Here is a 114,699-nt window from a genome sequence, read left to right as displayed (position 1 = left end):
TTTGTCTGCATCACTGTTCGACTTTGGTCTCTACTTTTTTCACAATGTCCATGCGCTGCTTGAAAACGGTTCCGGCCCCTATTATTACCTGCCCAAACTGGAAGGTCACCTTGAGGCACGTTTGTGGAACGATGTTTTCGTGAAGGCACAGCAGTTGTTGGGTATTCCTCAGGCGACCATAAAGGTCACCGTGCTGGTGGAAACGATTTTGGCCAGCTTCGAAATGGAAGAAATACTGTATGAACTGAAGGATCATATTGCTGGCATGAATGCAGGTCGATGGGACTACATTTTCAGCACAATCAAAAAACTAAGACATCACAAGGCGTTTATTTTACCCGACCGTGCTCAGATCACCATGGGTGTCCATTTTATGAAATCCTATGCCGAACTTTTGGTGAAAACATGCCACAAACGGGGTGCCCATGCCATCGGAGGGATGTCTGCTTTTATTCCGTCAAAGGATGAGGAAGCAAATAACCTTGCGTTCCAAAAGGTGCATCAGGACAAGAAGAATGAAGCCAGCCAGGGCTACGACGGTACCTGGGTGGCGCATCCATTTCTGGTGCCTGCGGCAATGGAGGAGTTTGATGCGGTTTTAAAAACGAAGCCACACCAGAAGAATGTGATGCGAGCCGATGTAACTGTCGGTAGAGACGATCTTTTGAACCTGAATATTGAGGATGGAAAAATTACAGAAAATGGCTTGCGCTTAAACATAAATGTGGGCATTCTTTACATTGAATCATGGCTTCAGGGCACAGGCGCCGCTGCTCTGTACAACCTGATGGAAGACGCTGCTACAGCCGAAATATCAAGAGCGCAGGTTTGGCAATGGCTGCACAGCGAGGGTGTGTTGCTCGACGACGGAAGGGCTGTCGATATCGAATTGTATGAAACGCTGTTTGAAGCCGAAAAAGCCAATGCGGCGCTATTTCTGGGTGAAGAAAGGGTAGCCTCCGGCAAACTGCAAATCGCTGCCGAGTTGTTCGACAAACTTGTGCGAGAGGAGGACTTTAAAGACTTTCTCACCCTTGATGCCTACCATTTGTTGTGAGCGGCTGGTTAAACATTTTGAATTGATTTATCTTCAAATCAGGCACTTGAATTGAGCATTCAAAGCATGCTTGTGCCTTTTCGGTAAGCCCACTGGGGCGACGATATAAACACCATACCTATGTCTTTGTCACTACTTTCATTTCTTGCGCTTTTCCCAATCCTGGTCGTTGCTATTATGTTGGCTGGGTTCCGGCTTTCAGCCCGAATTTCGATGCCGATAGGCTTTTTGCTTACCGCCATCGTGGCTTTTCTGGCCTGGGACTTCCCACTGGCTAATATTCTGGCGTCTACTATTCAAGGACTGTTCATCACCTTCGATATCTTATATATCATCTTTGGTGCCATCCTGATGCTCACATTATTGAACTACTCCGGAGCTATCACAGTCATCCGGCGTGGCTTTTCTGACATCAGCACCGACAGGCGTGTACAAGTGGTGATCATCGTTTGGCTGTTTGGATCGTTCATTGAAGGAGCTGCCGGCTTTGGCACGCCTGCCGCCATTGTGGCGCCGCTGCTGGTGGCCATGGGTTTTCCATCCATGGCGGCTGTCATGCTCGGCATGATGGTGCAAAGCACTGCTGTTACCTTTGGCGCTGTGGGCACGCCCGTGCTGGTGGGATTAAGAGGAGGCCTGCAGGGTATTGACTTTGAAGGCCAACTATCCGCCGCCAATATTAGTTTCCTCGACTACCTGCACATAGTGACCAGTCAAGTGGTGGTGTTGCACGCCATTGCCGGGGTTTTGATGCCCCTGTTTATGATTTGCATGATGACCCGTTTTTTTGGCGCCAACAAAAGCTGGCGGGAAGGCTTTGCCATGATTCCATTCGCTATCCTCGGCGGGCTGGCGTTCACTATTCCTTATGTGATCACTGGCTTTGTGCTGGGGCCGGAGTTTCCTTCCCTATTTGGATCCCTCGTTGGCCTTGTCATTGTAGTGGCAGCTGCTAAAAAAGGATTTCTGGTACCGAAGACCGGCTGGGACTTCCCGCCCAGGGAGAGCTGGCCTAAACTATGGCTTGGAAGCCTCGAAGTGCAGCCAGACAACAAACTGGAAAAGGCTCCATTTTCGCTGGCTGTTGCCTGGGCTCCCTATTTGTTGGTGGCGGCGCTTCTGGTACTCAGCCGCCTTCCGCAGCTGCCTTTTAAAGGGATGCTTACCAGCATCGCCGTGAGCTACAACCAAATTCTGGGTACAGATATTTCAGCCAGCAGCACGCCCTTTTACTTGCCGGGTACCATTCTTCTTTTGGCTGGATTTTTAACCGTTTTGTTGCATAAAATGGAGATGGGGAAAGTCAGGCAGGCTTTTTCCGACAGCAGTAAAATGATTTTGGGCGCAGGCTTTGTCTTGATTTTCACCGTGCCTATGGTGAGAATTTATATCAATTCAGGGGTTAATCCTGGAAACATCCCCGGAATGCCTATAGTCATGGCCGAGTGGGTGGCCTCCAATGTCGGAAGTATTTACCCTTTATTTGCCCCTTCCATTGGCGCACTGGGGGCCTTCATTGCCGGCAGTAATACCGTCAGTAACCTCATGTTCAGTTTCTTCCAGTTTGGAGTGGCTGAGCGGCTGTTGATGCCAGGCACGCTTATGGTGGCACTTCAGGCTGTGGGAGCAGCGGCGGGGAATATGATAGCGATACACAATATTGTGGCTGCATCTGCCACCGTCGGCTTTCTAGGGCAGGAGGGGCTGATTTTACGAAAAACCATCATCCCAACTATCTACTATCTATTGGTAATCGGTGTTTTAGGCTTGCTGGCTATGAACTTTGTAGAAGTTGCCGACCCTTTATTTGGTTCATAGTAAAAACAGCCGATTCAGCTGCCTAAAACGAATCAAAAAAGCTCCTTTGTTTGCTAAGCTTCAGGTCTTGCAGAAGCGCCGACTTGGCTCTCAAAGTGACAGAGTAGGAGGTAAACCGCCCAAAGGGAGTCCAGTCAACGGACAGCTCCCAGCAGTGGATATCCCGAATGATGCCGAGCCTGGTTTGCGTTATTTCTTTGTTTTTGAAGTCGTAGCCGGAGCTGAATGTGATCTTGGTGTTTTCGGTGATGGACGTATTGCCATTCATCGTGAACGACTGCGTCACTACCGGGTCAGCAAACCCTGTTTTCCTAAAGTCCACATTGTAACTCAGCCGCAGGTCCCATGGGATATTGAAATCTACGTACTGATCGGGGTGCGTCCGGATGTAGTCTTTTTCTTCTTCAGTGCCAAACTCACTTTCCTTGTCTTTATTTTGCTCTTTTTGTGCCTTTGGGTTAAGACTGGTGCTTAAAGCAATACTTGCATTACTTAAATTTCCTATTCCCTGGCCGTGGTTCCAGGTATATTCATCCACTTTTGTTTGATATACCTTACGCACGCCGCCGGTGTTGGTGGTGCTGTCAAGCACGTACAAATACGGATCAAGCGTCATCCTGTAGTTAATGTCCAATTTGTTAAATAGTAGCGTTCTGGTGGTAAAGCCTATTGTGCTCAGGTTAAAGGAGTCGGCCAGCAGGTTGTAACCGGAGCTGATGGACAGGTTGTCGAGCAGCTTCACTTTTTTGAACTCCTGGGTGCTGTCCTTTCTGTCTCGTACTTTCATCTCAAAGTTGTTGTTGAGCGAAAAGCCGATGCTGCCCGATTTCCCCAGGCCCGGCCCACCAAACACAAACCCGTCGTATTTTGAATACAACTTCGTTCTCCCCAGCGAGTCACTTTGGACATTTTGATAGACACCGAACCTTTCTTCCGAAAAGTCAGGCGAGTAGGATAGGGAGATGGTCGGTGTGATTACATGGCGAATAGCTTCCACTTTTTCTCCTTTTACGAACACCATACCGTAAAGCCTGGTAGAAAAACCCGTCCCGAAACTATAAGAGCCGGCCCGGCTAAAGCCACGAACCGTATCAGTAACCACTTCTTTTTGCTCGTCGTCCCATCGCCTGTTGAGCTCTTTCAGGTACCACCACTCTGTGTAATTAAAGCTGGGGCTGACGCTGATGAATTTAAACACATTAAATGTAGTGGAAATAGGTACCGAATGTCTTCCCCCGTTTTTGGAGTTTCGAAGCATGCTGGGCAGATTGTCGGAGTTGACGGGCAGGTACTGTTCAGACCCATCTATAGTTGAGTTGTAGTTTGGGTTGGTGTTGTTGAATTCGTTCTTAAGACTAAAATTGTGTGAAACACTCAACTTATCGAGCACAGAGGCATTTCCGGAGGTGATCCAGGCCAGCGGGAAAAACCGGTTGGTGTTCAGGGTAAACTCCGGCGCCGATATGGTCATCGATTTGGTTTGCACGTTCTGGCTTTGCCTGAAGTTGAGCGAGGCATTGAATGGTGTGCCTGTGAACGTTTTGCTCATACTCACGCTGGAGTTGAACTGTGAGTTGGTGTTGAATTGCACACTCTGGTAGTTATTTTGGCTATAGGTGGAGCTGCCTGCGTTCACTGACGATGAAATCCGGAACGTTCCTTTTGTTTCTGGCGTGTGGCTCCACCTGATCCAATAGTCTTTGGTCGACAGGCTGTCCTCTTCATTTTCGCCCTTATTCCTGTTGTACGACAGGTTCATATTGCCATTGAAAGCATAACGCTTTTTGTATCGGAAGTCAGACGTTGCACCGTAGCTGCCTTTGGAGAAAACCTGGGCGGTCAGCGCCAGGTCCATATAGTCGTTGATGGCGAAGTAGTAGCCCCCGTCTTTCAAAAAGAAGCCCCTCCGCCGTTCTTCTCCATATTTGGGGACCAGCACACCCGATACTTTCTTTTTCGGCTGCGGAAACATACCGAAAGCAAAACCCAGGGGTGTTGGGATAGACCTGAAATGAAGATTGAAAGGCCCCGAAACGACCTTATTGCCAGGGATCACTTTCAGTTTACTGGAGGCTATGTGAAAGTGGGGATCTTCGAGGTTACAAGTGGTATATTTGGCATTCCTGATAAAAAGCTCGCTGCTGGCATTCATTTTTACTTTTTCACCGTGCATGTAGGCATCTCCTTGCTGGGTGACAATCCCGTTTACAAGCGCCTTTCTGGTTTTGAAGTTGTAAGTCATGTCCTGAGCATTGTAGCTCTCATCACCCTCGGTGAACACGGGCACACCGACTTTCTTTCCCAATGAATCTGTCGTATAGTTGGCTTTGATTGTATTCGTAGGCCAGTCGATGTCTATTCTACTTCCCTGAAGCTCGATTTTGCCGTAGTTAATTTTCCCTTCACCATAGAGCATCACTCTTTGGGTGTTTACGTCCAAAAAAATGGAATCTGCCGCCTCGTATTTAATGGCCGTTTCGATATCGCTTTTAGGGATTTCTTTGGCCACCTTGGCGGAATCGGATTTCAAAGTGTCCGCCGCTAACTGCTCGTTAACCAGGGAGTCGATATCCATGTTTTGAAAGAAATCACTCCCTGGTAAACTCAACGTGTCGCTGCCTAAAAACCTTTGCTCTGGTTTTGGCACCAGCGTATCTCCTTTCAAAATGGGGAGTTGCTCTCCGATGGCTACGCTATCTTGTCCCGATTTCTGGCCTAAATTTTGCCCATGCCCCCATGTGGATATAATGATGCCGATAGCAAGTAGTAAGGCATTTTTTATTGAGAGCATTTAAAATTGGGACAATTAAGAAATGGTTATTTGAAATGAACGACCAGATTTCAGTTTCTGATAAAAATTTTCAATTTTGCGTAAAATTATTTCGTTTAAGGTTAACAACCGAAATGTTGTGAAAAATATTGTCTTATTACTTTCATTTTCACTGCTTCTGGTTGCTGCATCCTATTCCCCAATTGGGCTTCACGACTACCGGGTAAGGAAGGTTGTGATTGATGCCGGACATGGCGGCAAGGATCCTGGAACACACGGAAAGATATCCAAAGAGAAGGATATAGCATTGAAAATAGCCCTGGAATTGGGCCAAACAATCAAGAAATATCTTCCTGATGTAGAAGTCCTCTATTCCAGAGAGGATGATTCCTTCCCTTCTTTGCATGATAGGGCGCTATTTGCCAATAGAAACAACGCTGATCTTTTTATTTCTATACACTGTAATTGGGTGGCAAACCCATCTGTTGAAGGCACCGAAACCTATGTAATGGGACTTCACAAGAGCGATGCTAACTTCGATGTAGCCAAAAGAGAAAACGCCGTTATCCTCCAGGAGGAGAACTCCGAAGTGTATGAAGGCTTCGATCCCAACTCTCCCGAGTCGTATATCCTGTTTAGTTTAACCCAAAGTGCTTACCAGCAAAACAGCCTTAGTTTGGCGTCAAAAATTGAGCATCAGTTCAAAACAAGGGTAGGTAAGCACAGCCGGGGGGTAAAAATGGCAGGTTTTTGGGTGCTTTGGGAAACTTCCATGCCCAGTGTTTTGGTTGAAACAGGGTATCTTAGTAACGAGAAGGAAGAAAAAGAACTCAACGATCCCTTACAGCAATCGTATATAGCTTCTGGCATCTTTCGGGCATTCAGAGATTACAAGAATGAGATTGAGTCAATGAACTAAACCAGACTACGTGAGATTTTCTAAAGAATTTAAAGTAGGCTTATTTACTATTGTATCTGGAGCACTGCTATACTACGGCTTCAATTTTTTGAAGGGAACCGACTTTTTTTCCAATACCAGCAAATACTATGCACTTTACGAGACCATTGATGGCTTAAAAGTGGCTAACTCGGTCATAGTGAACGGGTATTCTGTTGGACGGATTAGCAAAATCCGCATCCTGCAGGATAGGGGCAATCAGGTTCTGGTGGAAATGACCATCGACGAGGACATCATATTGACTGACTCAACAAGGGCAAAACTGTACAATGTCGACTTCCTGGGGAGCAAGGCCATCGAGCTTAGCATCGACGATGTTGGGATGCCTATCGAGGATGGCGACACGCTGATTTCCGAGATAGACAAAGGAATTACCGATTTTCTTAAAGAAAGTGCCGCACCGGTGGCCGATAACCTTGGCATAACCATCAGAAGAATCAACGAGATTCTTTTAGGCCTGCAGGGTAGTGGCGAAAAGATCAACAGCACTATTGGCGAGCTTCAGGTGATGGCCCACCAGGTCAACGGCATTATTGGTGAGAACAAGGAAGAGCTCAACAATGTCATGATTTCGTTTCAGGAGCTGGCCGCTCAGCTTAGCCAAACCATCAAGCGGATTGACCCGATTTTGGTCAATGCCAATGGAGCTATTGAAAAAGTAAATGCACTGGAGCTACAAGCCACCCTCGATGAGACGCAAGAACTTCTTTCACATGTGAATACTACACTCGACATGTTCAATAAAGGGGAGGGCACGGTAGGCCGCTTGCTCAAAGAAGATTCAATCTATTCCAACCTGAACAAAACCATCGAGGATCTTGACAGCCTGGTAGTTCATATCAATGCATATCCCAAGCATTTCTTTGCTCCGCTGGGCAAAAGCAGGAAGAAAATCGAAAAGGACCTGGCGAGGGACAAAAATTGATCCTTTTGAGGTAATTTGGGTTTCACCTGAGCCGATGCGAATGGAGGCACGTCAGAATTAGCTATTAACCCAAAAGCTTATATGAATCTGGAATTCAACAAAAATGAAGATGCGCTAAGGCTCCTCGTTAGTGAACTCAATCAGAAACTTGCCGAAGTAAAAAAAGGTGGTGGCACTAAAAAAATAGACGCCCAACATGCCAAAGGAAAGCTCACCGCCAGGGAGAGGATACACCACCTGATCGATCCCGAATCGGAGTTTCTCGAAGTGGGTGCTCTTGTGGGCGACGGCATGTATGAGGAGCACGGCGGTTGTCCTTCCGGAGGTGTTGTTGTCGGGATTGGCTATGTAAGCAAACGGCAGTGCGTGATAGTGGCCAACGATGCCACTGTAAAGGCCGGTGCCTGGTTCCCCGTCACAGCCAAAAAGAACCTAAGGGCCCAGGAAATCGCTATTGAAAACAAACTTCCGATCATTTACCTCGTCGACAGTGCTGGCGTTTTTCTGCCTATGCAGGATGAAATATTCCCTGATAAGGAGCACTTCGGGCGGCAGTTCCGCAACAACGCCCTGATGTCGAGCATGGGAATTGTGCAGGTGGCGGCCATTATGGGTAGTTGTGTGGCCGGTGGTGCCTATTTGCCTATCATGTCCGATGAAGCGCTGATTGTGGAGGGAACAGGTTCCATTTTTCTTGCTGGCAGCTATTTGGTAAAAGCAGCCGTCGGGGAGGATGTAGACAGCGAAACGCTCGGGGGTGCTTCCACTCACTGCGAAATATCGGGGGTTACTGATAATAGGTATCCAAATGACGAAGCATGTCTCGATGCAGTAAGGAAGATTTTTGACAAGATAGGGGCTCCGGAGCATGCGGGCTTTGACCGGATAAAAGCTGAACTACCACTTGATGAGCAAAAGCTGTCTGGCCTCTTTCCTGTAGATAGGGTCAAACCCTACGACATGCTGGAAGTGATCAAGTGTATGGTGGACAGATCCGAATTTGATGAGTACAAACCCGAATACGGAAAGACGCTCATTTGCGGACACGGAAGAGTCGACGGATGGGCAGTGGGGATTGTGGCCAACCAACGGAAGATAGTGAAAGCAAAAAAGGGCTCTGGAGCTGCCTCAGAAATGCAAATGGGCGGAGTGATTTATAGCGATTCGGCTGATAAAGCGGCCCGTTTTATTATGAACTGCAACCAACGAAAGATACCGCTCGTTTTTCTTCACGACGTGAGCGGGTTCATGGTGGGGAGCCGGGCTGAGCATGGCGGCATCATTAAGGACGGCGCAAAGATGGTCAACGCTGTGGCTAATTCGGTGGTGCCCAAGTTTACTTTCATTCTTGGCAATTCATATGGTGCTGGCAACTATGCCATGTGTGGCAAGGCCTATGACCCGAGGTTGATTTACGCCTGGCCAACGGCCCAGATTGCCGTAATGAGTGGCAGCTCTGCGGCCAAAACGCTCTTGCAAATCAAAGTATCAACCCTCAAAGGGCAGGGAAAGGAAATAACACCGGAGGCTGAGAAGGAACTCCTGGACGAGATTACCGACAGCTACAATAAGAAGTTAAGCCCTTACTATGCGGCTTCTCAGCTATGGGTGGATGGGATCATTGATCCCTCCGAGACCAGAAAAATTATTTCCATGGGCATTGAAGCGGCCAATCATGCCCCTATTACCAGACCATTCAACGTGGGAATTATTCAAACATAACAGGCGTTAAGGGGCATGCATTAATTTGAAACTCTCTTTTGATTCTTATTTTTTTGAGGCATTTTGACGAGGTATTTCTCCATCAACAGAACTAAAGTTATTCAGTATAAATGAGTGTAGAGGTGATCAATGAGGGAGAGCTAAAAGCGCTGGTGTCGTTGCTTGACGACGACGACACAGAGGTGAGCACTCATGTGGAGGGCAAAATAATGTCGCTTGGCACGACCATTATTCCGTTTTTGGAAGGAGAATGGGAAAAAAGCTTCAATCCAACTGTTCAGCGAAGGCTGGAGGACATGATTCATACGCTACAGTTCGATCTTTTGCAGGAGCGGTTGAAGGCGTGGATGGAAGAGAGGGAAGACAACCTGCTGGAAGGCTTGTGGTTGATTGCGACCTACCAATACCCCGATTTGGAGCTTAGCAAACTGGTAAGAGACTTTGAACAACTTTTTGTGGACGTTTGGACTGAGCACAACCCTGAGTTGAGTCCGTTTGATCAGGTGAAGATGTTGAACAGCGCCATCTTCGGAAAACTGAAGTTCAGTGCCAACACCAAGCATTTTCATTCACCTGCCAACTCAATGATCAATACGGTGCTTGAGTCGAGAAAAGGCAATCCCATCTCGTTGTGCGTGGTTTACATGCTGATAGCGCAGAAGCTCGATATGCCTGTGAAAGGCGTGAATCTCCCCAATCTGTTTATACTTACCTACAAAACAGAAAAGCTTCAGTTTTACATCAACGTATTCAACAAAGGGCTGGTGTTCAGCAAAGAAGACATCAACAATTACATTGAGCATTTACACCTCGTTCCTCAGGAATCTTATTATCAGCCGTGCGCTAACCTGGAAATCATAAGGCGTATCATGAGAAACCTGATCGTTTCTTTTGATAAGCTGGGCGACTACCACCGCACCGATGAAATAAAGATACTATTGAAGGTGTTGGGGGATGAAGAGATTTATTAACGGCTTTTTGTTATTGGAGTAATTGCATAGCATTACCTACTGGTATCGCTATTACACCATTGCCGATAGAGTATTCTTCAGTACCTGGGTAAACCACAAAACGTTCTACGGCCCTGACATCTTCACAGGCGTGATAAAATCCCTTCGAAAGTACTGGGGTCAAAGATTTTTTGATTTCGATGGCGAAGTTACCTCCTCCTGGCTTTTCAATAATGAGGTCAATTTCTGCTCCTGCTGATGTTCTGTAAAACCATGGTGTACTACCTAACTTCAAATTCGACAACATGTTTTCCATAACAAAGCCTTCCCAGCTTAGTCCTGCAATGGTGTGACCCAATAAATCATCCATAGTTATCAGGTTAAGAAGGGAGTGAGTAAGCCCGCTGTCCCGGATATAAACTTTGGGTGATTTGACAAGCCTTTTGCCTATGTTTCCAGCCCATGGTCGTAACGTTCTGATGAGAAGTAAGTCTTCAAGGAGATCAAGGTAGCGCTTGATAGAGGTGACGGAGGTGTCAAGCCCGGTTGCCAAAGTTGACATGTTGACTTGAGAGCCTTGCGAGTGCGCAAGCATTGTCCAAAGCCTTCGTAAGGTGGTGGCGGGAATTCTTGAACCGAGCTGAGGAATGTCTCTTTCCAGATAGGTGGAAATGAAATTGGAACGCCACCGAAAGCTGGATTGATCTGATGGGGCAGTGTAGCTATCAGGAAATCCGCCTCTTAACCACAACCGATTGATATTGTCGGTCTTGTGGTTATAAGTTTCGTTAATGGAAAGTCCGGTCAACTCAGTAAAAGCAATCCGTCCTGCTAATGATTCAGAAGATTGTTTTAAAAGATCCAGAGAGGCAGACCCGAGAATTAGAAATTGCCCTGATGTATAACCTTCACGTTTACGGTGATCGATAACTCCTCGCAGAATCGAGAATAACTCTGGCGCTCTTTGTATCTCATCGAGGATGATCAGCTTGCCTTTGTGAAGTTCGAAGTATTGTTCTGGCTCATGCAGCTTCGAGAGATCTGACGGAAGCTCGAGGTCTAGGTAGACGGATTTGGATTTCATTGTTTTTGCAATAGCGTCGGCGAGCGTCGTTTTGCCTACCTGCCTTGGCCCAAGTATCGCAACTGCAGGAAATTCTGTTAGCAGTGTCTGTATTTGTCTTTGAATCTCTCTTGGAATCATCCTTGCAATTTTAACATTTAATGTTAAAATTGCAAGGATGATTCTTTGCCTGCAACGCAGCTTTTAAGGAGAATTTTTCTATTTCTGACAAAACACACTCTGTCAATTCGATAAACTGAGCCTTTAAGCACTATCTGCAAGGCGACTACCACCGCACCGATGAAATAAAGATACTCTTAAAGGTGTTGGGGGATGAAGAGGTTTATTAACGGCTCTTAATCATGCAACCAGTAGGTCTCGTCATCTTTTTGGCAACTGCTTTCCCGGCAGCTAATGCCCGGGCCGCATTGGCCAGATAAGTCTCCGTTACCTCTTCTTCCGACATCGGGTTGTCGTCGAATGCTCCCTGATAAACCAATTCATAATTGCTTCCTGAAGCTTTGATCAGGAACACTTCTGGTGTTTTTTGGGCGTTGAACATTTTCACGCACTGCTGCTGTTTGTCGGCCAGGTAGGGAAAAGGATAGCTTTTTCCTTTCATCTTTTCCACAGCATCATCGGGGCTTAGTATGCCATCGTTGGGATTTACCAACACAGTATGTATGCCGAGTCCCTTGAGCTCAGCCGCCAGCGTCACTATTCGCTTTTCGTAAAGCTTGGCATAAGGGCAGTGTTCACTCGTAAAAAATACGACAATGCCCTTAGCTCCGGATAAACTTGAAAAACTAAAGGATTTTCCTGACGAAACGTCCTGCAGGTTGATATCGCCCGAGATAGTTTGGCTGTAAACCGGCGCAGTAGTTTGAAGTAAGCAGGCAATTAAAAAAAATACACAAGCAGTCTTTTTCAATTCTAATATTCTTTTAAGAAGATAAAATATAAAATATTTTATATAAATATAGCTATTTATCGGGTATATACCACCCAGTTTTCTTTCATGCGAAAGAAATCGAGAGATATTTTTTTAATGCTACCATTAATATTGGCCTTAGACAATACCTTTTTTTTGGTATTTTCTATGCTCTCTATTGTTATGTCGTCCTTCAGCGACAAACCGCTTCTTCCGTTCATTTTGAAAATAGCCTCCTTGGCGGCCCAAATGAGGCATAGCTGATCAAGGTTGTTTCCTTCTACCAAAGATGTTTCTTCATCATTCATGTATTTACTGCTTGCTCTCACAAGCTGCTCTCTGGGTCTTTCAATATCTATGCCAACAGGCTTTTTGAGATGGATACAGCTCACAGCATACGGGTAGGCATGCGACCAGGAAAGGAAAAACTCGTCTCCCTTAGGGTGCGGCTTGCCGTGGAAGTCTTTATAAACTCCGTGAAACGGAATATTGATAGCCCCGGCAAGGTGCTCTGTCGCAAAACGGCAGGCGAGGTACTCCAGCCTTTTGATGGGGTGGATGGTTCCTTCCTGCCCATTGTCGATCCAGGGGGTTCTGTGAAGACGCTCTTCAAATTCCTCGTACGACTCGGTGATTTCCCAAATCGCCAGAATTTCGTCCTCACTAATACGTTTCGTCAGAACCACTGGCATCTTTTGTATGTTTGTAATCCGTTGATCGAAACTAAATAGAGAAAGTGCAATGTCAAAAGTGGACGTGAAAAAATTGGCTGCCATTACCGGGCACAAAGACTGTATTTATACGTTAGCCCGGGGAGGCACCAGCCAGCTGTTCTACTCCGCTGCCGGCGATGGTATGGTGGCCAGCTGGGATTTGGAGGCACCGGAAAACGGTCGACTGGTAGCCAAGCTGGACAATTCAATTTATGCCCTTTGTTACATCCATGAGGCTGGCTTTTTGGTCGCCGGACATAATTACGACGGCATCCATTTCATTGACACTGCCAAAGGCAAAGAAAAAGCTTCCCTGAAGTTGACCGACGCCGCAATATTCGATATTCAGTATTACAGGGATTTGTTATTTGTGGCGACTGGAAGCGGTGAGGTGATTGTGATTGACTGGCCAAATGTGAAAATTGTTCGCAGGCTTAAATTCAGCGACAAAAGCGCCAGAACGATTGCCGTGAACCCGGTAGACAGGCACCTGGCAGTGGGTTATTCCGACGCTGCCATAAGAGTGATCGATCTTCAAACTTATGATTTGATCAATACCATTGACTCTCATACCAATTCTGTGTTCTCTGTTTGCTACTCACCTGACTTCAAATGGCTGCTAAGCGGGGGCAGGGATGCTCATTTGAAGGTGTGGGATGTGGAGAAGGACTATGTGGCTTATGAGTCTATCGTTGCCCATATGTATGCCATCAATCACATTGTTTACAACCCTTCGGGTAGCCATTTTGTAACGTGCAGCATGGACAAAAGCATCAAGGTGTGGGACGCCTCAACACTTCAACTACTAAAAGTGATCGACAAAGCACGCCATGCCGGGCACGGCACTTCGGTGAATAAAATGCTGTGGACGGCTTACAATGACCAGCTTGTTTCTGCCAGCGACGACAGGTCCATATCAGTGTGGGATTTGAATTTCAACCCCTCCCACTTTGAATGACAATAGATTTTACCTACCTTTCTGCCCTATTTTAGCTCACCTGCAACTTCATTTTCGGTTTATTAGTTAACCCCTTGGCGATACCGCCGTCGAAAGGAAGATATACTATCAGATGAAAATTACTCCGTTAGAAATAAGGCAAAAGTCTTTTGAAAAGGCTTTTAGAGGCCTCGACAAAGATGAAGTGAATGCATTTTTGCTCACACTTTCACAAGAGTGGGAGAGAATGCAAGATGAGCACAAGGAGTTGCGCTATAAGCTGGAGGCCGCCGAAAAAGAAGTTGCCAAGCTCCGTGAAGTTGAAAGCTCGCTGTTCAAAACCCTCAAAACTGCTGATGATACGGCTGCTAACCTTATCGAGCAGGCCAGTAAAGCAGCCGAACTTCATATGAAGGAGACGCAAATGAAGGCGGAGGCGTTGATGAGCGAAGCGAAAAACAAGGCCCGTGCGATGATTGAGAGGGCTGAAGATCATTCGAGAGAAATCATTGAAGATTTGCACGAGGAAGTGAAAACCCTGGAGCAAACTTATAAGTCTATTGAGAACCATCGTGACAATTTGATCAATAGCCTGAGGATGTCGTCCAGCGATATCATGGAAAAGGTGGATCGCATCGAAAAGAACAGAAGCGGAAAGACCTTTGATGAACAATTGAAAAAGGTAAAGGCTCTTTCCCGTGCGAAAAAGGAGATTTTTTCGGATGAGGATGTGAGGCTTGAGTCGTCTACTGAGGTCACAAAACTTTCCGTGGAAGCTGGGGTAAAGCCAGCTCAAAAAGCTCCCGTAAAAGAAGAAGTCAAAGCGAAGACCGTCACCGAATCCAGAAAGGTGATCAAGGTAGCAGGCGAGGAGTACAGCCTGGAGGAAATCAGTTCGACGGGCTCATTTTTTGATGAGCTGAATTGATGCAGGGAAAAATTGCACTGAAAGGACTGATGTTTCACTCTTTTCATGGCGTTCATAGCTTTGAACGTGAAAGAGGCAATGATTTTCGCATTGACCTGGTTTTCCAAACAGACATTTCCAAAGCCGCATTGTCCGATAAGCTGGCCGACACCCTCGACTATGAGGAGGTATATCAGATAGTGGCTGAGATCATGGAAGTTCCGGTTAACTTACTTGAGCACCTGGCTTACAAAATATCAGAGAAGCTTTTTGCAGAATACACTGAGGTGAAGATACTTGACATAACTGTGGCTAAGATATTGCCGCCGCTGGAGGGCAGGTGTGAGGAGTCGTCAGTGAGCCTGGTCAGGCACCGGTAGGTCGGGGTTAACAAAAGAAAAACCACGGGCATCAGCGCCATCGTAAAAATCTACCTCCAGGCCGATCAGGTACATGGTGTGCTTTTTCTCAATAAACACGTTTATTCCTGCTATTGAGTACTCAATGTCTCCCTCTTTTTTCTTGTCGAAACCAAGCATGTAGGAAACACCTGCACAGCCCGCTCCTCTGATACCAATGCGCAGACCATAGCCTTCCGGGATTTTCTTTTTGGCAATGATCTCTTTGATCTCCCCCAGCGCTTTCTCGCTAATGCTTACAGGGTGTATATTCATCTGTATTCGCTAATTTTTCCAGAACTCAGGCAAAGTTGCTGCAATTCGGGGATTTAAATTTATTTATTTTGAAAACGGTAAGTCCGTTAAAATAATTCTAACTTCAAATCAAAACCCTGGTAAATGGAGCCCTTAGTTGATCTTGCAAAAATTATTATCCCGGCTGGCCTGGTACTTTATGCTATGTACCTGATGGTTAGGTCGTTTCTGAACAAGGAGTTGGAAAAAAGGATGTTGGAGTTGAAAATGAAGAATACCGAGAGCATTCTTCCGATCAGGCTCCAGGCCTATGAGAGAATGTGCCTTTTTCTGGAACGGATATCGCCAAGTAACCTGCTTGCCAGGCTCAGCACCGGAAACCTCACTTCCAAGGAACTACAGCACGTGCTTCTCAAGGAGATCCGGGATGAGTTTAACCATAATTTGTCACAGCAGCTATACATGTCAGACGACGCCTGGAGGTCGATAAAAAGTGCCATGGAAAGTGTGATTATGATTGTTAATCAGGCCATTACAGAGGTGAATCCAGAATCGAAGAGTATTGAATTGGCAAAGGCCGTCATTCAAAGGGCCATGCAGGAAGAGCGTGACCCGGTAGAGCAAGCCTTGAGTTTTATGAAAGATGAAATCAGAAAGGTGTTTTAGGTCATATGGAGGAGAATAAGGAGAAAAAAGCGCTGTCGTCGTATGAAAAGAAAGCCGAGAGGGTACTTCGGGATGGAGAGCGTGTGGATAAAATAATTGGGAGTGTGTCCACAAAGCTTGGTGAGATTACCCGAAGCAATGAAAAGCTCAGTGGTTTTGTCGGACGGATCAAGGTTATTTCCAGAATGGTGAAGAATTATATTTCTGGTAATTACCGTGTAATGCCCTGGAAAAGCATCGTCCTCCTGGTTGCTGGTCTTATTTATTTTATCACCCCTATAGACCTTATTCCTGATTTTATTCCAGCGCTGGGGCTTATCGATGACATCTCAATGATTGCATTCATTTACCGTAGCTTAAAGCAGGATATTGACGAGTACCTGTTATGGGAAAGGGATAATTTTTCGATTTGAACAGGGCAGCGTAATTGGCAAAATAAGGTGCGACTAAATTTTTCAAAGGACATTTTGTACTTAAGCAAGATGGAAATAACTTTATCTTGAACGACTTGCCGTTTGATACCAGCAGCAAATGATTCAATAAGCTGGTAAGTTTTTTCTCAACCAGCACCTGCCAGGCAAAAAGCCTGCGGAAAGAGCGGCCGCAGTGGTGGTATCCGTCAATGGTTTTAAGCAACTTTCAGATAGAGTTGCCGACAATTAAACTTCAATGATATGGGTAAGACTGCACTTATAGCTGGTGCCACTGGTTTGGTTGGTACATCGCTGCTGGATCAGCTGGTTGGCGATGATTATTATGATAACATTGTAGTCCTCACAAGAAGAGAGCTCCCATCTGCAAGCAGCAAAGTTCGGGCTGTTATAACAGATTTTGAGAATTTGGAGAGCCTTTCCGCTGATATCCAAGCCCATCATTTTTTTTGCTGCCTGGGCACCACTTTGAAAAAGGCCGGATCGAAGGAAGCTTTTTTTAAAGTGGATTATACCTACTGTTTCAATCTGGCTCAGGTGGCCGCTAAAACTGCCACATGTGAGCAGTTCCACATTGTTACCGCCTTGGGAGCCAATGCTGAGTCGGTCATTTATTACAACAAAGTGAAAGGGATGCTCGAAGAGGCGTTGAAGAAATTAAGTCTCCCTTCGCTATATATTTACCAACCCTCTCTTCTTTTGGGTGAAAGGAATGAGCGCCGCCCTTTCGAAGAAATTGCCAAGTTTTTTTCCAAACTATTCTCCTTTTTTATGATTGGATCGAGTAGAAAGCTTTTTGCTATTGACGCCAGCAGGGTGGCAAAGGGAATGGTCGTTACGGCCAAAAAGGGGCTACCAGGCCTCCATGTTTTCCCCTCCCGACAAATAGAAAAAATTACGACAACAAAGGATTAGCCTGAATTGATTATTGATTGTACTTTGAACCTGATAATGTTTCGAAGGAAAAATAAGAGCAATGATTGGAGTGGTTCAAAGAGTGTCGGAGGCATCGGTAACGATTAACGGCGCCGTCGAAGGAAAAATCGGAACTGGTATTATGCTGCTTCTGGGTATTGAGGAGGCCGATACTCAGGAGGACATAGAGTGGTTGAGCAGGAAGATTGTCAATCTGCGGATCTTTAACGACGATGACGGTGTGATGAACCGAAGCCTTGCGGAGGTTGGGGGCGACATACTGCTTATCAGTCAATTTACGCTGCATGCCAGCACAAAAAAGGGCAACCGGCCTTCCTACATCAAAGCTGCCAGGCCGGATGTGGCCATACCTCTTTATGAGAAAATGATTGCCCGGCTGCAGGCTGATTTGCAACGTGAAATTGAGACAGGTGAGTTTGGGGCCGATATGAAAGTGGCACTTGTAAACGATGGCCCTGTTACGATCATTATTGATACTAAGAACAAAGCTTAAACCCTTCCAGATGACGATAGAACAAGCACAGGAGCAGGTGGATCAGTGGATAAAAACGGTTGGCGTCCGCTATTTCAACGAGCTGACCAACATGACGATTCTGACCGAAGAAGTGGGCGAGCTGGCCCGCATTATGGCAAGGACTTACGGCGAGCAGTCGTTCAAAGACTCAGACAAAGGAAGAGACCTGGGAGATGAAATGGCCGATGTGCTGTGGGTATTGATTTGTCTGGCCAATCAGACTGGTGTCAATCTCACAGAGGCATTCCAAAAGAACCTGGAAAAAAAGACCAGCAGAGACAAGACCCGCCACAAGGACAATGAAAAGCTGAAGTAGAGCAAGGGTTAACTTATCTGCAGCACCAATCCCTTCAAATATTCCCCCTCAGGGTGGTAAATGCTTACCGGGTGGTCGGCTGGCTGATGCACTTGGTACAGGATGCGAACCTCACGTCCTGTGGCAGCGGCGGCTGAAAACACAGCCGTGCGAAAATCTTGCGGTGACACCACCTGAGAGCATGAAAACGTAAAAAGTATTCCTCCAGGCTTTATTTTTTTGATGGCCTTTTCATTAATCGTGCGATAGCCCTTGAGGCCATTTTCAAGCACCCTTACATGCTTGGCAAAGGCAGGTGGGTCAAGCACAATCACATCAAAATCGTCGGGCATTTTAGCCAGATAGTCGAAAGCGTCAGCACAAAGGGAAGTATGTTTTTCCGTTTTCCCGAAATTCAAATCAATGATTTGCTCAGTCAGGTCAATGGCTTTTTGCGAACTGTCGACGCTGACCACTTCTGAGGCACCAGCCTTTAAAGCGGACACCGAAAAGCCGCCTGTGTAGCAGAACGTGTTAAGCACTTTCCGGCCCTTGCTAAACTCCTCCAGCAGCCTCCTGCTTTCCCGCTGGTCGATAAAAAAGCCCGTCTTTTGACCCTCTACCACATTGATGGTGAACTTACTTCCGTATTCATTTACCTCGATGGTGTCGCCCTCCCCGAAAATGAACCCATCTTCGGCCTGGATAGGTGCTTTGAAAGGGATGGTGCCGGCGCTCTTGTTGTAGCAGGCGGTTATGGGGAGGTCAAGCTCTTTGAGGATAGAAGCAAAAGTGTCTTTCAGCAGGTACATACCAACAGAGTGCGCTTGAAAAACCACCGTACCATTGTAGTAGTCCATGATCAGCCCTGGCAAACCGTCGCCTTCCCCATGTATCAGGCGAAAAACATTGAGGTCGCCTTTTTTCGTCAGGCCTACTGCCCTGCGGGCTTCAACGGCCCTGTCAATTTTGCCTTTCCAGAAGGCTTGATCGACCGTGACGTCGGAGAAAGCCACCATGCGCACAGTGATCGAACCGATTTGGTAGTGGCCTATGCCCAGAAACTTCTTTCTGCTGTCCAGCACCTGCACCAGGTCACCTTCATTTAATCCTTTTGGCGTATGTTGGATAGCTCCTGAAAACACCCATGGGTGGAAACGCTGAATGGAGCGTTCTTTTCCTGCTTTGAGAACAATGGTGGGATAGGATGACATGGTTTTTTATTAAGCAGTAAACTTAGGATGAAACTGACGAAATCGCACGGAAAGATGGAGATTATAAGTAGCGCCCAAATGAAGCACACATCTCCTGCTTTGTGATTTTGTCGATATGAGGGATATTAAGCAGGGGAAAATTCTGACTTTCTCATAAATAATGCTTACATTTTAAGAGGATCACAACAGGAAGGAGAAACCAACCCAAAATATTTTAATCATGAAAAGTATATTCATTTTAGCGGTAGCCAGTATTTGCGTGCTGGCCAGTGGGTGCTCGTCCGATTCCTCAAAGGAGTCGACAGCGGCGCCGAAAAGTCTTGTGGGCACATGGGAGCTGGTGTCTTACATGAGCGACTCCAGTGGTGGAAAGACATGGATAGATCACCCCTCCAATATTCTTTACCAAAAACACCTGACGCCAACCCATTTTACCTGGATAAGCTACCAGAAAGATAACGATCAACTTGTGGGGATGGGAGGTGGAACCTACACCTACGATGGCGAGAATTATGTTGAAAATATTGAATTTTTTCTACCAGCCACCAGTAGCATCCTCGGCCAGAAAATCAATTTCACTGCTGACTTTGTCAACGGTGAATGGCACCATCGAGGTTTTGTGAAAGATTTCGAATTTGACGTAGAAAGCGCAGAGACTATTGCGGTGGATTCGTCTCGCATTGAGGAAATGTGGAGGAAGGTGCCTGCTGTTGCAAAAAACGATTCTTCTCTGGTGGGAACCTGGGAGTTGGTTTCCTATCACGAAAAGGAAGGGGGGCCTGAAATGAGCTACCCTGGCTTTGTGAAGTATATGAAGCTTGTGACCCCCTCACATTTTGTATGGATTCAATACAACGACGACGGCGATTATATTTCCGGAGCTGGCACAGGGTCAATTATCTATGACGGGAAGACGTACACCGAGAATGTGGCAATGATTCACCCGTCGGGTCACACCCTAACAGGGGCTACCATTACATTTGGTGGTGTAGTTAACGCCAACAGGTGGACGCTTTATGCGGAAAAGACAGTAAAGGGAGGGCGACAAATTGACTCCGTATACATAGATGAAACATGGGCCAGGTTTAAAAAACAATAGGCAATGGTCTCATAGAATTTTAAGCCGGGATGATCTCCCGGCTCTTTTATTTTTATTTCTTCTACAAAAAGACAACATAATACATTACTTTTATGTTTGTATAACTAATAGTGACTATGAAAGGCTCCTATTTGGGTGAATTGGAAGAACTTATACTGCTGACAGTTGGGGCGTTGTTTGACGAGGCCTATGGTGTGGCGGTGATGGATGAAATAGAAAAGCAGACAGGAAGAAGCATGAATGTAAGTGCGGCTCATGCCGTGTTGCGGAGGCTGGAAGAGAAAGGCTATGTTACGTCACGGATGGGAGGAGCGACCAACGAAAGAGGCGGGCGACGCAAGCGGTACTTCACTTTGACGGCCGTTGGTAAAAAGGCGCTGGATGAGTCTTTTGCTTTCAGGAGCGAACTGTACAAAAGAATACCAAAAATGGCCTTCAACTTTTCATTATGAAGCAGCTATCGCCGCCTAAATGGGCTGATAAATTCCTGAGGTGGTATTGCAGCCCCGATCTTCTGGAGGAGATCGAAGGGGATATCTATGAGATTTTTGAGAGGGAGGCTGCTGCAGACGCCCAAAAAGCCCGGCGGCGGTTTATTTGGAATGTACTTCGATTTTTTAGGTGGGCAAACATTAAAAGGACAAACTCAAATTATAAGACTAATCAAATGGGACTCATTAAAAATTACTTTACGGTAGGTTTCAGAAACCTATCCAAAAACTGGGGCATCTCGCTCATCAACATCCTTGGCTTGTCTGTAGCAATAGGCATGGGCATCGCCATTTTCATATTTGTTGATATGCAGACACATATGGACGACTTCCATTCCAACAGGAGGAATATTTACCAATTGATCAATCATGTGAAAACCGAGAACAGCACTGCGATGTGGGCAGATGCTCCCCTGCTCATAGGGCCGGATTTGGTAGACAAGCACGCTGGAGTTGACAATGTGGTGCGGATCGAATTCCAGTATGGCAATATGCGGTTTGGTGACAATGTTTTTAGTGAGTTGGTATCGTTTGTTGACCCGGCTCTGCTGAAAGTGTTTGATTTTCCTATCAAGTATGGAGATATAAATGCGCTTGAGAACAAAAGTTATGTAGTGATTGATAAAAATACCGCAGAGAAATACTTTGGACGGGAGGACGCTATGGGCAAGGATGTGTCCATCAAGTATTCCAACGGTATGATTCAGAACTATACGGTGGGAGCGGTAATGGACAAGACGCCGGATAAAGCGAGCTTTTCATTTGAAATCATGGTGCCGATGGACAACTTCTTTGATCTGCAGCTCGAAGATCATTATGACTGGGCCTATTCCACAGATGCTATTTTTATTGAAATGAAGGAAGGTCGCCAGCCACAGGAACTGGAGGAGACCTTTAGAGGATTTGTGGCGCTGCAGAATCAAACAAGCAGCAAATGGCCTATAGAGAAATTTGAGATGGTGCCATTGGAGCAACTGGCACTCAGGTCATTTGAAATAGATGGTTCGATAAGCGGGAGCGGGCATCCAGCCGGGCGTATTGGGCTTTCTGTGGTAGCAGCTATGCTGGTGTTGCTGGCTTGTTTTAATTATATGAATATCTCTGTAACGGCTGCTACTCGCCGCCTGAAAGAAATTGCCATGAGGAAGGTGATTGGGGGAAATCGGCGACAGATCATTTACCAGTTCATTTTGGAGAACATGATCTTATGCACTTTTGCACTGGGTTTGGGCACTGTAATGAGCTACTATTTCTTTTTGCCCGGGCTCAACACCATGATACCAATTACCATTCCCTTTGAATTTTCTAGTCTTCCCATGCTGATTGCTTTCTTCGGTGGGCTGTTACTATTTATTGGCATGGTGTCAGGTGCCTATCCGGCCTTCTATGTGTCGAAGTTTCAGCCAACCAGTATTTTCAGAGGAAATGAGAAGCTGGGTTCAAAGAACGTCTTCAGCAAAATATTGTTGGGCTTTCAGTTTTTCTTCGCCATAAGCACCATCATCGCTTGCTTTGTTTTTACTGACAATGCCATTTATCAGTCAGAAAAGGACTGGGGATACAATCCCAAAGGAATCATTTCAATGCCACTGGTGGAGGCGTCGGACTTTCAGGCCCTGAGGGATGCGGCCAACAGGAATACCGCTGTTTTGAGCTATGCCGGGAGCAATTACCACGTGGCCAGGGCCAATAAGCTCACCAAAGCCGACGTGCTTGATAAGGAAGTCAAAACCTATGCCTTTCATGTGGGCGAAAACTATATGGAAACGATGGGCTTCCGCCTTAAGGAAGGAAGGTTCTTTGGAGACAGCAAAGCAGCTGACCAGTCAGGAAGTATCATCGTAACAGAAATGTTTGTGGAAAAGGCTGGTTGGGATGATGCCATAGGCCAACCGGTGACTTATGATAGCACACGGTACACGGTAGTGGGGGTAGTGGAAAACTTCATGTGCAACGCTTTTTACGATGAAATGCTACCAACTGTTTTCACTGCGGCGCCCGAGGAGGATTTTAATTATTTCGTAGTGAAAACCGCTGCGGGTAATGAAAAAGAACTGGACGAATATTTTGCATCAGCATGGACAGGGATAGCTCCAAACGACCCTTACAACAGTAAGTATCAGGTAGATGTTTTTGACTACTTCTTTAAGGAAAATCAGGGAAATATTGTGGTTATAAGCTTCATATCGGGCTTAGCTATTGTCCTTGCTTGCCTGGGCTTGTTTGGTTTGCTCGGCTTTAGTATTCAAAGTCGGAAAAAGGAATTCGGGATAAGGAAGGTGCTGGGGGCTGATGCAACGCAAATTATCAGAATTGCCAGTAAACAATACTTTTGGACGATTCTTATTGCCTTTCTTTTGGGGGCACCGGCAGGTGCTTTTCTTATCACTCAAATGATCAACGCTATTTATCCAGACCCTAAGCAAACCACAGCACTACCATTCATTCTGGCGATGGGCATTGTGCTGGTGACAACAGCCGTGACGGTGGCAAGCCAGGTGGCTAAAGCTACCAGCGTCAATCCTGTGGATACGTTGCGGAGTGAGTAGTATGTAGCGGCCGTGCCGGTGGGGTTGCCTGCCGGCACGACTTTAGCCCGCTAAAACGAGATGTCCGTCTCTCAGCACGGGAACGATATCAAACGTATCTTCCTGCACGCAAAATTCGATGTCCTTGAATACGTCCAGCTTGTTGAGACGGCGGGCATGCGACGACTCCTTCACAAATGTGAAGAGGTCATTTTTTTCGATCTGGTATAGCTTTACCATCATTCGGGGGACATCACACTCAGGTTGGTGCGAAGCGGCCAGTCGTTCAACCAGTGCGCCGGCAAACAAGCTGTCCTCAAGATTCACTTTCCCTTTCCAGGCCGCACAAACCACAACCACGTCTTTGTCTTGCTGCTGGATGTATTTGGCAACGGCAGTCAGGTTGAGAAAGGCACCGATAACGATTTGATCTGCCGTCTTTGATTTTTCGATGGCAAGGGTACCATTGGTGGTGGTAACGGCCACTTTCTGCCCCTTCAGATGAGGCTCCATGTATTCGAAAGGGGAATTGCCCATGTCGAAGCCTTCCACCTTGCTGCCGTTGCGTTCACCCGCCGTGAAATAACCTTCTTGCTTAAGCCCTTTGCAGATGTCCACATCCGCCAATGGTTTGATGGCAGCTACTCCGGTGGCCAAGCCTGAAACCATGCAGGAGGTGGCCCTGAGTATGTCCACCACCACCACAATTTTGCCTTTTAACTCGTATTGATGGATTAATTCCGGAGAAAGGCAGACATCAATATTCCTCATCAGTTTACTTTTTTAGAAAAGGCACTTTTACCACCTTGGCCTTCAGGAATTTGCCTCTGATCCCTACAAATATTTCCGTGTCGGGCTGGCTGTATGCCTTGTTCACGTAGCCCATGCCTATGCCTATGCCGAGTGTCGGCGATTGTGAGCCGGATGTTACTTCGCCAATTTTTTCTTCAGAGGAATTGAACAATTCATAATGCGCTCGTGGAATGCCTCTGTCAACCAATTCGAAGCCCACCAGCTTTTTGCTGATACCAGCTTCTTTCTGTGCGTTGATCGCAGCTGAGTTAGTAAACTCCTTGGTGAATTTGGTGATCCAGCCCAGCCCGGCTTCAATTGGAGAGGTGGTATCGTCGATATCATTGCCATACAAGCAGAAGCCCATTTCCAGGCGCAGGGTGTCTCTGGCACCAAGACCTATAGGTTTAATGCCCGCCGAGGCTCCAGCTTCAAATACCTTGTCCCACAGTTTTTTAGCGTCCTCATTTTTCACATATAGCTCAAAACCTCCAGCGCCCGTATAACCCGTAGCGGAAATGATAATGTCTTTGATACCGCCCATTTCGCCTAACGTGAAGTGGTAGTATCCGATAGCTGAAAGGTCGACGCTGGTGATCTTTTGAAGGACTTCTACTGCCTTGGGGCCTTGCACCGCAAAAAGGGATGTGGCGTCTGAGATATTGGTCATTTTCGCTCCGAAGGAGTTGTGGCTGCTGATCCAGTTCCAGTCTTTGTCGATGTTAGAGGCGTTGACCACCAGCAGGTATTTCTCATCAGCCATTTTATATACAAGCAGGTCGTCCACAATGCCGCCCTTGTCGTTGGGCAGGCAGGAGTACTGCGCCTGTCCATTCACCAGTTTCGACGCATCGTTGGATGTCACGCTTTGGATGAGAGGCAGGGCACCCGGGCCTTCTACCATAAACTCACCCATGTGCGACACATCGAACACACCTACGGCATTTCTAACGGTATGGTGTTCGTCCAGGTCGGAGGAGTAGCGAACAGGCATATTGTAGCCTGCGAAAGGTACCATTTTACCACCCAGGGAAACGTGAACATCGTTGAGGGCCACTTTTTTCAATTCTGCAGAATCCATTGTTTTTGCTGTTTATTCGGAAGCTGCAAAAGTAGTAATATTTGACAAGGGACAGCATATGATCCGCAGCAGAATATGATTTAAGGGCGACAGAATATGCAAGTGAGTGTTATTGTCTTGATCTGGGCATAGTGCGTTTTGATCGGTTTAAGGTTTCAATAATTAATAATTGGCCGACTTTTTGCATAACCTACAATAGCGGATAGCATGCTATCACTACTTTTTGATCTCGTGTTATTGCTCAGCATCCTTATGCGAGTATTTTTTTAAAGGCGGAGGCTATAGCTGATAGTGCCTGGCCTACCTGGAATTCAGGTTTCGAACTTAAGATTTTTATAAGACCAATATCATTTTTTAAACGATTCGTACCATGAAAGCAAAACTGATTTTTTCATTTGTGGCTGCTCTTGTTATTTCATTTGCAGCTTATGCACAGGAACCAGCTGCCGACAGCGTGGCAGAAAAAGTGATTGTCACTACTCACGACGGTGTTGTAAGAGTAGGTGTGATTGTGAGCGATGATGGGAGAGAAATACTTCTTGAAACGGAAAACCTTGGAAAGATTTATATAGCCAAGAGCGATGTCAAAACGATCAGACCCTTTGCCGAGTCGGATCGTATTGACGTAACCGGAGAGTACCAGGGCAATGACCCGTTCAGTACAAGGTACTATTTCACTACCAACGCACTACCAATCAGGAAGGGGGAGGACTATGGCATGCTGAACCTGTATGGGCCGGAGGTTCATTTTTCTCTGGCCGACAACTTTTCAGCGGGCATCATGTCTACCTGGATAGCCAGTCCGTTCGTTGGAGTGTTCAAAGTGTCAATCCCAACTCGAAATGAGAAAGTTAGCTTTGGCATAGGAACACTACTGGGATCCTCCGGATATCTCAATAACTTCAAAGGTGCGGGAGCACTTCACTGGGGGATGGTAACACTAGGGGACCGACGGAGCAATATTACTTTCTCCGCTGGCTATTTGTACGTTGGGACGGGAACAGAAAGCTACTACGCAAAGCCGGGCGTTTATCCCGTTACCCCTGACGAGTTTGGAGGATACTACCCAAATATTCCTTACCAATCTGAGAAAAATGGAATGGCAAAAGCACCATCGTTTTCGATTGCTGGTGTAACACCGGTAGGTAGTAAGTCAAGTTTTATTTTTGATTCCATGTTTTTTGTGGCCAGCCAATACCGCAGGAGCAGTATGTGGCATGATAACTTCGATAGCAATGGAATGCTTACTTCGGTAAGGATTTCGGATGAGTCCGGTTATGAAAAATTCTCTGCACTGGTTTTGATGCCTGGAGTTAGGTTTCAGCATCGGGAAGGGCGTGCCTTCCAGATAGCTCTCGCTGGTGTTACGGTGTTTCAGGACGGGGAGGTCAACTCCTTTCCACTGCCTAATTGCTCGTGGTTCTTTAAGATTTAATAGTGGTGGACATGCCTTGCCACCTACGTCAACTCAGCCGTTCTTATTTAGGGGCGGCTGGGTTGGCTATTTTTGCAGCAAAGTGATGTGTTTACTTTGAAGCTTTGATAGCCTGCTCCAGGTCTTCTTTAATGTCATCCAGGTGTTCCAGTCCCACAGAGACCCTGATTAGCCCATCGGTGATGCCCACTACTTTTTTCTCTTCTGCGTTGAGCTTCGAGTGTGTAGTAGAGGCAGGGTGAGTCGCTATTGTGCGTGTGTCTCCCAAATTGGCGGAGAACGAGATCATTTTCAGGGAATTGAGGAATCTCTTTCCTCTTTCCACTCCACCACCCAGCTCAAAGGTAACGAGACCGCCGCCCAGGGTCATTTGTTTTTTGGCCAACGCCTGTTGGGGGTGAGAAGGAAGGAAAGGATATTTCACCCAAACCACCTCGGGGTGGCTTTCCAGGTGAGTGGCTAGCTTGAGCGCATTGTCGCAATGTTTTTCCATTCGCACTGCCAGCGTTTCGAGGCTCTTGGAGAGAATCCAGCCATTAAATGGTGACATGGCCGGGCCTGTGTGGCGGGCGAAGAACCTCACTTTTTCAATATGTTCCTTACTGCCGAGCACAGCACCACCAATCGCTCTTCCCTGGCCATCGATAAATTTGGTGGCGGAGTGAGTAACGATATGCACGCCGTATTTGGCCGGGTTTTGTAGATAAGGTGTAGCAAAGCAGTTGTCAATATTGACGATCAGGTTGTGCTTTTTACCAAATTGTCCCAACCACTCCAGGTCTATCAAGTCGAGCGCTGGGTTAGAGGGAGTTTCCGCAAAAACCATTTTTGTATTGGGTGTTACAGCTTTTTCCCACACTTCTGCCGGGTCGCTAAGGTCCACATAAGTATGTGTGATACCCCAGCGGGGGAATAGCTGCGTCAGAATCTGGTGCGTGGAGCCGAAAACAGAACGGGAGGCGATAATGTGGTCGCCGCTGTTCAGAAAAGCCGCCATGCTGGTGAACATGGCTGCCATGCCCGAGGCCATGGCCATACCGTCTTCAGTGCCCTCCAATAGGCAAAGCTTTTGAATGAACTCGTCGTTGTTAGGGTTGGAGAAGCGGGTGTAAATGTTCCCTTCTTCCTCATTGGCAAACAACGCACGGGCTTGCTCAGCATTATCGAATACGAAACTAGACGTGGCGTAGATAGGCACGCTGTGTTCTCGTTGTGACGAACGTTCTGCCTGTGTACGGATGGCGTTGGTTTCGAAATGTTTTTTGCTGCTCATATGCTGTAACTACAAAATTGAAGGCGACAAAGTGAAGGCTTATTTGGAACTTTTCAAAAAAATTAGTGGCTTTAAATACTGATTAAGCATTTAATTGTTGTTTTTTGAAGGACTTAATTTGATCTTCGAAGATTAAAGAACGGGAATAGCCATGAAGGAAATAAGTGTAAACGAACTGAAAAAACTGATGGATTCAGGGGCTGACTTTCAGCTGATTGACGTAAGAGAGCCGAATGAAGTGGCTCAGGCCAATATTGGCGGGCTGCACATACCTATGGGTAACATGGCCGACAATATCGATAAAGTGGAGAAAGGCAAGCAGGTGGTGGTGTACTGCAGAAGCGGAAGAAGAAGCGGTACGGTCGTAGAATTTCTGGAAAGGAAAGGGTTTGACAATGCCTACAATATGGCAGGCGGAATTCTTGCCTGGAAGGCGGAATTTGACCCAACGATGGATGTAAACTGATTTAAACCGGGTAGATATATGCGGGCCCTGATCATGCAAAATGGTCAGGGTTTCTTTTTACAAAAAGGCAGTAAGTTTTTATATTTATAGGATGCCGGTAAAATATAATATGCCAGAGGAAAATATCGACGATATTACCCTCCTTGATTCGGGAGCAGCCTATTCCTATGCCGACTATTTGCGGTGGACTTTTGAGGATAGGGTGGAGCTGATCAAAGGAAAAATTTTTCATATGTCGCCTGGCCCTAGCCGCAGCCATCAAAAGGTAAGTGCGTCACTTGGAAATAAGATGTACAATTTTTTAGAGGGGCATCCGTGTGAAGTATACTTTGCTCCGTTTGATGTCAGACTTCCATCGAAGAAAGGCAGCAAAGACAAAGAGATTTTCAACGTAGTTCAACCTGACATAATGGTCGTTTGTGACCAGAGCAAGCTGGACGACATGGGATGCATAGGTGCTCCCGATTTGGTGGTTGAAATACTTTCTCCTTTTACAGCTGCCAAAGACCTCAAAAACAAGTACAGCTTATATGAAGAAAGTGGCGTACGAGAATATTGGGTCGTCTATCCAGGGGAAGAGATCATAGAAATTTTTGCCCTTGCCGACAGTGGAAAATTCGAACTACGAAACCGGTTCGTTGGGGAGGATAAAATTCAGTCTGTAGTGCTTGTTGGCTTTAGTTTGAAAGTGAAAGACATATTCTAATCCTTTCTTATTTTCCGTAACTCTTCTAGGTCAAGCAAATCTTTATTTCTTCCAGTGCTTTCCTTGTTCTTCAGTAGCTGTCGAAATCCGATATAAAATACCGACACTCCCTGAATAACTGCCGTTTCGCATTGCGCCAGGTCTGCGTCGAAAGCCAGCGGATCAATTCCTGGAATTTGTGCCATCAGGTCGACATACATCCCGTCATCCATCATGATCTCACAGTAGCCAGCTATCATCGGAACGTTGAGTAGTGATTCAAATCGTCCATAGCCGAGTGACTCAATAGCGTTGATAAGGTTCTGGCGATTTTCCAACCAATCTTTGAGATACAAGTTGATGTCTCCGGTGACCCTGCTGTGACCGTAATAGTTAACAGCAAACCCACCAATCACCATATAAAGCACCTGATGTTTGTTGAGCGAATCAATTACCTTAAGGAATTCCGGAAGCTCGTTAGTCATTTTTGACCTGCTTTGTAATCAAAAGCCCTTTTCCCTGCGGCCTTTTTAGGGGCTCTCTTTTCATCATTGCAGCATAGCTGTTGAGCTTTAGTAAAAATGCAAGTTTCTCCTCGGCTGACAGGCTGAGGAACCTGTTCATCCTTTCTGCCTGCTGCTCTTTGATGCTTTTTTTACTCAGGATAACTTTTGACATAGCCACAATTTACGATTTCTTTTTGCTCGCTTTGGCCCTGGGGTTAAATTCTACTGCCAGCCCGACCCAGTAGTCCAGGTCTTCATCCAAATCCATACCTTCTGGCGAGACAAATACATAGCCTTTCATTGGCCGACCAGTGAAGTCCATTTCTTTCGCTCCTTTTCGCTGTAGTGCTTCCTGGTAGGTATCAGGGTCGATGCGGGCCATCAATTGATTTTTCACAATACCCACAGTCATTTTTCCATCGACGAGGTAGCAAAGCCCTCCCATCATCTTCTTGGCCTCAAACGATACTTTGTGTGACTTCAGACTTTGGCCAATTCGCTCTGCAAGGTGTTCATCGTACGCCATATTGTTAGAATTTTATTGATTGCCTGCTTCCTTTCTTCGCCGCTATTGTCTGCATTTTGTCTCCGAGTCTGATGGTGTATTCTCCCTCAAAGTCGGGCGTGACGACTGCCGACACCAGGCTTCCATCCTTCCATTCTATGTCAACTGTTACAGCGCCACGGGCACGCAGCCCGGTGACTTTCCCTGTTTTCCATTCAGAGGGTAATGCTGGAAGTAGATGAATCACGCCTTCATGGCTTTGCAGCAGCATTTCGGCAATGCCGGCTGCGCCTCCGAAGTTTCCGTCAATCTGAAACGGTGGGTGGGCGTCCATCAGGTTAGGGTAAGTGCCGCCGCCCTGGTATTGAACGCCTTCCTCTGTGCCGATATAGTTGAAAAGCTTTTTGATGGCATCCAGCGCCATATCGCCATCCAACAACCTGGCCCACAAAGAGATTTTCCAGGAAATTGACCAGCCCGTGCCATTGTTGGTGCGAAGCTCCAAAGAGCGTCGGGCTGCTTCCATTAAATCTGGTGTACTCGAGGGTGTGATGGAGCGCCCGGGGTAAATGCTGAATAAATGAGAGATATGCCTGTGGTGAGGATCTTTATCTTCCCAGTCGTGGTACCACTCTTGCAAGTTTCCTTTCTGGCCAACCTGATAAGGGTAAAGCTTGTCCAGTGTGGTTTCCAACTCCTTCCTCAAATCTTCATCCTTGTTAAGTACTTTGGTAGCTTCTATCAGGTCAATGAACAACTCCCGGATCATGGCGTGGTCGGCCGTGCCACCATAAAAAGTGGCACCCACGTAGCCCTTGTCTGTGATATAGTCGTTTTCGGGGGAGGTGGAAGGAGCAGTTACCAGATAACCGTCAGGGCCTTCTACAAGATAGTCGAGACAAAACTGAGCGGCACCTTTCATCAAGCTATAAGCGTGGTTTTCAAGAAAGACGGTGTCTCTGGTGAAGGCAAAATGCTCCCAAAGGTGGGTGCTGATCCATGGGCCGCCCATGCCCCAGTTGGCCCAGCCTGGATAGCCATTCCCAAAATCACCCACAGGGTTGGTCATTGCCCAAATATCAGAGTTGTGATGAAGCGCCCATCCGTCTGCATCGTAGAAGTTTTTGGCAGTGACTTTACCGGTTTGAGCCAGCTTTCCGACGAATTGCAGAAGCGGCTCATGCAGTTCCGACAGGTTAGCCACTTCTACCGGCCAGTAGTTCATTTCCACATTGATGTTGGTGGTGTAGTTGCTGCTCCAGGGTGGGCGCACATGCTCATTCCAAATGCCCTGCAGGTTGGCGGGTGTGCCTCCGGGTCTTGAGCTGCTGATGAGCAGGTAACGGCCGTATTGGAAGTAAAGGGCGGCAAGGTCCGGATCTGCTTCACCTGCTGCAAAGCGCTTGAGGCGTTCAGGAGTAGGCAGCGTGTCGGCCGCTGAGTGCCCAAGATCGATCGACACCCGATCGAATAGCTTACCAAAGTCTTCTTTGTGTCTTGCCAGCAGGATGTCGTAATCGGATCCTTCAGCTTTGGTGAGATATTGTGTAGCGGTAGCCATCTCGTCTTTCCCCGCTGTGCCGGGTTGCTTATCGAAGCCGTTGAAGCTGGTACCGGCAGAAAGTGCTATGATGGCATACGAGGCCCCGGACACTTTTACTCTATCGTCGGTGGCGGCAGAGGTTCCGTCGGTCGACAGCACTTTGGCGATGGTGCAGAAGCGCATGCTCTTCAAGCTATCATACTTCACCGCATCGGGCATATCGCCCCGATAGCTTGGCTCCGACTTGATAGGAGAGAAGCCTTTCATGGCCACCTGTGCTCCCTCGGCCACAATGGAAAACGGAAGTTTACTATTCAAGCCCAGTTCAAAATTTAACTTGTCATTTCCTTTAGCAGAAAGCCTCACCAGCATTACCTGATCAGGGAATGACACAAAGCTTTCTCTATGAAAAGCTGTGCCATTTATTTCATAGTCAACAGTTGCAATGCCCCGGCTTAAGTCAAGCGACCTGTTATACTTAATTGGGTCGCCAGCATGATCGAAATCAATGGTAAGAAAGCCCATAGGCTCATAAGCCTGTGAGAAGGAACCCTGCATATTGCGGACGAGGCTGTCAGCCAGCTGGTAGTTTTCGTTGAAAAGGGCTGCTCTTACAGCGGGGAGATGTTTGTATGCCTCCGGATTCATGTTGGCATCGACAGGCCCGCCCGACCAAAGCGTTTCTTCATTCAACGAGAACTTTTCTTTGGCAACATCGCCGTACATCATAGCACCAAGGCGACCGTTGCCAATGGGCATAGCCTCTTCGAACACTTTGGCAGGAGTGTTGAAAAGAATTTTTTTGGATGGTTTCCTTTCCTTTTTTTCGCAGGAAGTAATCAAGAGCAGCGTTAGAAAGAACACAGGTATGTAAAGTCTCATAACTATTTGAATATATCCGACAGCCAATATAAGATATTCAAAATAGATTACTTTATGTCATCAAGAGGAGTTAGCTCCAGTCCCAGGCCACGATGTCCCAGGTGTCAGTAGCATCGGTAAAGGTGTGTATGGTTTGGAACCCAACCCGCTGGTGAGCTCTGAGAGAGCGGGGGTTTCTTGAGGCAATTTCAGTGATGCACATGTCGAATTGATTGGCATACAACGTTTTGTGCTGCTGGTACATGCCATCGAAAACCCCCATGCCACGATATCCTTCAGCTACGCACACCTGGCCCATCACGTAATAGTTGTAAGACTGCATAGGCTTGTTCCGGTAGTTGAGCGATTCAAGCGTTACAAACATCGGCTTTAATACGGGTATCAAATCCTGAAATGACTGAAGCATGACAAGCGCATAGCCCACCACTTTGTCGCCGTCTTTTGCGATGATTTGTGGCGCAGATTCATTCATTGAACGAAGCAAATCCAGGTTGTGCCGCACTGTTACAAAGCCTTCTTTGGCTAGCTGCTCCGGTGTTATATTATGGGGTTGATTTCTCTCCTGAACATCGAGAATTTGCTGAAGATCGTCATCGGAGGCGGGTGTGGTAAAGACAATGTTGCTCATAAAATCAATTCCATTTGTATGTTGGCTCTCTCATAAGGCGACGGAGGTCCGGTCACCTTTTGGAAACCCAATTTATGATAAAGATTGATAGCTGGTACCAGTCGGGTATTGCTCTCGAGAAATATACGCTTCGTACCTAAGGCTTTGGCTTTATCGATACAGGCCTGGCCGAGCAACCAGCCTATCTTTTTACCCTGGGCTTTGGGGCTTACTCCCATCTTTGCCAGTTCAAAAGTTTCATCGTCCATCTTTGCCAGGGCACACGTCCCAACGATTTCTCCGTCGTATTCAGCGAAAAAAATATGCCCACCCTTGTCGATGATGTATGATTTGGGGTTGTCCAGATAAAGGAGATCCGTTTTCTCCACCTTGAAGAAGGCTTCGATCCATTCGATATTCAATCGCTTGAAGTCGTTTTGATATTTAGCATGGTAGTCGACGATTTTCACTTTTTGCACCTCTCTTTCTTTCCTTTTAGCCATTACTCTATCGAAAAGACTCCTTTGCTCAAGCAGAAACTCCATTTCTTCGATGGACTTCCACATGTCGTATTGCATTTCGGAAAGTAGCTCTTCGGAGGCGCTCTTGACGTCTATCATTTGCTGTTCCAGCTTTTCACTCACTTCTTTGCCTTTTGCTGAAAGCTCTACCACACTTCTCCGGCCATCGGCTTCGTCTTTCACCTCGGCAATCAGGCCTTTCTTTTTCATTTTCTTAATTATCTGGCTCACAGAGGCATGACTTTGTCCTATACTCTGTGCAATTTCCATTACGCCAAGGCCTTCGGTTTTCGCCAGGGTGTAGAATACCGGGAACCACCTTGGCTCCAGGTCAACCTGATAAACATCATATACCTTGGCGGCGTTTTCAGTAAGTATGTCACTGAGTTTTCGCAGTCTGCTGCCCACGGCCATTTTGCCAGCCATTTGATAAAAATCCATAAGTGATTTAAATTACGTAAGTGCTTACGTAAATATATAGAAGTAACCCTGACTGTGTCAATAGCCAGGGTTAAAATATTTCGAACAGCTACTTTTCGAGTGTTAGCCCATTCAGGTCTTTGAAGCGGGCGGCAATTCCCCAGCCATAGAAATTGTTGGCGACACCAATGAGCAATTCGTTGTCACCTTTCTGAAACGGGATTTCGAACGAGCTATTGGATAAGGAAAGTCTTCCGTCAGGTTCTTTCATGATTGGATGACCATAGAGGTTGGCACCCACATACAGCACCCTGCCGTTAATCATTACCCAAACTTCATCGCTAAAACCCAGGTCAATCGACTTCTTCTGTTCACTCGCTGAGTTGATGGTTGTTTTTAACCAAACCATACGTCGTGGTCTGCTTTGCCCATACTTTCGTGTCAGATTAACAAGGCCCCTTCGTTCAGCTGTTATGGCCTCCCAGGCGGTAGTATCACTGGGCATGTAACCTGGGCTGAACTCCAGGCTTGATTGCCCGGCAGCAACCGGCTCACTGACCTGCCAGGCTCTGATATAATAGGGATCCGAATCTGTTGGGTCAGCCCCGGGCAAAGGGGAGAGACCTTCAGTTTCGTTATGTTTGACTACCAGATTAGAAATAATCACCTGACTGTCGAAGGCTATGGTCCCCGCTGTTGTGTTGCCTTCCAGCATAGGCACGTAAAGAGTCGGCGAGTTGCTATTGACATACACCATCATTTGCTTTCCGGAAACTACCAGCTTTATGTGATTAGGCTCCTCTCGCTTCAACACAGCATTGGTTTGGTAATGATCCATGATGTCCCAGAGATTGACTCCCCCGACGAAGGGTGCGTACTGGATCGCATCTTTGGCAGTTGGGTAGCCAATCCTGGCAGTTCGCAGGTAGAAGCATTCGTTTTCTGTCTGGCTTTGCCAGTGGAAATAAAAGGAAGCAAAGTTCGGATCTATGGTTTCCATGTCGAACTCGATCGTGCCGTTGGTGAAGTCCATGTCTTTGAGCACGGCAAAGCCTGCCTGTGGTAGGATCTTCATCGATGGCTGGCCCTTGTGTTCGATGAATTCCACTTTTCCGGGAGCAAACTCCCAGTGCTCGGGCTTCATAGGCACTTTAACAGTCGCTTTTTTCTGGCCATAGCATATCCCTGCTATCAGCACAAGTGCTATAGAAATTAACTTTCTCATAATTTCCCGGCTTATTTTAATTTGGTGACTGTCAGGTTTGCGAAGTCGCCGTTGGTGGCGTAACCCACCCATATCCCCACGCTGCCCGTGGTTCTGTCGTTGAGTTTGGTCACTTTTAAACAATGCTCTTTTGCGTCGTCCACGAAAACAGTGATTTCTTTGCCTTTCACTTCTATGCGGGCATGAAACCAGCCGTTCGGATCAGGTGGGGAGGGGATTTCGTTTTCGTATTTTCCGGTATACTTCTCCCTCAGCTCGCTCCAGTCCCACCGGGGTGGACTTACATACTGCACTGAGTGGCTGCGACGAATTTGTTCCCCAGATTTGAAATTGAAAGGACGGAAATAAACAATATCGGCGGCAGTCTCCTTGCCGTCTTCAGGCACAGCGTGAAAAGCAACGCCAACAAAGTTCTTGCCTTGCACGTCTTTTCCTTTGATGTCAACTTCAATCGTGCCTTCGCTGAATTCCAGGCCTTTGATTAGGGCATAGCCACCAGCGTCGCTTTTGTCGGAAAAGGAAACCGCATTTTTTCCACCGTCATTGAGTGGTGTCACTTTGCGGTCGATGACCGTGAGGCTCTCACTCTTTAGCAGTTGCTGTAGATCGTAGGATTGCCCCACGGCTAATTGGCTAAAAAACAAAGCGATACATAGCAATGTCAATTGATTCAATCTTTTCATTTGTTTTGAGTTTTGTTTGACTATCGTAACAAGATCGCTGTAGTTCATTATACAGATGTTCCAACGGGTGTTCAAGTTTGTTCAAGATCATTCACGCAAGGTCTGCATACCTTTAGTCGACTTTTTCGTATAAAATTGTATCTTCAATTAGAATGGAATATTTGATAGCTCACTGCAGGAAATTAATTGAGTCACGGCTTGGCTGGGGCAACTCCAGCTTGTGGACCAGTGAGGACTTTGAAATACTCAGCGAAAAGATATTTGAAAAGACACAGGTAAGGCTGAGCGTGACTACGCTAAAGCGTATTTGGGGCAAGGTTAAATATGAAAGTTCGCCTAACGTGGCCACGCTAAATGCTTTAGCTCAGTTCGTTGGATATGACAACTGGAGGCAGTTTCGCCAAAAAGGAGGTATTCCGGTGACACCACCAGAGCTTACCGCCAGCGAGGGTTCTTTTAATTCTGACAGGGTGATTGCCCCGAAAAAAAGCAAAAAGAAAAATGGCCTGCTGCTGATTGCACCGGTAGGTGTGATTGCGTTGGTTATCGCCTCATTTTTGATGATGGGCAAGGAAGAAAAGAAGCCTGAAACACCGGAGAAGAAAGAGCTTCCCAAGCCCTTGTTCGAAAGCAAGAAAACTTCCGATGACCTGCCCAACTCCGTCATTTTTCATTATGACGTCGCTCAGTATGAATCAGATAATGTCTACATCCAGCAAAATTGGGACCCTGAGCGGAGAGAAAAGGTAGATGAAAAAGGCAATTACCACACCTCTATCTACTACTACCCAGGCTATTTTGGAGCCAGGCTTATTGTCGACGGCGAAGTGAAAGCGATGGACAATGTATTTATCAAATCACTTGGCTGGAAGGCAATGATCGATAAGTCGCCAGTGCCAGTGTATCTCCACTCTGACGAAATAAAAGGAAAAGGATGGATGGGTATTTCATCAAAAGTATTTCGGGAAAAATCAGGTGCCGCCGTTTTTAATGAGACTTGGGCCACGTTCCACAATGTGAGAGAATTTGAGGGGATGAACGGAACCGATTTCGTCTTTGAAGCAAGTTTGAGAAATGCTTCCACTGTCGAGGAGTCGGTTTGCCGCAATGTGATCATTTATTTGCTGGCCACCGAAAGTGCTGTGATTATTCCATTGTCCGACAAGGGCTGTGTGTCTAACCTGGGCCTGCTAACCGGGAACAGGTGGATCGACGGGAAGACAGAAGACTTGAGTGGCTTTGGGTGCGATTTTTCGCAATGGCAAACATTGAACGTATCAAGAACGGGAGATAAATTTGAGGTTTTGCTCAACGGAACATCCGTGCTAACCGAGAATCAGTCTGGCTCGATAGGCGATATCATAGGTATACGATTTGCTTTTGAAGGAGCCGGGCAGGTCACAGAAGTGAGGCTGGGCAACGCTAACGGCACTGTGTACGAGGAGAAGTTTTAACACGCACTTATCTGAGCAAATGCACCCATCCGTTGCAGGTGGTGAAATCGGGTAGCACCACATCATAGTAGTAGATGCCCGTTGGCAGGTTATCGCCGTCCCACTGATTGGTGTATTCATTGTTTTGGTAAACCACCTTACCCGTCCGGTCTACTATGGTAACTGGCATCGGTTGTATGTACTGAATTTCAAACCTGTCGTTCACACCATCTCCATTGGGAGAGAAGGCGTTGGGAACCATCAGCTCACCTACTTTGATCACCTCACCTACTTCCTCCACACAAAGCTCATTGGGAGCAATAAGCCTTGTGGTGAAGGTTCCTTCCGTTGCATATTGATGGGTGCCAACCAACACTGAAGATTGTGTCCCGTCGCCAAAATCCCAGTAGGCTAAATCTGTGCCCTGTACGTTTCCTGTAAAGTTGTATTCCGATACGCCGGAGCAGTTGTAGATGGCCTCTATTTCTGAACTGATAGTGATTTCCTCAAGCACATTGACGGTAAGAGAATCGATGAAAGTGCATTTGTTTCCTTCGTTGTAAATCTCGACAAAATAGGTGGTGGTGGCCCTGGGACTGGCGGTCGGGCTGCCGGTCTCGGTGGAGCTCAACCCTCTCGTACCTGGCGTCCAATAGTAGGAAGTACCTCCGGTGGCTTCCAGTTGAATCGATTCGCCATAGCAAATAGTTGCTGAGGGACTCAATGTGTACGTTCCCTGTGTGAGCACCAGCTGCCTGGTTGTCACATCAAGGTTTTTGCAGGTATTTGGGTTGGTAACAGTAAGGGTGATCGTGTATTCGCCTGCGGACTGATAAGTGTGCCGCACGGTGTCGCTATTAGTTGATGTGGCACCGTCGCCCAAATCCCAGAAGTAAGTTTCTCCTCCCACACTTTCGTTGGTGAACAGAAACTCAAAAGGAGCACACCCTTCTTTGATGTCAGGGTTTTGCAGGTCGGGCGTGTTGGTAACAAAGCTTGCCGAAAGGGTGGATAAGTCAAATTTGAAGACGCCAAGGTTGCAATTGTTGTTCGTTGTGTTTCCATTTGTTGTCGACCATGCGCCTTCAGTGGTAGGGAATGCGCCTTGAGTTCCGCCGGTTGGATTTTGAATTACACAACCCGCACACACTGCATGATGAACCACTCCACGTTTATCGAAGCGACTGGTACCTCCGTCTACGTGATCTCTGCCTGGGTTTCCACCAAAGTAGGTGGCATACAAAACATCGGCTGCATCCGGTTCAAAAACAATCAGGTAAAAGTCGCCCCCGTCTGTGGTGGATTGAAATGCGTCTGGAGTTAACGGCATGCCGAAAGTGTTCCCCTGGTTGTAGCTACTGCTTTGATTGATGGAGCTACCACCCCAGCCACTGATATAGATATTGTTACAATCGCTGACAAGAAAGGCTGTAGGGGAAATATTAGAGGGTAAGGTTCTTGACCCAAAGACAGTCGACCAAATGGTGTTTCTTAGATTTGAACTTAACTTATGTAGAAACTGCCCGCTTCCGGGGTTGATGTAGGCATTGCCGACAATAGGGTAAGCTCCTTTGGTCTGACCCACTACGTACACATTGCCTTCGTTGTCCAGATCCATGAGATACACTTGATCGGTAGCTGATGAACCCAAATAGGTAGCAGCATCAACAGTGAGCAGCGACTCATTGATATGAATGACATAACCGTCGGCAGCGCCAGCAAGTGATTTTTGCCACCCGGTGATGCCGAATGGAAAAGTTGTACTTGTTGTTCCTCCGGCAGCATAAACCCCACCCTTTCCGTCAGGCTTTACCGTGAACAGCACGTCGGTAGTGTCGCCACCAATGAAAGTGCCCCATTTCATCTCAGAGAGTTTCGAATCCATTTTAATCAAAAGCCCATCGAACTGCCCGCTATGAGGTAATATTTGGTTGGACATGGGAAAGTCTGCTGAGGGAGAACTGGAAGCTATATAGATATTATCCTCATCATCAATATTCACTTCACCTCTGAATTGGTCACCATAATTTAATGTCAAAGCACCACCAACCGAGATAATCCCATCGTTTTCACTTCCACCAAGGAAAGATGAAGCTCTTAGGGATGTTCCATCGTTTGTTAGTATGCTCACAAAAATGTCCGTGCCTTTGGTATAAAGGTTGAATGCGTTGCCAAAGGGGTCCACGCCTTCTCCGCCACCGTAAACGGTTTGAAATGCATCGGAAGTCACCGGAAAATCCAAGGACGAAGTCACGCCCATTATAATCAGATCATTGCTACTGTTCACAATCAGGCTAACAGGTGTTTCAGCTAAATCCCCACCCAGGTAAGTGGCGTAGAGCAGTTGCGTTCCGGTAGAATCGAATTTCATGATCACTACGTCATACACTCCCTCGAAACCTTCCTGAAACGCTCCAACGGAGGGAACAAAAACCCCAGTGCTCGCTCCAAAAATGATGCCTCCGGCATAGGTGTTGCCGTCCTTGTCGAAGGTGGCGGTGTTTCCCCAGTTGTCGGTTGATGAGCCTGAGTAGGTACTAAAAATGAGCAACGGGTCGATGACCAGTGTTTTGTCTTTGTCGTAGCCGTCAGGAAATTCAAAAGAGACCTGCTGGCCATCTAGGCTGAAACGAGCCGGCACCTCCACAGTGTCTTCATTTATCAGCTGGTAGGCAAACGGCTTCTGTTCTATCATTTGCCCAAACTCCGTTTCCACGACCAGGTTGTCATTCAGCAGGTACACGTCTCCGCAGCCTTTCCATTCCATGGCAACCTGATCGGGGTTGCCTCCTGCCGACACGATCAGGTCATATTTGAATGCCCCGCCGTAAGAAACCATTTTCAGGTCAATGCTCTCGTAGAGATCACAGTATTGCACTTCGTTGAATTCCGGCACGCTGCTGGCCCAATGATCCTCCGCTCCCAAAAAGAAATTATGGTAGTAGCTCTGTGCCTCCATGGTGGAGGTAGCAGGGTGTTTGTTGGCACCTACAAAGGTGGTGGAAATGGCCTGCGACACGCCAAGTGCGGCCGACTCCTGAAGTGCTCCGCTGCTTTGACCGTCTAAATGGCCATGGGAACTGTCAAAAGTGTTGCTTAAATAATAGACCCAGCCAGCGTCCTGAAGCAGCAGAAATCCGTGCGGAACCTTTTTTCTGAACTTCACGCTGTTGTCCCATTGCCCCTTGTTTTCAATAAAGCCGTTGAACGGGTTTTTCTCTGCTGAAAGGACGAGAGGGTAGCTTACAAAAATCAGACAAACAAAGAGCCACCGTTTCATTGGCGATGTGTGTAGGGTTAGTCGATTGAAAATATACAGGAAGAAGTTGAGTGAACAAAGGTGATTGCCATGTTCATGCATGCAAACAACTTGTAGGCTGGCTTCCCTATTCTTTTTTATTAGTGGCTACGCCGGATGTTTGCAAATAAAAAAGGCCTTCCCAGCAGGAAGACCTTTCAACTCACCTTTTTAGAATTTTCATCAGTTAACCACCAATCGGTAGTGAGGTGTTGGGTTTAACGGACAGAAGTAGACATACTCGCCTTTCTCCAGGCTCACTTCTCCGGATTTAGCTGATTCACCATTCTCAATTACCTTCGTGAGATAGGAACTTTTGATGTGATTCTCCTGATCGGTTTTTCCCTTTGGCGTGATCACAAAACCAACAGCATGATCCACGCCTTTGTTGGATACGTCGAACACATACTTACCCGGTTTCAAAGTAAGCTCAGTTGTTTCGAACTCGCCGGGTGTTTGGTCAAGCTTGATGGTTTCGGCCTTCTGAGCGAGGCAGCCAAACCCTGCAAGCATGCCCAGGATAGTCAATAAGAATGCTGTTTGCTTCATCATTGTCAATTTAATTTACGGAGTGATGGATTAAATAGATACTTCAGCTAATTCTGGAGCCAGAGGAAAATCGACAGGCACCTGTGTGGCACCGTGGATGAAATTGGAAATGATTTTATCTCCAATTACCATAATGATATCCACCAGGTTAGCAGAAGAATACCCGGCTGAAAACAGGTTCTCCACTGACTCTCTTCCAGGCTTGCTGCGGTTGACAGTGGCGTCTTTCACAAATTTGGCCAGGGCATCCAGCCTTTTGTCGAACGAGGCCTGGCCTGTTCTGATCTCAAGAATCTGCTCGTCACTGAAGCCATTCATTCTTCCGAGCACGGTGTGTGCCGACAAACAATACTGACATTCGTTCACCTGACTCACCACCAGATTGATTACTTCCCGTTCTTTGGCCTTCAAGGTGCTTTTCCGGTTCTGCAGGGCCATGTAGTCGCTCAGTGCAGTTTCATTGTGAGCAAATGAGGCGTAAAGGTTGGGTACGAAACCGAGGCCCGCTTCCAATTTCTCAAAAATAGCTTTGTTGCCTTCGGTTACTTCGTCTTTCGTGGGTACTTTAAATGTTGACATTGTTGTACTGTTTTGTGATTTAAAAATTGAATACCGTTTACAGTACAATTTTACGCCGCCCGCTTGCCAGGGTGAGAGTCAGCTTTTCCCTACTAATTGTTCATTTTTCCCAATAGCGGTGTTTTTGGCCTCATGTTTGAATCGCTGCGGCGCCATTGAGGTGACTTTTTTGAAAAGTTTGTGAAACGAGGACACTTCATCGAAGCCCAGTTCGTGGGCAATTTCCTTGGTGGTTTTGTCAGTGTAGAGCAGCTGCCTTTTTGCTTCAAGCACAATGCGTTCGTGGATAATGCTCAGTGGCGACTTCTGGTTGAATTTGGCAAATAGGTTCGAAAGGGTTTTTGGTGATTTGAAAAGCATATCAGCATAGTCGGCTACCTGTTTTTTTGTTTTGAAATGCGTTTCCACCAGCACATTGAACTTTCTGACAATCTCAATCTGGTTATTATCCAGCTCTTTGGTGATAAGCTGCGTCTTGGCCAACCTTGTGATTTTGATGATCAGCCGCTTAAGCAGCATTTGCAGCATTTCGCCCTGGATATTGTCCCGGGTGGTGAACTCGTCAACAAATACACGATAAAGCATCTCAAATTTATCGATCTCATCGTCCCTCAGTGTTATGATGGGAATGCTCTGTGTGCCAAAGAAGATGATGCCGTTGCACGAAACTTCATGGTCGTGGGTGTTAATACAGTAAAACTCACGATTGAATGAAAAAGCAGCGATGGGAGAGGAGCCTTTCTCAAAAGCTACTTTTTGCAAGTACGTGCTTGTTGTTAGTTGGTTGGGTTTCAGTACAATGGGTGTATTGTCTACAAAAACTGTGGAGGCCTGGTTGCTTTGGTTCCAAAGTATGTGGATGAGTCCCTGCTCCTTCGTTAGCTGATCTCTTTCTCTGGCGTAGTCGGTGCTGAGCCCAAAGTAAGCGTTGAGCTCTGACCCGTTAAATGTGTAAATCATGGCGATGTAAGTATTTCGATGTAACAGTTTGGCAGGCCGGCATAGTTTTTTTCAGAACCCCAACCAAGCCTATATGTCTTCCGCCTTACAAACCGGAGTAACCCGCCTTTTAATATTTATCAGGGAAAGATTGCAGGATCGTTGTGATTGCCTTACTTTAGTTGGTGCACTAACTAATTTGATTTGAAAGAGCCCTACAATCAATATTCATTGTTGCTCGACCGCACTGCCCGCAAGGTGAAATGGTATGCCCAGCAGCAGTTCAAAGAGCTGGGATTTGACATGACGGTTGATCAGTGGTTGGTAATGAAACTGACAGATGAAAATGAGGCACTCAGTCAAAGGGAGTTGGCTGCTTTGATGTACAAGGATATGCCTACCGTCACCCGTATTGTGGACATTCTATGCACTAAAGGGTTGGTGGAAAGGGCGGAAAGTCCGGCGGACAGGAGGGTGTCGATACTTAAGCTTACGGAAGAAGGGCGTGAGAAGGTGACCAGTAGTCGAAAGCAAGTGCGCTCAATCAGGCTGAAGGCCTGGGAGGGGTTGAATGAAAAGGATTTCGATGAATTCAACAGGATCCTCAATAAGATTTACGAGAATTTGACTTAAAGCAGGAAGGTTGTCAAAACCAGAAAGCAGTTAATTCGTTATAAATATTTGTTGCACTAAATATTACCACACTAAATAATATGATCAAGACTGACATTTGCATCATTGGAGCGGGTCCGGTTGGGCTTTTTGCCGTGTTTGAGGCTGGGCTGTTAAAGCTCAAGTGCCATTTGATAGATGCCCTGCCTCAGGTGGGAGGACAGCTTTCTGAAATATATCCTAAGAAGCCCATTTATGATATTCCGGGTTTTCCAACCGTGAATGCGCAGGAGCTGGTGGACAACCTGATGAAGCAAATAGCGCCTTTCAAGCCGACTTTTACATTGGGAGAGCGGGTCGACGGGCTGACGAAACAGGAAGACGGCAGCTTTCTTCTCTCCACCTCTGATGGTACCGAGGTGCATGCTGGTGTGGTAGTAATAGCTGCCGGATTGGGAAGCTTTGAGCCCCGCAAGCCGGTTATTGAGAACCTGGAGAAGTTCGAAGGCAAAGGGGTGGATTATATGGTCAAAGACCCCGAGAAGTACAGGGATAAGAAGATCGTGATTGCCGGCGGTGGTGATTCAGCGTTGGACTGGACGATTTTTCTTTCTGAAGTGGCTAAAGAGGTGACGCTGGTGCATCGCAACCAAACTTTTAGGGGAGCGCTCGATTCAGCCGATAAAGTGTTTGAGCTGGCACAGGAGAATAAAATAAGGCTGCTTCTTAATTCTAATCTGCATAGCCTCGATGGAGACGGAGTGCTGAAGGCGGTGCATATCACAGACCAGGCCAGCACAGTCAATACTTTCGAGGCCGACTACCTTATTCCTTTGTTTGGTCTCAGCCCCAAACTAGGGCCTATTGCCGATTGGAACCTGGGTATCGACAAAAGTGCCATTGTGGTCAACACGGAGGACTACAGCACCAATGTACCGGGCATTTATGCCATTGGCGACATCAATACGTATGCGGGTAAGCTGAAGCTTATTCTGTGCGGTTTCCATGAGGCTGCACTGATGTCGCAGAGTGCTTTCAAATACATTTATCCGGATCAGAAGCTCAGCTTCAAATACACCACTGTGAATGGCATAACTCCTTTGTAAAATGGAATTGATTAAATTTAAAGTAGAGGACAGGGCAGGTGAGGTGCAGGAAATTGAAGTGCCCGGCGACATGGGCCTCAACCTGATGGAAGTGCTGAAAGCGTCGGAGTTTCCGGTGCTCGGCACGTGTGGGGGAATGGCGTTGTGTGCCAGCTGCCATGTGTCGGTAGAGGAAGGCCTCGATCAGCTGGACGAGCAAAGAGACGCCGAACTGGACATGCTGGATACCCTGCCCAATGCCCTGCCCAACAGCCGCCTTGCCTGCCAGCTTCCCATTAACGAGAAGCTGGGAGGAGCATACGTGAAACTACAGGAGGTGATGGAATAGCTCCCCTAGTTCTTGGTCACCTTTGCATTGTAAATTTTTGCGAGAGAGAAGAACTGGATCTGATACATGCCGTCGGGCAGGTTAGAAAGATTCAGTTCAGGGGTATCTCCGTCTTTCAGAGCAATTGGGAACATTAGTTTGCCCGAATTGTCAAATACTTTAATGGAAATAACTTTTTCCGGACACTGCCACCTGATCACTTCTGAAGTAGGATTGGGGAAAACTTCAATTGTTTTCACCGCATTAATCGAGGCAGCCACTGGCCCGAAGTATTCGAACTTTCCGTCGTAGTCAGTTTGCTTCAGTCGGTAATAGTTGATGCCCTTCAGCGGACTGGTGTCTTCTGCCTCGTAGGTAAGCACCCTGTCTGAGGTACCTGCTCCGGCTTGTTCTTCCAGTATCTCATAAGAAATGCCGTCGCCTGATCGCTCAAGGGTAAATCGGTCATTGTTTTTTTCCTGGGCAGTGACCCACAGGAGGTCTATCTTGCTTTTTGCCGGAGTGGCAGTAAAACGCAGTAGTTTGATTGGTAGCGGATTAAGGCCTTGTTGAATAGCACCGAAAGTGAACGGACTGAAAGTGGAAAGGGACTGGGAGGTCACCGAACCTGCACCAGCCGGACCGCAGGAGCCTGTGGTGCCAATAGACGCAGCGTTTTCCCATTCGGAGGAGGCGTTGCCCTTGGCTACCACCAAATCTCCGCAGTTTTTGATCTCACTTACGTCAGAATTTTCCCAATATAACGTGACACTCGCACTTCCAGAGGCGCTTACACGGTCCAGCTGCCAGTACTCAAGAGAGCTGACGTGGTGCATGTTTTGAGGAATAGCCTGAGAAACATCGTAGCCACCGTATCCGCTGTTAAAGTACTCTGCCTGAAATGTTAAAGAGGCAGACAAGCCACTGATTCCAATTCTTGCCCATACGCTGCCTTTGCCAACCGGAAACACAAAATCAGCTGACCCTGTTTTTCTCATAGGCCCCTCAACAAAGCTGTCCTCCGACCCGGGATCGGACGATGCGGAGGCGCTCAGGAGCAGGTAGTTGCTTGCGGTGCTGATGATTTTTCCCGCTGTAAGGAGAAGCTGCGTCGTTACAGTGGTGGGTTGATTAAGGCGCACACCGGTTAAACTGGTATTCTCCATTTCAATCCTTCTGAAAGAAGTGGGCATTGAGCCTCCGATTGATTGTTCGACATCGCCTGTAAAATAGGCCCTTCCTGCGCCGGAGCTTGTATAGGTTCCACCATTTCTTATCCAGCCACCCGCTTCTGTGATTTCAATTACGTTGCCACCATCGGCAATGGTGCCGCCCGACAAAGTAAAGCTGCCGACCAAAAGTTCTGACGAAAGCGTAGTGGCCACTGAGCTTGCGGCATTGAAAGTGAACGAATTACCTACAGACAGCCCCCCGTTTGGATTAGCGAAGGTAGAGGTTCCGCCGAAGGAGACGTTCATGTCGTTTGCAATGCTGGCGGAAGTGCCAAAGGTATAGTTGGCTGCTCCGCCGCCATTGAGGGTCAGGTTAAAGTAATCGACCCCACGGATAGTGTAGGCTGTGGAGGCACCTGGAGATTGTTTCAGCACAACAGTGCCGCCGGCCAGCGAGTAGGTGCCGGAAAGGGCTGGATAGGTACCAGTAGCGGTATTGCCGAGCTGGAGTTGTGAGGTGCCCGTCATTGACAAGTTTGCCGTGCCTGTCAGGCCGTTGGTTGCAGCGTCGAAGATGGCCGCCCCTTGAATAGTTAGCTGGTTGGAAACCACCGTGGCTCCCGACAAGGTTTTTGTACCTGCGTTTGAAACTGTGAGGTTGTAATACCCGCTTGCTGGCGCCTTAATTGCCTGGCTTCCACTTCCGCTGTACGTAACCAGGTTGTTGGCATTGGCATTCAATACGCCTGTTGCCAGAAAACCTGCCCCCTGGATATTCAACGTAGACGAAGCAGCATTTGTCCAGATGGAGGTGGTGGCATTGAGTCCGGTTGCCGTTCCAAGCAAGGTGATGGTTCCGTTGTTGACAAAGGTAGTGCCTGCCGAAATGGTCAGCCCCGGCACAATAGTAATATTGGCAAGTGCCGTTGTGCTTTTGTTACCGGTGATAGTTACCGTGCCACTGCCATTGATCGTTGCATTGCCGGAAATGGTTTTGGAAGCGCCATTGAGCGTGAGTGTGGAAGCGCCAACATCCAGTGTGCCATTCAAAGTAGCGTTGCCCGACACTGTGAGTGGAGCCGAAAGAGTTAAAGAATTCGCTGGATTGAGCACGAAGTCTCCGTTGATGGTAGTGGCGGCGCCGCTGCTTGAAAGGGTAGTGCCTGTGAGGTTAAGGTTTCTCCCAATAGACCAGCTGCCAGCTGTTGGTGCCACCTTGCCGGTTCCTTCAACAGTAACATCAAAGTTAACAATGAGCGTATTTGTGCCTACCAGATTCCCTCCTGACCTTACGATGATGTAGTCAGCGGTTGAAGCTGCGGCGATGGTCACAGTGTGGCCGTTGTTGATCACTGCGTCGGACGATGAAGGCGGGACGCAATCGCAGCTTGAGCCTCCATCTGATAAAGCCCAGGTGCCGTTTCCTGCGGAGGCGTCATTCCAGTTGCCTGTTTTTCTTGAATAGTAGGTGCTTTTCATCGGCGTAGTGGCCTTGTTGGTAGTGCCCAATACGAAGTCATTGTTCAATTGGGTCACATTCAGCAAGGTTCTTTTGCCGGTTGGTGAAGAGGTGCTCCCTGTTGTTGCGGCACTTACCCCTACGCCCTGAGGAGACCCCGTCAGCGTTTCAAGCTTCAGATCAGAGGTGGCTCCTGCGCTCGACAAAGAGGTAAAGGTGACATTCAGGTTGTAGGCACCACCGGCCAGGGTTTGCGTGACAAGAGTGGTTCTCATAGCGGTTATCCGCTGAATGGTGGCACCCTCATTGTCGATATAACTCACATCGGTGGTTGTGGTTCCGTCGGTATGTGTGGCTGTTACATAGCCAGCCGTGGTTGGCGACACAGTGGTGTTTATTTCAACAGGGCGGTAATCGAGCGCTGTGCCAATAGGAAACAGGCCGTAGAATGACCCTGAAGTGCTTGTTATAGCTGAGGCTGGAAAAAAGCGTTTCCAGGCTCCTCCGTAAACTTTGCCAGCGGTTCTGGTGAGTGACCCACCTGCACCGGAACCGAGAGTCAGTGTTCTCGTATTCAGGTTGATGTCGCCTGTGGTCATAGTCAGCCCGTTGGTGATTGTCAGGTCTGTGCCAGACTCCAGAACCAGGGTGTTCGGCTTGTTGACAGTTAGTGCGTAGAAGCTTTCCCCACCAGCTTTGGTGATAGTCTGGTCGGCAACACCACCAAAGGTCACCGAAAAGTTGCCCGACAGCGTCACTCCGCTGTTCAACCAGTTTCCATTGACCCAAATATTACCTGCCAACGTCTTGGTACCGGTTCCACTTAGGTTGACGTGATAATACTGTGCGGGTGCTGCCGCAAGGCTTCTTATGGTCTGACTACCTGCACCATTGAAGGTGATTGTTCCTCCCGTGATATTGTAGGTGCCGGTGAGTTCGGGCAGCGTTGTGCTTAGTTTAGCCATTCGCAACTCACCACCAGACATGGTGAAGTTCGCAGCGCCGGTTTGTCCGAGTGTATTGGTGCCGGTAATGAAAACTCCTGATGTGATTTGTAAAGTTGCTGCCGCAGTGAGCGTAATGTTGCCATTGGCAGTTACGGTGCCCCCCGAAAATGTATTATTAATCGTTAATGCATAAAAGTTCTCCCCTGCTCCGGGTGTATAAATCGTTTGATTCGCCGTGGATGAGTTGAAAATGACCGTAGAGGAGCTTTTTGTAAATGTGCCGCCATTATCGTTGTCCCAGTCTCCCTGGAGGCTGATGATCTTGCTTCCATTGGCATCCAGCGTCGACCCACTGGCTATAGTAAGCAAACCTGCAATATTGATATTGGTGGGGCTGAGTCGCTTAGTCGCCGCACCCTGAATGATCAGGTTGTGGTAGCTGCCCTGGCCATCCATTGTATAAGGCCCGCCGGAAGTTGCACCAAAAACTACTGTGTTACCAGTGTCGGTCGCTGTAAGCCTTACAGTCGTTGGAAAGTTGGCAGGTGTGTTGTAATAGAGAAATGAGGTGGAAGTTGCATTGTTAAAAACACCGTTCGTCGTCGCATTTCCCAACAGCGTCGACGTCCCTGTCATGCGGATGGTTCCATTGTTGGTCAGAGTCCTTTTGGCAAGATCTAACCTGGAACTATTGCTGAAAGTAATATCTGTTCCCGGCAGCACCGTGGCATTGTTTCTTAGTCTAAGGCCAGAGCTGGCACTGGTAACGGCAACTGTGCCAGTTCCACTCAAAGTACTGCCAGCGGTACCAGCAAATCTTACCTGCCCATTGGAGCCACCGTTGACCGTACCGTTTAATAAAAGGTTTTTGCACAACAGGTGCTTGTTGGTACCCATGCTTAGCACCCCACCGGCATTAATTGTTAGGTTAAGGATGGTGGTGTTTGCATTGAAGTTGGTGGTTATTGTGTGCCCGGCACAAATGACCACGTCATCGCTGGAGCCAGGCGTGGTGGAGGCTGCGGCTCCACTACATCCGACTGTCGACCAGGTAGCAGTTGAAGTCCAGTTCCCGGATGCTCTGGAATAGAAAGTCGCAGCAAAACTGACGGAATGAAAAACAAGAAAGCTTGAGAGAAACAGGACAGCACCAAAAAGATACCTTTTGCCCATACATTTAATAAGTGAGAAGAGTTTCTATTAACCATAATAATGTTTTCTATCAGCTTTGCAGCTTTTAGAAAATTATATAGGATTCTGATCAGGTCAACAGATTCGGTGCGAATATCAAAACAATTTCATGATGGCAAGCGGAAATTCGACGAAATGGCAAAAGATATCGGTGATTTCTTTCTCTTACTCGACTTCGGGTGAAGTCAGTGTCGTTAGAGCATCCTTACACTTGGCTCATGCCTTACCTTAAAATTGACAGACCTCGCAATAAAACACATCTCGTTGGCTTTGTGATGCAGCCTTTGGGTTTCATCAACTCTTGCGGCATCGGTAATTGTAACAGCAGGCCTCAGCACCACCTCACTGAACTGTCCGCTGCCGTCAGGGTTTTCCACCATGGTACCCTCAGCATTGTCTGCGTACTCGTTAACCACAATGCCGGCATCGGAACATAGGTGCAAGAACCACAGCATGTGGCAGGAAGACAAAGAAGACAGAAACAGCTCTTCTGGATTGTGCCTGCTTTTGTCGCCACGGAAAGAGGGGTCGGCGGAGGTGAGGATGTCGGGCTTTCCGTCGATGCTGACCGTGTGGCTCCGCTCATAGTCACGGTAGCCTGAGGTGCCGGTGCCTTTGTTGCCTGTCCAGCGAACAGTGGATTGATAGTGGTGTGTTTTGGCCATTTAGAATTAAGCGTCAATTATTGCATGAGTTAACGGCGTTGGCAAGTAAAAGATGCAGCACTTTTCTGTCATTTTAATCAGAATGCATTTGCCCTGTGCATTGCCAATACCACCGTCAGTCGTTCAGGAAAATTCCCGGTCCCCGGTCAATTTATCACGCAGGTTCTCCAGCTTTTTCTTTCGGGGCAAATGTACTTTGCGCAATTCCCATGTAACCACTAAATAAGACAGCAGGAAAGCACCCAGTACAAGCAGGTATTTCTCCCACGAAGCGTTGTTCAATGCCAGGTTAGGAAATGAAAAGATGGCTGCAGGCAGCAGGAACCACCACACGAACGTTCGGGCAAAGGTAACTAGGTAACCTGCGTTTTTGATAGCCTGATCAAGTTCGGCAAGCATCGATTGGTCAAACCTGTTCTCATTCCTCTTTCTCTGACGACGACTGAAGAACACAAAAACACCAATAACAAGGAAAGCCAGCCCACCCACGTACGAATAGGCACTTTCCTGATCACGTATTGCATCAATCAGTAAAAAACCTCCTGTTACCGTGGCAATGAACATCATGCCCATCTCATTGACATGAGCCAGCCACCCGGTTTTGTTTTTGTGCTGATGGATGCGCTGGTGCAGCGCTGTTTCGTTAATAGCGTACATAGGTTCGTTATTTTGAGTGTCCCAAATTTTTTTTAAATCCTCAAATTCCATAGTGCTCATATTTTTTAGATTGAGTGGTCAAATGCTTCTTGATCCGGTGAATCTTAACACCAATATTGGTTTCGGTTAAACCCACCAAGTCGGCCATTTCTTTGTAGCTAAAGCCGTCGAGTAGCAGCAGGGTAAGCGACCGCTCTACTTCGCTCAGCAAAGCGATTTCGGCGTAGAGCCAGGCCAGCTTTTCGTCGTTGTGCGGCGCTTGTTCCTGGAGCAGCAAAGGGTGTGCTGATGGCAGCCCTTCTATCGACTCCCGGCCATCGCTGTGCTTCTTTTCTTTCATCGACCAGCGTATGGCCGTGTTGAGCGACACCCGGTACAGCCAGGTGCTCGCCGCTGACTCATGCCTGAATTTTGGAATAGAATGCCACACCTGTATGGTGATTTCCTGAAACAAATCGTCCCGGTCAAACTCCGTGAACGCATAGGCCCGCACCACTTTAAAGAGGAGGGCTTTGTATTGACTAAGCCAGGTATTGAAAATGTGTTGCTGTTCGCTTTCCTTCATTTTTACCGGGTGGTTACTTAGCTAGTACCGGGCTCTGTGGATTTCTTACAGGATGAAGGTAATTATTTACAATAAGTGAAAGAGGTTGCTTTCTACAACCAGCAAAGGCACCCTCTTTAATTCTTGCTCTTTGGAATAAGTTTTACGCAATATTTTTGGCAATGAAAGCCTTTGTAGGAACATTTGAACTTATAAAAGCATGCAATTCAATAATAATTCGGTATAATTATTGTTATCCTATCGATTAAAACACATACCTATGAAAAAAATTCAACTAGCTTTTCTCCTTTTGCTCTTCGCCGGGTCGGCTTACGCCCAGTTCGAAGACACCAAATTTGTGATCGGCGGTGCTGCCGACTACAATAGTGGCCTTTTTCCAAACGCTTCATCCATAGGGATCAGCCCAACACTTGCTAAAACAATCAACTCCAACGCCCTGATTGGGTTGTCGTTTAACTACTTTGCGTCGGTCGCAAAGTATGACGGATCTGACGCCAAACAGATTCAGAGCGGAATAGGTGCCGGTATCTTTTATCAACATTACTACAAATTGTCGGACAAGGTGTTTTTTAACTGGCAGGCGATGGCGGGATTGAATTTGATCGATTATGAGACGGAAGATTCTTCTGCAGAATCGAAATATTACAACATCAGGTGGGTGCCTGGTTTCGGCTGGCAGGTAATGGAGAAGCTGATGCTCAGCGCCTCCCTTGGCGGCATTAGCTATTATCATCGGGATGGCTCCTCCGAGTCGCCCGGCTTCTCAGACAGTTCCAGAGAAAATCAGTTGAGCATCCGTTTCAACAACCCTCAGTTTGGGTTTACCTACCTGATCAACTAGTGCGGGATCAAATCTCAGTGCTAGTCATTTTTTCCCAACATTTAAAAATGCTCCCATGAAAAAGATACAATTATCGATCATTTTAACTCTCTTGTGTTTTGCTGCCTACGCTCAGTTTGACGGCACGAGTTATGTGCTTGGAGGAAACGCTTCCTTTAATTACGGTGACTATTTCAGCAAGAGTACATCCTTCTCGCTAAGTCCATCAATGGCAAAGCCTGTCAGAGGCAATGCGCTGGTTGGGCTTCAATTAGGTTTTGGGCTCAGCAGTAGTAAATATGAAGATGACAACAATTCTTCGAAGTACAACAGTGTCAGTTATAACCCGGGCGTGTACTACCAGAAGTTTTATGGTATCACCGAAAATATTTTCTTCAATTGGAAAGCAAGCGGCAGTGTTAGCTTCAACAAATCTGTCACCGACGATAGCAATGCAAAAACGACAGAGCATTCAACCTCGTATCAGGTCACGGCTGGCCCGGGAATCAGCTGGAAGGTAATGGACAGAGTGTTGTTGAACGGTTCTATCGGAGGTGTATCGCTTGGCTTGAATTCCAGGGAAGCAAGCACCAGAACTTCTTTCAATATTTCTTTCAACAACCCCCAATTTGGGTTTTCTTTCCTTTTGAACTAAAAAAACGATAGTCAGGTGGGCATGGTGCCCACCACTTTCACACCATAGCTGGTGAGCGTTTCGGTCTTGTTTGCATTTCCGGTAATCATGCGAACAGACCTCACTCCAAGGTCTTTCAGTATCTTGGCTGCAGCCCGAAAGTCCCGGGCATCTCTTTTGAAGCCGACGGCTTCGTAGGCATCGGCTTGCTTCACACCCTGGCGCTTGTGCTCTACACTTTTGAGCAAGGCAAAATGGCCATTGCCCTTTCCTTCCTGCTCCAGCCAAATCACAATGCCCTTGCCTTCTTGTTGTATGAGCTGCTGCGATTTTTCCATCTGCTCCCGGCAGTCGCACTCAATACTGTTGAAGGCATGCCCAAAAAGGCAGGATGAATGCACCCTGCAAAGCACTTGTTCCCCATCTTTCACATCGCCCATCACCAGGGCAATCGACTCTTTCTGTCCGTCGTAGTAGAGCACCTCATGGTACTCCCCATATTTCGTTTTGAGGTTGCCCTCGGCCATTTTAACGATCATAACACTTTCCTTTGAAGCCGTGAAGGTAGTGAACGTTGGTAAAAGCTGAAAAGCAAGGGAGGTTGTGAGTGGAGACACTCACAAAACACCATCAGGTTTCCGGGTGTGTCTTCCTGCCCGTATCACACAGCTGTTTTTGGGTGTTTCTTCACACCAGAAAGCTACCACCAACGTTTCCGGGTGTGTCTTCACACCAGGAAGCTACCACCAACGTTTCCGGGTGTGTCTTCACACCAGGAGGCTACCACTGCAAATACTTATAAATAGCCCTGATCAGCTTGTACGCCTCATCCATGTCTTTGGCCTGGTACGCCACCGTGCAGCCATCCACCCGCTTCATGCCGGGGATGCCCATGGCCACGTCGGCCCGGGTGGGGGCATCTATTTTGATGACAAACTCGATGGGGTTTTGCACAGCAAGTGGTTTAGCATTTTTGAGGTCTTTCAAAGCTGCTTTGATTTGTGTCCGTAGCTCTTTTTTTACTACATCAGGATGCAGAAGCCGGGCGGCGCTGGAGCCAATGGCTTTCCCTGGTGGCCACTGTGTGCACAGCCGGCATCAGCTTTTTGATTTCTTCGGTGAAGGTTTTGTCACCGCTGGCCAGGATGACGGGCAGTGGCTTAAAGGTTCCTGCTTTTGCAGCCGACGTGGAACGGCATGAAGGCATCGCCGGCACAAGATGTAGTATCCTTCTGTAGTAGATGACAAAAAAGGGATCAAGCGGAAAACCTGGGGAGTAAGACGCTGAAATAACGTAGTACCATTTGGCGAATGATAGACAATAAAGAAGCAAAACTGGTTCAATGCGCCTCGCCCGGCCGGGCTTCTCCAGTCGGACAGGCTTGGATCTTTTGCTTCTTTATGTAATGACATAATACTCTTGTCAAAAGAATTAATCCCCCAGGAATATTGCTTGATCCCAAAAAAGCCGGCAAGGATGTTCCGGCTTTTGTCAATTGCCTATTGTACGCCCGACTTTCCGCCGAGCTTCTTCTTTTCGTTTTTTATTTTTTCTTCCAGTTCCTTCAATTTCTCTTCCGCCTGATTGATACGGTCAATCTTAGCATTGGCCTCTGTATCGCTGATTTTGCCTTCCGCTTGCTCCTTTTCTATCTTTTCTTTGGCAGCTTTCACCTTTGCCTTACCTTCTTTCAGCTCTTCTTCACTGTCAGAAATCTGCTTCTCCAGTTCGCCCTGTTTGGCGGATACTGCATCCTTTGCCTCTTCTGACCTCAAAGCGCCAAACTCTTTGCCCGACAAATCACCCTTGTTTTTGCCGTAGGCATTGCCCTGGCCCTTTTCTTCTTCAGGCTTTTTGTCAGCCGCCTCATCTTCGCTGCGCTCTTTTCCTTGTTCTGCCTTTTCTTTGCTTTTTCCTTCTTCAGCTTTTTCTATGCTCTTTTCTTTGGTCTTGTCCTTGTCGGTGTCTTCCTGTTCGTCTTCAGTTGACTTCACCTTCGATTTCGCTTCATCAGCTTTTGCCTTTCCTTTGGCAGCCTGGGCTGGCTTTTCTTTCTCCTGGCTTTTGCCCTGCTGAGCTAAAGCCTGTGAACCTACCATTATCAGGCAGGCGATGGTTAATGAATAGATTTTTTTCATCGTTAAATGTCGCTTAAGAGTGAGTCAATGGATGTCGTGGTCGCTTCGGTCGCAGTTTCCAGCGTTTCAATGGAGGCATTCACTGCGGTGGTGACTGAGTCGATCACAGCTTTTTCTGCTGCTGCCTCTTGTTCTTTTGTTTGCTCTGAGGAAGCGCCGCCGCACCCCATTGTGAGGAGGAAGACAGCCATGATGGCAAGTTTGTTTCTGGTTTTCATCGGTTGGAATTGTTTGGTTGTATAAATATAGCGTCAATAGCAAGCAGGAGGTAGTAGTGGGTTGTCGCTGGTCGTCAGCCAAGGCCAGCAGACTGGATGCCGATCACTTTCTTCTTGCAAAAGAGACCCGACAGTTGTTTAGGTAGAGTATGCAAATGTACCAATTTTTCTGATAAGTAGAGGACGGTTGGTTTTCCTGGGGGGCACGCCGCTCCTGTGAAAAGAGAAGAGCAGTCAGCAGTTGCCGTAACCCACGGAGGTATGACGGCCTGGCGAATGTCAGTGCTGGCATCAGTGTTCCTCTGTCATACGGATTTACCGTTCCTTCAATAGTAAATAAAAAAGAATAAAGGCTTACTCCCCCAACTCCATTTTTACCACCCACTCATCAGGCCACATGGTATTCGCCGCCACCATGGCCAGGGCTGCCATCACGCCGCCACAGTCAGCTTGAACCTGTTTGGTTATTTTTAAGATCATGGTCTTTTTTTGCACTGGAAAAATACGGTAACCGGTAAAAAAAAAAGGAGGATTTGGAAAAAGGATTGGCCGGAGGGATGTGGAGACACTTACCGAGACAAGGCGCTCCCGAATACAACATCAGGTTTCCTGGTGCTTCTTCACACCAGGAGGCTACCACCAACGTTTCCGGGTGTGTCTTCACACCTGGAAGCTACCACTGCAAATACTTATAAATAATCCGGATCAGCTTGTACGCTTCATCCATGTCTTTGGCCTGGTACGACACCGTGTAGCCATCTATCCGCTTCATGCCGGGGATGCCCATGGCCACGTCGGCCCGGGTGGGGGCATCTATTTTGATGACAAACTCAATGGGGTTTTGCACTGGCAGAGGTTTGGCATTTTTAATGTCCTTCAGGGCAGCTTTGGTTTGTGCCTGTAGCTCCTTCTTCACCACGTCGGGGTGGAGGAGTTTGGCGGCGCTGGAGCCAATGGCTTCCTTGGTGGTAACGGTGCGCACCGCCGGTATCAGCTTTTTGATTTCTTCGGTGAAGGTTTTGTCGCCGCTGGCCAGGATGACAGGCACACCCACAGCACCAGCGAAAAATGTGTTCAGGCCGCCTTCGCCCACTTCGGTGCCATTGATCCAAAGGCCTTTTACCGAGCCGGAGCCGGTATGAGCCAGAAAGCCATTTTCGGTGCCTGCCATGGCGTGGTAACCGATGTAGATCACCCCATCGAAGCTGGCGTCCAGGCCCTGTACCATGCCCAGGGGCTTGATATTGCTCTGGATATACTCTACCCGTGGATCGAGCTGGGTGTGGAGGAGGTTCTGCATGTCGCCGTGGCTGTCGTTCACCACAATGGTGGCAGGGCCTGCTTCAAAAATGGCCGCCACCACGGCATTCACCTCGTCGGTCATCAGCTTGCGGCCTGTGTCGTAGTCTTTACCGCCGCTGGTCATTTTGGAAGTGCCTATGCCGCCTATGCCCTCCATGTCGACGGAGATGAAGAGCTTGACAGGTTGGGGTTGGGCAAAGGCTGTGGTGGAAACCACCAGGAACAGGAAGAGAAGTTTTTTCATGGGAGGAGGTTGGGTTGATAAAAGCATCTAACAAAAAAAGGGTGCGGATACAATTTAGCAGGTTGGAGGGAAAAAACTAGGGGGGAAGGGAGGGGGAGGGTGCTCCTTTTCAAAAACATCGTGACGTTGGTGATAAAGCCAAGGCGGTCAAAAGGAGAGTGCGGCTTGATATAGTCGTGGTATTCATAGCTGGTGGGTTAAAATTAGCAGCCATTTCTTCATAGAAATAACTGTAAAAATCTTGCTGCTCTTACTAACCACAGTCCAGATCAAATTGTCTATTTTTAAGTCGATGGCGGCGAAAGACTTAGCTTATTATGTAAAAGCATTTACCCATTTGAATCGGGCTTCAGTGAACGGTGGTGCCCCGCACAAACCGGTTTTGCTTCTTTCTGTCCTCCAGCTCATTGAGGACGGACTAATTTCAGAAAATCAAATATACATCACTCCAGAGCTGGTGAGCCAATTCAAAACTCTCTGGAACCTGCTGGTTACTACCAACCATATGCCCAACTTCGCCTTGCCCTATTATCACTTGATCGGCGAAAAGGTCGGCTTTTGGCACCTTGAAGCCTATGAAGGCTTTGCTGGCATGCTCACCTCATCCAATTCTATCAGAAGCTTCAAGGCACTTTCGGAAGGCATTAGATATGCCCGTTTCGACGAGGAGCTTTTTACACTGCTTACTGACCGGGGCTTCCGGGAAGTGTTGCGGCAGGCACTTTTGCACAGGTACTTCCCCGAAGCAAGGGCGGTATGGCAGTACCAGCCGGTTACTTACTTGCAGGAGATTGAAACCCAGTTTTTGAGAGAACCGGAGCCCATCTATTTGAAAAGGCTGGCAGACATAAAAGATAAAATCCAGCGGCAGGAGGAGGTTTTCCTTAGAAGCAATGTGTTCAAGCGGGAAATTCCGAGGCTGTACAACAATACTTGTGCGATCTCGGGCATGCGAGTGACCGTTACCGACAATGTTTCTATGGTAGACGCTTGCCACATCGACCAGTTTGCCGGAAGTGGTGATGACTCGGTGCAAAACGGTATTGCCCTTTGCCCCAATATGCACAGAGCTTTCGACCGTGGGTTGATTTCGATCGACGACCAGTACCGGGTGCTGATCTCGAGCCGATTCATCGAGTCGCATTCCTCGTATTCGCTGAGCCAGTTCAAGGGCAAGGAAATCCTGCTACCCGACAACCCGGCGTACCACCCCTCCCAGGAAAAATTGGAGAAGCATAGAAGAAGGTTTAATATAATGGACGTATGAAGTCAAAGACAACCAACCTGATAAAGGTTACCTGCGGGATCATTATTAGACAAAGGAAAGTTCTGGTAGCTCAGAGGAGTGAAAAAATGAGAATTCCTTTAAAATGGGAATTTCCTGGTGGTAAAATCGAGCAGGACGAAACTGCGGAAGACTGCCTTTTAAGAGAGTTGAAAGAAGAACTAAATATTGAGGTCAAATTATTACAGAAGCTTCCGCCAAAGGATCATGACTATGGAACCTTTGCGATCAGGTTGATTCCATTTATTGCTCGCTATACAGCAGGCGATATCATCCTAACGGAGCATAAAGATTTCAAATGGGTAAGCAAGGATGAGTTAAAGAGCTTAGACTGGGCCGATGCCGACAGACCTATTCTGGACGATTTTCTAAAAACCGACTTATGATGCAACAAGGTTTATACGAGCAGCTCATTACTAAATTGGTGACCAATAAGCTCAATGAAATTGATAAGCAGAAATTCTACATCAAAGAAACGCTCATTGATAAGGCTGAAGCAGGTAACGTCCTTTCTAAATATTTGACCGAAGTTATCAGATTTGCGCTGAATTTAGTTACAGGAGAAGACAGCTTAGAGAAGCAGATTTTGCTAACCAATAAGGTCATAAGGCAACTGAGTAAAGAGCTTGAAAATGAAGATTTTGAGGATGATATTATCGAATCAGAAGCGAAAATTCTCTCTGCTGTGTTTTCCAAAGTGGATGCAAGGTTTGTCAACTTTGAAAAACACCTAAAGGAAATCACTCCCTACTCTCGCTTATCTCAAAGCGAATTGTTCACAGGAAGTAACTCAAGCATCTCTCTCGAAAGCGAAATCAAAAAAGAAATATTGTCGTCGGATAAGATCAATTTCCTTGTCTCCTTTATCAAATGGACGGGAATTAGGATTTTCGAGAAAGAACTGCATGATTTCACAGAAAGGGGTGGCCAGCTTAAGGTTATCACAACCTCATACATGGGTGCCACAGATTACAAAGCTGTGGAATTCCTCTCGACGCTTCGAAATACCGAAATAAAAATATCATACAACACAGAAAATGAGCGGCTACATGCCAAAGCTTATCTTTTCTATAGAAAAACAGGTTTTCACACAGGTTACATTGGTTCTTCTAATCTATCTCGGTCCGCTCTTACCAACGGGTTAGAGTGGAACCTAAAGATTACCACCAAGGAAATAGGTCATATCATAGATAAATTCCAAAAGACGTTTGATACTTATTGGCAAGACAAAGACTTCCAGCTTTTTGATAAAAAGGATCATAGCGAAAAACTCAAGTCGGCCCTTAGCAGGGAAAGAAATGGACAAGCAAATTCATTAACCTTTTTTGATATTAAACCTTTTCCTTTCCAGGAGGAGATTTTGGAGAGGCTGGAAACAGAGAGAGCTATTCACGGAAGGCGGAAAAACCTTATCGTTGCAGCCACAGGTACTGGAAAAACAGTCGTCTCGGCTTTTGACTATCGGAACTTCAAAAAAAGTAATAAGAGAGCAAGGCTCTTATTTGTTGCTCACAGAAAAGAAATACTTCAGCAAGCACAAGCCACATTTCAAGGAATACTTAGGGACAATAACTTTGGTGAATTGTGGGTAGATGGGATTGAGCCTGAGAAATACGACTATCTTTTTGCATCGGTACAAACGCTAAATAGCCGATTGCCATCTCTTGGCCTTACAGTGGCTTTTTTTGATTACATCGTCATAGATGAAGTGCACCACATTGCTGCCTCTAGTTATAGGACGATTCTGAGTCGATTTCAGCCAAAACTTCTACTTGGACTTACAGCTACTCCTGAAAGAATGGATGGAGAAGACATCTTAAAGGATTTTTGTGACACCATAGCCGCAGAAATCCGGCTGCCCGAAGCCCTAAACCGAAAACTACTTTGTCCGTTCCAATATTTCGGGATTACTGATAGTATCGATTTGTCAGACGTTTCATGGCAAAATGGTAAATACTTACCAAGCGAGCTAAGTCGGCTTTACACAAGAAATGATAAAAGGGTAGGAGAGATAATTTTTAATCTCAATAGATACTTGAAGGATATCCATGAGGTAAGAGCTTTATGCTTCTGCGTAACGCAAGAGCACGCTGCATTTATGGCTGAGAAATTTATTCTTGCAGGCTTTAAGGCTGATTACTTAGTAAGTAACAGAAGTGAGTTCAGGGCAGATATCAAATCCAAATTATTAAACAGAGAGATTAATTACTTGTTTGTCGTTGATATTTTTAATGAAGGGATAGACATTCCTGAGATCGACACCGTATTGTTTCTTCGGCCTACTGAGAGCCTCACTGTTTTTCTGCAACAATTAGGAAGAGGTTTGAGACTGGCAGACGACAAGGATTGCCTAACAGTTCTTGACTTTGTTGGAAATTCAAGGCCTGAATATGATTTCGAGGGAAAATTCAGAGCTTTGGTCGGAAAGACAAACACCTCCACACAACAGGAGATAGAAGATGACTTCCCTCACCTTCCTTTAGGCTGCTCCATAGTTCTAGAGAGGAAAGCCAAAGAATTCATTCTAGAGAATATAAAAAAGGCCACCAGTTTCAATGTAAATCAGCTTCTGAATAAAATCAGAAACTATAAGCATCAAACAACTTTACCCCTCACTTTAAAAAATTTCTCCAATTTTTATCACATCCCGCTCCCAAACATCTACAAGAAAGGCAATTGGAAAAAACTATGTCTGGCAGCTGAGCAGATCCCACGATATCAGACTTCCGGGGAGAGAGAAATCTATAGAGCTATTAATAAAAAGTGGCTTGCGTGTAAGTCTCATTCTTACTTTCGATTTGTCCTATCATTGGCAAAGGAGAAATTTAAGATTAAACTCAGCGACCTGAGTACAGAGGAGTATGCCATGTGTTTAATGCTTCACTACGATGTTTGGCAAGACAAAGGCCAATTTGGAGACCTTCAGAAAAGTTTAAGAGCGATTGGTGAAAGCGAGGTATTAGTCGAAGAGATAATTGAAGTGTTAGAAATATTGATTGATAAGATTGATTTTTTAGAAAGAGACATTGACCTACCTTATCCGCAACCGCTTAAAGTTCACAGTCGGTATACAAGGGATCAAATTCTTTCAGCGTTTGGCTTTTACACTTTCAATAAAAAGCCAAGCTACCGAGAAGGAGTGGCCTACTCGCAGGATAAAAACACGGAATTGCTTTTTATTACACTAAATAAAACGGAAAAGGTCTTCTCGCCTACCACCCTTTATGAGGACTTCGCAGTAAGTGAAAGTATCTTTCATTGGCAAACACAAAATGCTGTAAGTCCCGATAAGGGAAAAGGACTATCATATATACATCACAAAGATTCCGGTCGAAAAATTCTCCTTTTTGTACGGGAACGGAATGAAGACGAATATGGCAATACGATGGCTTTTGTGTTTTTAGGTGATGGTGATTTGCTGGAGCACTATGGCTCAAAGCCTATGAGTATAAAGTGGGAACTTAAGGAACCTATGCCACCTTACTTGTGGAAGGACTCGGCAAAAATGGCTGTGGGGTAGGATTCTACTCTTTCCTAAAAAAGATTGGTCTAGTTCCATCTAAGTAATAGAAAACTACTCGTGATTTTTTCTAAACGCAGAGACTCTTCGAATAACGATTCTTACTACAAATCAACTGTGCACCCGCATCTACCGCTAGACCTTTTAGCATCTACCGCAAGAACGACCCTTCTTTCAACGCTACATGTCATGACCTTTGCAGTAACACACAACAAGTTTTGGCGAAGGCAAGAAGCTGCCTTCTGCCGTGAACCCAGCTGCTTCCATGGCTGGAGGTAGCCAGCTCTACCGCAGCACCGATCCGGATCTACCGCAAGAAGCAGCTGGGATTACCGCTGGAGGTAGCTACCGATAGCGCAACAGCCAGCTGCCTTTACGGCTACTACCAGGTACCTGTAGCGCAAGAAGGAGCAACAAGCAGCGCAATAGCCAGCAATGAGTAGCGCAACAACGAGCGATCAGTAGCGCAACAGCCAGCTATAAGTAGCGCTACTGTTGGGTAAATGTAGCGCTACTCTTGCCTGCCTCTAGCGCTACTGTTGGGAGACTCTAGCGCTACTTTGGAAAAGGTGTCGCCCGACAGTGGTTTTCTGGTGAACTAGATGGACAGAGGGTATTCGAAAAGTTCAATTCAACTCCGGTTATTTTGTCTCCCGGTTCATCATCAGAGACGTGTTTACTGGCAGGGGAGTATAAATTTCGCGAAGGACTTATTACAATCGATTGAAATTGAAAATAGTCCACACTTGTTTCAGATGTCTTTATACGAAAAAATGCCGGAAGGGATGCGTAGAAGAGACCTGTCACTCAACTTTTTTCGACCTTTTTGTTTCATTGAAAAATAATATAATTTTTTTCACTTAATTTTCAGTGAAAAGAACTTTTTGGCACCAATATTGAATTGTTTTTTGCAACAAACACGGAGTAAAAATCACTTCTGCTGAGGCCTCAAACGAACCGCTTTTCACTCTACTGAAATACCCGGCCGGGATTTCAAATTGTTACCGTCCATTTTGTTGAAGTAGTGCATCTTGCCTCTTTTTCTTTGAGCGCACCGGGTATCGGGATGCTTTAGAAGACCAGGTCATCGGAGTCATCCTCTTGAACATGCCCCACAGGCGTTCACTAAGCGGGAGGCGCAACAGCGGTACACCCTTCGCAGGCTGAGACACCCCGTTCTTTGAGTTTAGTTAAGAGCATTTTACCCTTAATCCCTAAGCCGGCACCCCTAAAGGGAAGTATTAATGATCATTGTCTCGCCCTTTAGGGAGGGGGTAAAAATGGAATTAGGAGACTGAACCTCTTAACTAAACGATGTAGAAAAACCGTTTTAAATCATTTGTTTAACCATTTAAATTTTAAAATCATGAATGCAATAGAATATCGTATCAATCGTCGTGGCCAGCCGGGAGTGGCTGGGGGAGGCGACCACAAGTATTACGCTTTCGTAAAGAGAGACCGTGTGATCACCGTGCGGGAGATTGTCGAAGACATCACTGCCATGAGCACCCTTACCAAGGGAGATGCGTTCAATGCGCTGGAGAATTTCCTCGACCTGATTCCGAAGTATGTGAGAAAGGGCCATATCGTGAACCTGGGCCAGCTGGGTACGTTCCGCATCAACATCAGCAGCAACGGACACGAGCAGCCTGAGAAGGTGACAGCTTATAGCATCAAAGGGGCCAGGGTGATATTTGCGCCCAGCGCCGAGATGAAGATGAAGCTCGCCGAGCTGAAGTTTACCAGAGCGTCAGATGCGTTTGACAACCTGGATGTTGAACCAAACGAGGAGGCTGCATGAGTAGCGTAGTACATGTTGCTGTCGGCGTGCCAATTGGCAAGAGCCAGCAGAGAGAGTAGGATCCCGCATGAAAGTGCGGGATTTTTTTTGGCTAAGGAGGTTACTCGCTGCGTCCCTGCGAAAACGGTCTGAACTAAAGAGGTTACTCTCTGCGCCCCTGCCGATGTAACCTCTTTAGTCAGTAACGTATCGTCTCCTGATGATTAAAGAGGTTACGACTTTCTTTGGGGCTAGAGTAACCTCTTTAATTTGGAGCAGGTGTAGCCTCTTTAATTTGGGGTTTGAACTAAAGAGGTTACTCTGTGCGCCCCTGCCGATGTAACCTCTTTAGTTTGTGACGACTCGTCTCCTGAAGATTAAAGAGGTTACTACTTTCTTTGGGGCTAGAGTAACCTCTTTAATTTGGAGCAGGTGTAACCTCTTTAATTTTGGGTTTGAACTAAAGAGGTTACTCTATGCGTCCCTGCCGATATAACCTCTTTAGTCGGTAACGAATCGTAGTTCTAAGATTAAAGAGGTTACGACTTTCTCTGGGGCAGAGTAACCTCTTTAATGGTAACGTCTTGAACTAAAGAGGTTACTCTCTGCGCCCCTGCCGATGTAACCTCTTTAGTCGGTAACGACTCGTAGTTCTAAGATTAAAGAGGTTACACTTTCTTTGGGGCTAGAGTAACCTCTTTAATTTGGAGCAGGTGTAGCCTCTTTAATTTTGGGTTTGAACTAAAGAGGTTACTCTCTGCGTCCCTGCCGATGTAACCTCTTTAGTTAGTGACGAATCGTCTTTCTAGGATTAAAGAGGTTACACTTTCTTTGGGGCTAGAGTAACCTCTTTAATCTGGAGCAGGTGTAGCCTCTTTAATGGCGCCTCTTTATCCGAAATCCTTATATTGAGTCAGCAACTAATTCGGACTATGGACATAAGAAACGCCAAACTACATCCCGATCAGTATTTCCACATTTTTAATCGGGGAATCAATGGCATGCCAGTCTTTTTTGAGGCCAAAAACTACGATTTCTTCTTGAAGCAGTACACTCAATTCGTCCATCCTTTTGTGGAAACGTTTGCTTACTGCTTGCTTGGTAATCATTTTCATCTACTTGTAAGAGTGCGAGATGTAGCGCAACTGGATTTGGCGATAAAAAAAGACAGAGAGAAGCCCTATTACTGGCACGTAAGCAACGGCTTCTCCAGCTTTTTGAAAAGCTACACCCGGGCCGTAAACAGCGTGTACAATAGAACAGGAGGCCTTTTTGAAACTCCTTTTAAGAGGATTGAGGTGAAAGAGGAGTCTTATTTTTCTACCCTGATCGCTTACATCCACAGGAATCCTGAGAAGCATGGGTTGGTAAAAGACTTCAGGAGCTATCCTTACTCATCGTATCAGGCGCACCTGCAGGACGCTCCAACTTTCTTAAGCAGTCAGGCCGTGTTGGACTGGTTCGGAGGAAAGGAGCAGTACCAGGCGTTTCACCTGCAAGAGAAACAACCTCCGCTAGATGAAAAGTGGTTGCTGGAATAAAGCTTTTGAACTAAAGAGGTTACTCTCTACATCCCTGCAGATGTAACCTCTTTAGTTTGTGACGAATCGTCTCCTGAAGATTAAAGAGGTTACGACTTTCTTTGGGGCAGAGTAACCTCTTTAGTCAGTAACGACTCGTAGTTCTAAGATTAAAGAGGTTACTACTTTCTTTGGGGCTAGAGTAACCTCTTTAATTTGGAGCAGGTGTCGCCTCTTTAATTTTGGGTTCGAACTAAAGAGGTTACTCTGTGCGTCTCTGCCGATGTAACCTCTTTAGTCGGTAACGACTCGTGCTTCGAGGATTAAAGAGGTTACCCTTTCTCTGTGGCAGAGTAACCTCTTTAATTTGGAGCGGGTGTAGCCTCTTTAGTTAGTGACGAATCGTCTTTCTAGGATTAAAGAGGTTACACTTTCTTTGGGGCAGAGTAACCTCTTTACCTACTCTCTGGCGGCGGTAAGCACTTCCTTTCTGTAGAACAGCTTACCCACCCGGTCAATGTGCTCTTCCAAACCAGGAGAGTGGAGGTGATTGTAAATGCTAATATCGAATAGGTAAGGAGTGTTTAATTCATCAATGGCTAACCAGACTTTCGAACGAATGCTATCTGTGAGGCCGGTTCCTTTCAGCGTCATGTCAATATCTGATCCTTCTCTATAGCTACCCCTTGCCCTGGATCCATAGATAATAACTTCTTCAATTTCGGGGTATTTGTCAAAAACCGAATTGACACGACCGATCATCGACTCCTTTAATCCAAATCTCATAGGCGTGTTTTCATTTGAGAATAGAAATCAGAAAACAACCGAAAATAGGTCTTGTAGATTCTTTCCTCTATCATTCTGGTGGTTTCCATATTGTAGGTATGGACGGAAATGATCCGGTCTTCCACCATACTCATCCAATCATCGCCGTGCGAAATAAGACCTTTGTTGAATGCCTGGCGGATGGCATCCCTGCTTCCCGTGATTCCAACGATGCCCTGAAAAGTCAGGTAATCTTTCATCAGGCTCCAGGCGAGCTCATACGTATACTCAAAACATTGAATGAGCCCTTGCTCCTCAAACTCGTTCAGTTCACCCTTATCGATAAATCGTTTCAATTGGCTCAGGGCCTTTTCATAGTTTTCAAACCGCTGTTTCCACCTGACGTCCTGTTCCATGTTGTTTCATTTTTGTCCCCGGGAGATTTACTTCCTGGAATCAACCGCTCTGATACTTACGGCTTTCCTCGTATTGCTACCGCTAATTTAACAATGATTTAGCTTTTGCTGTTTTGTAAGTAGTTAATAAAGTTAAATTATCAAGGTCAACCCAGAGACGATTACGTTAGTTGAACGGAGATACCTGCCTGCGCATCCTTCCAGGCCGGCCAACGTGGAACGGTATGACGGTGTAGCGGGCGGTGGTGTTAGCATCAATGGTTGTTTCTCCTGCGGGGTTAGCAGCGATGCCATGAAAGGAGCGGCACACTATTCTCTCACACCAACCAACGCAGGAGTCGTCATGCCTTTGAAGAAAGGCATCTCCCGGGTGCGCTGTCAACATCAACCAACCAAAAATACTTCACTCTCCTTGTACCATTCTCACCACCCACCCCTCTGGCCAGCCGTTTTCTTGCTTTGCCATCATCGCTAAAGCTGCCAGCACGCCGCCATTGCCGGGGAGGTAGAGGCGAAGGCGGTCCGTTTGGTAGTTGTGCCCGTTGGGCAGGTAAATGTTGGTGGTGATGGGCATGAGGAGGCCATCCACTGCTTTTTCGGCATCGCCCAGCCGGGTGGCTGTCATGGCTACCATAGGAAAGTCCCAGCCCCAGGTGTCGTGCCACTGCCAGTCGATCCAGATCTTGTTGAAGGTGCGGTGCATCACGGCAGTGTCGAGCCCATCGGTCATGGGCAGCATGCCATAGGCGCCCAGCACGCTGGGGTGGTCGGTCATGTAGTAGGTAGAGTCGTACGACTCGGGAGCGCTTTCTGCGGCCAGGTAAAGGCCGTCCTTTTGCGGTAGTGGCGAAAGGCCGTTCAGTACCTTGTCCCACTTGTCGTTTCTCGGTTGCCCTTGCCGTTCTCTCCACTGCTGCGCTGTTTCCAGCGCCCAGCGCCAGTAAGCCAGTTCATAAGTCGGGTTGAAGGTGGTCTTGGGATCGAACCGCTCCTGAGCGGCAATCACGCCCGGCCCGAGGATATAGCGTTTGAGCTCAGGAGCGTACCAGGCAAAGTCGGCCATAAAAGCCGCAGTTTGCTGCACTACCTCGTCGTATTTTTCGAGCACCTCTTTGGTGGGCTTGCCGTTGTAGATCAGCTCGGCAAACGTAATGATATGGGGCTGCTGCCATAATAGGTAGGAACCTACTGAGGAGGCTGTTTCCTGGCCCCATGGGTCGGTCATCTTCTGCCAGCGCACTCCCTCAAAGCCCTGCCTTTCTGCAATTTCCTTCGCCACCCCAATGCTTCTCAGGTACCACTCCATATGGTCTTCCAGTACCTCTGGTCGGCCCCACATGGCAAAATGCACGCCATGCCACCAGGCCATTTCCATGTGTGGCTTGCCGTACCACGAGTTGTAAGTGAGCCCTGTTTCCTGAGGTGGGGTTTTGCCCCCACAATTGATTTTGGTTAGGTAAAGCGACAATACCATCCGTCGTTCAATCTCGAAAGCCCTTGGGTCTTTTGTTGCCCCAAAATCGATCATCATGCCTGTGTTCCAGTAGTCGGTCAGTGCCTGATGGGCTTCGGATTGCAACACTTCAAAGGCCTTGTTTGCAACTGCCCCTTCTTCTTGAGAGAAAGTAACGTCGAAGGTCCAGGTATCCTGAGCTGAGTCAGGCTTGAGGACAAAGCCTTTGTCAGTAGCGTCGACTGTAGGCAAAGCCACCGACGACTGCAACTGGGTGAAATAGCGGGTGGTATCAAGTTGGCGGCGGATGGTTACCTGCTTAGGATCGGGCTGAGTCATTTGCAAACGGTTGGGCTCGTCGGCGTCGAAGAGCACGGCTTCATCCTGAAACTGATCGGTGGGGTAGGGGTAGTTGATGGTGAGCCCGATTCTGCCTTCGTTAAGTAGCGGGCTTTTGACTTTCACGCCAAGCCGGTCTTCTGTTTGGCTCATAAAGGAGATCACCTCCACCGGTATACCTTCAACGGCAAAGCGGCTTGTGAGCTCTCCTGTCCAGGGGTCGAGTGTTTGGTCGATGTTTTGAATGTCGGAAATGGCCGCCTGGGTTCCGTCAGCTTTGGTGATGTCCCAGCCCACTGTGGCCAGGTGAATCCGGTGCGGGTTTTGGCGAATGTAGTTGGCCGCCTCCCAGGCCCTGGTGCCAGCAGGCCACTGCCGGGCATAAGGCACTTCCCGACCGTGCGACGTGATCGGTGCCAGGGTTTCCTCGATGGAATAAGTCTCGTTGGTAGGGAAGCTGTGCCAGCCCCATTCCGACATGGTGCCGAGGGGTACGCCTTTCTGGTAGTGCTGGGGGAAGGTTTGCAGGCCGGTGACGTCCATGGTCATGGCGAAGCGGCCATTGCCCAGACTCAGGGAGGCCAGGGTGTCTACTTCGGTGATGTGGACGTTGTGACGGTCGAAAACGGCCTGGCGGTTGATGGAGGTCGGGGGCTCGGTTTTGCAGGCAGTGAATAAAGTGATGGCAAAAACAAGTAGAAGTGGTTGGCGCATGTTTCGGTTTGGTTTCTACTCTTTATGGACGGCTTATTTAACCATTACCCTTAAGGTGCCTCCTATCTGGCTCAGGGCAAACGCATTTAAAACAAATTGGATAAATTATTTTCAAAGCTGTTTTTCTACCCCGGCCCTTAAGGGTGAAACAGCTTTGAAATTCTTCTTTCCCTTTAGGGTTACCGACGTGGAACGGGCCGACCTGGAAGGGTAAAAAAGAAGAATTTCAAAGTTAAATAGTTTTAAATGCGTTTGTCCTCCTATCTGGCTGTACTTAAGCTTTATTTTGTGGCTATTTTTATATTTGAACTCAACAACTGCAAAGCACAAGTTTGACATCGGTTTCCAAATACAGACACTTCCTCACTTATGGCCTTTCTATGGCTTTGTTTCTCATTGTACTCCGGTGGCTGGAATTGCGCTTTCTCATTATCCATAATGCTTTCGCCATTTATGCAGGTGGCCTTGCTCTTCTTTTTACAGGCCTTGGCATCTGGCTGGCGCTCAAGCTCACGAACCCTAAAACGGTAATAGTAGAGAAAGCTGTGCTTGTTGATTCAGCGCATTTTCTTGCCAACGAAGAAGCATTGAAGGAAACGGGCATTAGCCAAAGGGAGCTCGAGGTGCTGCAGCTGATGGCGGCTGGCAAAAGTAATCAGGAAATTGCTGATCAGCTTTTTGTGTCGTTGAACACGGTGAAGACGCACTTGAAAAACCTGTTTGAGAAGCTTGAGGTGGGCCGCAGAACACAGGCCGTCGACAAAGCAAGAAAGTTGAGAATTGTGGCTTGATGGTCTCATCCTTTTGGGTGAATAATTCAAAATCACCCGAAAGTGTGATTAATTGACAGGCTCCATCCTGCATCTTTGCCAGCATCCAACAAAAAAACAATCACGACGATGAAAAAGATAGTTCTTGTTTTCGGCCTTATTTCTGGCGTCATCATCACGGGCATGATGCTGTATATGGCCGATAAGTGTTACACCAACCCTGAATTTGAGACCAACGATGTAGTCGGTTACGCCCTGATGATCGCCGCCTTCTCCTTCATTTTTGTGGGCATCAAAACATTCAGGGACAAGCAGAATGGAGGCGTTATCGGTTTTGGCAAAGCATTTTTAACAGGGCTTTATATTAGCCTCATCGCAGCAACGATGTATGTGGTGGTGTGGCTTTTTGACTATTATTTATTCATGCCCGATTATCTGGATAAATACAGCCAGCATGTGATGTATATGGCGAAAATTGGTGGTGCTAACGAACAGGAACTGGCTGCCAAGGCTACTGAAATGGCCACTTTTGCGGAGATGTACCAAAACCCCGTTGCAGTTGTGCTTATTACTTTTTCGGAGGTGTTTCCTATTGGTCTTGTCATTTCCCTGGTGAGCGCCCTGATCTTGAAAAGAAAGCAATCCTAAGCAAGAAGAAAATGAAAATAGCACTAACAAGTATCTTTGTAAACGACCCCATTGCTGCATTTAAGTTCTATACCGAGGTGCTGGGTTTTGTCGAAAAAATGTACATACCGGAAATGCAGCTGGCGATTGTTGCAGGCCCGGATGAGCCAGATGGCACTTCGCTGCTCCTGGAACCTAATCAGAACCTTGGGGCCGACGCCTTCCAAAAAGCTGTATATGAGGCTGGATTGCCGACCATTGTTTTTGGAACCAAAGACATCCATGCGGACTTCCAAAGGCTTAAGGAAAAAGGAGTCGTTTTCAGAAGTAAGCCTAAAAAAACCGAATGGGGCACGCAGGCTGTTTTCGAGGATACTTGCGGCAATTTGATCCAATTGCATCAGGCAGAAGGTTAAGCCAGGCTGGCTACTAAGGACTCAGATCAAGTCAGTTGATAACTTTGCGGTTCTTCAAATCATACTCCTGGCCTTCTTTCAATAGGTAAAACTCCTTGCTGCCAGGTGCTAGCTGGTAAATTGTGTCTCGCTCCGCCGACCACCTGGTGCCGTCGTAAATGGCCACATAGCTTTCGCCAAACACTGTGAATTGATCGCCCTGCACAATGATGCCTGTGTTCTCATCGAGCCCAACGCCGAGCAGCTCCGGTTTTTCTTCGAGTATTTCAAATAGATCGAATTGCCTGTTTCGGGCAAACAGGTGCTGGTCGATGGCGATGTTTGTCACAAAGCCGAGCCCTTCTTCGTGGTCGCCCATCATGACGGTGTTTGACCTTGTGTCGCCTCGTGCCAGGTAAGAACCCTGTATGGTGGCTCCGGCAGAGCTTCCGGCAATCACACCGCCTCTGCCGAGCAGCTCGTTGAAAGCTTCATGCGTTTTTGTATTCAGGTAGCTGTCGGCGTGGCGCCACTGCCTGCCGCCGCTGAACCACACGCCCCTGGCATTTTTGATGGGAGCTGCAAACTCCTCGGTGTTGGCTTCTTCAGCACTACGGGTGTGCAGCACCGTTACATTGGTAAAGCCCCTGTCGGTATAGCTTTTCCTGAACTTTTCGAGGTAGGCCTCGTCAAAATCATCGCTGGAGGCCGCCGTAGGAATGACCACAATGGGCTCGTCGGGGCCGCCCACCAGCTCCATGAACTTGTCGTAAAAGATGCTTTGGGCGGCACCGCCAATGATGAGCAGGGTGCCATTTTCCGGGCCTTTGCTCTCAGCTTTGACAGCAGCAGAGGGGGCTTCATGGACAGTCTCAGTTTTAGGTTCGCTGGCACAACCATAAAGGAAGGCAAGCACTATCACTAAAAGCGGCGTCTGGTTGACTGTGTTTTTCATTGTATCGGGGAATCGCTGATAAAGATGGGTAATAACAGTTGGCTGCCGGTGCTTTTGCTCAAGAAGCCTGACGTAGCGTGTTGTTGAATGAAAGCTAGCACTTTTTGCGGCCACAAAGGATGAAAACTCCTTGGGCGGTTCTGGCATTTGATCTGTAGTCGGCTGACCACCGAGCGATTTCACCCCTTATTTTGGTACGAAAGACGCCTACCATTGGCCACCAATCAGTTGATACCTTTTGAGTGAGGAGGTATTTTTGAGACTGATTTGCACCTAAACGCACCCACATGACGACGAAACGGATTCTTCTCATCTTTGGCCTTATTGGTGTTTTTTTATCAACTGCTTTGGCTCAAAAAAACAAACCAATTGATAAGGACGCCACAAGAGAAACGCAGAAGCTCTACAAAAGCCTTCGGAAGCTTTCCAAAAAACATACACTGTTTGCTCACCAGCACGCCACTGAGTACGGACATGGCTGGGCTGGCGACGAAGACCGCTCTGATGTGAAATCGGTGACCGGATCCCATCCCGCCATGGTGGGTGTGGATTTCAGTGGCTTTTCAGGTCGTTCACCAGAGCAAATAGCGCAAGCTAAGGAGCGCCTGAGAAAGAATGTGGTGGATACCTACAACAGGGGAGGTGTCACGACCATTGCGTGGCACTTTTCGAACCCCGTGTCGGGCGGAGGCTTCTACTGGCGGGACACCGTGTCGCTGCCTGCCGTGAGTTATATCATTCCGGGCGGGCAGGCCCACGAACAATACAAGGAGATACTGAAAGGGATAGCCGATTGGGCACACAGCATCAAAGGAGCCAATGGAGAGCTCGTACCTGTCATCTTCAGGCCCTATCACGAGTTTGACGGTGGCTGGTTTTGGTGGGGTGCTTCGCATTGCACCCGGGAAGAGTTCATCGCCTTGTGGCAATTCACAGTTAGCTACCTGCGTGACGAGCTGGATGTACACAATTTCATCTACGCCTTCTCGCCCGACAATCAGTTTCTTACAGAAGAAAAATACCTTGCCCGCTATCCTGGCGACGAATGGGTGGACATGGTGGGCATGGACAACTATGGCGACATGGGCCGCAACCGCTATGCGATTGACACGGCTGCATTGAAACTAAAGATTGTGTCGGACTATGCCCGAAAGGCCGGTAAGCTGGCTGCTTTTACGGAGACAGGCCTGGAGTCGATTCCCAACGAAACCTGGTGGACAGAGACGCTGCTCAAGACCATGCGCATGCACAAAATGCGGCTCGCCTACGTGCTGGTGTGGCGCAATGACATCCGCAGCCCAACGCACTACTATGCGCCGTATCCGGGGCAGGTAAGTGTGCCTGACTTCATGAAGTTTTATGACGATCCCTATACACTGTTTGAAAACGACCTGAAGAATATCTACAAGAAGAAGAAACGGTGAGTGAATTTTTAGCAGAAAACTGAATAATACCAGCATATTTGCATTTTGTTTTGCGCCAGCTAGCCATTGAAGATGAAAGAGAAAGTAGATATGCGGGAAGAAACCCTGGGAATTTTGGAACTGTTGCGTCCTGTTGCTCCGGCGGATCTGATACGATTAGGCAGGAACTATGATGGGGGCTACGTTTTTTCGTCTCGGAGCTTAGCCAATTGCAGTCATTTTATCTCTTGTGGGCTTTCGTACGATTGGTCGTTTGAGATAGAGTTGAAAGAGCGCCGACCTGATTTACCTATCGTTGCCTTCGACAGAACATCGGGGTTCAACAGCACCATGCTTTACTGGGTGCTCAAAAACTTTGGCAAAATCGCCTTGTACCCCTTCAGGTTTCTCGGTGTGCAGGATACGCCTGCTCAGTCGTGGGGCAAAATATCGATGATGCTTCGCATGAAGCAGCTATTTTCTGGCAACCTGCAGTTTGTCAAAAAGCACATCGGGCTTGAAAGCAATTCGGAGGTGCAGTCGTTTGGAGAGCTTTTGGAACACAGCAGCGGCTATGGGGTGAAGCTCGATGTGGAAGGAACCGAATACGAGCTGCTCGACACCATTATCGATAAGCTTGACAAAATAGAGCTCCTCCTGATAGAGTTTCACAATGTAGAAGAGAACATAGATGCTATCGTGCCGTTCCTGAAAGCCACCAGGGCCACCCACTATGTGCAGCATGTGCATGGCAACAACTACGACAGCGTCAACAGCTTTGGCTTTCTGAATTCCATTGAGCTAACCATTGCGAAGAAGGACAGCGGATACCAACCCGAGTCGGCTGAGGTTCTTACCTACCCCGTAAAAGACCTGGATTTCCCAAACGACAGAAGGAAGCCCGATGTGGGATTCAATTTTTTGGCAACGGATTAAAAGCAAACACCCAGGTGCCGGTAGGATCACCCGCACAGGGATACGCTGGGCAGGTACCAGTAGTGTCTGCCGATTCAATTGTGAACGTCGTCAGCAGTTTGCCTTCTCTGTTGAAAAAAATGTTTAAGTTGTCATAGTTGTCCCTCACAAGGCGGATCGAGTCTATCACCTGCCACCCGCCGCTTTTTGCCCAAACCGAGTCGCCAGGCGTTGCCGGCACATAGTAGGCTCCGCTGTCTTTTTTGAGCTGCTCAAAGGTTAGCTCCAGCCCCAGCCATTCATTCTGTAGAACACCGTCCTCTCGTGCTTCTGACACTATCCATGTACCCGCAAATGGCACCTGTACAAAAGTAGGCTGGGTATCAATCTCTTTACTGCACGAAAGTGACAAACAGCCAACTGCCAGGCAGAGAATAGCTGTTGTATTTAATAGTGTGACTTGCCTGCTTTTCCAGTCCATACAGCGTAATGAGCAGTAAAAATATCAAAAAATGGAGTAATGCATCCCGTTTTATTAGAATTAAAAGTATACCGTGGAATAAAAACTGACTTTTCAGTTGTATAACTTATTTTTTAGTTATACATTCATTTCATGGAACGATTAACCAGGGCAGAGGAGCCTGTCATGCACATTATCTGGAGCAGGCAGAAAGTGTTTGTAAAAGACATTATTGAGCTGATGCCGGAGCCCAAGCCGCCCTATAATACTATTTCTTCTTTGGTAAGGATACTCGAAAGCAAGGGGTTGGTAGGTCATGAGGCCTACGGAAAAACGCACTTGTACTATCCTAAGGTGAGCAAGAATGAATACCGGAGGAGCATTTTCTCGGACATGATGAGCGACTATTTTGATGGCTCGTACGAAAGCCTGATGTCGTTCATCGTGAGCAGCAAAGACCTCTCGGCCGATGAGGCAAAAAAACTAAAGGACATCATAAACAAGAAAAACCATGAATAGCTTTTTCATCTATCTACTCGAAGTAAGCGGGGCTAGTGCCATCCTCTACTTTGGTTTTTTGATCTTGTCGAAGAACACTTCTGTAAAGTTCAGGAGGCTCTATCTGCTAAGCTGCCTGTTGATGTCAGCAGCCATCCCATTTTCCGGTCTCCACTTATCTTCTCCTTTAACGGTGTCTTTTCACGAGGAGCCCAGGGCCTCATCGTTTATTGCCACATCGTCGCCGGTTACCTCTCCGGTGAGCACCGCCTCAATGGACGAAGCAACTGAAATAGCTACGGCGGCGCTTCCTGTGGAACAGGTAAGCAGCGTAGAAACAGGAGATATCCTCTTGTTTGTTTATTTAATTGGCGTGATATTTTTCCTCGTAAGAATCGGCATAAGTATGTACGGCGTTTACCGGCTAATGAAATCAGCGGAAAAGGTTGATGGTGAGTTTTCTTCTTTTTTTATTGTTGACAAGGAGGCCTTTACCGGTGCTTCATTTTTTCAACTTATTTTCATTGGCAAAAGCCTGCTTAATACCTCAAAGGAATCGATTATTTATAGGCATGAGCAAGTGCATGCCACAAGGTGGCACAGTCTCGATCTTCTGCTTTCCGAAGTCTACACAGCATTGTTTTGGCATAACCCGATAGGATGGCTAACAAAAAGCCAAATCCGACTCAATACAGAATATGAAGCGGATGAGGCCATGATGAACCATGTGGACAGGAAGGCATATTCTCACATGCTCATCGACTTGTCGAGTACGCTCTACTATGAAAGGGTGAGCAATTTCTTTAGTGCCAAAAGTGTAAAAAGAAGGATCGAAAGCCTGCATACATTCAGGGAGCATAAGTTCTATCGTGGTTTGGTCTGGACCAGCTTGTTTTATGCGCTGGCTTTCTTGCTGATCGCCTGTGTGGAGCCATGGGAGGGCAGCAGGAGTGCTGATCCCGTGAAAGCGATGGAAAACATTAAAACCGTCACCACTCGCTTCACCAGCCACCAGAGTGATACCCAGGACAAAGACGACCGGGTGATAGCCGTTGCCTACTATCACCCCGACGGCACCATCGACAGGGTAGACCAGCACATGACTTATCCATACAATTACAAAAACCCATTCCGTCGGGAGTTTTGGACAGAGCCTGATCCTATTAATGTGCCTTTGGTCATGGATGGGTTAGAATTGGGGGCATCTGAAAATAGTATCTTGTATGGTAATGACTGGCCTTTGAAGTATTTTGAAATGATCCAAAAAAAGCACCATCCCGTACTGAGACGGACAGGGCTATGGGAATCATTTAATTTCGAATCGACAGTGGAAGGGTATGAGGAGGGTTTGCCATTGAAAATCGTGACACTTGAGGCTGGGACCGACCTCCAGGTTCAGATGAATACCTTGATTATCGATGGAAAAGGGGACAACTACTACCAGCGACCGAAGGGTTATGAGGATATTTTTGAATACACCGACCGCAAGGTGGTGATGTATTCAGGAGCTTACATAAAAGAAACAGGGCACTATAATAGTGACACTGGTGAAAAGTCTGTGGAAACCTCAATCGACAGAAATGCAATCAGGTACAACTATGAAGGAAACAATATTTCTGCTGTCAGTCAGGGAGCTAAAGAGCATCGTTTCTACTACGGAAATAATTTGCTGACAAAGTCCGAATATTTCATAGCGGGCAAGATGTACCAGCATAAGGAGCATTTTTATAACGACGAGGGCCTGCGGACACGAACAGAGATTTATAACCTCTACAAAGAGTTGGAGTTTACTATTGACTATGACTACGAGTTTTACGAATGAAAATTTGTTAGGGTAGTATGATTAGAAAAGGCGCCATCTGGCGCCTCTCTTTCAAATCTTCAAATACTCAGCTTTCAAGCCCTCTTCTAATATCCCCACTTCTTCATGATCCCCAGGTCTTCTTTCATGCTGGCGAGCGGAGCCATGCCCTGATAGCTTTCCTGCTCAATGATGAAGTGGATCGTGCCATCTTTCTTTCCGATGTCAATGACTTCTTTGACTGGTACGATTCCCTTTCCAAGCACACAGCTTTCATACTTCTCACCGCCCTCCTTACTCAGAATTTCGTCCTTTACGTGCATAGAAGCAAAGCGCCCCGGCCACTTTTTGGTGATCTCGAGCGCTGTGGCACCACCATTGTACAGGTTGCCGATGTCGAGCTGCTGCATCACCAGCTTGGGGTCGGTATTTTTCATGATGATGTCATAAAGCAGCTGCCCGTTCAGGCTCTCGTTGAACTCAAAGTCGTGGTTGTGGTAACCGAACATCATCCCTGACTTTTTGCAAAGCTCACCACTTTTATTGAAGCGCTCCATTAGCAGCATGAGCTGGTCGTATTCCTTGCGCTGGCCCTGCGTCATCGACGGACTGATGACATACATCTGGCCAACAGTGGCTGCGTCTTCTATGGTATACTTCCAGGCGTCAGTGAAATCTTTCTTACTGTCGTCCCAGTGGTCGCTGCGCATCACGGTGTGGCCGCTGGGCATTTTCATACCCAGGTCGTCCAGTATTTTCTTGAACTCTTTGGCCGACCAGCCATAAAACTTGCGGTCGATGTAGTTGGCATGCTCCACGTGCTTATAGCCCATGTCAGCCAGCGCCTTCAGCGTAGCCATCGGGTCTTTCTTCATGTCATCTCTCACTGAGTAGAGCTGAAGGCCCGTGAGCTGCTTGCCTTTGGCGGCGAAAAGCGATTCGGAAAGCAACGAACTGCCGACGAAGGCCAAAGTGCCTGCCAGCGCACTTTTTTTGATAAAGGATCTGCGTGAGTTATCCATTGTGTTGTAGTTGTAAACGTGAAAAGTAGGTATTAAATGGCAGCCTTTGAACAGAGCAAAGGCTGCGTTAGGTCAATTTATGCAAAAACAAGTTTTGACACATATTCTGCGTCTGCTTTGGCGCTGTCCATTGGGGTAGAGTTGGCATACTTTTCCTGCTCCACCACATAGTATTTTACGCCGGAAGCCTTGGCTGCCGAAAGCACTTTGGCGTAGTCGATGCTGCCAGTGCCAACGATGCACGAAGCGTCTCCTTCGCCAGCAGGGGCATCTTTTTCACGGTCTTTTATGTGGCAGGATACCCAGCGGCCCGGGTACTTTTCGAAATAAGCTATCGGATCAGCTCCGGGCGTCACCACCCAGAAAATATCCATTTGAAAGTCCACCACGGCAGGGTCGGTATTTTCAATCAGGAAGTCCTGTGGCATTTGCCCTTCCAGTGCTTCGAAAGTGTAGCCATGGTTGTGGTAGGCGAACCGGATGCCGGCTTTTTTGGCTGTTTCTCCCCAAGCATTAAACTTGTCGGCTACCACCTTCCAGTCGTCCATGGTCTTTTGTGGGCCGATCCAGGGAGCAATCAGGTGTTTCATACCTATTTCGGCGGCCTGGGCGCATTTCTCTTCAAAATTTTCGGTCACATTGCAATGACTGGAAATGAAGTTGACGCCTATCTCATCCATATAGGCCTTGAATTCAGTGTGGCTCATGCCCCAGAACATGCCCTGAGGGCCTTCATAGCCTTCAAACTGCTTGTAACCAAAACCAGCCAGCTGCTTCATGGTGCCTTTTGGGTCGGCGGGGATCACATCACGGACTGAATAGAGCTGGATACCAAATTTATCAAGAGTCGGCTTGGCGATGGTCTCGGCAGTGGCTGCTGCGCCTTCGGCAGCAGTTTCAGCACCACTTTTGCCACTTCCACATCCCATTTGTGGCAAAATAAGTGCGCCTGCTGATACCGCTCCGGCAGTACGGATGAAATCTCTACGGTTGTAATTCATAGTAAGTAAGGTTTTGTACTCATTTAGTTAAGCAATGGGCCGGCTGAGAGGTTAGGACTGGCCCGTATACCTTACAATCTAGCAAATTAATGTATTGAAAGGAAGAGATGATTGCCCCACCGGCTTGCAACTTATCGTCTAATCAAAATTGGCGGGGTATTTTGTGAAAAATGCCACCTGCGACTAAACCTGTTGGCCGGCAGATATGCGCAGGTAGGTGATCAGGTCTGTATTGTCAATTTTGGTAATACCCAGGCCTCTGATAATTGTGATAGCCTGGCCCCGGTGGTAGCTGCCGTGATTTACTACATGAAAAAGTATTTCTTCCTTAACGGTTTCATACGGCATGTTCCTCATGTTACGGTAGATCATTTTTTCAGCCAGGAACTCCGACCCCGCCTCCGAGGCGAACTTCTGCATGTCTTTTGCTGAGGTAACCAACGCCTCCATCACCTCCTTTTTTCCACCAACAAACGAAAGCCGGGGCCACTTGTCCATCACTTTGTTCTGCATGCGTGATGGCCAAATCAACTGGGCTTCCCAGATATGCAGGAGGGTCTCTCTGAGCGTAGGGTAGCTGCTCAGCACTGGCTGCACCAGTTGCTCTTCTGTTACCCGGTCGACGGTTTTGGCAAGTTCTTCATTGGCCCATACATTGTAGGCCAGCTGTTGATGGATGGTGTAAGGCATTTTTTTGAATTTGTGACGCTATTTAAACAACTCCATTTGTTCAGGCAACAACCTGAAAGATTTTCTGTGGTAGTGCGTAATGCCGTGTGCCCGTATCGCTTCCCGGTGATCCATGGTCGGGTAGCCCTTGTTCTTGGCCCACCGATAAGCTGGAAATTCCTCCCCAAGCTGCTCCATCCATTCGTCCCGGTAGGTTTTGGCAAGAATGGAAGCCGCCGCAATGCTGTAGTAAAGGCTGTCTCCTTTGATGATGCAATTGTGGGGCAGTTCTTTATATTTTTTGAACCTGTTGCCGTCAATCAGCAGATGCTCAGGCACCTTTTTTAGCTGGTCTACCGCCCTGTGCATGGCGACAAACGAGGCGTTCAGTATATTGATCTTATCTATTTCTTCAGGGGAGCACCAGCCTACTGCCCAGGCAATTGCAGCCGATTTCACGTCTTCTTTGAGTGCCATTCGTTGTTTTTCACTCAACTGCTTCGAGTCCGTGAGCACTTCGTGATGAAAATCGGGAGGAAGGATGACTGCCGCAGCCACCACAGGCCCGGCCAGGCAGCCACGGCCTGCTTCATCACAGCCAGCTTCTATCACTCCTTTATTGAAAAACGGTAGCAGCATAGATCAATTTGTGAACAATAATACGGCATTGGCAAAAGAATGCCTGAAAAATGTAAATTGAAACCAGAAACGCCCTCTAATTGTCATGTCAAGATCAAAGAAAAATCACCAGTCTGGCAATTCAGCCCCACGAAGATCTTTTATTAGAAACGCTGCATTAATTGCCTCGGGCATCACCATTGTGCCAAGGTTTGTGCTTGGAGGCAAAGGATTCATTCCTCCCAGCGACACTTTCTACGCAGCAGGGATAGGGGTAGGGGGCAAAGGCGAAGTCGACATGAAAGGCATAGGTGATTGCAAAAATGCCAGAGTCATCGCCCTTTGCGACGTGGATGATAAGAGCGCTGAAAAGTCGGTCAAGCGTTTTCCGGGAGCCACCTACTACAAAGACTGGCGCATCATGCTCGACAAGGAAGGAAAGAACCTCGACGGTGTGTCCGTCACCACGCCCGACCACATGCATGCACATCCGGCTCTGCGGGCGATGTCAATGGGCAAGCATGTGTATGTGCAGAAGCCGCTTACTCACAATATTTACGAAGCCAGGCTCCTTACCCGGGCAGCGGAGAAATACAAGGTGGTAACCCAAATGGGCAACCAGGGGGGCTCTGGTGACGATGTGCGCACAGTAAAGGAATGGGTCGACGCAGGCATGATTGGCGACGTTACCCGGGTTCACTCCTGGACTAACCGCCCTGTTTGGCCTCAGGGGCTGCCCACGCCGAAGGGTAAATTTGATACCCCAAAAGAGCTCGACTGGGACTTGTGGATAGGCTGTGCCGATTTTGTTGACTACAACCCAGCCTATCATCCGTTCAACTGGCGGGGCTGGTGGCCCTATGGCACCGGGGCACTGGGCGACATGGCCTGCCATATCCTTGACCCATTTTTCAGAATACTACCCGTGAAATATGCCTCTGATGTTGAATGCAGTGCTTCCACCATCTGGTCCGATTTTTTTGTAGAGGCCGACTATCCTGATAGCTGCCCACCTTCTTCCATTATACACTTTACATTTCCCAGAACTGACGGCAAAGGGGACATCAGGCTCACCTGGATGGACGGTGGCCTTCGGCCGGAAAGGCCGTTGGAATTGCTTCCCGATGAAGAAATGGGCGACGTGGACGGCGGGCTCATCATGGAGGGTACCAAAGGAAAAATCATCACGGGCATGTGGGGGCGAAAGCCCAGGCTGCTTCCGTCGTCGAGAATGAAGACGGAAACATTTCCCCCTGAGACAATTCCAAGAATTCCGAAAGGAGTTGATGGTCATTACGCCAATTGGGTTGACGCAGCTATGGCGGGTTATGGCAAAGGAGTGCCTAGCTCGCCATTTAACTATAGCGGGCCGTTTACTGAGGCCATTTTGCTGGGCAACGTGGCTCTCAGAGCCTATCAAATCAAGGGAGGAAAGGGATACCCTGGCCGGAAAAAGCTGCTTTGGGATGCTGAAAATATGAAAGTGACAAATTTTGACGAAGCCAATCAGTTTGTTAAAAGGACTTACAGAAAGGGATGGGAGCTTGTTGGGTGAACGGGATTTTAATGTGCGCTCTTTGCAATACAGCTATTTATTGGGCTATATTCGGCAAAAGTTTTTGTTATGAGCAGACCACTTTGGGGTATTGACCTGGGAGGCACAAAGGTAGAAGGCGTCATTATCTCTTCAGATAAAAGGCCGGACGTCATTGCCAGACTGAGACTGCCTACTGAGGCCGACAGGGGATACGATCATATCGTTGGGCAAATTTGCAAATTGGTTGATTTGCTCAAGACGGAAAGTGGCCTTACCCCTGAAAGTATTGGTATTGGAACGCCAGGTGCCATGGATCCAACTACTAATACATTGAAAAACTCTAATACCACTTGCCTCAATGGAAAACCCCTGCGGCAAGATATTGAAAAGCAGCTCGGAATTCCTGTAGCCATGGCCAACGACGCCAACTGCTTTGCCATTGCGGAAACCTTGTGGGGTGCAGTGCCCGAGAAGGTGCCGGATGCGAAAGTCGTTTTTGGTGTCATTCTCGGCACAGGTGTGGGTGGAGGCCTGGTGATGTATGGTAAAGTACCGAATGGTCGCCATGGCATCGCCGGTGAATGGGGCCATAACTTCCTTGATGCATCAGGAGGGCCCTGCTATTGCGGGCATACTGGTTGCGTTGAGCAGGTTTTGTCTGGCCCAGCTCTTCAGAAATACTATGAGAGCTTGTCTGGTGAGAAACGAAAGCTCCCTGAAATTGTAGAGCGGGCTAAAACGGGAGATGATAAGGCAGCTGTCCAAACGATGGACAGAATGGTTGAATTCTTCGGAAAAGCCATTGCCGTGATAGTAAATATTGTTGATCCCGACGCAATTGTGTTAGGCGGAGGAGTGGGTAATATTGACCTTTTGTACTCGAAAGGTGTAAAGGAAGCTGAGAAACACCTGTTCAATCCCCGGCTGGAAACACCGTTTCTGAGGCCGAAATTGGGCGATAGTGCCGGTGTTTTTGGAGCAGCACTCCTAACAGCATAAGAGCTTTTATAAGTGCATTTTTTTCTTCGAATAGTAAAATATTGGGCCTTTGCTTAAATTTGGTTAAGTTTTCATCGTTTTTCAGCATACTGACTTCTCTATTGAATGAATAATCGGCGTTCCTTTTTGAGGAAACTACTTCTGAGCTTACCGGCGGGATACGTTCTGCCATCAGTGCTGTCGTCCTGTGAAACGCAGGATGATTTGTTTCCCAACCTCAGTTTTGGAGGAAAAGTGATTGTGGTGGGAGCTGGAGCCGCCGGCTTACATGCTGCTTATATCCTGCACAAAAATGGTGTTGACGTACAGGTGTTGGAGGCTACCAACAGAGTTGGGGGTAGAATAAAGGCGCTTGATGAATTTACCGGATACCCTTTAGAGCTCGGTGCCGACCACGTGCGGGGAGTGAATTCCGTTTTTTATGATGCGGTTCGCATTTCCAATTTTGAGTACTATCAGGACAGAGGCAAAACTTACTACCAACTGACGGGAAAGATCATTGAAGAGAGCGAAGCTAATTCGAACACATCGTTCAGAGCTGCCAGCAAAGTCATAGAAAAGCTTCCACTTTACAGCGGGCCTGACATTTCACTGTCAGACTATCTCGACAAAGAGCCACTGTCTGATGAATCACTCACGCTGTTGAACTCTTTTATCGCTAATGAATTTGGCACTGACCTGGATTTGCTGAGTGTTGCTGGCTACAACGAAGCACTGGCAAAGCGGACCTCAGGAAATGAAAAGATCATTTTGCGACGCAGATCATTTAGCGAGGTGCTGGATATTCAATACTCTCCTATTAGCTCTAAAATAAGACAAAATACACCTATTAAGTCCATAGACTACAGCAGCGGAAAGGTGGTTTTGACTGATGATGCGAATCAGACTTATGAGGCAGACAAGGTCATCGTCACCGTTCCATTACCGATTCTCAAAGAAGGGAGGATATCATTTAGCCCAGCTTTGCCTGAGGAAAAACTGCTCGCCATGGACGGTATTGGCATGGATGCAAGCGTGAAGATTTTCATGCGCTTTGGTCAAAATTTCTGGGGTGATGAAACAAGCACAGTTTATCCTGGTGGAATAATACCTGTTTACAAAGCGCCAGGTTGGGGGAAAAGGTCTGAGTTTGACGATGATCTTATATTTTTCAACAACGTGCTGGTGGGTGAAGCCAATGGCTCAGCGGGCGCTACGTTAAGTGAACTGGGCAACGATGCGGTAGCCTACGCACTAAGAGATCTAGATGAGATGTTTAATGGGCAGGCAACTAAGTTCTTAACTCAGAGCTATGTGATGGACTGGTCAAAGGACACGTTTACAAAGGGAGCCTATTCTTACCCCAAAGTTGGGAGCGAGGGAGCGAGGGAAATTTTGGCTAGTGCCATTGATAACAAAATATATTTTGCAGGCGAGGCTACCCACAACGAGGGCCACTTCGGGACTGTGCATGGTGCTATGGAAACGGGCTACCGTGCTGCATACGAAATACTAAAAAGTATCTCATGAAGAGAATCTTAGTTTTAATAATGTTGATAGCCCCCGGGGCCTCCTTCGCTCAATCTGAGGTTGGTATTGGTTTTCTTGGGGGGTACAACTATATGAATGGAATTGGCTGGAATGAGGTGGTGAGGCACTACAATCTTGCGCATCCACAGTTTGACAATAATCAGCCATTGTTGCAAAATGGATTCTTTGCTGGATTTGAATTTGACTATGAAATCGGCAATCATATTTTCATCACGCCTGAGCTGGTTTATAAGCGGGTAAGAAGTGTGACAGACAATAAGTTGTATGAAATTGATTTGCTCATGCATTTTATTACGCTCGAAGTGTCGGCCGAGGTCTATGTGTTTGAGCTGGGAAAAAGAGTACAGAAGGGTTTTGCTCATGACTTTTATATGATGGCCGGCCCGGGCGTTTCATATATGCTGCCCCGTGTCTATCAAGACCTGGAGCTTAAGAACGGTCTTGACGGAGAGCCCTACAAGCCAAGTAAAATGGTGCCTTTTTTTGGAGCTGGCGTTGGGTACGATGTTTACTTTAACAAAAACTTTGGCGTATCACCCTTTTTTAGAGTGAATGCCTATTTCCCTTTTGAAATTGACGACTTTCCTGAGGTAGTGCTTGGCTCCAATGTGGCGGAAGTGAATGACCGGACGAGCGTTTTCAATTTCCAGTTGGGAATGAGTTGGAGATACCATCGTTCCGGATACTCAAGAAAATAATCTTTTTTTTCAGGCGACCGGTTTGGCGACTGCTTCCTGGCTGTTATCATCTACAATTGCAGCCTTCTCTTGAGCCTGCGTGCGTAGCCGTTTGCTGAGACCTTTGAACCTAGTGAAGTTGGCAACGGCTGATATCGACAGGCCAAAAAGAAGCCCAATCCAGACCCCGATTGTGCCCAGATCAAAGACAAAGCCGAGCACATAGCCGGTTGGCAAGGCGATTACCCAGTAGGCTACCAAAGTCACCAAAGTCGGCACTTTTACATCGGACAGTCCTCTTAGCACCCCCAACCCAACTACTTGCACACCGTCGGAGATTTGAAAGAAGGCGGCTACCACCAGCATGCCCGCAGCCAGCGAAATGACTTCGGCATCGTCGATGTATAGCGAAGGAAAAAAGTTACGCCCAAGCACAAAGGTGATCCCGCAAACAGTCATGAAAATCATGGCCATAATAAAGCTTGCCATGCCGGCCATTCTCATGTTCACGTAGTCGTTTTGGCCCAGGTAAAAGCCTACTCTTATGCTGGCAGCAGCTGCAATGCCGGTAGCAGCCATATAGCTGACGCCTGCAAGGTTGAGGGCAATTTGATGGGCAGCCAGCGCATTGGCACCCAGCCACCCAATCATGATGGCTGCTGCTGCAAAGGCACCCACTTCAAATATGAACTGCATACCCGAAGGGATGCCAAGCGCCAATAGTTTTTTGAAAATGGCCTTCGAGAGATTTTTTAGATGGAAGCCGATGGTGTAGGGCCTTAATTTTTGATAGCGAAAGACAAAGTAGCCCATGGCAATGGCCATCAATACCCTGTCTACCAGCGTGGCAATGGCAGCTCCGTTCAGTCCGAGTGCCGGAAAGCCCCATTTGCCGTAGATCAGCAGGTAGTTAAGAAAGATATTGAAGAGGTTTCCGATGATAGAGATGGTCATCGCCTGTCTGGTGAGGTGGAGCCCTTCGGTAAACTGCCGAAAAGCCTGAAACACCATCAGGGGAACGATGGAAAACCCGATGATTCCCAGGTAGGGTATGGCGTTTTCGACAACATCGGCCTCCTGATCCAGGTGATATAAAATCGGAGAAACGCCTACGATCAGGCCGAAAAGAAATAACCCCATGAGAAAGTTGCTGACTACGCCATGCCGCAGCAGGTCCAGTAATTTGCCGGCATTTTGCTCGCCGTAGGCAGAGGCTACTAGTGGTGTGATCCCATAAGAAACACCTATGCCAAAAAGCATAAAGACCGCAAAAAGGCTGTTGCCGAGAGAAGCAGCTGCCAGTGGCAAGGCGCCTATTTGACCTACCATTACACTGTCGGCCACGCTCACGGAAATGTGCCCAAGCTGACTCAGCATAACCGGGTAAGCCAGCTTGATATTGTTTCGAAGGTAGTACGACCAGGGATAAGGGTTTGCCATGAAAGCGCTATAGTCAAAAAAATTACAAATTCATTAAGCGGGCGGCCTTGAAGATGCCGGCAAGACTCAGGCTATCAGTTATTTCGCCCCTCATCGCCATTTCCAATACTTCACCAAATGGTAGTTTACGGATGATCAGCTGTTCTGTTTCCTCGAACTCGGTTTTACCCTCAGCAAGGTCTTCGGCCAGAAATATAAACCCTTCTTCGTCGGTGACTGAGTTGGACGTATGGATGCGAAGTATATTGGTCCACTTGCGGGCGGAAAGCCCGGTTTCTTCTTTAAGCTCCCTTTTGGCGGAGTCAAGAATATCGATCTCCAGCGGCCCGCCTCCCATAGGAATCTCCCATGAATATTCATCAAGGGGAAAGCGGTACTGACCTACCAGCCAGGTGTTCATCTCTCCATCAATAGGTATGATGCCTATTGCCTTATTTTTAAAATGAACTTTGCCATAAATTCCGGGCGTTCCCGACGGTGTTAGCACCTGAGATTCTTCCAGTTCGATCCAGGGGTTGTCATAAATTTTCTTGGTCGAGATCTTTGTCCATGGGTTTGAGTGTGCATCCATGGCGCTAAGTTAAGGCAAGGCTGCTAGAATAGCTTTGAATTTTTAAACAACAGAAAAAGAGGCTGCTCAAAAGTGAGTCAGCCTCTTCGGACTTGAAATTAATTGGGCAATGAGTTATAAGATGATGCCGAAGCTGATAGCGTTCAAAGATGGCCCTTTTCCGCTCACAAACACATCGTTGAGGTCGTAGTTGGCAAAGAAGTCGAGGCCCTTGTAGCCAAACTGTGCTCTTACACCATATCGGAAGTTGTTCATGTAATAGCTGCCTCTTTCTTTGTCTTTGCTGCTTTCAGTTTTCACCTTGGTGCTGCTGCCTAGTCGGTAGCCACCATACACACCGGCGCCAATCCTGATGCCTCTTTTCTTATAAGAAGTATATTTTAAACTCCCCCTTTCGAAGCTTTTTACTTTTCTGGTTCCCTTGGCAAAATCGAGCAATGGAACGAAGCTGGCGTTGAGGTAGGTAGCCGAGAGTTTACTTTTCACCGGGTTAAGATTCGGGTCTATTGTTCCAAAGCTCAGCCCTTCAGGTGTTTTGTCAAGTGTGGTTCTGTCATCATCAAACTTCCAGTTGTACCAGTTGAGCGAGAAGCCCCACTCCACAAACAACGGCCCACCTACCTGCGACTTGTTGATGCTCGACAATCCTACGAACCACGAACCCCAGGGGCGCACAGCATATTGCTGGTTGTTGTCGTTGGGGAATTTGCCATCCTCCAGCCAGTTGCTCATGCCGAGCTCAACATTGAACGAATGCTTGGTTCTGTACCGACGATCCTCTACATATTCGTACTTTTTCACTTCGAGGTCATCATTGTCGAATTCGTCTTCGATGTCGTCCCAGTCGTCAGCCGCCACTTCCAGCTTTTTGTTACCGATGTTGATTTCAGCTTTGTGTCTGGGGTATTCGTTGTTGCTCCACACAATGGTAGTGTCTTGCAAGTACCTGGTGCCCGACTCATCAGTGATCTGCAAATAATTCACTTCGCTTGATGAAGAATCGATCGACAGTTTCAAATCTTTCAGCATCTTATTGATGTCGTAGTTCTTGATGGTTTCCAGGTCTTTCTGATCCTTCACCACAAGGATGATCTTGCTATTTTGCCCCAGCTCGATCAGGATGGTGTCCATGCCTTCCGAGTTAGCTTTTGCTGAAGTGCCTGACAAGCCAATGGCTATCAGCACAGCCAGTAGAGATAATGATAATTTTTTCATAATTGTTTATTTTGAGTTATTGACCTTTTCGTTTTTTGTAATTCCAATTTTCAAACTTCCACTTAAAAGCCCGTCTTTGGTTTCCCGGAGCTCAGCCAGAATGTCTCTGTTGCTGAATGTTCGGGCGGAAGCCAGGAGCTTGTTAAATCCATTCTTCTTTTCCTTTCCGTCATCGGAAGCCATCAGTTCACGTACTGGCTCAAGAAATCTATCTTCGTCCTCATCGGCCTTGAAGGTGATCTTTACCTCCATCGGCTCCAGGGGTGCCTGAGCATTGGCCATCAGGCTCTTTTCAATCTTTTCTATCTCAAGTGTTTCAGGAACAGTGATGTCTTCGGTCACTTCGGTCACTTTGTTTACATCTTCCAGCGCTATGAGTGCCTCCGTTTTTATTTCTTCCTTTTGAGTGGTAGATGCCACTTGTGTGGTAGCAGGTTGCACGGGTCTGTTTATTTTTTTCGCAGGCGCATGGGCTTTACTCTCCGTCGTCAGTCCTTCGTTAGCAGCGGCCACTTCCGTAGTTTCCTCTGAGCCAACTTGCGTTTCTGCTATCATATTATCGGGCGTTTGATCGTCGGCTAATGCCGGATTCGTGTTTTCTGGGGTGGTCACTTTTTCTGTGTTATCAATACCTGCCAGGGTATTGGGGCTATTGAGCTCACCTGTCGATTGCCTGTAAATGAACCACCCAGCGACAAGGATCATTGAGACCGCAGCCGCTACCGACATCCAAAACGCTCCTTTTTTTCGGCTGCCAGGGTTCATTTTCCCTTGCAGCTTGGCCCATGCTTCGGGACTTGGGCTTACCGGATGTGCTTCCAGCTTTGTCCGAAATAAGTGATCTATTTTCTTATTGCTCATGGCTTCCTGTTTTGTCATTCATTTTTTTTTCCTGTTCGAACAAGTGCTTTTGCAAAAGTGCCCTTGCTCTGCTCAACTGAGATTTTGACGTGCCTTCGCTTATCTCCATCATCTCAGCAATTTCCTGGTGGCTAAACCCTTCAATGGCATAGAGGTTAAAAACTGTCCTGTACCCCACAGGAAGCTCCTGAATCATTGCCATCAGGTCGTCGGCCTCCAGCTGGTCACTTAGCTGGGAAAAGTCCGGTTCCCTGTCGGCTTTTTCTATTTCCACCTCCACATACATCGACTTGTTGCGGCGGAGGTACATCAAACTTTCGTTGACCATGATCCGCCTTAGCCACCCTTCAAAACTCCCTTCAAACCGAAAGCTGTCAAGCTTTTCAAATACCTTGGCAAAGGCACTGATCATTACATCTTCCGCTTCGTCGGAGTCTTTCACATACCTGTAGCAAACTCCCATCATTTTGGCCGAATGTTTTTCGAAAAGCGTCTGCTGATCACGGGAATTGCCTTTTTGACATCCCTTGATTAGCGCTTCTTCGGTTTTCGATTCTTGTAGTATCAGCCTCATTGATTAGGTCGCTCAACAGGTAGATGCACCTGCCGGGGCCGGAGGTTGCATGGGGGTGATAAAATATTTGAAAAATGTTTCAAGCGAACAATAAGGTCGCTGCCAAAGTGGTTAAAAAACGGCCTTGTAGTTGATTTCGATAACAATTTCGGAAAAAGCACCGGCTTTTACTTCAACAGGGTTAATTATTCCATTACTATCGAAGCGGTTGGCAAAGAACCCATCAGGCTCTTTGGTGAAGACTGAATAGGTGCCAACAGGAAGGGAAATCCTGAATCTACCGTTTTCACCGGTACCGGTCTGAGCGATGGGCTCACCTGGTAAACTTTCATACAAAGGGCCGTGGTCTCCTGCAAGATCAGAGGTATTGATGGGTGCGTAGAACAAAATTTCTCTTACGATAGGTTGACGACTTCCTCCGGGTTTTTCACCAATTCGAGGCATAAAATCCCCCTCCATCCAATAAACTGCGCCGGTCACTCCCTGTTTCTCGCTCGTGGTTGACAACGAAGATTTGCAACCGACAGCAGCTAGCAGAAGGCCGATGATCAGCAGTGGTTTCATATGCCCTGGAAAAGGTCAAACGATTCCATGTAATGGGGAATATAAGTGTTAAAATGCATTTCAGCGCTGGTGGTTATCGCCAGCGCTTCAGCTCCCTCTTTCTCTCCATGCACGATAAAAGTGTATTTGGGGCTTTCTTTAAAGTTTTTCAGCCAACGTATCAACTCGTTCCGGTCGGCATGTGCAGAGAATCCCTGGATGTATTCTACCCTACACCTCAAGTCTACCATTTCTCCGAATATTTTGATCTGCGGCTCCTTGTCCAAAATGCGCCTTCCCCGGGTACCTTCGGCCTGGTAGCCAACAATGATGACCGTATCGTTCATTCTCGGAAGACGATGAAACAAATGGTGCAACACCCGGCCGCCAGTGCACATGCCGCTGGCCGAAATGATGATGGCGTTTCTTTTCACGGTGTTGATATTTTCGGAGCTGTCCTGTGTCCGTACGTATTTGAAATTGGGGTGATCAAATACTGGCGCTTTTGATATCATTTCATCGTCGAGGCGGTGGAGTTTGTGAAACTCCCTGTAGAGGCCCGTGACTGAAATGGCCATGGGACTGTCAATGTAAACAGGGCAGTCAGGAATGGCATTCTCCTGAAAAAGCTGAGCGAGCAGCAGCAGGATGTCCTGGGTGCGCCCGACAGAGAAGGCAGGGATCAGTACGCATCCGTTGGCATCAAATGTTTCCAGAATAGTCTTTTTGAGCGCCACCTTATGATCAGTCTCAGGGCTGGCCTTGTTACCGTACGTCGATTCTACCCAGAGAATATCAGCATTCTCAATGTTGGCGGGGTCGTACAACAGCCGGTTCTCATATCGGCCGATGTCTCCACTGAACAGCAGTTTTTTAGTTTGCTGCTCACCTTTTATCTCAAGCTCAGCGTGGGCAGCACCAAGAATATGCCCCGCATACAGGTACTTTAGGCTGATATTTGGACTGACCTCAAATGTGTCATCGAAGTCGAGGCTGACAAATTGGCTAAAGGAATGCTCTGCTTCTTCCAGCGTGTAAAGCGGGAGAGGGTTTTCGTGACGGGAATATCCTTTTTTTCTGGCATAAGCGGCTTCTTCTTCCTGCAGCTTGCCCGAGTCCCGCAGCATAATTTCCATGAGCCTTGCCGTGGCGTGTGTGCAATAAATGGGCCCCGCATAGCCTTCTTTTACCAGCTTTGGTAAATATCCTGAGTGATCGATGTGTGCATGAGTAATGACTACGGCATCAATGCTTGCAGGATCAACCGGAAAGGGCTCCCAGTTGCGAAGCCTCAATTCCTTCATGCCCTGAAACAGGCCGCAATCAACCAAAAGCTTAAAATCATCGATTTCCAATAGGTATTTCGAACCGGTAACCGACCCCGCACCTCCTAAAAACTTAACTCGTACATCCATCTTCCTTGCTTTGAGCCGATATTAGAGAATAATCTTCCAAATAAGAATCAATAGTTGTGTTAGTTTTGCCTCGGTGACTTCAATAATAGATTAGTTAGTTTATAACATCAGTTTTGAACTATTGCTTTGCCCAAATAATTGTAAGCATATGCAGGAAATGAAAGTATCTCTTAAGTATGTGGCCGATGAGGAGTATCAGGCCGAAAACGAGTCTGGCAATATCTTGAACATCGATATGCTGGCAAAGGACGACAAAAAAGCTTTTTCGCCCACACAACTATTGCTGGCAGGCATCACTAGCTGCGCAGCAGTCGATTTGGTGTCGATGATCAAGAAAAGGCGGAAGACCCTGGTTGATCTGACCTCAGAAGTGACGGGCAAAAGGAGAGAGGAACAGCCAAGAAGGTTCACTGACATTCATGTGCACTACAAAGTTGTGTCGCCTGACGCTCAGTTGGAAGAGGTAGAAAAGCTGGTTGACCTGGCAGTAGAAAAATATTGCAGTGTAGCCGCTTCCATTAGTTCAGAAATTAATCTGACTCATTCGGTAGAGATAGTTAAACCATAATGCGGGTTGTAGCCGAAATACCGCACCCAAAAACCAAGATCACCATCTTCTCATGGAATGGCAGGTACCTGGTGAAGTTTGAATATGGTTTTCTGGAGCAAACCTACAAAGTGAGCGAAATGGATCTGACCTCAGAAAACGACATCAATGAAATTGTGTCGGAGGCGTTCGTTTCTAAAGTGATGGTAAGGTTTCTGGAAATGGAAAAGGACTTTGGTCAGGCGATCAATGATGTGGTATAGCACAAACCAATAATTTGTAGCATGGTTAGCTTAAAATTGATACCTGGCCGTAACAGAGCATGACGAAATACCAACGTAATTGCCGACATCAAAAAGGTATTCCTGGCTTGCATAGCCTAAGGTTCCGGACAATAGCCACCTGTTTCCCACTGGCTGCTGATAATCCATACCTATGCGCCATGCCTTCAGTTTGTAAATCTCGGAGCTACTGAAGCCATCATTGCTTTGAAGGTTTCGAAAGTCGGGTGAGAAACCAAAGCCTCCTGTAATACCAACGTAGTTATTTGCATTGCTGAAATACCGGCGCACTTGTAATCCCAGCGATTTGGATGCCCCGGCCGGGTCGGGTGTTATGAAAACCCTCGCAGAGAACCACAGGCTCCTATAGTACTTGCCAAGGGTTCCTGTGTACATGATGAAACCGGAATCCTTGCCGAAGTACAAATAACGAAACCCTCCTGAAGCTTCGAATGCCCATGGAAGACTTACATAAACTTCGCCCCCTGCTCTGTGATTCGGAAAAAGTGACGTGGGTGAAAAGCCATAATTGAGATAGGCGTACACTCCTTTTGCTATGGAAGGATAGGCGTCAGCTTCAATTTGCCATCCGTTGGTACTGAAACGGTTGGATTCGTTCGCTCTGAGAAAAATGCTGCCGATGCTAGTTCTTCGGCCATACTGCAGGCTGTAGAGGGAGGCATTACCAAATATCTTTGAATAAAAGTCGTAGCTGGCAGAAGCGGTGATGGAATTGGCACGCCTGGCGGTTTTGAAAGTCTCCCAAAGAGAAAGTACCGCCTTGTCGCCGGGAAACCGCTGCAAGAGGATGTCGAGCACCTCCAGCCCTTCGTCGTACCTTTCCAGGTCACCGAGGGCTTTTGTCTTGTTAATAAGCATGTCCTTGTCTGTGGGGTTTTTGTCCAACCCTTTGTTGGCCCACAGCAAAGCAGTTTCCGAATCGTCATTCCAATAGGCAGCATCAAACATCACCTTGGCCGCACCCAAATCCACGGGTTCCTGGTCGAGCAGTGGTGCAAGTGTTTCTTTGGCTTTATCTGGCATGTCGTCCCACAAATATGTCCTGGCAAGGAAAACCCTTATCTCCGCATAGCCGGGACTTTTTTCAAGCGCCTTCATCAGGTAAACCCTTCCTTTCTCACGGTTTCCGCCGAAAGACGCCTCCCTGCCCTTAGCAAACAATTCGTCCGAATCATACGCCGCCAAAGAGTCTGCCTGCTGCGCTTTCACATTGGCAGATACGAGAAGCAATAAACAGAGGAAAGCAAGTACTGAATTGGCTTTATGCATAATTTTAAAGTAAGGTGAATTATGTGTCAATTGAAAAAAGTATGGCGGCAATATTGTTTACGTCAAATGATTCATGTGATTTTCCTAAAACGGCCCACTATCAATAGCTTATTTTACGGTGCTCAACCTTTTTATCTTTTCTTCCAACTCGGTAGAATTAGGAAACCTTTTTTTTCCCTCTTGTGCCCAAACCAGGGAAGAGTCGAGTTGGCCATCCCAGAAATAGACATCAGCCAGGGCGAGGTATACATCTTCATAGTTAGGACTGCGCCGTTGCCCTTCCTTAAGTATTGGCGCTGCCAGGTTATATTTCCCTTCCCAGGCAAATGTTCGGCCTATCAGTATACGTGCATCGCTATAGTTGGGGCTATTGTTGAGAAGGTAGCCAGCCACCCACCGGGCTTTTTCGTATTCTTTTTTTTGAGCCAGAGTCTTGGCTAAGTATAACTGGCTGTCGGAACCTATTTGTTTGACGCCGAGTTCTTCGAGCCATTGAAAGGCCGAGTCGCTGAGCACAAACTGTTTGGCACTCTTGCCAGCATTGTATTCCCAAAGCCGATTTTCATTCAAAGCGACATTTTGGTTTTGCTTAAAAGCTCTAAGTTTTTCCTTTATTCGCTTTTTTCCTGCGGCGTTATCAACCGGCTCGGTCGCTAGCCTGCTCGTTACATGGAATAATCTATCGTTGGCCAATAGTGTGTCGTTGTCAAGGTAAATGTCTAACGTTCCTTTGTTGCGCATCAGCGGCAAGGAAAGGTGTGATTCGAAGTCAGTCTTAATTGGCAATGTGCCACTAATAAACGGCAGTTTACTTTCTGTGGGGAACTTGTATTTTGATTTGAAATAGCTCACAAAAGACGGTGTAACCTGCGCATGGCTAGCCATCGCTTTAAATGTTTGGCCATGCATTAGAGCGGGAGAATAGATCAGCAGTGGAACGTGAAACCTGTCCAGTTGGCTTTCTTGTGGCAACGGAATCACCCTGTGGTCTCCTGTAATGACCACGATAGTGTTTTTCCAGTCCGCTCTTTTTGAGAGCTTGTCGAAAAGAATTCTTAGTGCGTCATCGAAGTAGAGAAAAGTCTCAAAGATATTGCGGTAGGTTACATAAAGCTCTTTGTTGTCAAACCCTGCCACCACGCTATCGAATTTTGCAGTGTATACACTCGCTTCTGGCACTTTGAAAGGTTCGTGTGTGGTTATCGTCATCAGCATATCCATACGTGGCCCGGCCTCTATGGGGATGCTTTTTTCATACAAGTCGAAAAGAGCCTTGTCAGGATATCCCCAGCTAAAACCATCAGTGTTGGCTTCCATTTTTTTGTAGGATTCAGGAAACCGACCTTCATAAATCAGGTTGTCGACACCCTGGTATTCAAGGAAAATGTCAGTTTTATCAAAGTTGATATTGCCGCCGTAAAAGTAGGACGTCGAATACCCATTGTCCTTTAGCCAGCTAATCAGGGTGAAGTGGGAGGGGTAGTCAGGGCCCAGGTCCATGAAGCCGGTGTCGCCCAATGGCAAGGAGCCGTACAAGGCCGGCACTATCCCAAATGTTCTGCCTGTCGTACTCAGGCAATTAGGCCAGAAAAGGCTCTTTTCACTCAGGCTATCGAGAAATGGGGTGAACCCCTTCATGGAAGCTCCAGCGCCGGTAAAATTGCCACCCAACCCTTCCACTTGTATGAAAATAAGGTTGGGGGGTGCGTCAAAGTCTCCAAAGTGCGGGCCCAGTACGTCAGCGTCAATAAATGATTTTTCAAATGGGTATTTCCCTAAGGCGATAGTTGATTGGCTATCAAAAAGTCCCAGCGAGCCGACTGAATAACGAATAAAATAGCCCATTCTGCTAGCCGCAAGGTATTGGTTTTGCAGGCTCTCGAAGCGTGACGAAAGGAGACTTAATGGTATTGAAAGTAACAATGCAAAAAGGGCAACCCATGAATAGGTTCTTTTGTAGCCTGGCAATGCTTTTTTGCTCATATAAACCACAAAAAGAAGCGAGAGCATCAAAATCACGATGCCAAGTACAAGGATGGCATCTACCTGAACCGAGGCAGTAATAACGGCGGCGACATCTTCGCCAGAGTAGGCCCAAAAATCTGCACCCAGAGGAGTCATTTCGTTAACAAAGTACCGCTCCAGTCCAAAGCTCAGTGCAGCGACAGAAATGTAAGAAGGAAGATGCCAAATCAGAGGCCATTTGGGAGCTGCAAAATGGAGAAGCAACACGATCGGCGATAATGCGAGTGTAATGCACAAAGCTGTGACCATATCGTTGGCCATGCCTGCCACAAACGTGAGACCCGTGTCACCAATAGTGACAAGATGCTCCTGGCTAACTCCAACCAGGGCATAAAGGCGAAAAAGGAGAAGAAGGATGCTGATGCCCCACCAGTTAATGACTAGCAACTGAAGCCATTTTAATTCTTTGAACTCTCTCATTTGCTTCTAAATATTTTAGCAGCTATGAACAGGAAGGGCAAGCCTTTTGGGGAACGGTCGACTGGCGGGAGCCGCTACTTCTCCTCCCAGCTAGTCAGAGCCCTTGCCACTTCTCTTTTGCTGTATTTTTCTTTCAAACTGTGAATTATTTCAGTGTCCGACAGTTGCTGAAATTCAGCTGTTATTTCGTCGTTTAGCACACATTCACTTTTAAACTGGATGTCGATTTCCTTCAAACTCATATGCAGTAGGTAGTCTTGAGGCAGAGAGGCCAGCATCCATTCCAGGTAATGAACATTGTTGACGTGGTTGTTTTGATCAAGGTGCTGATAATATACCTTGAACTCGGGGCCACTGCCAGCCTCTCCCAGCGACGGCAGCTTGTCGGTGGGGTGGGGGAGGTGATTGTTTTCAATAACGAAGTTGCCACCCGTGATATAGTCAGGCACGGGAATGAGCCGTCTTTTTTCAATATCAATCACTACCCAGGCTGTGCAACCCTCTGCCACCAGCTCTTGCTTTTCGTTTTTGAACCTCATGTCCCGGAACGTGAAGAACTTTTCGATGCCTGACGGCCAGGTCTCCACCTCGACCACCTCATTTTTTTCTATAGGCTTCACCACCCTGAGAAACAACCGGTGTAACACCCACGTATGCCCTTTTTCCATGAGCGCTGGAACTGACACGCCAAGTGCATCTGCATGCTGCCAGGCTGCCTCCTGAAAAAAGTTGATCAGCACGGGGAATTTGGCCTTCCCATTTGGCCCAATTTCAGCGGCTCTCACTTTGAATTTTTCGAAGTATGGATTGACCATTTTCTTATTCTTTTTATGAGGGCACTAAAGCTTCTCCGTCATAATAGCAGTAAATGTCTTTATCGCATCGACATAGTTCCCCAGCCTGATGTTTTCGTTGGGACTATGCTGATTGTTGTCGGGGTTAACCGTTGGCACCAGCACTGCCGGAATTCCAAGTGTAGTAACAAAAGGCGAGATAGGGATTGAGCCACCACCTGTTCGAATCATAATGGGTTCAGTACCAAATGCCTTTGTCATGGCTTTCACCAGCCATTGCCCCACTTCTGTGTCATAGTCGGTGCGAAAAGCTTTGTAACTTACTTCGTAGTCAAATGAAACTATTTTCGACTTCGACATTCTTTCTTCTTCAGTCGGCTCACGGTTGTCAATTACGTAGTAGCCCTGGCTTTTGATGTGCTCTTTTATCAGCCCAATCAACCTTTCCGGGTCGCTTTCCATGACCAGCCTCACGTCGATTTCGCCCGTAGCGGTTGGCGGCACAATGGTGCGCACTTCTTTTCCTACCCAGCCAGACGACATGCCTCTGATGTTCAGGGAAGGGTATTGTATTGACTCCTGGTAGTTTGTGCCTACTTTGTCGATGTCGGCAATCCCAATTTTCTTTTTGATAAATTCCTCATCGTCAGGCACGCTGGCCATAATGGCTTTGGTTTTTTCATCAAAGGTTATCCCGTCGTAAAAACCAGGAATAACGACCCTGCCGTCTTTGTCCTTCATGCTGCCAAGCAACTGAGCCATGTTGAGTGCTGGGTTAGGGGCGTAGTTGCCATAGTGACCGCTGTGCTGGGCTACCCTCGGGCCAAATGTATGGAGCGTGATGGTGGCAATGCCTCTGGCTCCAAAGGTCAGCGTAGGCTCGTTGCTCACATGTCTGGGCCCGTCGAATATGATGAGCATGTCGGATTTCAGGTCTTCCTTGTAGGCAACCACTGCGCCCGGCAATCTTGGTGAGCCTAGCTCTTCCTCAAAGTCCATGATCACCTTGATGTTGAAGTTAGGCTCCATTTTCAGCTTTTCCATCACATCAAGAGAGGTGAGGTACGCCATGGCCGCTCCTTTGGAGTCACTGGTGGAGCGGGCAAAAATTCGCCATTCGGGATCAAACGAACCGCTGAGGTTGCTCCAATCGATTTCCGTAAAACCACCTTTGCCATCCGGCTTCTTTAATGCAGGAATCCAGGGGCTTTTTTGGAACCATTTCGTAGAATCTACAGGCTGTCCATCCAACTGCAGATAGATGAGAACTGTTTTGGAGGCTTTTTTCGCCTTTCTTTCTGCAAGCAGTAGGGGAACGGTTGACGTCTCCAGCCTTTTGGTAGCAAATCCTCTTTTTGCAAAGGCTTTTTCGCACCATTGAATGTTTTTTTCAATATCGGTAGGGTAGTGTGCGTCATTTGGAAGGCTCAAAAGCTCATAAAAAGTGTTGAGGCTTTGCTTGCCATGCTCCATTGCCAATTGGTTCAGCTTCTCTTGTGTCACCTTCTGCGCAATGGTATTGAAAGGGAGGGCTAGCAGACCTGCAAATATGAGAAGTAATTGTTTCATCGTTATTTTTTTTCCACTGTGCATTATTGTGAATTTTAGAGGAGGGCTAAAAGGAGCCTGCCTCGTTGTCATTTTGCCTCTGCTTTCTTTAAGAACCCGGTTCTCGACATTTCGCCCCAGCTTTTCCTCCCCCTCCACTTATCAAACGTTCCCCGAATTGCCCAATACATCACCGAGGGGTGAAAAAGCACTGGCTCAAGGCAAGCGGTGGCCAGCATTTTATAAAAATCCCTTTGACGAGTGTAGCGATAGAAAGAAACTTCTTCAAATAAGAGTGTAAGAACGGAAATGAATATCGAAAACAAGTATACAAACAACAGTAGTGTCAACGTATAGCCCCAGTTAACAAATCCAGCAATAGTCAGGTACACAAAAAAGAGCAAACCTGAGAGCTCAATCCAGGGTGCCAAAAGCTCAAACATAAACCAATAGGGGTAGCTGAGAACTCCCAGCAAACCATATTTAGGGTTCATGCAAATTTTTCTATGGCGGCTGAGTGTTTCAATAGTGCCCCTCATCCATCTGTTTCGCTGACGACCCAATATTTTCCTGTCCGACGGAGCCTCTGTCCAGCAAAGCGGGTCAGGCACGTATATCACTTTTGCCTTTCTGCCCATCTCGATTAATTTTCTCCTGATCCGAACCACTAGCTCCATGTCTTCACCCACAGTGGACTTGTCGTATCCACCTACCGTCAACACTACTTCACGTTTGAAAAGACCAAAAGCACCGGAAATGAGCATCAGGCCGTTTAGTCGGCTCCAGGCCATTCTGCCTAATAAAAAAGAACGCATGTACTCAAGTACCTGGAACCGGGCCAGGAGGCTTTCCGGTAAATTAACTTTTATCAACCGACCTTCTTCTACAATGCAGGAGTTGGCAATACGAACAACACCGCCAATTGCTACCGTATTTTCCCTGTCTTCAAGGTAAGGTTTTACCATTTTTAACAGGGCGTCTGGTTGGATAATGCAGTCGACATCTATGCAGGCTACCAGTTCTTTGTTACTGATGTTTATCCCAGCATTCAATGCGTCAGCCTTGCCACCGTTGACTTTATCAACCACAATAAGCTTTCTATAGGCCCTGTTTTTTGATTTATAAATTGCCCTTATGTCATTGCAAGGCAGGGTGCGATCGATAAGGAAGTCTACTTTTTTTAAATCAAATGCCTGCTGCATCTTTTCAAGAGAGTCGTCTTTACTCCCGTCGTTGACGATAATGATGTCGTAGTTATTGTATTCGATTGACATAAGAGATTTCACATTCTCGATTATAGTCAATCCTTCATTGTAGGCAGGAGCAACGAGCGATATGGAGGGGGCCAAAGGCGACGAAAGAATCATTTTGTAATCAGCAAATGAGTTTTTCGTCATGTACCTGCGCATTTCAAAGTAAGAAATGAGAGCCAAAATCAAATAGGAAGAAAAGATGGCCACAGCATATACCAGAAATAAAAACTGCAAACCGTATATAATCTTGATCATTGATTTAGCTGTTGTTCAATGGTTCTCTGATGTGAGCAAGTGCGGTAGCCAAATGAATGTGAGATTGCAGATCATACGAGTTGCTGATCAGCTCTTCGGCATTGCCAGAAATTTCTTCAATGGCCATAACTGTCGCCAGCAACGTGTCGGAATGGTCTGTCTCAAGAAGGGTGAGCAAACCTTCCACCTCATCGGGTCCACCTACTTTTGCCAGTGCATTGATAGACAGAATTTTTAAGTCTTGCCGGTCAGTGTTCACCAGGAATTTATAGACGCCTGGAGCATCCCTGTCGTCTCCCATTTCTGTAACGGCTCTTAAAACCGCCGCCTGAACCTGATATTCGTCACTGAAAAGATGAATCCTTATGTTGTCCATGTGTGCAACAAGCCTAAAAAACACACACATGTCAATAATAAACGCTCGTACTTCCCAGTTTGGATTGCGTAGCCAGTAGTCATATTGCACACGGTGAGCAAGGCCTGTCCTTAGCAAGGTATGATGCAAACTTAATATGTGCCAGCCGGAAAGATCCTTCCAGCTTGTTTTTAAAAAGAACAGCGGACTTCCTGCACTCAAATTTAGCAAGGCCACCTGGGTTTCCTGCCTCACAATTTGACTGCTATGGCCAAGGTGCTGGAGGACATGATGATATCCGGATTTGTACTCAAATTGACTCAGTTCATGTATTCCCCTAACAACCGAGGTTATTCTCCGGCTATTGGCTTTCTTTATGCTCAACTCATGAAGTCCGAGAAGCTCATACAAATCCTCCAATACCTCATCAAACTCTCCATAGAGGTTTTTCCTTAAAGAGATCAAGTGCCTTATAAAGACCCCCTTAAGAAAGCTATTTTCAAGTTTGGCTTTAATTTCATTTAGTTGATAGTGGTGAACACTTTTCCATTTAACTCCTTCATTCTCAGTGGAAGATATCAAATAGTTGTTAAGGTCCTTCTCTATTACTTTGAGTAGACTTTTCTCACTTTCATATCGGTATTTTTTTCTGACCTTTAGCACAATAATCAGGATTACCACTCCAATAGCAGCCGTCGCCATTAACGTATTAAGGAAGTATATGAGCTCTATTGGAATCAAGGCTTTCTGTGATGAAACTATTGATGCCCAAGCAATTTTTTCACCCTTATGACAAGCTCTTGCGGGCTGAAGGGCTTTGTAAGAAAATCGTTGATGCCCAAATTAAAACTTTGAAGCACAGTATTTTCCACTCCTTCTGATGACAGTATGATGATGGGTGTTTGCCTTTTCAGTTCCTCTCTTATATACGTCGTCAGCTCCAGCCCTGAGGCATAGGGCATATGGATATCCGTGATGACTAAGTCATACTCATTGTCTCGTATCATCTCTTTTGCCTTCTTGCCGTCTGCAGCCAACTCACAATTCCGATAGCCTGCTCTGGAGAGTTTAAATCGTATCAGAGAGCTCAGTGCCTCATCATCCTCGCAAATCAATACTTTTACAATTTCCATAGTATGCAGAAAAATTATTCTGTAATAAACACTGCAAAGGTACTGCAATATAGCTTTGTGACATACCCGCATGTGTAAGCAAACGCAAAACTTACCTTCAAATAAAACTATTCTGACTTACTATTTGATGTTACGCCAGTCATCGGAGTTGGAGTTTTTTGTCGAAAGCGTAAAGTCCTCAATCACTTTCACCGTCGTTCGTAGTGACATTTGAAGCCTGTTTACGTTGCTGGCCAGCTTTTCCTCATTCTCCCCACCGATAGTTTCAATCTCTTTGAGTAAACTTACCAAAGGATTCAGAAGTTGTTCGGAAAGAGTAGAAAAAAAGTTCTGTAGCTCCTGGTGTTGCCTTTTAAAGGAGGCAGCCCCCTTAAGTGATTCTTCACTGCGCTTTCTGTCGGTAATGTCCACGCTAACCCCAAGTAGGCCAGTGATAATGCCTTCTGTGTTTTTTACCGGTATTTTTGATGTCAGAAACCAACGTGTTTCTCCGGAGTTTAGTGTCATGGAGGTCTCTACACCCAATATAGGTTCTCCCGTCGAAAATACTTGTAAGTCTTCCGCTTTAGATAAGTCAGCAGAGGCTTTCGGGAACAACTCATGATCTGTTTTGCCAATAACCAGCGCCTTATCGTTGAGGCCCATAAGCGACAACTCGGCTTTGTTAATGAGGATCTTTCGAGATTCAATATCCTTAGCGTAAATATTTACAGGGATGTTGTCAATGAGTGTTTGCAGAAATTCTCGCCCTTCCGTTGCCTCTATTTCTACCCGTTTTCTTTTGTCAATGTCTTGAAAAGTACCGTTTAGCCTCACGCACTTTCCATTTTCAAAAATTGGTTTACCTATTGCCCTCACCCATTTTTCTTTGCCAGCTGAGGTAATTATTCTTAGTTCCAGGTCCCATGGTAAGCCTAGTGAAATGGCATCATTGACTGTTTTGGCCATGGCGTTTCGGTCTTCACCTTCTTTGTAAAACTTAATAGCGGTTGACAGGTCGGGCTGGTAGTCCTCAGGCACTTCGTGGATACGCTTTGTTGTGGTGCTCCAGGCAACTCTATTGGTTGCCAGATCAACCTCCCATCCACCAATCATGGCCACCCGGTTAATATCGTTAAGGCGATCCAACGTAGTTTTCATTGATTTTGTTTGCTCAGCCACTTTTGACTCCAGCGCCTCGTTATACGACTGCAACTGATTTTCTGTATATCGCCTTATGTCATGAGACAAATTGAGGCGCTTAGCAATGAGACCGACATAAATCAAGCTAAAGAACAACGAAATAACGCCAATTAGTACTGTTGATGTCTTGGCAGTTATGAATTGATGAGATTCAAGCGTAGTCAGCAAATAGCCTGCAATCAGAACTGTTCCCGTCATCAGTACAAACATTCTTCTGGACAGTATATTTCCTGGCTTTTTTCCTGTCAAAATATCAGCTAAGCCAAATTGTGAGAGGCTTGAAAGGCAAATGGAAGTAGCTAAAAATAATATGGCTGTGTGCAATGCCATTGATGAAATAAAGATCAACCTGTCGTTTGGCGACAGCCCAAACGCCACTCCCAAAATGGACAGGAGTGCCATAAATGAAACAAGGTGGAGGCCGTATTGCTTTAGCCGCAAATACCATCTGCGGGTTGTTAAATTGGTAAGCGCAAAAGCCGTTAATAAAAATGCAGTGGAACTTCCTGTGGACATCCTTCCGGGATACTTCACACTCCGCCGGTCGGTTACAAATAGCTGGTCTATTCCCAGGCTAACGCCAAAAATATATTCAGCTAATGTTACCAGGGTAAGGATGCTAAGCAGAATAGTTAAAACGACCACTGCCCATTTTTGCTCGGAGGCCTTAGCTATAAGTGCCAGCCCCAGCAGAGAAAAGCCCAGAGCTGTATTAAACTTCATACTCGCTCCCGCTACCCCCAGATCTTTTAAGTAGGATAGATCGAGCATCCATCCTATCATTACTATCAAGGCAATGGTGAGCGACACCATGCCGCACACTCTAAGAGATTTTTTCTTTTCTAATGATAACATCAATATGCTAAATAACTTTGTTGAGCGCTGTTTGAAGCCTGCTAATGTCTGGCAGTGGCTTTTTTAAATAATCATAAATCTTAAATGAAAATGCCTCTTCCATATAGTTAGCGTTGCTCGAAACTACAATGGTCTTGGGCTGATATTCAAGAACGGCTAGTACATCAAGTCCGTTGAGGGAATCAATTTCCATATCCAAAAAAAGAATATCGGGCTTTAGCCTCGTGATCCCTACTGCTGCTTCTACTGTACTGTAGTATACTCCTAAGCACTTCAAATATGGAAAGCTATCCAATCTTTTTTTGAGTAGGGTAACAAACGCCCTGTCGTCGTCCACAATTACATATGTTTTAGTCATTTGCTATCGTACTTTTGATGTCTTCTATAACTGTGGTGGCCTCCTTCACAATAGCCTCCACAAGCAATTTTTGTGAGAAAAATGTTTCTTTGTGCGACTTAAGCTCGTCAATTTTCGACTCCAGATTTGTTAGCTCAAACAGCATATTTAAAGACTTTATTTTATGTGTGATTCGATGCAAGAGCTCAAGGTTTTTCTCCTTAACGGATTTCTGCAAGTCGGCAACAAACTCGGTGTAGTTTTGCACGCTGTTGTTGGAAAACTCCATTACAAATTCCTTGTCGCCTTCTCCTAACTCATAGATTTTACTCTTTAGAGAAGAATCAGCCACTGTCACTTCCTTTTTTACTCGCCCGGCATATTTCTCAATAATGGCATAAAGATCTGCTGGTTTAAATGGTTTGCTGAGATAGTCAGTCATACCAACGGCAAATGTTTTTTCCCGAATATTGGAGAATGCGTCAGCCGTTAACGCAACGATGGGGATGTTTTGGAAATACTCGTCGGTGCTGCCCCGTATTTTGATGGTCGCCGTAAACCCATCCATTACCGGCATTTGGAGATCCATCAGCACCAAATCATATGTCTTTTTTTGCAAGGCATCAAAAGCTTCTAATCCATTGGATGCAATGTCAAAAGTAATGTCCACATACTTGAGAAACTTCTTCATGATGATTTGATTGGCTGTGTTATCTTCCGCTACCAGCACATGTACGTCTTTGCCATTGAAGTCTTTGCTTTTTTGTACCGCTCCCTTTGTCAGCTCCACTTCGAGAGTGGTTTCCTCAAGTTCGATATCGAAAAAGAAGGTTGAACCCTCTCCAGGTTTACTTTGCAACTGAATTTCGGAACCCATCATCTCCAAAATTTTCCTTGTGATGTACAAGCCAAGACCTGTTCCTCCATATTTTCTGGTAGTTCCACCTTCAGCCTGACTAAATGCTTCAAAAATACCCTTTTGCTGTTCTTCGGACATGCCAATTCCTGTGTCGGTTATTGACACCCGCATTTTGCAAAAGTTATCCCTTCGGCTTAATAATTTAGCCGAAATGGTCACGTTGCCATTTTCGGTAAATTTAATAGCGTTGCCAGCTAAATTGTACAGAACTTGTGTGACCCTCGTGTCATCACCTATAAACGCATGGGGAAGGTTTTTATCGTAGTCTACCTCTACCGTGACCAGGTTTTCCTTTGCCCGAAAAACCAATGAGCTTTTAATCGCATTCACCAAATAGAAAAAATCAAATGGCGCATAGTCAAGTACCAATTTTCCCGCCTCTATTTTAGATATATCGAGGATGTCGTTGATGAGGCTTAGCAGACTTTCGCCAGAAAATTTCAGCAGGTTGAGGTGCTCCTTTTGATCGAACCTTGGGTTTTCCAGCAAAAGGATTTGGGTAATGCCATTGATGGCGTTCAGAGGAGTGCGTATTTCATGGCTCATGGTGGCCAAAAACTGCTCCTTGGCCTTGGAAGCTTCTTCGGCGACCTCTTTTGCTTTTTGCAACTCTTCCTTCTTGAGTCTGTTGTTGGTAACGTCTTCTGTGAACATGAGGATACCTCCAACAGTATCCTGGTCGATGTACCATGGCCTCACCTCCCATTTTAGCCATTGGATCGTGCCGTCTGCTCGTTCAAATGGATCTTCGTCTCTCATTTCAACAGCACCATTCAGGCATTTTCTGTGGATATCTTTCCAGCTGTCATTTATTTCAGGAAAAATATCGTAGTGGCTTTTCCCGATAATGACCTGATCTTGAATGTTGTATTCTTCGACCCATTTTTGGCTTGCCGCTATGTACCGCAGGTCTTTGTTGAACATTGCAATCGACGCAGGAGCCCTTTCGATAAAGGCCTTGAGCTGCATTTCAAGCACTTTGCGGTCATGGATGTCAACAATGCCGGCAATGAGTAAGGAAATTTTCCCATTCTCAGAGCGTTGCGTATTGCCGGTGGCCTCTACCCATTTGTAATCCCCGCTCTTCATCTTCACTCTCACCTCTATGGTTGAGGGAAGGCCAGTTTTTATGGATGAATCCGTGGAGTCCATAAGTATGGGAACATCAGCCGGATGCACCAGGCTAAGAAATGTCTCCGACGTAGGTCTTATCTCGTCTTTTTTGTACCCTAGCAGGGTGTAGAGTGCTTCCGACCACCTCTCTGCGCCGTCAGAAACACTTTTTTCCCAAATACCAACCTTAATTGACCGTGTTAGAAACTCAAGCTTATCGGCTTTTAACTTTTCCTGGCTAACTGATTTTTCTAAATCTTCTCTCGTTTGTTCAAGCCTTACAGAATAGTGCTTGATGGCATTTAGTGTGACCAGTAGCACCGTAATTGCTGAAAGTAATACTGAAATAGCGATTGAATAATTGACCAGTGTGGTGCTACTATCTATCTCATCCAATACTTCGGAGGAGAGGCGCTCATACTCATTGGTGATTTCATCCATCAAGGGTAGAAAGGCCGATTCGTATGCCAGAAGACTTTCTGCATTTTGTTTCGACACCGGGCTTGAATGAGCAATAGATTTGGCCGTGCTGGTCAGGCCCTGAAAAGAAATTTCAAGCTTGTCAAAAAGAGAATCTAGCCTTGTGCGTTGCTCTTTATTTTCATGGAAGGCAAAATTGTCTCCTTTCAGTGAGCGATGAGCCTCTGCAAAAATAAGGGAAAGGGAATCGATTGTTTTCTTTCGGTCGATGGAAAGGCTATCGGAATAATAAATCAGCAGCCCTGTTTTGCTGATATTTTGGCTCAACATTCGCTGTCTGCCAGCTACATTAATTACCTTGCCGAGGTCGGCATTCATGGCAATGAACCTGTCGAGCCTGGCGTTGAGGAATAGCGCCACGCCAATCACTACTGAGACCGCCACAATGAAAAGAATAATCAGATTAGCTCTGATTTGACTGTAGTCTATTCTATGCTGACTATCAATGTTCATTTTTCTATTTGGTGTAGTATTCTGGGTAGCGAAACGAATATCGTAAACCTACCAAATATTCTTTCTAAACTTGTTTATTTGTCTGAATTCGTATTGAATATATAATGACAAAAATAGGACTGATCTCAGACACGCACGGTTATCTGGACGAAAGAGTGTTTGAATATTTTGCGGGGTGTGATGAAATTTGGCATGCTGGCGACATTGGCGACCAGGAGGTCATGAATAAGCTGGAGGCCTTCAAGCCGGTCGTAGCCGTATATGGTAATATCGACGGCGCTGACCTGAGACATTCATATCCGGAAGACCAGGTATTCGAACGGGAAGAAAAAACGATCTGGATCACGCATATAGGCGGCTACCCCCCCAGGTACAACCGAAGGGTAATAAAGCAACTGGATACGATCAAACCTTATCTTTTTATCTGCGGGCACTCTCATATAGTGAAAGTCCTTACCGACAAAGCAAGGCTTCCTCTGATCCACATCAACCCGGGTGCAGCTGGCATGCAGGGCTTTCACAAAATGCGCACCATCATGCGGTTTGATCTTACGCCAGAGGGGGTTAAGAACCTGCAGTTGATTGAGCTGGGGAAGAGGGGCTAAACGATAGCGCAGGCACCGCCGGCGCACGCTGCCTCCGCTTGCAGGTCGGTCTCATCTTCCCCCTCCACTACCTTTGAGAGGTCAATGCTGCGTAAGCTTATTTCCAGTTCATTGAATTTCTCCTCAGTAATATCTTCAAATGGAGGTTGCTGATAATTTCCACTGTCAAACGGCAGCACACTCAAACCATTATAGGATGCTTTGTTCTCCCACATCCATTGTCCGACTTTTTTCCATTCGTCTTTTTTGATGGACACTGTTGCCGATACGTTGTTAGCATTGTTGCCAAGACGATATCCATTCCTCACCCACTCAGTATTAAAGATTTTTATTCTTTCCAGTAAATCCATGGCACTTTCGCTTCGTGTAATGCTCCCTTTAGGTGCCTTCTGGGGGATACAGATAATGCCCTGTTTCTCGTTGAGTAAGTCGTCTTCCAGCAGCTCAGGGTGGTTGTCCTTCAAGTATTGGTACAATGCTTCATTCTTACCTATTCTTACCCTTCTCAGGTAGAAATCGTTGTGCCAGGCGTGGATGCCAGAAGAGGTGCCCAATACAAGTGAACTGGTGCCGGAGGGTTTTATTGTAGTGCACCTGGCAGCAAAGTTTATCCCAATTTTCGCCGATACCTCCATGTTGACATGCTTCACTTCATCAGCCGCTTCCTTCAAATCCATTTGGAAAACTCTCCCACTGGCTATTCCCGTCATTCCTACGCCGATAAGAGCATCCTCCTCCGTTGTTTTAATCCATTCTTCCCTCAGGTAATGGAAATCGGTAAATCCGGCCTGAAGTGTGCCCAGAAAACCAGCCGCTCTGGCCCTTGCGTTCAAGTCTTCCTGCGTTTCTACATCCGAAACGTTAATTTCGCAGAGGTTACAGAACTGGAAAGGCCGCAAAGCAATTTCGCAGCAAGGGTTGGTTCCCCACTCTGGGTGATTAGTGAAATAGAAACCAGGTTCTCCAGAGCCCGACAGCTCTATTTTCTTCCAAAGCTTAATAAAAGACTCTTTGGTAGTGCCGTCTCTGGTGAGCACCACGGAGTTGTTGGCCCGGCCTCTTTGCTCATTAAGCTCCCACCAGTTGCCAAACTTGCAGCTCAGCATTTCATCATCTTGCGGCGAAAAAAGAGATATCATAGCTGACCTGCGAATGCCACCCGAAAGCACTGCATTGGCAATATGACACATGATGTCGTGGCACTCCAGTGAGGACAGCTTTTCACCGTTCTGCTTTCTTTCAAGAACGGAGATGACATGAGCATGGCAAACTCTTAGAGGTTCAGGGCCTGGCGCTTTGCCGCCGGCGGTAACCAGCCTCGCTCCCTTGGGCCGTATATCCGAGTAATCGAAGTCAGGCAGAGTGCTGTGAAATCCAAAATAGGCTTTCATAATCATTTTGATGGAATCGGCCCAGCCCTCCAGGCTGTCGCCGACCAAAAATCTTCTTCTCCGCTCGGGCTTTTGAACAGCAGGCAATTGACTGACGTGGTGCAACTGAACGGAAAACCCAACGCCAGTTCCGCCCAGTAGTAGAAACATGGCCTCAGAAAACGCCCTGATATCGTCTACTGGCAAGTAGGCACAGTTGTAAATACGACTGTTGTTTTTAATAATAGGAGGACCTGCAAACTGCATGGCCCGCATGGAGGGAAGTACTTTTTTTTGTAGTACAAACGCCATGTTTTCCCGAATCTCCTCTCGCATATGAGGGTATTTGTCCACCATCATTTCTTCATAGCGACCGCAGATTTCCGGCCATAGTTCCCTGCGATTGAGCTCCGGAATGTACCGTGCATACTTCATGTGTACGATAATGTCACTAAGAATTTCCTGGTTTAGTTCCATGTCTTTCTTTGTTCTGGGTAGATAATATTGGTCAACTGCCGCCCATACCTGCAAAGGCTGAGTTGCAGCGTCATTCTGAAATGCACAAAGGCCTTCCAACTGACTAGCCTCTGAGGATTTCGTCTGCTCAACAAATATATTAATAAAAGATTAAAAAGTCTTTTATTAAATTACCTTTTGCTTGAGCTTATTTCGTGTAGATGAAAGGTGAGTGTAGGAGCCTGAAAAAGTTAGCCTTTGGGGTCTTGAGCCAGTTCTTTTCAAAAAGCGCATCTGGTTCCAATAGATTCGCCTTTGTAAGCAGAAGAGATTGTTTCAGGAGAGGGGTAAAATAGTTGCAAATGCTTCGAGGTGCACCGCTGCGCAAATCTTCTCTAGCTGTTAATGCTATGGTTTTTAAGAAACACTTTGCCTTGCTCTATTTTTTTCACAAGATCCTGAACGTGCTGGTTTTGCATGCTTTCCTTCAATTTATCCCGGAAGGCTTTTACATCGTGATGAATAGGGCATGGGAATTTGTCCGAGCAGTCCTTCAGCCCAAGCACGCAGAGGCTGAACACCTCCTTGCCATCAATTACCCTCACTATGTCCATCAGTGGCACAGGCTTGCCTTCGGGGTGAAGATAAAACCCGCCGTTCGGGCCTTTATTGGAAGATATGATACCTTCCCTGACCAGCTGTTGCAAGATTTTACCAACAAACGGATCCGGGGCGTCAATTTCCCTGGCGATTTCTTTGAAGCCCGGTTTCAGCCCTTTAGCGCTTTTGATGGCAATGTACATGACCGCTCTTACGGCATATTCGCAGGCTTTTGAAAACATGTCCGTAAGTTATGTCGCCCCCGAGTCTTCTGCAAGGGGCTCATGTGGTGCTTTATACTGCCTCAAGAGAATTTGTATGGCTAACGTAGTTTTCGTACAACGACCGAAGTTTGTGTTCTTCTTTTTCAAGCGAGTCTAGAAACCGATATTTCAGCTCTTCGATACCATGGGCGATGTCGACTACAATATGCCTGTAGTAGGCTATGCCGTCCAGCAAGTTGTCATGGAATGTTTTGAGGTATTTGTCCTTTTTAATAGCCAACTCGCCGCTATTGAATTCCATCGATTCTTTCAGGTGATCGATATAGAGCTGTAGTTCCCTGATAAACATATGGTGCCTTTGCGGGTTGGAGATCACATTGGCCCTGCCATAAATGTGATCGACCATAGCTTGAAGAGACAATGTTGCCGAAAAATTGACAATGTTTGGGCCCGGGCAAATAGTAACTGCCTCCAGTTTTTTGAATGGCTTGAGTTGGTAAGTGTGTACCGCTGAATTGCTCAATCCGATGCACAGACATTCTTTATCGAGCACATTGCTTAATTGCTGCTGGTATTGATCTTCCGGGAGCTCCATCCCCTGCAACTGTTTTACCTTTAATTTCTGGTATTTGTAGGAGGCAGTACAAATTGGCTCTTTGGTAAACTCGGTATTGGAAACGAGGTATTTTTCTGTGCAGGGACTGCCGGGCCGACCTTTTTTAATTCGATTAAGTTTTTCCTCATCCGAACTGGTTCCTTTCAGGTAATGAAAGCGCACACCGAGGGGGGAGTTTTTGCTTAGTTTGAGGTCATCTTGCCCTGCTTTAGCCAGCAACTGCAACGTCTTGTCGTCTACGGTGGTGGCCTCTGGTACAAGTAAAAATGGTGTGCCCCAGCCGGTGCTGTCCATTCCCATAAACCTTCTGAGAAACTGATCTTCCTCATAAGTGCCTATGCCTCCCTGCACTGTGATTTTTATTGGGTGAGCTTCATTATAGGTGCGGAGGCCTTTTTCCTGGAGTGCTCTGTTGTATATTTCAAATAGTTCGATACGCAATTCTGCTCTTTTGTTTTTGAACTCGTTCAGAATTGGCCCCAGCAGGAGGCCGTCAGTAGCAAAAGCATGTCCTCCGCAGTTAAGCCCCGACTCTATCCTGAACTCACTAACCCAGAGGCCCTTCTTGGCCAGGTACTTGCCCTGAATCAGGGCCGATCTGTAGTCGCTTACCTTAATAACTATTTTCTTTTCAAAATCGCCCCAACCCTTTGCGGCCAATTGATGCAGCTTTTCCATATAGTTGAACAGGCGGGGCTTCATACCCGCCGATAACACGACAGAGGAGTTGACCAGATCACTATTTACATACCCCCTGAGGGCGGTAAGGGCATCCGATCCATCTTCTATCGGCTTACCAAAGGCATCCGTGTTCACTTTGTCAACCTTAGTCATTATGTTCACATCGATACTTCCCGGCTGGATCTGACTTTTTAAGTACTTCTGGAGTTGCTCCTGTTCCTCCCGGTCCTGTAGTTCATTCATGAGCTGAAATAGCTGTTTGACCTTGTTGCCGTCAGGGAGCATTTCGAAGTACTTGACAATCTCTGACCCCGCCTCAAAAGTTGAATTTCGGAGGGTTTCTACCTGCTGGCACACAATTCGGTTCACAAGGTTGAGGTAGTCGGTGATACGCTTAGCCCTGTAATCTTCTTCATGAGTGGAAATCGGCAGATAGGGCTCGTTTATTTTCCCATAGTAATAGCTCCTCATTTTCTCGATCAGATTGTCCTCAATGATGGACATCACTGAGGATATACCAAACCGGGCCACTTTTATTGGCGAATCAATGGTGTAAGCCAATCCCATAACGGGGATATGAAAACTGTGCTGGGGTGAATTGTCCATGGGGAGATAGTATTTGAGTTATTTAGCAATGGTTCGGCAAATGTAAAACAATAAAAGATTAAAAAGTCTTTTATTTAGATTTATTAGAAATGATGGCAAAAGTGTTTATCGAACCTGACTAAAGTCATAGGGTGGGCGGTGGTGTATTTCTAGCTTTAGATAGTAAAAAGAAAAAACATAACTTATGTGGAAGGGAGAAGAAGAGCTACCAATGGGTGCCTGGTTTCTGGGGCCAAAGTCAGAGCAGGCGGGGGTATGGCAGGAAGTTATCAACTACATTTTTCAGGACTATGCCCACTGGAGAAAGAATTATTTTCCGGAAGACCCGCTTATTCTCGGCCGGGCGCAGCGACGCTCGCACGACGTTTGGTTTGATAAATTGAGCAACGAGCTCGACTTTGTCCTCAATCAGCTAAAAGCTGACTATCCCTTTTACTCTCCCCGCTACCTGGCGCATATGATATCGGAAACAAGTATGCCAGGGATCATGGGCTATTTTGCTGGTATGTTGTACAATCCCAACAATGTGTCAGATGAGGCAGCCCCGGTAACAGTAAAACTGGAAATAGAAGCCGGCAAAATGATTGCAGGCATGCTGGGCTACGATACAGACAAAAGCTGGTCTCATATTACTTCTGGCGGCACCATTGCCAATATGGAGGCGCTTTGGTTGGCCCGGCAAACGCAGTGGATTCCCGTGATGGTGGCTGAACTTTGCCGGGAGGAATCTATCGCATTCCAGGTGGGGTTACCCAATGGAGACTCGAAGGACATCAGGGAAGTGCCTGTTGCTACACTGCTCAACCTCACACTCGATGAACGGCTGAATATCCCGGAACGACTGGCAGCACAGTGTAAGTCAGACGACGCTCATCAATGGTTGGAGGATTCTTTTCAATCCAGCAGGTACAACGTTGGTAAAAAAGGGGTGGGGCTTTACCGGGATGTCGGGGTGGAACCAGTTATTCTGGTTTCGGAAGCTGCTCACTACAGTATCCGGAAAATTGCCAACCTGCTCGGCTTTGGCGACGACCAGGTGATTCCTATGCCTGTCGACAACAATTTCAGACTTTCGATTCCAAAACTTGAAGAGGCCATACTGGGCATGAGTGCTTCACAAACAATTGTGGCTGTGGTAGGCATTATGGGCACAACTGAGGAAGGAGCAGTCGATCCGCTGGTGGATATCGAAAAGACAAGGAAAAAGTACGAAAAGGAGAAATGTAAATCGTTCTGGCTTCATGCCGATGCAGCCTGGGGAGGCTACTTGCGAACCCTCTATGCAGACGACCCCGGGCAATCAGATGGTGCTGGGAAAGAGGCGTTTGAAAACAAGGATATAGAATTTATTCATTTGGCAGATTCGGTCACGATCGATCCTCATAAGCTGGGATACATCCCGTACCCCTCTGGTGTGATCAATTTTAAAGATAAGCGGAGCGTACTTTATGCAAGGCAAAAGGCGCCTTATATCCTCGACCAGACAAACGTCAATTTTTTCGATACCAGGGTATTGGATGAAGCCATTGGGCCCTATATCATTGAAGGATCTAAGCCCGGTGCGGCCGCCCTGGCGACCTGGTTAACGCACAGAACGATCCCGCTTCACCGACACGGCCATGGAAAAATCATCAGGCAGTCATTGGCAGGAGCCCAGCGACTCTACCAGTTAATTAACGCAGCTCAGTTTAAGAACACCAGGTTAACGATACGCACGTTGACCCAACCCGACACAAACGTTGTCTGCTATTTGGTGCTGCTGAATGGGGCATCATTAAAGGAAAATAATACCATAAATAGAGGAGTTTACGAAACCTTATCGTTGAGAACGGAGGACAAGCGCCACCTCATGCCTTACGATCATGCCTTTTTTGTTTCGAGAACTCAACTCAGGAGTGAGCAGTATTCCTGGGAGTCAGTCGGCGATATTCTGATCAGCTATGGTTTTACGAAAGAAGAGTATTTGCGGGAAGGACTTTTCATCTTACGTTCGGTCGTCATGAATCCCTGGCTTGAGCAGTCCAAGGCGGTTGATGCCGACTACCTCGATGACTTTGTGAAATTTCTCGTGCTTAAGGCGACCAAAATAGCCGAATCACTTATTGCGAGTCCGCTGGCAGTATAGCGCATAGTTAACGGAAGGGTAGCGACGGGCTTGCTTAACACAAAAAGCCCCGCTTTTGCAAGCAGGGCTTTTTGTGTATAGTTAACCGAGTGATTTACTCAGCGTCCTTGTCTTTCTTCGCAGCTTTTGCTTTTGGTGCAGCTTCTTTCTTAGGAGCAGCGGCTTTCTTTGCAGCAGGCTTTTTAGCTTCTTTTGCAGGTGCTTCGGCTACTGGTGCTTCTGTAGCGGGTGCATCAGCTTTAGCTACGGGAGCTTCAGCTTTAGGTGCTGGTGTTTCCTTCTTAGCTTCTGGCTTAGGAGCAGTGAATTGCTTCTTCAGCTCTTCCAGGTCAACATTTTTTATAACGGGCGTTGCAGTCAAATGCTTGATAGAAAACTGCCTTGAAGCTGATACGTTTCTATTTTTACGACCCTTGCGTTTTAATCTTGTAACTCCCATGAGGTTCAATATTTTTCGAAATGGAGCGCAAATATAGTGGTTTACTTTCAAATTCATAACTCCCAACGCTATAAATCACAAAGCTTTAGGGTAATTCCATCGACTAATTCGTAGTTTTGCCGCAAAACAGGAGTAATGGCTGCACAAAAACCAGGTTTAGCGAGAGGAACAAGGGATTTTGGACCCGTTCAAATGTCGAGGAGGAATTACCTTTTCGGCATCATCCGAACGGTCTTCGAAAAATTTGGCTTTCAGCCTTTGGAAACGCCCGCAATTGAAAACCTGGCTACGCTTACCGGTAAGTATGGCGAGGAGGGAGATCAGCTGCTGTTTAAGATTTTGAATTCTGGCGACTTTATGAAAAATGCTTCTGATGCTAACTTGTCGGAGCGAAACTCCAAATCCATCACA

Annotated in this window: 110 protein-coding genes (2 of these 110 only partly in view); 48 read left to right on the top strand and 62 right to left on the bottom strand. The window is 46.9% G+C overall.

What is annotated here, in order from left to right:
* Together aceB and AAC052_RS13275 are read left to right on the top strand one after the other, a co-directional pair.
* Positions 1-1,057 carry the 3' portion of a malate synthase A gene (aceB, locus tag AAC052_RS13280; protein ID WP_339813858.1) on the top strand. 548 nt of this gene lie to the left of the window's left edge, so the window shows 1,057 of its 1,605 coding nt (coding positions 549-1,605); the start codon falls outside the window, past its left edge; it ends in the stop codon at positions 1,055-1,057.
* A 120-nt stretch (positions 1,058-1,177) separates the two neighbouring features.
* Complete coding sequence (locus AAC052_RS13275; RefSeq protein ID WP_339813857.1) at positions 1,178-2,875, top strand: L-lactate permease; 1,698 nt, start codon at positions 1,178-1,180, stop codon at positions 2,873-2,875.
* A gap of 22 nt (positions 2,876-2,897) precedes the next feature.
* On the opposite strand, the gene AAC052_RS13270 is transcribed toward AAC052_RS13275, so the two are convergent.
* Positions 2,898-5,666: a putative LPS assembly protein LptD gene (locus tag AAC052_RS13270; RefSeq protein ID WP_339813855.1), complete on the bottom strand. Its 2,769-nt coding sequence runs from the start codon at positions 5,664-5,666 to the stop codon at positions 2,898-2,900.
* Between the two features lie 118 nt (positions 5,667-5,784).
* Here AAC052_RS13270 and AAC052_RS13265 point away from each other — a divergent pair, with 118 nt between their 5' ends.
* The 4 genes from AAC052_RS13265 (at position 5,785) to AAC052_RS13250 (ending at position 10,221) form a co-directional block, all read left to right on the top strand.
* Entirely contained in the window at positions 5,785-6,564 is a 780-nt protein-coding gene (locus AAC052_RS13265; RefSeq protein WP_317487920.1) for an N-acetylmuramoyl-L-alanine amidase, read from the top strand.
* A gap of 10 nt (positions 6,565-6,574) precedes the next feature.
* Positions 6,575-7,528, top strand: coding sequence for an MlaD family protein (locus tag AAC052_RS13260; RefSeq protein ID WP_317487919.1), 954 nt, complete (start codon positions 6,575-6,577; stop codon positions 7,526-7,528).
* An 81-nt stretch (positions 7,529-7,609) separates the two neighbouring features.
* Positions 7,610-9,250, top strand: a complete 1,641-nt coding sequence (locus tag AAC052_RS13255; RefSeq protein ID WP_339813852.1) for a carboxyl transferase domain-containing protein — start codon at positions 7,610-7,612, stop codon at positions 9,248-9,250.
* Between the two features lie 110 nt (positions 9,251-9,360).
* Positions 9,361-10,221 carry a transglutaminase-like domain-containing protein gene (locus tag AAC052_RS13250; RefSeq protein WP_339813851.1) on the top strand — a complete coding sequence of 287 codons (861 nt, stop codon included), beginning with the start codon at positions 9,361-9,363 and terminating at the stop codon, positions 10,219-10,221.
* Positions 10,222-10,231: 10 nt separating this feature from the next.
* Here AAC052_RS13250 and AAC052_RS13245 read toward each other — a convergent pair whose 3' ends face one another.
* From AAC052_RS13245 to AAC052_RS13235, 3 genes are all read right to left on the bottom strand, one after another.
* Positions 10,232-11,404 carry an ATP-binding protein gene (locus AAC052_RS13245; protein ID WP_317487916.1) on the bottom strand — a complete coding sequence of 391 codons (1,173 nt, stop codon included), beginning with the start codon at positions 11,402-11,404 and terminating at the stop codon, positions 10,232-10,234.
* A 205-nt stretch (positions 11,405-11,609) separates the two neighbouring features.
* Entirely contained in the window at positions 11,610-12,194 is a 585-nt protein-coding gene (locus AAC052_RS13240; RefSeq protein ID WP_317487915.1) for a redoxin domain-containing protein, read from the bottom strand.
* Between the two features lie 56 nt (positions 12,195-12,250).
* Entirely contained in the window at positions 12,251-12,886 is a 636-nt protein-coding gene (locus tag AAC052_RS13235; RefSeq protein ID WP_317487914.1) for a 4'-phosphopantetheinyl transferase superfamily protein, read from the bottom strand.
* A gap of 49 nt (positions 12,887-12,935) precedes the next feature.
* On the opposite strand from AAC052_RS13235, the gene AAC052_RS13230 reads away from it, so the two are divergent.
* The 3 genes from AAC052_RS13230 to folB all read left to right on the top strand — a co-directional run bounded on the left by AAC052_RS13230 (position 12,936) and on the right by folB (position 15,131).
* Positions 12,936-13,865 (top strand): WD40 repeat domain-containing protein, encoded by a 930-nt coding sequence (locus tag AAC052_RS13230; RefSeq protein ID WP_339813850.1) that lies wholly within the window; start codon positions 12,936-12,938, stop codon positions 13,863-13,865.
* A 112-nt stretch (positions 13,866-13,977) separates the two neighbouring features.
* The gene (locus AAC052_RS13225; protein ID WP_317487912.1) at positions 13,978-14,772 is read left to right on the top strand and encodes a DivIVA domain-containing protein; all 795 of its coding nucleotides are present in this window, start codon (positions 13,978-13,980) and stop codon (positions 14,770-14,772) included.
* Positions 14,772-15,131 carry a dihydroneopterin aldolase gene (gene folB / locus AAC052_RS13220; RefSeq protein ID WP_317487911.1) on the top strand — a complete coding sequence of 120 codons (360 nt, stop codon included), beginning with the start codon at positions 14,772-14,774 and terminating at the stop codon, positions 15,129-15,131. The genes AAC052_RS13225 and folB overlap by 1 nt, the downstream gene beginning before the upstream one ends.
* Here the strand turns inward: folB and AAC052_RS13215 are convergent.
* Positions 15,105-15,425, bottom strand: coding sequence for an iron-sulfur cluster assembly accessory protein (locus AAC052_RS13215; RefSeq protein WP_317487910.1), 321 nt, complete (start codon positions 15,423-15,425; stop codon positions 15,105-15,107). The two genes, folB and AAC052_RS13215, sit on opposite strands and share 27 nt — an antisense overlap.
* Before the next feature lie 123 nt (positions 15,426-15,548).
* Here AAC052_RS13215 and AAC052_RS13210 point away from each other — a divergent pair, with 123 nt between their 5' ends.
* The 5 genes from AAC052_RS13210 (at position 15,549) to AAC052_RS13190 (ending at position 18,267) form a co-directional block, all read left to right on the top strand.
* On the top strand, positions 15,549-16,070 hold the full coding sequence (locus AAC052_RS13210) for a hypothetical protein (RefSeq protein WP_151998023.1): 522 nt from the start codon (positions 15,549-15,551) through the stop codon (positions 16,068-16,070).
* A 5-nt stretch (positions 16,071-16,075) separates the two neighbouring features.
* Entirely contained in the window at positions 16,076-16,483 is a 408-nt protein-coding gene (locus tag AAC052_RS13205; RefSeq protein WP_317487909.1) for a YkvA family protein, read from the top strand.
* 261 nt (positions 16,484-16,744) lie between these two features.
* A complete protein-coding gene (locus AAC052_RS13200) occupies positions 16,745-17,416 on the top strand; it encodes an NAD-dependent epimerase/dehydratase family protein (protein WP_339813848.1) in 672 nt (223 codons plus the stop codon).
* A gap of 61 nt (positions 17,417-17,477) precedes the next feature.
* Positions 17,478-17,930, top strand: a complete 453-nt coding sequence (gene dtd / locus AAC052_RS13195; RefSeq protein ID WP_317487907.1) for a D-aminoacyl-tRNA deacylase — start codon at positions 17,478-17,480, stop codon at positions 17,928-17,930.
* A 10-nt stretch (positions 17,931-17,940) separates the two neighbouring features.
* Positions 17,941-18,267, top strand: a complete 327-nt coding sequence (locus AAC052_RS13190) for a nucleotide pyrophosphohydrolase (RefSeq protein WP_317487906.1) — start codon at positions 17,941-17,943, stop codon at positions 18,265-18,267.
* A gap of 8 nt (positions 18,268-18,275) precedes the next feature.
* On the opposite strand, the gene AAC052_RS13185 is transcribed toward AAC052_RS13190, so the two are convergent.
* On the bottom strand, positions 18,276-19,460 hold the full coding sequence (locus AAC052_RS13185; RefSeq protein ID WP_317487905.1) for a class I SAM-dependent rRNA methyltransferase: 1,185 nt from the start codon (positions 19,458-19,460) through the stop codon (positions 18,276-18,278).
* Between the two features lie 220 nt (positions 19,461-19,680).
* On the opposite strand from AAC052_RS13185, the gene AAC052_RS13180 reads away from it, so the two are divergent.
* The 3 genes from AAC052_RS13180 (at position 19,681) to AAC052_RS13170 (ending at position 23,599) form a co-directional block, all read left to right on the top strand.
* Positions 19,681-20,559: a hypothetical protein gene (locus AAC052_RS13180; protein WP_317487904.1), complete on the top strand. Its 879-nt coding sequence runs from the start codon at positions 19,681-19,683 to the stop codon at positions 20,557-20,559.
* A 116-nt stretch (positions 20,560-20,675) separates the two neighbouring features.
* Positions 20,676-21,011: a helix-turn-helix transcriptional regulator gene (locus tag AAC052_RS13175; protein WP_339813846.1), complete on the top strand. Its 336-nt coding sequence runs from the start codon at positions 20,676-20,678 to the stop codon at positions 21,009-21,011.
* A complete protein-coding gene (locus AAC052_RS13170; protein ID WP_339813845.1) occupies positions 21,008-23,599 on the top strand; it encodes an ABC transporter permease in 2,592 nt (863 codons plus the stop codon). Before AAC052_RS13175 ends, AAC052_RS13170 begins: the two co-directional genes overlap by 4 nt.
* Positions 23,600-23,641: 42 nt before the next feature.
* Here the strand turns inward: AAC052_RS13170 and AAC052_RS13165 are convergent, their stop codons facing one another.
* Both AAC052_RS13165 and gcvT read right to left on the bottom strand, forming a co-directional pair.
* A complete protein-coding gene (locus AAC052_RS13165; protein ID WP_317487901.1) occupies positions 23,642-24,349 on the bottom strand; it encodes a 2-phosphosulfolactate phosphatase in 708 nt (235 codons plus the stop codon).
* 4 nt (positions 24,350-24,353) lie between these two features.
* Positions 24,354-25,451, bottom strand: coding sequence for a glycine cleavage system aminomethyltransferase GcvT (gcvT, locus tag AAC052_RS13160; protein WP_339813843.1), 1,098 nt, complete (start codon positions 25,449-25,451; stop codon positions 24,354-24,356).
* A gap of 370 nt (positions 25,452-25,821) precedes the next feature.
* Between gcvT and AAC052_RS13155 the strand changes: the two genes are divergently transcribed.
* Positions 25,822-26,886, top strand: coding sequence for a hypothetical protein (locus AAC052_RS13155; protein ID WP_339813842.1), 1,065 nt, complete (start codon positions 25,822-25,824; stop codon positions 26,884-26,886).
* A 91-nt stretch (positions 26,887-26,977) separates the two neighbouring features.
* Here the strand turns inward: AAC052_RS13155 and AAC052_RS13150 are convergent, their stop codons facing one another.
* Complete coding sequence (locus AAC052_RS13150) at positions 26,978-28,159, bottom strand: aminotransferase class I/II-fold pyridoxal phosphate-dependent enzyme (RefSeq protein WP_317487897.1); 1,182 nt, start codon at positions 28,157-28,159, stop codon at positions 26,978-26,980.
* A gap of 151 nt (positions 28,160-28,310) precedes the next feature.
* On the opposite strand from AAC052_RS13150, the gene AAC052_RS13145 reads away from it, so the two are divergent.
* Both AAC052_RS13145 and AAC052_RS13140 read left to right on the top strand, forming a co-directional pair.
* Positions 28,311-28,625 carry a rhodanese-like domain-containing protein gene (locus tag AAC052_RS13145; protein ID WP_317487896.1) on the top strand — a complete coding sequence of 105 codons (315 nt, stop codon included), beginning with the start codon at positions 28,311-28,313 and terminating at the stop codon, positions 28,623-28,625.
* Positions 28,626-28,734: 109 nt separating this feature from the next.
* Complete coding sequence (locus AAC052_RS13140; protein WP_339813839.1) at positions 28,735-29,331, top strand: Uma2 family endonuclease; 597 nt, start codon at positions 28,735-28,737, stop codon at positions 29,329-29,331.
* Here AAC052_RS13140 and AAC052_RS13135 read toward each other — a convergent pair.
* The 8 genes from AAC052_RS13135 to AAC052_RS13100 form a co-directional block, all read right to left on the bottom strand.
* Complete coding sequence (locus AAC052_RS13135; RefSeq protein ID WP_339813838.1) at positions 29,328-29,795, bottom strand: hypothetical protein; 468 nt, start codon at positions 29,793-29,795, stop codon at positions 29,328-29,330. The genes AAC052_RS13140 and AAC052_RS13135 overlap by 4 nt on opposite strands.
* The gene (locus AAC052_RS13130) at positions 29,788-29,988 is read right to left on the bottom strand and encodes a hypothetical protein (RefSeq protein ID WP_317487893.1); all 201 of its coding nucleotides are present in this window, start codon (positions 29,986-29,988) and stop codon (positions 29,788-29,790) included. Before AAC052_RS13130 ends, AAC052_RS13135 begins: the two co-directional genes overlap by 8 nt.
* A gap of 9 nt (positions 29,989-29,997) precedes the next feature.
* On the bottom strand, positions 29,998-30,342 hold the full coding sequence (locus tag AAC052_RS13125) for a TfoX/Sxy family protein (protein ID WP_317487892.1): 345 nt from the start codon (positions 30,340-30,342) through the stop codon (positions 29,998-30,000).
* A gap of 4 nt (positions 30,343-30,346) precedes the next feature.
* Positions 30,347-32,746 carry a glycoside hydrolase family 95 protein gene (locus tag AAC052_RS13120; protein ID WP_339813836.1) on the bottom strand — a complete coding sequence of 800 codons (2,400 nt, stop codon included), beginning with the start codon at positions 32,744-32,746 and terminating at the stop codon, positions 30,347-30,349.
* A gap of 70 nt (positions 32,747-32,816) precedes the next feature.
* Positions 32,817-33,374 carry a GNAT family N-acetyltransferase gene (locus AAC052_RS13115; protein WP_339813835.1) on the bottom strand — a complete coding sequence of 186 codons (558 nt, stop codon included), beginning with the start codon at positions 33,372-33,374 and terminating at the stop codon, positions 32,817-32,819.
* The gene (locus AAC052_RS13110) at positions 33,371-34,315 is read right to left on the bottom strand and encodes a GNAT family N-acetyltransferase (RefSeq protein WP_339813833.1); all 945 of its coding nucleotides are present in this window, start codon (positions 34,313-34,315) and stop codon (positions 33,371-33,373) included. Before AAC052_RS13110 ends, AAC052_RS13115 begins: the two co-directional genes overlap by 4 nt.
* Before the next feature lie 88 nt (positions 34,316-34,403).
* Positions 34,404-35,519: a hypothetical protein gene (locus AAC052_RS13105; RefSeq protein WP_339813832.1), complete on the bottom strand. Its 1,116-nt coding sequence runs from the start codon at positions 35,517-35,519 to the stop codon at positions 34,404-34,406.
* Between the two features lie 11 nt (positions 35,520-35,530).
* Positions 35,531-36,202, bottom strand: a complete 672-nt coding sequence (locus tag AAC052_RS13100; RefSeq protein ID WP_339813830.1) for a hypothetical protein — start codon at positions 36,200-36,202, stop codon at positions 35,531-35,533.
* Positions 36,203-36,354: 152 nt separating this feature from the next.
* Between AAC052_RS13100 and AAC052_RS13095 the strand changes: the two genes are divergently transcribed.
* Positions 36,355-37,656, top strand: coding sequence for a hypothetical protein (locus tag AAC052_RS13095; RefSeq protein ID WP_339813828.1), 1,302 nt, complete (start codon positions 36,355-36,357; stop codon positions 37,654-37,656).
* 7 nt (positions 37,657-37,663) lie between these two features.
* Here AAC052_RS13095 and AAC052_RS13090 read toward each other — a convergent pair whose 3' ends face one another.
* From AAC052_RS13090 to AAC052_RS13075, 4 genes are all read right to left on the bottom strand, one after another.
* The gene (locus AAC052_RS13090) at positions 37,664-40,915 is read right to left on the bottom strand and encodes a PKD domain-containing protein (RefSeq protein ID WP_339813826.1); all 3,252 of its coding nucleotides are present in this window, start codon (positions 40,913-40,915) and stop codon (positions 37,664-37,666) included.
* A gap of 201 nt (positions 40,916-41,116) precedes the next feature.
* Positions 41,117-41,485, bottom strand: coding sequence for a plastocyanin/azurin family copper-binding protein (locus AAC052_RS13085; protein WP_339813825.1), 369 nt, complete (start codon positions 41,483-41,485; stop codon positions 41,117-41,119).
* 27 nt (positions 41,486-41,512) lie between these two features.
* Complete coding sequence (locus AAC052_RS13080) at positions 41,513-42,061, bottom strand: carboxymuconolactone decarboxylase family protein (RefSeq protein WP_339813823.1); 549 nt, start codon at positions 42,059-42,061, stop codon at positions 41,513-41,515.
* 78 nt (positions 42,062-42,139) lie between these two features.
* Positions 42,140-43,021 carry a helix-turn-helix domain-containing protein gene (locus AAC052_RS13075; RefSeq protein WP_339813822.1) on the bottom strand — a complete coding sequence of 294 codons (882 nt, stop codon included), beginning with the start codon at positions 43,019-43,021 and terminating at the stop codon, positions 42,140-42,142.
* Between the two features lie 183 nt (positions 43,022-43,204).
* Here AAC052_RS13075 and AAC052_RS13070 point away from each other — a divergent pair, with 183 nt between their 5' ends.
* From AAC052_RS13070 to AAC052_RS13060, 3 genes are all read left to right on the top strand, one after another.
* Complete coding sequence (locus tag AAC052_RS13070) at positions 43,205-43,633, top strand: MarR family winged helix-turn-helix transcriptional regulator (RefSeq protein WP_317487881.1); 429 nt, start codon at positions 43,205-43,207, stop codon at positions 43,631-43,633.
* An 80-nt stretch (positions 43,634-43,713) separates the two neighbouring features.
* Positions 43,714-44,718: an NAD(P)/FAD-dependent oxidoreductase gene (locus tag AAC052_RS13065; RefSeq protein WP_317487880.1), complete on the top strand. Its 1,005-nt coding sequence runs from the start codon at positions 43,714-43,716 to the stop codon at positions 44,716-44,718.
* Between the two features lie 7 nt (positions 44,719-44,725).
* Entirely contained in the window at positions 44,726-45,046 is a 321-nt protein-coding gene (locus AAC052_RS13060; RefSeq protein ID WP_339813944.1) for a 2Fe-2S iron-sulfur cluster-binding protein, read from the top strand.
* A gap of 5 nt (positions 45,047-45,051) precedes the next feature.
* Here the strand turns inward: AAC052_RS13060 and AAC052_RS13055 are convergent, their stop codons facing one another.
* The 4 genes from AAC052_RS13055 to AAC052_RS13040 all read right to left on the bottom strand — a co-directional run bounded on the left by AAC052_RS13055 (position 45,052) and on the right by AAC052_RS13040 (position 51,681).
* The gene (locus AAC052_RS13055; RefSeq protein ID WP_339813820.1) at positions 45,052-49,776 is read right to left on the bottom strand and encodes a T9SS type A sorting domain-containing protein; all 4,725 of its coding nucleotides are present in this window, start codon (positions 49,774-49,776) and stop codon (positions 45,052-45,054) included.
* A 212-nt stretch (positions 49,777-49,988) separates the two neighbouring features.
* Positions 49,989-50,459: an OsmC family protein gene (locus AAC052_RS13050; protein WP_339813818.1), complete on the bottom strand. Its 471-nt coding sequence runs from the start codon at positions 50,457-50,459 to the stop codon at positions 49,989-49,991.
* A gap of 123 nt (positions 50,460-50,582) precedes the next feature.
* Positions 50,583-51,116: a hypothetical protein gene (locus tag AAC052_RS13045; RefSeq protein WP_339813817.1), complete on the bottom strand. Its 534-nt coding sequence runs from the start codon at positions 51,114-51,116 to the stop codon at positions 50,583-50,585.
* Between the two features lie 40 nt (positions 51,117-51,156).
* Positions 51,157-51,681: an RNA polymerase sigma factor gene (locus tag AAC052_RS13040; RefSeq protein ID WP_339813815.1), complete on the bottom strand. Its 525-nt coding sequence runs from the start codon at positions 51,679-51,681 to the stop codon at positions 51,157-51,159.
* 259 nt (positions 51,682-51,940) lie between these two features.
* Here AAC052_RS13040 and AAC052_RS13035 point away from each other — a divergent pair, with 259 nt between their 5' ends.
* Positions 51,941-52,522 carry a hypothetical protein gene (locus AAC052_RS13035; RefSeq protein WP_339813814.1) on the top strand — a complete coding sequence of 194 codons (582 nt, stop codon included), beginning with the start codon at positions 51,941-51,943 and terminating at the stop codon, positions 52,520-52,522.
* Positions 52,523-52,577: 55 nt separating this feature from the next.
* Positions 52,578-53,156 carry a hypothetical protein gene (locus AAC052_RS13030; protein ID WP_339813813.1) on the top strand — a complete coding sequence of 193 codons (579 nt, stop codon included), beginning with the start codon at positions 52,578-52,580 and terminating at the stop codon, positions 53,154-53,156.
* Positions 53,157-53,167: 11 nt separating this feature from the next.
* Here the strand turns inward: AAC052_RS13030 and AAC052_RS13025 are convergent, their stop codons facing one another.
* Positions 53,168-53,674, bottom strand: coding sequence for a GTP cyclohydrolase (locus tag AAC052_RS13025; protein WP_339813812.1), 507 nt, complete (start codon positions 53,672-53,674; stop codon positions 53,168-53,170).
* A gap of 241 nt (positions 53,675-53,915) precedes the next feature.
* On the bottom strand, positions 53,916-54,173 hold the full coding sequence (locus AAC052_RS13020) for a M55 family metallopeptidase (RefSeq protein ID WP_339813942.1): 258 nt from the start codon (positions 54,171-54,173) through the stop codon (positions 53,916-53,918).
* On the opposite strand from AAC052_RS13020, the gene AAC052_RS13015 reads away from it, so the two are divergent.
* Positions 54,137-54,373 carry a hypothetical protein gene (locus AAC052_RS13015; RefSeq protein WP_339813810.1) on the top strand — a complete coding sequence of 79 codons (237 nt, stop codon included), beginning with the start codon at positions 54,137-54,139 and terminating at the stop codon, positions 54,371-54,373. The two genes, AAC052_RS13020 and AAC052_RS13015, sit on opposite strands and share 37 nt — an antisense overlap.
* Positions 54,374-54,635: 262 nt before the next feature.
* Here AAC052_RS13015 and AAC052_RS13010 read toward each other — a convergent pair whose 3' ends face one another.
* From AAC052_RS13010 to AAC052_RS12995, 4 genes are all read right to left on the bottom strand, one after another.
* Positions 54,636-55,274 carry a hypothetical protein gene (locus AAC052_RS13010; RefSeq protein WP_317487871.1) on the bottom strand — a complete coding sequence of 213 codons (639 nt, stop codon included), beginning with the start codon at positions 55,272-55,274 and terminating at the stop codon, positions 54,636-54,638.
* A 2-nt stretch (positions 55,275-55,276) separates the two neighbouring features.
* Complete coding sequence (locus AAC052_RS13005; RefSeq protein WP_317487870.1) at positions 55,277-55,492, bottom strand: hypothetical protein; 216 nt, start codon at positions 55,490-55,492, stop codon at positions 55,277-55,279.
* Between the two features lie 354 nt (positions 55,493-55,846).
* Complete coding sequence (locus AAC052_RS13000) at positions 55,847-55,972, bottom strand: hypothetical protein (protein ID WP_339813808.1); 126 nt, start codon at positions 55,970-55,972, stop codon at positions 55,847-55,849.
* A gap of 193 nt (positions 55,973-56,165) precedes the next feature.
* Positions 56,166-57,038, bottom strand: a complete 873-nt coding sequence (locus tag AAC052_RS12995; RefSeq protein ID WP_339813807.1) for a M55 family metallopeptidase — start codon at positions 57,036-57,038, stop codon at positions 56,166-56,168.
* A gap of 241 nt (positions 57,039-57,279) precedes the next feature.
* On the opposite strand from AAC052_RS12995, the gene AAC052_RS12990 reads away from it, so the two are divergent.
* From AAC052_RS12990 to AAC052_RS12970, 5 genes are all read left to right on the top strand, one after another.
* Positions 57,280-58,305 (top strand): HNH endonuclease, encoded by a 1,026-nt coding sequence (locus AAC052_RS12990; protein WP_339813805.1) that lies wholly within the window; start codon positions 57,280-57,282, stop codon positions 58,303-58,305.
* Positions 58,302-58,709, top strand: coding sequence for a (deoxy)nucleoside triphosphate pyrophosphohydrolase (locus AAC052_RS12985; protein WP_339813803.1), 408 nt, complete (start codon positions 58,302-58,304; stop codon positions 58,707-58,709). Before AAC052_RS12990 ends, AAC052_RS12985 begins: the two co-directional genes overlap by 4 nt.
* A complete protein-coding gene (locus AAC052_RS12980) occupies positions 58,706-61,843 on the top strand; it encodes a DUF3427 domain-containing protein (RefSeq protein ID WP_339813801.1) in 3,138 nt (1,045 codons plus the stop codon). The genes AAC052_RS12985 and AAC052_RS12980 overlap by 4 nt, the downstream gene beginning before the upstream one ends.
* A gap of 1,366 nt (positions 61,844-63,209) precedes the next feature.
* Complete coding sequence (locus tag AAC052_RS12975; RefSeq protein ID WP_339813800.1) at positions 63,210-63,644, top strand: HU family DNA-binding protein; 435 nt, start codon at positions 63,210-63,212, stop codon at positions 63,642-63,644.
* A 911-nt stretch (positions 63,645-64,555) separates the two neighbouring features.
* Entirely contained in the window at positions 64,556-65,164 is a 609-nt protein-coding gene (locus AAC052_RS12970; RefSeq protein WP_339813798.1) for a hypothetical protein, read from the top strand.
* A 438-nt stretch (positions 65,165-65,602) separates the two neighbouring features.
* Here AAC052_RS12970 and AAC052_RS12965 read toward each other — a convergent pair whose 3' ends face one another.
* The 4 genes from AAC052_RS12965 to AAC052_RS12950 form a co-directional block, all read right to left on the bottom strand.
* Entirely contained in the window at positions 65,603-65,929 is a 327-nt protein-coding gene (locus AAC052_RS12965) for a nucleotidyltransferase domain-containing protein (RefSeq protein WP_317487856.1), read from the bottom strand.
* The gene (locus tag AAC052_RS12960; RefSeq protein WP_339813797.1) at positions 65,926-66,324 is read right to left on the bottom strand and encodes a nucleotidyltransferase substrate binding protein; all 399 of its coding nucleotides are present in this window, start codon (positions 66,322-66,324) and stop codon (positions 65,926-65,928) included. The genes AAC052_RS12965 and AAC052_RS12960 overlap by 4 nt, the downstream gene beginning before the upstream one ends.
* Positions 66,325-66,490: 166 nt before the next feature.
* A complete protein-coding gene (locus AAC052_RS12955) occupies positions 66,491-66,709 on the bottom strand; it encodes a hypothetical protein (RefSeq protein WP_339813795.1) in 219 nt (72 codons plus the stop codon).
* 18 nt (positions 66,710-66,727) lie between these two features.
* On the bottom strand, positions 66,728-68,830 hold the full coding sequence (locus AAC052_RS12950; RefSeq protein WP_339813794.1) for a hypothetical protein: 2,103 nt from the start codon (positions 68,828-68,830) through the stop codon (positions 66,728-66,730).
* A gap of 332 nt (positions 68,831-69,162) precedes the next feature.
* On the opposite strand from AAC052_RS12950, the gene AAC052_RS12945 reads away from it, so the two are divergent.
* The 3 genes from AAC052_RS12945 to AAC052_RS12935 all read left to right on the top strand — a co-directional run bounded on the left by AAC052_RS12945 (position 69,163) and on the right by AAC052_RS12935 (position 70,643).
* On the top strand, positions 69,163-69,621 hold the full coding sequence (locus tag AAC052_RS12945) for a response regulator transcription factor (protein WP_339813792.1): 459 nt from the start codon (positions 69,163-69,165) through the stop codon (positions 69,619-69,621).
* Between the two features lie 108 nt (positions 69,622-69,729).
* Positions 69,730-70,248 carry a DUF4199 domain-containing protein gene (locus AAC052_RS12940; protein ID WP_339813790.1) on the top strand — a complete coding sequence of 173 codons (519 nt, stop codon included), beginning with the start codon at positions 69,730-69,732 and terminating at the stop codon, positions 70,246-70,248.
* Positions 70,249-70,259: 11 nt separating this feature from the next.
* Positions 70,260-70,643 carry a VOC family protein gene (locus AAC052_RS12935; RefSeq protein ID WP_339813788.1) on the top strand — a complete coding sequence of 128 codons (384 nt, stop codon included), beginning with the start codon at positions 70,260-70,262 and terminating at the stop codon, positions 70,641-70,643.
* Positions 70,644-70,674: 31 nt separating this feature from the next.
* On the opposite strand, the gene AAC052_RS12930 is transcribed toward AAC052_RS12935, so the two are convergent.
* Positions 70,675-71,724, bottom strand: a complete 1,050-nt coding sequence (locus AAC052_RS12930; protein ID WP_339813786.1) for a cyanophycinase — start codon at positions 71,722-71,724, stop codon at positions 70,675-70,677.
* 140 nt (positions 71,725-71,864) lie between these two features.
* Between AAC052_RS12930 and AAC052_RS12925 the strand changes: the two genes are divergently transcribed.
* Complete coding sequence (locus AAC052_RS12925) at positions 71,865-73,001, top strand: glycosyl hydrolase (protein WP_339813785.1); 1,137 nt, start codon at positions 71,865-71,867, stop codon at positions 72,999-73,001.
* A 72-nt stretch (positions 73,002-73,073) separates the two neighbouring features.
* Positions 73,074-73,916 carry a hypothetical protein gene (locus AAC052_RS12920; protein WP_339813783.1) on the top strand — a complete coding sequence of 281 codons (843 nt, stop codon included), beginning with the start codon at positions 73,074-73,076 and terminating at the stop codon, positions 73,914-73,916.
* Here the strand turns inward: AAC052_RS12920 and AAC052_RS12915 are convergent.
* Positions 73,894-74,376, bottom strand: a complete 483-nt coding sequence (locus AAC052_RS12915) for a hypothetical protein (RefSeq protein WP_339813782.1) — start codon at positions 74,374-74,376, stop codon at positions 73,894-73,896. The genes AAC052_RS12920 and AAC052_RS12915 overlap by 23 nt on opposite strands.
* 132 nt (positions 74,377-74,508) lie before the next feature.
* Here AAC052_RS12915 and AAC052_RS12910 point away from each other — a divergent pair, with 132 nt between their 5' ends.
* Together AAC052_RS12910 and AAC052_RS12905 are read left to right on the top strand one after the other, a co-directional pair.
* Entirely contained in the window at positions 74,509-74,874 is a 366-nt protein-coding gene (locus AAC052_RS12910; protein WP_339813780.1) for a BlaI/MecI/CopY family transcriptional regulator, read from the top strand.
* Positions 74,867-76,675, top strand: coding sequence for a M56 family metallopeptidase (locus AAC052_RS12905; protein WP_339813779.1), 1,809 nt, complete (start codon positions 74,867-74,869; stop codon positions 76,673-76,675). The genes AAC052_RS12910 and AAC052_RS12905 overlap by 8 nt, the downstream gene beginning before the upstream one ends.
* A gap of 86 nt (positions 76,676-76,761) precedes the next feature.
* On the opposite strand, the gene AAC052_RS12900 is transcribed toward AAC052_RS12905, so the two are convergent.
* From AAC052_RS12900 to AAC052_RS12885, 4 genes are all read right to left on the bottom strand, one after another.
* Positions 76,762-77,676 (bottom strand): TIM barrel protein, encoded by a 915-nt coding sequence (locus tag AAC052_RS12900; protein WP_339813778.1) that lies wholly within the window; start codon positions 77,674-77,676, stop codon positions 76,762-76,764.
* Between the two features lie 77 nt (positions 77,677-77,753).
* Positions 77,754-78,677 carry a sugar phosphate isomerase/epimerase gene (locus tag AAC052_RS12895; RefSeq protein WP_339813776.1) on the bottom strand — a complete coding sequence of 308 codons (924 nt, stop codon included), beginning with the start codon at positions 78,675-78,677 and terminating at the stop codon, positions 77,754-77,756.
* A 183-nt stretch (positions 78,678-78,860) separates the two neighbouring features.
* A complete protein-coding gene (locus AAC052_RS12890) occupies positions 78,861-79,367 on the bottom strand; it encodes a DinB family protein (RefSeq protein WP_339813774.1) in 507 nt (168 codons plus the stop codon).
* 18 nt (positions 79,368-79,385) lie between these two features.
* Complete coding sequence (locus AAC052_RS12885) at positions 79,386-79,985, bottom strand: ribonuclease HII (protein WP_339813772.1); 600 nt, start codon at positions 79,983-79,985, stop codon at positions 79,386-79,388.
* 85 nt (positions 79,986-80,070) lie between these two features.
* On the opposite strand from AAC052_RS12885, the gene AAC052_RS12880 reads away from it, so the two are divergent.
* From AAC052_RS12880 to AAC052_RS12865, 4 genes are all read left to right on the top strand, one after another.
* Entirely contained in the window at positions 80,071-81,519 is a 1,449-nt protein-coding gene (locus tag AAC052_RS12880) for a Gfo/Idh/MocA family oxidoreductase (protein ID WP_339813771.1), read from the top strand.
* Positions 81,520-81,588: 69 nt separating this feature from the next.
* Complete coding sequence (locus AAC052_RS12875; protein ID WP_339813770.1) at positions 81,589-82,500, top strand: ROK family protein; 912 nt, start codon at positions 81,589-81,591, stop codon at positions 82,498-82,500.
* A gap of 126 nt (positions 82,501-82,626) precedes the next feature.
* A complete protein-coding gene (locus AAC052_RS12870) occupies positions 82,627-84,009 on the top strand; it encodes an NAD(P)/FAD-dependent oxidoreductase (RefSeq protein ID WP_339813769.1) in 1,383 nt (460 codons plus the stop codon).
* The gene (locus AAC052_RS12865; RefSeq protein WP_317487837.1) at positions 84,006-84,728 is read left to right on the top strand and encodes a hypothetical protein; all 723 of its coding nucleotides are present in this window, start codon (positions 84,006-84,008) and stop codon (positions 84,726-84,728) included. The genes AAC052_RS12870 and AAC052_RS12865 overlap by 4 nt, the downstream gene beginning before the upstream one ends.
* Before the next feature lie 9 nt (positions 84,729-84,737).
* Here AAC052_RS12865 and AAC052_RS12860 read toward each other — a convergent pair whose 3' ends face one another.
* The 7 genes from AAC052_RS12860 to AAC052_RS12830 all read right to left on the bottom strand — a co-directional run bounded on the left by AAC052_RS12860 (position 84,738) and on the right by AAC052_RS12830 (position 91,326).
* Positions 84,738-86,147, bottom strand: a complete 1,410-nt coding sequence (locus AAC052_RS12860) for an MATE family efflux transporter (protein ID WP_317487836.1) — start codon at positions 86,145-86,147, stop codon at positions 84,738-84,740.
* Positions 86,148-86,169: 22 nt separating this feature from the next.
* A complete protein-coding gene (locus AAC052_RS12855) occupies positions 86,170-86,718 on the bottom strand; it encodes an NUDIX hydrolase (RefSeq protein ID WP_339813767.1) in 549 nt (182 codons plus the stop codon).
* A gap of 114 nt (positions 86,719-86,832) precedes the next feature.
* Positions 86,833-87,933 carry a hypothetical protein gene (locus AAC052_RS12850; protein ID WP_317487834.1) on the bottom strand — a complete coding sequence of 367 codons (1,101 nt, stop codon included), beginning with the start codon at positions 87,931-87,933 and terminating at the stop codon, positions 86,833-86,835.
* 6 nt (positions 87,934-87,939) lie between these two features.
* Positions 87,940-88,812, bottom strand: a complete 873-nt coding sequence (locus tag AAC052_RS12845; protein ID WP_317487833.1) for a hypothetical protein — start codon at positions 88,810-88,812, stop codon at positions 87,940-87,942.
* The gene (locus tag AAC052_RS12840) at positions 88,784-89,368 is read right to left on the bottom strand and encodes an RNA polymerase sigma factor (RefSeq protein WP_339813764.1); all 585 of its coding nucleotides are present in this window, start codon (positions 89,366-89,368) and stop codon (positions 88,784-88,786) included. Before AAC052_RS12840 ends, AAC052_RS12845 begins: the two co-directional genes overlap by 29 nt.
* Before the next feature lie 111 nt (positions 89,369-89,479).
* Positions 89,480-89,932: a carboxypeptidase regulatory-like domain-containing protein gene (locus AAC052_RS12835; protein WP_339813763.1), complete on the bottom strand. Its 453-nt coding sequence runs from the start codon at positions 89,930-89,932 to the stop codon at positions 89,480-89,482.
* Positions 89,929-91,326, bottom strand: a complete 1,398-nt coding sequence (locus AAC052_RS12830) for an MBL fold metallo-hydrolase (RefSeq protein ID WP_317487830.1) — start codon at positions 91,324-91,326, stop codon at positions 89,929-89,931. The genes AAC052_RS12835 and AAC052_RS12830 overlap by 4 nt, the downstream gene beginning before the upstream one ends.
* A gap of 157 nt (positions 91,327-91,483) precedes the next feature.
* On the opposite strand from AAC052_RS12830, the gene AAC052_RS12825 reads away from it, so the two are divergent.
* Complete coding sequence (locus AAC052_RS12825; RefSeq protein WP_317487829.1) at positions 91,484-91,894, top strand: OsmC family protein; 411 nt, start codon at positions 91,484-91,486, stop codon at positions 91,892-91,894.
* Positions 91,894-92,136 carry a hypothetical protein gene (locus AAC052_RS12820; RefSeq protein WP_317487828.1) on the top strand — a complete coding sequence of 81 codons (243 nt, stop codon included), beginning with the start codon at positions 91,894-91,896 and terminating at the stop codon, positions 92,134-92,136. The genes AAC052_RS12825 and AAC052_RS12820 overlap by 1 nt, the downstream gene beginning before the upstream one ends.
* Positions 92,137-92,166: 30 nt before the next feature.
* Here AAC052_RS12820 and AAC052_RS12815 read toward each other — a convergent pair whose 3' ends face one another.
* The 10 genes from AAC052_RS12815 to AAC052_RS12770 all read right to left on the bottom strand — a co-directional run bounded on the left by AAC052_RS12815 (position 92,167) and on the right by AAC052_RS12770 (position 106,566).
* Positions 92,167-93,444: a YaiO family outer membrane beta-barrel protein gene (locus AAC052_RS12815; protein WP_339813761.1), complete on the bottom strand. Its 1,278-nt coding sequence runs from the start codon at positions 93,442-93,444 to the stop codon at positions 92,167-92,169.
* A 108-nt stretch (positions 93,445-93,552) separates the two neighbouring features.
* The gene (locus AAC052_RS12810; protein ID WP_339813760.1) at positions 93,553-95,889 is read right to left on the bottom strand and encodes a sulfatase-like hydrolase/transferase; all 2,337 of its coding nucleotides are present in this window, start codon (positions 95,887-95,889) and stop codon (positions 93,553-93,555) included.
* A gap of 74 nt (positions 95,890-95,963) precedes the next feature.
* Positions 95,964-96,704 (bottom strand): acyl-ACP thioesterase domain-containing protein, encoded by a 741-nt coding sequence (locus tag AAC052_RS12805; protein WP_317487825.1) that lies wholly within the window; start codon positions 96,702-96,704, stop codon positions 95,964-95,966.
* A 24-nt stretch (positions 96,705-96,728) separates the two neighbouring features.
* Positions 96,729-98,252, bottom strand: a complete 1,524-nt coding sequence (locus AAC052_RS12800) for a M20/M25/M40 family metallo-hydrolase (protein ID WP_339813757.1) — start codon at positions 98,250-98,252, stop codon at positions 96,729-96,731.
* Between the two features lie 68 nt (positions 98,253-98,320).
* A complete protein-coding gene (locus AAC052_RS12795; protein ID WP_339813755.1) occupies positions 98,321-99,739 on the bottom strand; it encodes a glycosyltransferase in 1,419 nt (472 codons plus the stop codon).
* Positions 99,740-99,743: 4 nt separating this feature from the next.
* Positions 99,744-100,835: a HEAT repeat domain-containing protein gene (locus AAC052_RS12790; RefSeq protein WP_317487822.1), complete on the bottom strand. Its 1,092-nt coding sequence runs from the start codon at positions 100,833-100,835 to the stop codon at positions 99,744-99,746.
* Positions 100,836-100,852: 17 nt separating this feature from the next.
* Positions 100,853-101,227, bottom strand: coding sequence for a response regulator transcription factor (locus AAC052_RS12785; protein ID WP_339813753.1), 375 nt, complete (start codon positions 101,225-101,227; stop codon positions 100,853-100,855).
* Between the two features lie 120 nt (positions 101,228-101,347).
* Positions 101,348-103,264: a PAS domain-containing protein gene (locus tag AAC052_RS12780; RefSeq protein WP_339813751.1), complete on the bottom strand. Its 1,917-nt coding sequence runs from the start codon at positions 103,262-103,264 to the stop codon at positions 101,348-101,350.
* Between the two features lie 7 nt (positions 103,265-103,271).
* A complete protein-coding gene (locus AAC052_RS12775) occupies positions 103,272-103,622 on the bottom strand; it encodes a response regulator (protein WP_339813749.1) in 351 nt (116 codons plus the stop codon).
* The gene (locus AAC052_RS12770; protein ID WP_339813747.1) at positions 103,615-106,566 is read right to left on the bottom strand and encodes an ATP-binding protein; all 2,952 of its coding nucleotides are present in this window, start codon (positions 106,564-106,566) and stop codon (positions 103,615-103,617) included. The genes AAC052_RS12775 and AAC052_RS12770 overlap by 8 nt, the downstream gene beginning before the upstream one ends.
* Positions 106,567-106,670: 104 nt before the next feature.
* Here AAC052_RS12770 and AAC052_RS12765 point away from each other — a divergent pair, with 104 nt between their 5' ends.
* On the top strand, positions 106,671-107,171 hold the full coding sequence (locus AAC052_RS12765; RefSeq protein WP_317487817.1) for a metallophosphoesterase family protein: 501 nt from the start codon (positions 106,671-106,673) through the stop codon (positions 107,169-107,171).
* Here AAC052_RS12765 and AAC052_RS12760 read toward each other — a convergent pair.
* From AAC052_RS12760 to AAC052_RS12750, 3 genes are all read right to left on the bottom strand, one after another.
* A complete protein-coding gene (locus AAC052_RS12760) occupies positions 107,168-109,018 on the bottom strand; it encodes a hypothetical protein (protein WP_339813745.1) in 1,851 nt (616 codons plus the stop codon). The genes AAC052_RS12765 and AAC052_RS12760 overlap by 4 nt on opposite strands.
* A gap of 374 nt (positions 109,019-109,392) precedes the next feature.
* On the bottom strand, positions 109,393-109,839 hold the full coding sequence (locus AAC052_RS12755; RefSeq protein WP_151999772.1) for an Rrf2 family transcriptional regulator: 447 nt from the start codon (positions 109,837-109,839) through the stop codon (positions 109,393-109,395).
* Positions 109,840-109,891: 52 nt separating this feature from the next.
* Complete coding sequence (locus AAC052_RS12750) at positions 109,892-111,724, bottom strand: hypothetical protein (RefSeq protein WP_339813744.1); 1,833 nt, start codon at positions 111,722-111,724, stop codon at positions 109,892-109,894.
* A gap of 184 nt (positions 111,725-111,908) precedes the next feature.
* Between AAC052_RS12750 and AAC052_RS12745 the strand changes: the two genes are divergently transcribed.
* Positions 111,909-113,849 (top strand): pyridoxal-dependent decarboxylase, encoded by a 1,941-nt coding sequence (locus tag AAC052_RS12745; RefSeq protein ID WP_339813743.1) that lies wholly within the window; start codon positions 111,909-111,911, stop codon positions 113,847-113,849.
* A 94-nt stretch (positions 113,850-113,943) separates the two neighbouring features.
* On the opposite strand, the gene AAC052_RS12740 is transcribed toward AAC052_RS12745, so the two are convergent.
* Complete coding sequence (locus tag AAC052_RS12740; RefSeq protein WP_339813741.1) at positions 113,944-114,345, bottom strand: hypothetical protein; 402 nt, start codon at positions 114,343-114,345, stop codon at positions 113,944-113,946.
* A gap of 78 nt (positions 114,346-114,423) precedes the next feature.
* Between AAC052_RS12740 and hisS the strand changes: the two genes are divergently transcribed.
* Positions 114,424-114,699, top strand: the beginning of a protein-coding gene (gene hisS / locus AAC052_RS12735) for a histidine--tRNA ligase (RefSeq protein ID WP_339813739.1). It continues 1,095 nt past the right edge of the window; the window shows 276 of its 1,371 coding nt (coding positions 1-276); it begins with the start codon at positions 114,424-114,426; its stop codon lies beyond the right edge, outside the window.

It is taken from the genome of uncultured Imperialibacter sp. (genome assembly GCF_963974565.1).
Taxonomy (GTDB): Bacteria; Bacteroidota; Bacteroidia; order Cytophagales; family Cyclobacteriaceae; genus Imperialibacter; species Imperialibacter roseus.
This window is presented reverse-complemented; position numbering and strand designations above follow the sequence as displayed.

Excerpts from the sequence above, each read along its gene's own strand:
- AAC052_RS13145 (WP_317487896.1), top strand. The coding sequence starts at position 28,311 with ATGAAGGAAATAAGTGTAAACGAACTGAAAAAACTGATGGATTCAGGG.
- AAC052_RS13100 (WP_339813830.1), bottom strand. The coding sequence starts at position 36,202 with ATGAAAAGATTGAATCAATTGACATTGCTATGTATCGCTTTGTTTTTT.
- AAC052_RS13030 (WP_339813813.1), top strand. The coding sequence starts at position 52,578 with ATGAAAAAGATACAATTATCGATCATTTTAACTCTCTTGTGTTTTGCT.
- AAC052_RS12925 (WP_339813785.1), top strand. The coding sequence starts at position 71,865 with ATGACGACGAAACGGATTCTTCTCATCTTTGGCCTTATTGGTGTTTTT.
- AAC052_RS12935 (WP_339813788.1), top strand. The coding sequence starts at position 70,260 with ATGAAAATAGCACTAACAAGTATCTTTGTAAACGACCCCATTGCTGCA.
- AAC052_RS12840 (WP_339813764.1), bottom strand. The coding sequence starts at position 89,368 with ATGAGGCTGATACTACAAGAATCGAAAACCGAAGAAGCGCTAATCAAG.
- AAC052_RS12900 (WP_339813778.1), bottom strand. The coding sequence starts at position 77,676 with ATGGATAACTCACGCAGATCCTTTATCAAAAAAAGTGCGCTGGCAGGC.
- AAC052_RS12905 (WP_339813779.1), top strand. The coding sequence starts at position 74,867 with ATGAATAGCTTTTTCATCTATCTACTCGAAGTAAGCGGGGCTAGTGCC.
- AAC052_RS12780 (WP_339813751.1), bottom strand. The coding sequence starts at position 103,264 with ATGTTATCATTAGAAAAGAAAAAATCTCTTAGAGTGTGCGGCATGGTG.
- AAC052_RS13025 (WP_339813812.1), bottom strand. The coding sequence starts at position 53,674 with ATGATCGTTAAAATGGCCGAGGGCAACCTCAAAACGAAATATGGGGAG.
- AAC052_RS12745 (WP_339813743.1), top strand. The coding sequence starts at position 111,909 with ATGTGGAAGGGAGAAGAAGAGCTACCAATGGGTGCCTGGTTTCTGGGG.
- AAC052_RS12975 (WP_339813800.1), top strand. The coding sequence starts at position 63,210 with ATGAATGCAATAGAATATCGTATCAATCGTCGTGGCCAGCCGGGAGTG.
- AAC052_RS13255 (WP_339813852.1), top strand. The coding sequence starts at position 7,610 with ATGAATCTGGAATTCAACAAAAATGAAGATGCGCTAAGGCTCCTCGTT.
- AAC052_RS12795 (WP_339813755.1), bottom strand. The coding sequence starts at position 99,739 with ATGATCAAGATTATATACGGTTTGCAGTTTTTATTTCTGGTATATGCT.
- AAC052_RS13065 (WP_317487880.1), top strand. The coding sequence starts at position 43,714 with ATGATCAAGACTGACATTTGCATCATTGGAGCGGGTCCGGTTGGGCTT.
- AAC052_RS13110 (WP_339813833.1), bottom strand. The coding sequence starts at position 34,315 with ATGGATTTTTATCAAATGGCTGGCAAAATGGCCGTGGGCAGCAGACTG.
- AAC052_RS13230 (WP_339813850.1), top strand. The coding sequence starts at position 12,936 with ATGTCAAAAGTGGACGTGAAAAAATTGGCTGCCATTACCGGGCACAAA.
- AAC052_RS12960 (WP_339813797.1), bottom strand. The coding sequence starts at position 66,324 with ATGGAACAGGACGTCAGGTGGAAACAGCGGTTTGAAAACTATGAAAAG.
- AAC052_RS13150 (WP_317487897.1), bottom strand. The coding sequence starts at position 28,159 with ATGAGCAGCAAAAAACATTTCGAAACCAACGCCATCCGTACACAGGCA.
- AAC052_RS12855 (WP_339813767.1), bottom strand. The coding sequence starts at position 86,718 with ATGGATGCACACTCAAACCCATGGACAAAGATCTCGACCAAGAAAATT.
- AAC052_RS12845 (WP_317487833.1), bottom strand. The coding sequence starts at position 88,812 with ATGACAAAACAGGAAGCCATGAGCAATAAGAAAATAGATCACTTATTT.
- AAC052_RS13055 (WP_339813820.1), bottom strand. The coding sequence starts at position 49,776 with ATGGGCAAAAGGTATCTTTTTGGTGCTGTCCTGTTTCTCTCAAGCTTT.
- AAC052_RS13155 (WP_339813842.1), top strand. The coding sequence starts at position 25,822 with ATGAAAGCAAAACTGATTTTTTCATTTGTGGCTGCTCTTGTTATTTCA.
- AAC052_RS12770 (WP_339813747.1), bottom strand. The coding sequence starts at position 106,566 with ATGAACATTGATAGTCAGCATAGAATAGACTACAGTCAAATCAGAGCT.
- AAC052_RS13005 (WP_317487870.1), bottom strand. The coding sequence starts at position 55,492 with ATGAAAACCAGAAACAAACTTGCCATCATGGCTGTCTTCCTCCTCACA.
- AAC052_RS12885 (WP_339813772.1), bottom strand. The coding sequence starts at position 79,985 with ATGCTGCTACCGTTTTTCAATAAAGGAGTGATAGAAGCTGGCTGTGAT.
- AAC052_RS13215 (WP_317487910.1), bottom strand. The coding sequence starts at position 15,425 with ATGAATATACACCCTGTAAGCATTAGCGAGAAAGCGCTGGGGGAGATC.
- AAC052_RS13120 (WP_339813836.1), bottom strand. The coding sequence starts at position 32,746 with ATGAGACTTTACATACCTGTGTTCTTTCTAACGCTGCTCTTGATTACT.
- AAC052_RS13140 (WP_339813839.1), top strand. The coding sequence starts at position 28,735 with ATGCCAGAGGAAAATATCGACGATATTACCCTCCTTGATTCGGGAGCA.
- AAC052_RS12825 (WP_317487829.1), top strand. The coding sequence starts at position 91,484 with ATGAAAGTATCTCTTAAGTATGTGGCCGATGAGGAGTATCAGGCCGAA.
- AAC052_RS12800 (WP_339813757.1), bottom strand. The coding sequence starts at position 98,252 with ATGAAACAATTACTTCTCATATTTGCAGGTCTGCTAGCCCTCCCTTTC.
- AAC052_RS13040 (WP_339813815.1), bottom strand. The coding sequence starts at position 51,681 with ATGAAGGAAAGCGAACAGCAACACATTTTCAATACCTGGCTTAGTCAA.
- AAC052_RS13045 (WP_339813817.1), bottom strand. The coding sequence starts at position 51,116 with ATGTACGCTATTAACGAAACAGCGCTGCACCAGCGCATCCATCAGCAC.
- AAC052_RS13175 (WP_339813846.1), top strand. The coding sequence starts at position 20,676 with ATGAAAGGCTCCTATTTGGGTGAATTGGAAGAACTTATACTGCTGACA.
- AAC052_RS12895 (WP_339813776.1), bottom strand. The coding sequence starts at position 78,677 with ATGAATTACAACCGTAGAGATTTCATCCGTACTGCCGGAGCGGTATCA.
- AAC052_RS13080 (WP_339813823.1), bottom strand. The coding sequence starts at position 42,061 with ATGTCAACATTTAAAGTACCCACGAAAGACGAAGTAACCGAAGGCAAC.
- AAC052_RS13245 (WP_317487916.1), bottom strand. The coding sequence starts at position 11,404 with ATGATTCCAAGAGAGATTCAAAGACAAATACAGACACTGCTAACAGAA.
- AAC052_RS12750 (WP_339813744.1), bottom strand. The coding sequence starts at position 111,724 with ATGGACAATTCACCCCAGCACAGTTTTCATATCCCCGTTATGGGATTG.
- AAC052_RS13135 (WP_339813838.1), bottom strand. The coding sequence starts at position 29,795 with ATGACTAACGAGCTTCCGGAATTCCTTAAGGTAATTGATTCGCTCAAC.
- AAC052_RS12980 (WP_339813801.1), top strand. The coding sequence starts at position 58,706 with ATGATGCAACAAGGTTTATACGAGCAGCTCATTACTAAATTGGTGACC.
- AAC052_RS12865 (WP_317487837.1), top strand. The coding sequence starts at position 84,006 with ATGAAGAGAATCTTAGTTTTAATAATGTTGATAGCCCCCGGGGCCTCC.
- AAC052_RS13010 (WP_317487871.1), bottom strand. The coding sequence starts at position 55,274 with ATGAAAAAAATCTATTCATTAACCATCGCCTGCCTGATAATGGTAGGT.
- AAC052_RS13250 (WP_339813851.1), top strand. The coding sequence starts at position 9,361 with ATGAGTGTAGAGGTGATCAATGAGGGAGAGCTAAAAGCGCTGGTGTCG.
- AAC052_RS12970 (WP_339813798.1), top strand. The coding sequence starts at position 64,556 with ATGGACATAAGAAACGCCAAACTACATCCCGATCAGTATTTCCACATT.
- AAC052_RS13205 (WP_317487909.1), top strand. The coding sequence starts at position 16,076 with ATGGAGGAGAATAAGGAGAAAAAAGCGCTGTCGTCGTATGAAAAGAAA.
- AAC052_RS12965 (WP_317487856.1), bottom strand. The coding sequence starts at position 65,929 with ATGAGATTTGGATTAAAGGAGTCGATGATCGGTCGTGTCAATTCGGTT.
- dtd (WP_317487907.1), top strand. The coding sequence starts at position 17,478 with ATGATTGGAGTGGTTCAAAGAGTGTCGGAGGCATCGGTAACGATTAAC.
- AAC052_RS12880 (WP_339813771.1), top strand. The coding sequence starts at position 80,071 with ATGTCAAGATCAAAGAAAAATCACCAGTCTGGCAATTCAGCCCCACGA.
- AAC052_RS13130 (WP_317487893.1), bottom strand. The coding sequence starts at position 29,988 with ATGTCAAAAGTTATCCTGAGTAAAAAAAGCATCAAAGAGCAGCAGGCA.
- AAC052_RS12995 (WP_339813807.1), bottom strand. The coding sequence starts at position 57,038 with ATGAAAAAACTTCTCTTCCTGTTCCTGGTGGTTTCCACCACAGCCTTT.
- AAC052_RS12930 (WP_339813786.1), bottom strand. The coding sequence starts at position 71,724 with ATGCCAGAACCGCCCAAGGAGTTTTCATCCTTTGTGGCCGCAAAAAGT.
- folB (WP_317487911.1), top strand. The coding sequence starts at position 14,772 with ATGCAGGGAAAAATTGCACTGAAAGGACTGATGTTTCACTCTTTTCAT.
- AAC052_RS12955 (WP_339813795.1), bottom strand. The coding sequence starts at position 66,709 with ATGTTGACAGCGCACCCGGGAGATGCCTTTCTTCAAAGGCATGACGAC.
- gcvT (WP_339813843.1), bottom strand. The coding sequence starts at position 25,451 with ATGGATTCTGCAGAATTGAAAAAAGTGGCCCTCAACGATGTTCACGTT.
- AAC052_RS12915 (WP_339813782.1), bottom strand. The coding sequence starts at position 74,376 with ATGGACTGGAAAAGCAGGCAAGTCACACTATTAAATACAACAGCTATT.
- AAC052_RS13050 (WP_339813818.1), bottom strand. The coding sequence starts at position 50,459 with ATGGCCAAAACACACCACTATCAATCCACTGTTCGCTGGACAGGCAAC.
- AAC052_RS13180 (WP_317487904.1), top strand. The coding sequence starts at position 19,681 with ATGAAAAGTATATTCATTTTAGCGGTAGCCAGTATTTGCGTGCTGGCC.
- AAC052_RS12765 (WP_317487817.1), top strand. The coding sequence starts at position 106,671 with ATGACAAAAATAGGACTGATCTCAGACACGCACGGTTATCTGGACGAA.
- AAC052_RS12940 (WP_339813790.1), top strand. The coding sequence starts at position 69,730 with ATGAAAAAGATAGTTCTTGTTTTCGGCCTTATTTCTGGCGTCATCATC.
- AAC052_RS12920 (WP_339813783.1), top strand. The coding sequence starts at position 73,074 with ATGAAAGAGAAAGTAGATATGCGGGAAGAAACCCTGGGAATTTTGGAA.
- AAC052_RS12835 (WP_339813763.1), bottom strand. The coding sequence starts at position 89,932 with ATGAAACCACTGCTGATCATCGGCCTTCTGCTAGCTGCTGTCGGTTGC.
- AAC052_RS13105 (WP_339813832.1), bottom strand. The coding sequence starts at position 35,519 with ATGAGAAAGTTAATTTCTATAGCACTTGTGCTGATAGCAGGGATATGC.
- AAC052_RS13170 (WP_339813845.1), top strand. The coding sequence starts at position 21,008 with ATGAAGCAGCTATCGCCGCCTAAATGGGCTGATAAATTCCTGAGGTGG.
- AAC052_RS13125 (WP_317487892.1), bottom strand. The coding sequence starts at position 30,342 with ATGGCGTACGATGAACACCTTGCAGAGCGAATTGGCCAAAGTCTGAAG.
- AAC052_RS13225 (WP_317487912.1), top strand. The coding sequence starts at position 13,978 with ATGAAAATTACTCCGTTAGAAATAAGGCAAAAGTCTTTTGAAAAGGCT.
- AAC052_RS12890 (WP_339813774.1), bottom strand. The coding sequence starts at position 79,367 with ATGCCTTACACCATCCATCAACAGCTGGCCTACAATGTATGGGCCAAT.
- AAC052_RS13275 (WP_339813857.1), top strand. The coding sequence starts at position 1,178 with ATGTCTTTGTCACTACTTTCATTTCTTGCGCTTTTCCCAATCCTGGTC.
- AAC052_RS13200 (WP_339813848.1), top strand. The coding sequence starts at position 16,745 with ATGGGTAAGACTGCACTTATAGCTGGTGCCACTGGTTTGGTTGGTACA.
- AAC052_RS13190 (WP_317487906.1), top strand. The coding sequence starts at position 17,941 with ATGACGATAGAACAAGCACAGGAGCAGGTGGATCAGTGGATAAAAACG.
- AAC052_RS13075 (WP_339813822.1), bottom strand. The coding sequence starts at position 43,021 with ATGATTTACACATTTAACGGGTCAGAGCTCAACGCTTACTTTGGGCTC.
- AAC052_RS12950 (WP_339813794.1), bottom strand. The coding sequence starts at position 68,830 with ATGCGCCAACCACTTCTACTTGTTTTTGCCATCACTTTATTCACTGCC.
- AAC052_RS13185 (WP_317487905.1), bottom strand. The coding sequence starts at position 19,460 with ATGTCATCCTATCCCACCATTGTTCTCAAAGCAGGAAAAGAACGCTCC.
- AAC052_RS13270 (WP_339813855.1), bottom strand. The coding sequence starts at position 5,666 with ATGCTCTCAATAAAAAATGCCTTACTACTTGCTATCGGCATCATTATA.
- AAC052_RS13235 (WP_317487914.1), bottom strand. The coding sequence starts at position 12,886 with ATGCCAGTGGTTCTGACGAAACGTATTAGTGAGGACGAAATTCTGGCG.
- AAC052_RS13165 (WP_317487901.1), bottom strand. The coding sequence starts at position 24,349 with ATGAGGAATATTGATGTCTGCCTTTCTCCGGAATTAATCCATCAATAC.
- AAC052_RS12875 (WP_339813770.1), top strand. The coding sequence starts at position 81,589 with ATGAGCAGACCACTTTGGGGTATTGACCTGGGAGGCACAAAGGTAGAA.
- AAC052_RS12740 (WP_339813741.1), bottom strand. The coding sequence starts at position 114,345 with ATGAATTTGAAAGTAAACCACTATATTTGCGCTCCATTTCGAAAAATA.
- AAC052_RS12810 (WP_339813760.1), bottom strand. The coding sequence starts at position 95,889 with ATGAGAGAGTTCAAAGAATTAAAATGGCTTCAGTTGCTAGTCATTAAC.
- AAC052_RS13090 (WP_339813826.1), bottom strand. The coding sequence starts at position 40,915 with ATGAAACGGTGGCTCTTTGTTTGTCTGATTTTTGTAAGCTACCCTCTC.
- AAC052_RS12820 (WP_317487828.1), top strand. The coding sequence starts at position 91,894 with ATGCGGGTTGTAGCCGAAATACCGCACCCAAAAACCAAGATCACCATC.
- AAC052_RS13085 (WP_339813825.1), bottom strand. The coding sequence starts at position 41,485 with ATGATGAAGCAAACAGCATTCTTATTGACTATCCTGGGCATGCTTGCA.
- AAC052_RS12830 (WP_317487830.1), bottom strand. The coding sequence starts at position 91,326 with ATGGATGTACGAGTTAAGTTTTTAGGAGGTGCGGGGTCGGTTACCGGT.
- AAC052_RS12775 (WP_339813749.1), bottom strand. The coding sequence starts at position 103,622 with ATGACTAAAACATATGTAATTGTGGACGACGACAGGGCGTTTGTTACC.
- AAC052_RS12755 (WP_151999772.1), bottom strand. The coding sequence starts at position 109,839 with ATGTTTTCAAAAGCCTGCGAATATGCCGTAAGAGCGGTCATGTACATT.
- AAC052_RS13035 (WP_339813814.1), top strand. The coding sequence starts at position 51,941 with ATGAAAAAAATTCAACTAGCTTTTCTCCTTTTGCTCTTCGCCGGGTCG.
- AAC052_RS12815 (WP_339813761.1), bottom strand. The coding sequence starts at position 93,444 with ATGCATAAAGCCAATTCAGTACTTGCTTTCCTCTGTTTATTGCTTCTC.
- AAC052_RS12985 (WP_339813803.1), top strand. The coding sequence starts at position 58,302 with ATGAAGTCAAAGACAACCAACCTGATAAAGGTTACCTGCGGGATCATT.
- AAC052_RS13000 (WP_339813808.1), bottom strand. The coding sequence starts at position 55,972 with ATGATCTTAAAAATAACCAAACAGGTTCAAGCTGACTGTGGCGGCGTG.
- AAC052_RS12785 (WP_339813753.1), bottom strand. The coding sequence starts at position 101,227 with ATGGAAATTGTAAAAGTATTGATTTGCGAGGATGATGAGGCACTGAGC.
- AAC052_RS12760 (WP_339813745.1), bottom strand. The coding sequence starts at position 109,018 with ATGGAACTAAACCAGGAAATTCTTAGTGACATTATCGTACACATGAAG.
- AAC052_RS12850 (WP_317487834.1), bottom strand. The coding sequence starts at position 87,933 with ATGAAAAAATTATCATTATCTCTACTGGCTGTGCTGATAGCCATTGGC.
- AAC052_RS12910 (WP_339813780.1), top strand. The coding sequence starts at position 74,509 with ATGGAACGATTAACCAGGGCAGAGGAGCCTGTCATGCACATTATCTGG.
- AAC052_RS12860 (WP_317487836.1), bottom strand. The coding sequence starts at position 86,147 with ATGGCAAACCCTTATCCCTGGTCGTACTACCTTCGAAACAATATCAAG.
- AAC052_RS12805 (WP_317487825.1), bottom strand. The coding sequence starts at position 96,704 with ATGGTCAATCCATACTTCGAAAAATTCAAAGTGAGAGCCGCTGAAATT.
- AAC052_RS13210 (WP_151998023.1), top strand. The coding sequence starts at position 15,549 with ATGGAGCCCTTAGTTGATCTTGCAAAAATTATTATCCCGGCTGGCCTG.
- AAC052_RS13115 (WP_339813835.1), bottom strand. The coding sequence starts at position 33,374 with ATGAGCAACATTGTCTTTACCACACCCGCCTCCGATGACGATCTTCAG.
- AAC052_RS13095 (WP_339813828.1), top strand. The coding sequence starts at position 36,355 with ATGGAATATTTGATAGCTCACTGCAGGAAATTAATTGAGTCACGGCTT.